A 115,343-nucleotide genomic window follows, 5' to 3' on the forward strand; every position below is an offset into this window, starting at 1 on the left:
GAGCAACGCGAGGGAGATGAGAGCTGCCTTAATTTCAGCCAAGTTCGCTAAAATACGGCAAATCGAACTCTTCGTCGTTCGATTGGCTGAGAGCAAGCCCCTCGGAAAGCGTCCGCTCGCAGCGAAGATCAACTTTTCATAGTTAATTCTATTGTAAAGGAAAAAGACTGTAGGCAAGCCCCATGATTTCTGGAGTTTGTCTACAGTCTGACCAGCCCAATATGTGGGCTGGCTTTACTTCATTCATATCGATAGATCAATATACGTTCGTCCTCATTGTCAATTGACAGTATAGGGATGGGGATTTCTTCAATTCGCTCAAAAGGGGTTTGTTCTTCCAAAAAGTACACGAAGGCAGTCGTGGGGTAATAAAGGATGATATCCACCTGTCGCTCATAACGGTCAACAGAGTCTAGCACATTGCGAATGACTGTCTGGAAAACCTCCACTGAAAATGGGTTGAAAAAGTAGAAGACATTTTGTCTAGCTTGAATCGGATACGTTTCTGCAGTAGTTTGTTCAAATTCAATAGAGCCGCGAAACCGTTTCTGCGAAGCTCGAAAATCCGCGAGATTGACAAACGCTTCTTGCAGCAAACGTCCATTCAAGTCGACGCCTGTGACGATACTTCCAAAACGATACGCGCTATAGATTGGGACCCTTCCTTTGCCGCATCCAAAATCCACGAGATGATCCGTGGAACGTAGCGGATAGATTTCAAACAAGGCGTCCAATACGCTGTACGGCGTCGCTTCATAGCGGTTATAATGCGCTGAACTTTGTAGGATTTCAATTGTGCCTTCCGTACGAATACGAAGGATTTTGTCCATTTCTTGATCGGTCATTCCTCACCCTCCTTTTCTTTCACTTGAACATGGACCGATTCGATTTGGTTTTCAATATTTCTCCCATCCAGCCTTTCTTTTTCAAATAGAAGTAAAGGCCGAATGTAGTGGACAGAATGACAGTGAGGGCAAAGGCATAACCGTGTGCCCACTCAAACTCCGGAATCGACTTGAAGTTCATTCCCCAGATTGCCCCGAAAACTGCTGCCGGGGTAAAGATTGTAGTGATCACTGTGAGTGTTTTAATGATTTCGTTTCCTCGCTGATTGGATACAAGACTCTCCATGTCTGTTAGAGCCTCCACTTCTTGGCTGTACTCTCTTATCAGCATCTTGATTCGTTTTATTCTCGTGCATAGCCTCTTATACTCAAGTGTTCCAAGTTGTTTTTCTTCAAAAGTCTCTTCAATCGTCATTTGAACCTCGACTAATGGTATGACTAAGTTATTCCAAATAATCAATTCATGCCTGCTTTGTGCAATACGTTCTAGCAAAGCCATATTATTATTTTCTTTAATTTCCCAAATCATCTCTCTTAGACGATATTCAAACTGATCAATTTGCTCAAGAAATTTGTGCAGAACCGCATTTAGAAGGACGATAAATGCCTGAACTGCATTTTCCGAACCCTCCAGTTTTTGTTCCATTTCATCACGAGCTTCTTTCGGGAACAGATCCTGATTTAACTGTGACGTCAGCAACGTATCTTTCGTGAGGAAAAATGAAAAGGTCTTATTTTCATCTTTACTGTGCATGCTTTGTTCGTACGTAAGCCTCCCCCAAAGTGCCTCCTCATCCTTAACTGCCGTTGAGTTACCGATGACATCTTGTTTGTTCTTTTCAAGGGTTTCAAGCCACTTACTACTCATATGGGATTGATGGGAAAGTTCTGCCTTCAAGTCCGTTTTCTGCTCTACTTCAATCCATTCCCAGTTGTCATGCTTGAAAGAAAAATACACACCGATTCCTCTCTTTCATATGGTTCTTTTCTCTAGTTTACCTGTTCTTTCTACTGAAGCAAACTTGTGAAAGAGGATTTGCATCTATAGAATACGGGAAGAAATAGATATCGTGTGACAACTTAGCCATTAGCAAGACTTTTCCAGGTCCGTACTATACAATAGAAGATGAACAACGCGACTGAAAATACCTTGCTCTATGCTTTCTGTTTCACTTATAATGGTTTTTACAAAACATTTTGAAATGATTGAAAACAACTGGAGGGATTATGAATGCGCGTACGTGACTTACTCGTTTCTAGAAATTATGTAACTACAGTTAATGACAAAGATACTGTGACCGAAGCACTTGATAAAATTCGAAAAAGTGGCTTTCGTTCCGTTCCTGTAGTGGATGCTAATGACAACTACAAAGGAATGATATACAAAATCCATCTTATTGAATATTTGTATGAGCAGAATGGTAATGCAGCTGCGACGCTAGATACGATTATTAAGCACCACGAAGATTCTATTGAAGAGACTTCATCATTCTTGGATGCACTATTAAAAATCAAAGCACTTCCTTTCATTTCTGTTACCGATCATGGCAAGTTAGTCGGTATTCTGACACACAACAAAATTGAAGGCGTGTTCCAAGATGCATTTGGTGTCAACACAGGCGGGTTGAATCTTACTATCTCCTCAACGGAAGCTCGTGGAATGATTGAAAAACTTGCTCGTACACTTCGCGGTGAAAACATAGAAGGTATGCTAACGCTCGATAACGGTTCCGTGCTTGTAAGACGTGTTGTTCTGACACTCGAAGGAGAAAAAACAGAGGATGAAGTCGAAGCACTTCGTGCGAAACTGGAGAAATCAGGTTTCCGCATTCTTCAGATGGAACGTCTTGAAAAACAACTTTAATCAGAAAACGGACATCTCGCTTTTTTTGCGTGGTGTCCGTTTTCATGTTTCTTCCCTAAGTGCTCAACTTAAAGATCGTTTTTAGTAACAACACAGTTGCTGCTGTCAATATGACAGCTTTTCTTTTTTAATAACCGTTTAACCTCGTGCTTAATCGGGTATAGGTAGTAGTTGAATGGAGGCGTTGGTGTGATTAAGATTTCCATCCGCAGAACGTATAGATTTCAAGAAATAGTGAATACTTTTTTGAAAAATGGGTTTAGCCACGTACTCTTTCGCCTCGGGATTACAGAACGCAGAGCTGCAGCAAAGATGAAGAACGAACCTCTGGATATGAATCTTCATAATATCGGACAAAAATTGAATCGGACTTTGCAAGAGCTCGGTCCGACATTCATAAAGTTAGGGCAGATTGCAAGTACTCGACGCGATTTAGTACCCATTGAAATTATACGTGAACTTGAAAAACTTCAAGACCATGCCGAGCCCTTTTCATTTGAGGAAGTCCAGCAAATTATTGAAAAAGAGCTAGGAAATCCACTGGATGAACTATTTGAATCCTTCAACGACAGGCCACTCGCAACTGCATCAATCGGTCAAGTCCACGCTGCCTACTTATATAACGGTGAAAAAGTAGCTGTTAAAGTTCAGCGTCCCGACATACGACAAACCGTGGGTACGGATTTATCCATTCTAAAAGAAATAGCATCCATTATTGAGAACAACACGGATTGGGGAAAATTATATGGTGTTCGTGCCATTATTAACGAGTTTGCAGATTCACTACTCAGTGAGCTCGATTACGAAACTGAAGGGAGAAATGCTGAACGTATCTCTCGACAAATGAAAAAAGATCCGTCTGTGTACATTCCAAAAATACATTGGGAGCTTACCTCCAAAAAAGTATTGACGATGGAGATGATCGAGGGAATTAAGTCTGATCATATCGATTTGCTAGATGAACAAGGATATGACCGGAAACTACTCGCGAGAAAACTAGTGAATTCCATGTTTAGTCAAGTGCTTGACCATGGCTTCTTTCATGGCGATCCTCATCCAGGAAATATATACATAATGCCTGGAAATGTTATTTCTTTTATTGACTTTGGAATGATCGGAGTCATGGATGATCAGCTCAAGCTCCAGTTCGCAAAGCTAATTATGGAATTGGAACGCGGTAATACAAAGGGCATCATCAAAGTATTAGATGCAATGGGGATACTACAAGACGAAACAGATATCAAAAGCCTACAAAAAGATTTAGGTATGCTCAAAACTAAGTACTATGACGTTCCTCTAAAAAATATGAGTTTGGGAGACATCTTCATGGACCTGTTTGGGGTTGCCTACCGTCATCAAATTAAGATCCCGAGTGAAATTACAGTTTTAGGGAAAACGATATTAACACTTGAAGGACTGATTTCAAAGTTAGATCCCAATATGAGCATCATGGATGGCGTAGAACCTTTTGGAAAGAAACTTATCAAGGAGTATTACAGTCCAAGTTCCCTACTTAAATCCGCTTGGGAGAGTGTGAGCGAAAATGCAGAGATTCTCGTAAATATTCCGCGCGATTTCAAAGATATAAGTACAGCTGCAAAGAAAGGGAAATTGAAACTGGATATTAACTTACGTCAAACCAGTTTCATTCTTCGAAGAATGGATATCATTAGCAATCGACTCGCATTCAGTGTCATTCTTCTTGCTTTTAGTATTTTAATGACTGGATTGATCATCGGTTCTGCCATTGCTGGAGAAAATAATATGTTACTGAACCTTCCTGTTATTGAGGTCGGTGCGATTGTCGCATTTTTAATGTTTGTATTTCTTCTCTTTTCCATTTTCAAGTCTGGAAGAATGTAGCGGCTAGTCTAGTCTTAAGAGACTTAGTCGTTTTTTTACACACTTAAGCAAGTAACCAATTTTACTAGGTAAAATGGATTGATTTTGCAATTCCAGAATATGAATTCTAGAGTTGTTAGTGGGACAATTTCCTAATTCGATAAAGGAGGAAGACGCTTGATTACATTTAAAAACGTGTCCAAAAAATATCCAGACGGCTTTGAAGCACTAAAAGATTTAACCTTTGATATTCATGATGGTGAACTATTTGTACTGATTGGGCCAAGTGGTAGTGGGAAAACGACTACGATGAAAATGATTAATCGGTTAATCGAACCTTCAGGCGGAGATATCAAAATCAATGAAAAAAGTGTCTCGTCTGTCAACCCCGTAGAGCTACGAAGAAGTATAGGATATGTTATTCAACATATTGGCTTGTTGCCACATATGACTATCCGTGAAAATGTTGGGCTCGTCCCTCAACTAAAAAAGATGGAGGAGAAAGACTACCGCAATAAGGTAGATGAACTGATGACGATGGTTGGATTGGATCCAGATACATATGCGGATCGATATCCTCAAGAACTGAGCGGAGGACAGCAGCAGCGCATTGGCGTGATTCGTGCAATGGCCGCAGAACCGCAAATTATTTTAATGGATGAGCCATTTAGTGCGCTTGACCCTATAAGTCGCGAACAGCTCCAAGATGAATTGGTCAAACTGCAACGCGATGTAAAAAAGACGATTGTGTTCGTAACACATGATATGGATGAAGCCCTTAAAATTGCTGATCGTGTTTGTATTATGAAAGATGGAGAAATTGTACAAATCGACTCTCCTGAAGCGATTTTACGTCGCCCGGCCAATGAATTTGTACGGAATTTCATCGGAGAAGATCGCTTAAATGAAGCGGTTATACTTCCCCCTCTCGAATCTCTTCTTATCAAACCCATCTCCACTCTTTATAAAAGAGGACTTGCAGAAGCTTTGAAAACGATGCAAAAAAAACGAGTCGACACCTTGATTGTCGTTGACGAAAACGATCATTATCTTGGTGTGGCATCTATATGGGATGTACAAAAGCATTTCAATGACGAAACGCTTACGTTAAACGACATCAAAAAAACAGATCACGCGAAATTCTATATCGATGAACCCGTCGCAGAAATTTTCACGAAACTAAATGAATCAGGTTACTGGTTTGTCCCTGTAGTTAATCGCGATGAAAAGCTACTAGGTCTCGTCAGCCGATCGAGTCTCGTCGAGTACGTCGTTGATGAACTACTCTAAACTGAAAGATAGGATACATTTTGACAGGAGGTCTTTACTATTAACGAAATATGGAATGATACAGTAGATGTCTTTACAAATCGATGGCCCACTATTTGGAGCCTATTTCTTGAACACGCGACTCTTTCTCTGATTTCTATCGGAATCGCAATCCTCATTTCAGTGCCCCTTGGAATCATTTTGACACGCAACACAAAAATAGCTGAGCCAATCATCGGGGTCGCTTCTGTCCTACAGACAATCCCGAGCCTGGCCTTGCTTGTGTTCCTTGTTCCATTTATGGGGACAGGCAAAGTACCTGCAATTATTGCGCTCACAATTTATGGCTTGTTGCCAATCCTGCGCAATACATACATCGGTATTCGCGGAGTTGACCGCGCTACAGTTGAAGCGGGTATTGGTATGGGAATGACCAGCCGACAGGTCCTTACGATGGTTGAATTACCGCTTTCGTTAGGTGTTATTATGGCGGGTGTACGAACTGCAACTGTTTTAATCGTCGGTGTGGCTACCATCGCCGGATTAATAGGAGCTGGTGGACTTGGAGATCTCATTTTCCGTGGTCTTCAAACGTACAATTCGGGACTCATCCTTGCAGGCGCAATTCCATCTGCTTTGCTAGCAATCGTGCTCGACTTCATTTTGAAAAAGGTAGAAGGAATGGCGCAGCCGGGTAAACTCTCCCGCAAAACAAAAAAGAATATTACACGAGGTGCGATTGCCGTCATAGCAGCCGTTGTCCTAGTGTTCGCCGTTACTTCATTCACAGGTGGAAATAAGGACACTATAACGATTACCGGTAAAAACTTCACAGAACAAGAGATTATGGTCTATGTGCTTGGTCACTTGATTGAAGAAAAAACGGACTTGGATGTAAAATACGAATCATTCCTCGGCGGATCCACCCTCGCTTTTGAAGGGCTCCAGCAAGGTAGTTATGATGTCTATGTAGAATACACAGGAACTGGGTTAATGAATTATTTGAAAGAAGATGCGATTAACGATCCTGACGAGGCGTATAATTATGTAAAAAAAGTATTCAAAGAAAAATACGATCTAGTCTGGTTGGAGCCAATCGGTTTTAATAACACCTATACACTAACTGTGCGTCAGGAAGATGCGGACAAATACGGACTTGAAAAAATGTCTGACTTGAAGCGAACTGCTGACTCCATGGTGCTTGGTACAGAACCGGAGTTCCAAGAAAGAAAAGATGGATATCCTGGCTTCCAGGAACTTTACGGGTTCTCATTTAAAGAGGCAAAAACAATGGACACAGGTATCATGTATAGTGCCATCAAAAACGGTGATGTCGACGTTATCGATGCTTTCGGTACAGATGGACGCATTCCTGAGTTTAACTTAAAAGTGTTGGAAGATGACAAAAATCTATTCCCTCCTTATTATGCAGCTCCACTCATCCGTCAAGACGTGCTAGACAAGCATCCAGAATTGGAAGAAGTTCTGAATATGCTAGCTGGCCGAATTGACGATGAACGCATGCAACAATTGAACGCACGTGTGGATATTGACAAAGAGGAATATGAAACCGTTGCCGTCGACTTCCTGAAAGAAGAAGGTTTGATTGATTAACTCCTAAAAAAACCACGTAGAAAGGTGATTTCCTTTCTACGTGGTTTTTTATGAAAAATCGATCAATCAGACGATGAAGTACGCAATTACTGACAGCAAGATTGAAGTAACAGTCATTGCTGCAAGCGGGCGAAGTGCTCGCGCGCGCAGATCTCGTAGGCTTACATTCAATCCAAGTCCAACCATAGCTGCCGTTAGGAGCCAAGTTGTTAATACGGAAATGAATTCATAAACACCATCGGACACTGGAATGATTGGCCCGAATACATAACTTCCTAGTACACTTAAAATGATGAAACCGACCAGGAACCATGGAAACTCGATTTTGGTATCTGCTTCTTCTGTTCCTTTGCTTTTACGTTTCATAATCGCGATGAAGATGAAGCATAATGGGACAAGCAAGAACACACGACCGAGCTTCGCAAGTAGTGCGATGGCAAGACCGTCTTCACCTGCAGGAGCTCCTGCTAGCGCAACGTGTGCAACTTCATGCAAGCTGATTCCTGACCACATACCGTATTGAATTGCATCGAGAGGTAAAAATGGACGTAACACTGTATATCCGATGGCAAAGACTGTACCCATCAAAGCGATAATTCCGACACCAATTGCTGTGTCTTCGTCTTTTGCTTTCACGATCGGTGCGATTGCAGCGATTGCAGCCGCTCCACAAACCCCTGTACCGACACCAAGTAAAAGCGAAATATTTTTATCCGCCTTAAACATCTTAGCGAGCCATAGTGTCATGAAGATGGCGAAGATAATGACGCCGACGTCACGTACAAGCAAGCCAAGACCATCGCTAAGTACGGTATCAATGTTTAGTTTAAGACCGTACAAAATGATCGCTATCCGCAATAAACGTTTAGATGAAAAGGCGATGCCTGACCGAATTGCTTCAGGATAGCCAAAAAACTGTCGAAATGCGACTGCAATGATAATGGCAGAAGCTAGTTGGCCAATATGGTCAAAACCTGGTAGCTTCGCTAGTAAGTAGCCTAAAAATGCAATGAAAAATGTAAATGCAACCCCACCAATCCAAGCAGCTGGCTTCGATAGCTTTTTGGGTGAGGGCGCTGTTGATGATGAATTCATGTTGAACACCTCCTGTCGTTTAGTATACGCTCCTAGTTTCCATAAGGAAAATAACAATATATAATAGCTATCATAAGTAAATCCATATGTGAGGAAGGTGTGAGTAAGTGGACCAAGGTTTAAACGTCTTTGTGACAGTCGCAGAAAAGAAAAGCTTTTCACGTGCAGCTGAGGATCTTCATATGACACAACCTGCGGTAAGTCAGTACATTCGCTCCTTGGAAGAGACGATGAATGTGCGGTTGCTTGAAAGGACAAACAAATATGTCCGACTGACAAAGGCTGGTGAAATCGTGTATCACCATGCCAAAGAAATTGTCGGATTATATGGTCGCATGCACCATTTAGTCAATGACTTGTCCCACGAAGCTAGTGGACATCTCTCGATTGGTGCCAGTTATACATTCGGTGAATATGTGCTTCCTCATATATTGGCTCGATTGCTCGAAGATTATCCACGCATTCAACCGGATGTGACAATTGGAAATACTGCAGAAATTGCAGACCTCATCATGAGTCGGCAACTTGATGTAGGCATCGTTGAAGGTCGGTTCAAAGAAAATCGGCAACTGACAACACAAGCTTTTGCAGAAGATCGGATGATTCTTGTAGCTTCAGCAGGCCATCCACTCTCGTTAAAAACAAAAGCAATCGAATGGAAAGCGTTGAACGAACAAACGTGGATCATCCGAGAAGAGGGTTCCGGTACACGAGAGGCTGTAGAAGCTGTGTTTGAACGCTACGCCTTAACTCCTGTTCGTACGATGCAGTTCAGTAGTACCCAGCCCATTAAGGAAGCCGTTGAAGCAGGGCTAGGAATTAGTTTGTTGTCAGAGTGGGCTGTTCAAAAGGAAATCCGTTATGGGGAATTAGTGCAATTACCTGTAAAAGACTTACCATTTGTCCGCCAATTTTCGATTGTAACCAGTTCGCAGTATCAGACAAAGGCGCTAAAGGTCTTTTTGGAGCTATTGCTCAATAATCGTGAGTTAAAACTGTTTCGGGAGTGTTAATGTAAAAACCGCGACTGACCTGGAAGTCAGTCGCGGTTTTTTCATTGAATTTAATTACGTCGTATATGCTTTAACACAATTTCACTTTCTGGAATAGATGGGATACTCGTTTTACTATAGCCCAACTCTTGTTCGGGAACGTCGTAAGACATTCGATTCGCTAAATAATCGAGCGAGACTTTCATTACTTCAATTGTCGCCCACTCTCCTGCACAGCGGTGTCCTATTGCATAGTCGCCTCCACCTTGAGGCACAAAGTTGTATGGTGTCATTTGGTCTTCGTCAAAGCGATCCGGGCGGAATTCATGTGGATCCGGCCAGCTCTTTTCGTCGTGATTTGTGCCATAGAAGTCAAAAATGACTAATGTGTCTTTCTTGAAAGATACATCATTCCAAACGAAATCTTCCTTTACTCGGGCTGCGTTAAACGGAAAGAATGGATACAACCGTCTGGTTTCCTGTACAAAATTTTTAAACGGCTGTTCTTTACTTCCTTCGAGCTTGCTTCTTTCTTCTGGATGAGTAATTAGCGCATGTCCTAAAAATGCGATATAGATGGAAATCGCTACAATAGGACGTACGATATTCAACACTTCAACAGCTACTACACGTTCATCTAACGGCAAACCGTCTAAATCATGATGTTTTGAGAACGTCAGTAATGCCGTACCTGCAGGTGGTTGTAGATTACCCTCACGAACGTCTGACACTAGCCCCGCTATCCACTCTTCTAATTCCTTACGTGCACTTGTACCTCTTAAATACTGAATGCCGACTGAAGTTGGAGACTCGAATAATTGAACTAGTTGCTTTGTACGTTTAGGGACATCTTTCTCCTCAAGCGGGACACCAGCCCAACGAACAGCTGCACGAGTGAGGATTTCCTGGGCCTGCTCGTATAATTGGATGTCAGCTCCTTCTCCCCATTCAGAAAGTTTGCGCTCCCACTCATCAGCGGTCAGCTTTCCTAGCTGCTTGATATGTTCTGGATTCATCAACTCCATGAACATTGCTTTACGGTGTTGATGCACTTCTCCATCTAAGGTTTGAACCCCTTTTTCCCCTAGCAACGTTTTTTGGATGTGCTTCGGTGCAGCCCCAGCTCTGACAAACTTGTCGTTGTCATAAAACAGCTCGCCAGCTTCTTTACCTGTCATGCAAATGACTCGTTCTCCAAGTAATCTCGTTTCAAATAAGTTGGAATCGAACTCGTTGTTCCGATTTGTAATGTAATCATATCCTTCTTTAAACATACTAATTGTGTGATCTAGACCTTCTTCTTTAGGAATGGTTTCCATCTTCGTTACGCTCCTTTGATCGTTATATATTTTCTACTTTATTGATTTCCTTTCCCTTTGCATTTGTAAATAAACGGGATTACATTGAGAGGATTTTACATTGTCGATCAGACTGTTGCAGTTGTCTTACCTTTGGGATGATTTATCGATCACTCGATTGAGGTGGTGCTCAACTAGTTGCTATTTCCAGGACACATCGGGAGATTTCTCGATAACGGGTCTCAATTCAAGTGCGTTAAGGGGTTAAATGGTAACGCTTCGCGTGAAGAGTGTTCAGGTATTTCCTGTAGACGCGGATCTTAGGGTTTGGTGGGTTATCGGAATGGAACTCGAGGAAATTTATGAGCGAAATATGAGTTTTATGAGTATTTCTTGAGATTTATGATCACTTTTCTGAGTTTATGAGTGTTTCCCCAGGTTTATGATCACTCCCATTAGTTTATGAGCGTAACTCGAGTTTTATGATCACTTTTCGATATTTATGATCAGATATAACAAGTTATGACTCTCAAAAGACATATACTTCGTTACCTTATTCTCACCAAACTCTAATCTTCTCCACCTAACTTTTTAATCTTCTCCACCAATTTTTTTAATTTTGAGTAGTTAATATAAGGATATAAGCAAAACAGAAACAAGAACTATTCAAAGCAGTTTAGAGGAGTACTCATAAAACCAACTAAAAAAGGGGATTTTCATTATGTTACAAAAATTCGAGGTACTTACACCATTATTTGAAGGTCAAGCTAATGAACGTCTTCAGTTTAAATTGAACATTGATGGACACGACTATCGAGGTATTTTCCATAATGAAGAGGTTCATTGGTTTCAACCACAACCCCATAATAAAATTGACGAAAATGAACTTGATTTTATTGAATCCAACGTTTGTGAATTCTTAAAAAAAATGGACATTTACTTTACGGAACGATCATGACCCAAGGGTTATGAACACGTTGGCAACCTGTGAATATCACGCTATTTGAATCCACCAAAAAAGGGCTTTGCAAAAGCCCTTTCCACTTAAATCATTTGATTAATTTCCCTGGGTTCAATAAATTCTCGGGATCCAGCACTTGCTTGATCTTCAGCATGACGTCGTACGCAGCGCCGTGCTCATCGCGTTGGTATTTTTGTTTGCCGACGCCGACACCGTGCTCGCCTGTGCATGTGCCACCACATGCGAGCGCACGGCGGACGATGGTTTCATTATATTTATCGGCGATCTTGAGTTCTTCATCATTTTCGTGGTCGATCATCAGCAACACGTGGAAATTACCATCTCCAACGTGTCCTACAATTCCGCCTTCGAGTCCTGTTCTGTCGAGTTCTTCACGTGCAAAAACTACGGCATCTGCTAATTTGGAAATCGGTACACAGACATCCGTCAGCATCATCTGTTTGCCTGGGAATCCATGTGTATAGGCATATGCTGCATTGTGTCGGGCTTCCCATAGACGATTGCGACTCGCAGTTTCCGTTTCGAACAAGATCTCTTTGCAGCCGAAGTCTGCGACAATTTCTTCTGTAAACGCAACGTCTTGTGCGAGACCGGCTTCGTTGCCATGAAACTCCAAAAATAGGGTTGGCAGTTCCGCGTAGTCTGTTTCGCTATACGCATTCACTTGTCGAATGGATTCCGTGTCGACCAGTTCCACACGGGCAATGGGAATGCCAGCTTGCAAAATGGCAGGAACTGCTTCAATGGCATTCGTAATGGAAGTGAATGTTGCACGTGCAGCAGTTGTCACTTCCGGAATTCCAAACACACGGAGTGTCAATTCAGTAAAACATCCGAGAGTTCCTTCTGAACCGACAAATAATCCGTTCAGATGATAGCCTGAGGACGATTTGGCCGCTTTGTTCCCTGTGTGAATCACAGTTCCATCCGCTAGGACCACCTCCAGATCTCTCACCTGATCACGCATGACGCCGTATTTCACGGATGTCGTACCACTCGCGTTCGTTGCCGCCATACCACCAAGTGTGGCATCTGCTCCTGGATCGACAGAGAAGAATAGCCCATGTTTTTTCAACTCTTTGTTCAATACAGAACGAGTCACTCCAGGTTGTACAGTCACCAGCATGTCTGAAGGATTCACTTCGAGTATTTGATTCATCTCAGTGAAATCGATTGTAATTCCATAATCATATGGAATTACGTGTCCCTCTAGACTTGAGCCGACGCCAAATGGAATTACAGGGACGTTTAAATCCCCCGCAGCTTTCACAATCCTGCTCACCTCTTCAGTGGATCTAGGGTATACTACAAGATCCGGGAGGCTTGGCGTATGGTAAGATTCGTCCTTGCTATGTAAGTCGCGTACTGTCTCGTTTTGTGTCACTTGCTCTTGTTCTAAAAAATCCGTTAATTCAGCAAAAAGTTGGTCAACTGAAGTAGTCATCCAATCCATTCCTTTCTTCCTTAATTTATATAATTTCCACAATTATAACTCATTCTGATCTCGTTTGTAATTCAATAAGCAGGGAATACTATAAGTAATGCATAAACTATAGGAGGCCTTCATCATGAGAAAATCAGCATCTATTGCAGGAAGCATTCTTGCGACAGCCCTACTTCTAGGCGCTTGTGGTAACAACGACACGAACACAGAAAACGACAAAACAACCAGTACGGAAGATGCGACAACTGAGTCTGGAGCCGTTTCCGATGAGTCCACTAACAAGGACACTTCTTCGGGTACAAGCGATTCCTCGACCACTAATGACTCGACAGCGTCAGACAGCGACCAGGACTACATGAAAGAGAAAATGGACAAGCTGACTTACGACGAATTTGAGCTGGAAGTCGATTATGGAAAAAACAAAGAATATGAAATTGAAATCGAACAAGACAACGGCAAGGTGGAATCGACTGTTGAGGATGAACTTTCCAATTCCAATTTGCACGGACGGGAAGCGTTCGATGAGATTTATCCAAAATTAGAAAAGCTGGACATTACAGAAACCACTTCAAAAGAACAAGCGATTCAACAAGCATTGGAAGCTTTCGGTTTGAAAGATGATTACGTTAAATTTGATATTGAAATCACGATGCCTGATGGTCAAAAAATCCAATTTGAAGACAAAAAATAAGTAAAAGCGGAACCGTCAATTCGGTTCCGCTTTTCTTTTTTAGCTATGCGCTTGTACAAATTCAGTAATCTTCTCGGATGTTTCCATCTGTAGAATTTCAGGGATATACCCTTCCCATTCCGCTTTAGAAAGATCCGCGAATTGAGCACGTGCTTTCAAAATGCTCGATGGGCTCATTGAGAACTCATCCAGACCCATACCGAGTAGAACAGGAATGGACAGTGGATCTCCCGCTACTTCACCACACATACCTACCCACTTACCTTCTTTGTGAGCGGCTTGAATTACGTTATGAATGAGACGCAATACAGAAGGATGATTCGGCTGATACAAATACGAAACCGTTTCGTTCATGCGGTCTGCCGCCATCGTATATTGAATCAGATCATTCGTACCGATGGAGAAGAAGTCGACTTCTTTTGCAAACAAATCTGCGATGACTGCAGCTGCAGGGATTTCAAGCATCATCCCTACCTCATACGTATCGCTGACTTCGATGCCATCAGCCTTTAGTTTCTCTTGTTCTTCAAGTAACATGCCTTTTGCACGACGGAATTCCTCCAGCGTAGCAATCATTGGGAACATGATTTTCAAGTTGCCGTGAACACTTGCGCGTAACAATGCACGTAACTGAGTACGGAACATTTCTGGATGTTCAAAACAAAGACGAATGGCGCGCTCTCCAAGGAATGGGTTCATCTCTTCAGGCGTGCTGAAATAGCTTAACTCCTTGTCACCACCAATATCGAGAGTGCGGACAACCGTTGGACGTTCTCCCATGGAAGTCAGAACGGTTTTGTAAGCGTCATACTGTTCCTCTTCAGTTGGAAAATCACTTTTCCCCATATAGAGGAACTCTGTACGGAACAAACCAACGCCCTCAGCTCCGTTTTTATCAGCTAATGGCAAGTCTTCAGTTGACGCAATATTTGCGCCCACTTCAACGTGATGCCCGTCACTTGTAACAGTCGATTCAGAAACAAAGCGCTTCAACAATTCCTTATCTTGCTCGAACGTCACTTTCTTTGTTTCATAAGCTCGCGTGTCTTCATCAGTCGGTTCTAATAATACTGTTCCGTCCGTACCATCGACAATTAGAGCAGTTCCTTGTTCAATCGACGCCATAGCAGTTTTCGTTCCGACTACCGCTGGAATCTCCAGCATTCTACCGAGAATTGCAGAGTGCGATGTACGCCCTCCGATATCCGTTACGAATCCTTTGACGAATTGCTTATTCAATTGAGCCGTTGCAGAAGGTGTTAAGTCATCTGCAATAATGATCACTTCTTCATTGATAGTAGAAGGATCGGATACATGAACACCTAATAGTTTAGCTAGGAGACGCTTCGTCACGTCGCGAACGTCTGCAGCACGTTCTCTCATATATTCGTTGTCCATTGCTTCGAACATCGCTGTGAAGGTATCTGCAGCTTGTTGCAAGGCAAACTCTGCGTTGACGCCTTGTTCAATGCTACCTTTAACGCTGCTTTCAAGCTCTGGGTCGTTTAACACGAGTAAATGCGCGCTAAAGATTGCCGCTTTGTCTTCTCCAAAATTTTCAGCAGCTTTCGCTCGGATTGCTTCTAGTTCAACTGCCGCTTCAGCTTTAGCAGCTTCAAATCGGGCAATTTCCAGTTCAGGCTGCTCGATAGTTAGTTTTTCGACTGTAAGGTCTGGCGTTTCCAAACGATATGCTTTGGCGATCGCTATTCCGTCAGATACACCGATACCTGTAATAGTTTGTTTCACTCGCCAATACTTTCTTTTTTCATAATTTCATCCACTTTTGCGATCGCCTCTGACTCATCAGCGCCGTCTGCTGTGATTTCAACTTGCGCACCGGATTCAATCCCCATGCCCATGACACCCATAATGGATTTCAAGTTAGCAGTTCGCTCCTTGTACGTAATTGTTACTTCTGATTTGAATGGTGTTACTGCTGATACGAGCATGGAGCACGGTCGTGCGTGCAACCCTTCGCTACTTGTAATTGTGTACGTTTTCTTTTCCATAACTAACTCTCTCCTTTATAGTCAAAACTTGATGCGGTCGCTGTAGTGGGCGACGAGTGCATTGTTATGTGTTTCGTTGCCCTCTATATTACCGCTTTTAAAAACAGGCGGCTCCATACCATTCTCACTCATTCGCACGACAACCTCACAGAACAAACCATGAAGTAATGCATTCCCAATTACTGACGACGCAGGACCGCATTGGATCCCATCGATGTTCATGATTCCGTCGCCTGGTGGGACTTTCGTATTCAGCACCGTTGACACTGATGCTTCCAGTCGTTTACCCGAAGAATGTCGAGATGGTTGTTCTTTTTCAGTATACAATAAAGACTGAATTGAAACCGTATAAGAGCCTTGCGAATTCGCATATTGTGCCACATCAATTGGTACTGGATTCCGTCCTGAATTGGAAATGATGATGACGATATCTCCTGGTCGAATGTCGAGGCTTGTAAGAAAGGTTCTGCTGAAGTCAGGATCTTTTTCGTTTTTAGAAGATAGCAACGCTCCTTCATGCAACATGAGCGGTCCAACGGAAATGGGTTGGACACAGGCAAGACTTCCAGCCCGGAAAAAACCTTCCTGTGCAAGCAATTGGGAATGCCCAGACCCGAAGAGATGAATGATTCCACCTTTTGCAATTCGATCAGCCAGTATTGTAGCGGCTCGATCCACTGACTCTTTTGCTTCACGCCCTGCTTCTGTTAAAAGTGTGGTAATTTCGCTGAAGTAGGAATTCATGACAGTCACCTCCCAATTTCACTAATAAATTTATATCGGTCTGCCCGATACGTGCTGCGAACGACTTCAAAAATGCGACCATCGTCAAGTGCACTAACACGTTCGATGAGCACAACTGCAGCGGGAAGTGAAATATGCAAGTATCCGGCATCTTCAGTTTTTGCAAGAGCTGCTTCCATCCGCTGTGTGGCTTGCCCGATTACAAGTTTCTCCTGTTTTTCAATGAACGCGTATAAGGAGCCTTGTAGCGCTTCTTCCGAGAGCGTCGGAAACAATTCCACGGGCAAATACGATCGTTCAATCGCCATTGGTGTATCGTCAGCGTATCGGATCCGGACTACCTTATGAACGAGCGCTTCTGAAGAAATTCCGAGTCGCGTAGACAGTTGCGGATCTGGATGTACTTGGCTGAAGCTGATCAGTTTCGTTCCCGGTACGAATCCTCTTTCTTTCATGTCCTCTGTAAAGCTTGTTAATCCGTTTAGCGGCTGTTCCATCTTTTCTTCTGCAACAAACGTACCACGCCCTTTTTCTCGGTACAGCAAACCATCTTTCACTAAATTGGTCAGCGACTGACGGACTGTCATACGACTTACCCCAAACATGTCCGTCAATTCACGCTCAGACGGAATAAGGGATTTTACAGGGTACACGCCTTGAGCAATTTGTTCTTTCAAATAATCTTCAATCTGAACATAGATCGGGATGGCTGATTGCTTATCTAGCATGATCGCCACCGCCAGTCGAGTTTTTACTCCTCATTATTTTCATACCCAACTACACCACCACAAATTGTATGCTTAACCGTCCACTCTTTGTCTAGAATGACGACATCGGCATCCTTTCCAACCACCAGACTCCCCTTTTTCGTCAGACCCAGCTGACGAGCTGCGTTCCCAGACGTAATCTTCGCAACATCAAGAGGACTAATTCCTAATGTACGGACGACATTTTTGACGGCATGTTCCATCGTCAAAATACTTCCTGCCAGTGTTCCATCCGAGAGACGTGCGTCTGTTTCTGATACATGGACTGGCTGCCCGCCAAGGTCGTATTCGCCCGGTTCAAGTCCCTTAGCACGCATCGCATCCGTTATGAGGATAAGTCTGTCCGCACCTTTCACTCGGTAGGCTAGTTCAACTGCTTTTGGATGGCTGTGGATGAAGTCCGGAATCACTTCTGCACATAGTTCATCTATAAGTAGCGCCCCCCCAATCGCACCCGGCTCGCGATGATGAAACGGTGACATCTGGTTGTATAAATGAGTGGCTTGAACAGCCCCTGCTTGTGCAGCCTCTTCCATTTGAGCGATTGTCGCATCCGTATGACCCATGGAAGCTACAATTCCCTCAGCCGATAGTTTTCGGATGAACGCCAACCCGTTCGGCACTTCTGGTGCGAGTGTGACCATACGAATTTTACCTTGAGCCGCTTGTTGCCACGCATCAAACTGTTCTGCGTCAGGAGGACAAATGTATTCAAGAGGCTGTGCACCAGCACGTTTCTGCGATACAAAGGGTCCTTCCAAGTGAACGCCTAGCATTTGTGCTTGTCCAGCTTTCGTAGTGAAGACCGCCGCATTTTTCAGAGCTGTTTCAATCGCTTCAGGCGCTTGAGTCATAGATGTCGCTAGAAAAGATGTAGTTCCTTCTTTCGGAAGGACATCTGCCATCGTTTGTAGTGCTTCTTCTGTCGCGTCCATCACGTCTGCTCCAGCTGCTCCATGGATGTGCATGTCGATGAAGCCTGGTAATACGTATCCGCCACGAGCATCAATCTGTTGATTGGCTACACGCTGTATGGAAATACCAACTTCTCGAATCACGCCATCTTCTATGAACACTTCACCTTTATCGAGAACTCCATCTGGTGTCACAACGGTTCCATTTGTCAGTAAAATTGTCTGTGTCATTGTTGTCCACTCCTTAAGAAAACACGCCGGAAGAGTGACTGTCGTCTCTCCCGCCGGCGTAATCAGTTATTATTCATCAACCTTAACGATTGAATCAGTTCCTCTACGTTGGAACCCTTTTTTCAAAATGTGCAAGTTGGCTTTTTCCACGTTTGTAAAAATAACCGGTGTCACAACGGATGGTGCGTTTGCTTTGATGTAGTCCAGGTCAATATTCAACAATGCATCGCCTCGTTGAATGAGCTGATCATTTTCCACAAGCAATTCAAAGCCTTTTCCGTTTAACTTCACTGTATCCAAACCTACGTGAATAAGTACTTCCACGCCTGTGTCTGTTTCGAGTCCAATCGCATGATTTGTAGGGAAGACGCTAACGACTTTACCGTCAATTGGTGAATGAATCGTTTTCCCTTTCGGCATGATACCGAAACCAGGACCCATCATTTCTTTTGCAAATACGTCATCCGGAACTTCTGACAAGTCAATGACGTCACCGTCGATTGGCATATGGAAATCAGATGCTGGTAATACTTTCACAGTGTGCGGTTGTGTATCCAGTTCCATGGACTCTTCAGTCTTTGGAGCTGGGTTACCGTTCTTGATACGACGCTTCATCGCTTCACCTAAGAATTCAACAGCTGTTCCAATGACAACTTGAACGTTTGTTTTACTAATTTTCATGTAGCCCATTGCGCCATAACGCTTCAATTCTTTTTCATCAACAACATCTGAATCTTTAACAGTTAAGCGTAAGCGAGTTGTACAGTAATCAATGGCTTGAATATTATCAATACCACCGAGTGCTTCAATTGTATGATACGCCTTCACTTCAACGATGTCATCACTGTAGACTACAGTATCTTCTACCATATCATCATCGTCTTCACGACCTGGTGTTTTCAAGTCGAGTTTCACGATCAGGAAGTAGAACACGACAAAGTAAATGACCCCGAACACGAGTCCGATGACTAAGAGAGTCAACGGATTTTGTGCCAATCCATAATTCAAGACATAGTCAATCGCACCTGCTGAGAATCCAAATCCGTGATGGACGTCAAACATATACGATACGATCATGGACGCACCAGTTAGCAATGCGTGCATTACGTAAAGAACTGGTGAAAGGAACATGAACGCAAATTCGATTGGCTCTGTAATACCTGTAAGGAAAGAAGTGAACGCGATACTGAATAACATACCGCCCACAATTGCTTTCTTTTCCTTTTTAGCTGCCGCATACATCGCAAGACAAGCTGCTGGTAGACCGAACATCATAATCGGGAAGAAACCAGACAAGAATGGTCCTGCAGTTGGATCTCCCTTAAGGAAACGGTTGATTTCACCTTTAACAACTTCACCACTTGCATCCGTGAATGTACCGAAGTCGAACCAAACCACTGTGTTGATAACGTGGTGAAGACCCGTAGGAATTAGGAGACGGTTCAAGAATCCGTAAGCCCCCACTCCAAGAGTTCCTGCACCAAGTACCCAGTTACCGATACTATCGATAACACTTTGAATTGGTGGCCATGCAAAGAAGAGTACACCCGCAAGTACAGTCATTGTAGCTGCTGTAACGATAGGAACGAATCTTCGTCCTCCAAAGAATGCTAAGAAATCCGGTAGTTTAATATTATAAAAGTGATTATAGAGAACACCGGCCACAATACCGGAAATGATACCACCGAATACACCCATATTAATGGATTCATCGACCGCTCCTAATGCACTAGTAAGTACCAAGTAACCGACAGCTCCGGCTAATGCCGCACCGCCACTATTATCATGAGCAAATCCCATTGCAATACCAATGGCAAAGATTAGAGCTAAGTTACCAATAATTCCATCTCCCGCTGCAGCGATTAGCGGAATGTTCAGCAGGTCTGGTTGCCCAAGTCGCAAAAGCAATGCAGCTGCCGGCAAGGTCGCAATCGGAAACATTAAGGATTTACCGATGCGTTGAATAAAGTTCATCATCTTCTTCTCACTCCTTTTTAGTTATCTTACTATTCACTATACCGGTTTACCGGTCTAGTTGTCTATACCAATTAAACCAAAAAACTAGAAAGAATGTAAGCGTTTTTACGAATTTATGTTTAAAAGTTTAAAAGTATGCCAAAAAAAGTGATTGCAGAGGGATCTGCAATCACTTTTTTGGCATACTTTACTGCTTCTTCTTAAGCATCTACACGTACGATACCACTTGTACCTTGAGTTTGTTTCCCCTCTTTCAACAAATGGATCTTCTCTTTTTCCGTGTTTGTGAAAATAACAGGTGTTACAGCTGATGGCGCGTTGGCTTTAATATGGGCGACATCAATTTTCAATAATGCATCCCCTCGACGAATTGGCTGGTCCTTCTCAACCAATAGATCGAAACCTTCACCATTTAACTTAACAGTATCTAATCCTACGTGAATTAAAATCTCTACACCGGTTGACGATTCTAGTCCAATCGCGTGTTTCGTCGGGAACACGCTGACAACCTTTCCGTCGATGGGCGAGCAAACGGTATCACCAGTAGGGTCAATTGCAAATCCCGGGCCCATCATTTCCTGCGCAAATACAGGATCCGGCACTTCAGTCAATGGAATAACAGTTCCATCCATTGGCATGACAAAAGAATCTTCACCAATTCCCTTTTCTACGGACGTCTGTGCTGCAGGCGTCTGTTGCCCTTCAGCTGAATTGTCCCCTTTTAACGATTGAGCCATCTTTTTAAAGAAATTAGCCATTTCTTTCACTCTCCTTCTACCTTTTCATGTCTATTGTTAACTAAACGTCGCTTCACTATCCCAAAGCTATTCGTTACTTTCCACAAAAGTGCTTGGCAAGCGTCTCCAGCATTTGAGGGAGACGAACGAAAGCACTTTCGATATGTAGCCTCTCTGTACGTTGGTGTGCATCCTTACCGAATGGACCGACATTTAAAACAGGTGCATCGAGTGCTTTCATTTCTTCAAATGGCATCCAGTAGGTGGAACCCCATACCGGAGTATTCCGTTCAAACGATTTCCAGCCTGTCCCTTCATCTTCATAATGGACATAGCTCAAATCACTAATCCCATTAAAGTAGTGAATTTGTGACACTTCTGTACCAAGTGAGCTTGCTTTGTCTTGCATGAGTGTGACAAGCTCCTGAACAAGTGCGTCGTCTGAAGTATTCACTGCCGGATAGTACGGTGGAGCAAATAGCAGAACCGTTGCAGGCGCTAGTTCTTGGCATTCTATCATAAGTACATCAACGATTTTAAATGATTTGTCGCGATCGTCTAGTTCCCAGTCACCTGAAACTTCCGTAATAATCCTCTTCACTTCGGCTTCGCCCAATTTATTGTTGGCGTAATCCATCAACTCTTCAAACTTGAGTAGCTTGATTTCCCCAACTTTAGGAACCCCTTCACGCTCACAGATCTCACTGTATGTCGTTTCACATGCCTGAACAGAATCTTTAGCGATGCCTTCGAATAGTTCCATCACTTCTGCTGCAGTCCGTCTCATAGTGAACACGTTATACAGGGCAGTGGAGCGATATGGAGTTTGCACAGAATAATGCGCTTTTAGATCTTTTTGCTGCAATGTCACAGGCAGCGGTGTGGTTTCCCCATGATCGGTTTCTTCAAATATATTATTCCACTCCATCCGTTGTGTTAAGAAAGAAGCCATAAATGTCGAAGTAATTCCTTTTAACGGTTCCCCAACATGCGTTTCTTTGCCGTAAAACAATGCGGCTGGCATAATTTTACCGATGGTTCCCGAGTAAATGTATTCTCTTGGGTCACCCGGCTCTTGAGAGAAAACGGGTTCGCCATTTAAAAACAGCGTATACGTTAAATCATGTTCCTGTTTTATCCGAACGAGCGACTTAACTGCCGTACGCATACCCGCAGAACTCACTTCTTCATCAGGGACAGCGAGTAACACTAAGTTCAATGGCCATTGTTCCGATGCTGCCTTTTCGATTAAGGACATATGTAATGCGAGCCCCATCTTCATATCCATCGTTCCTCGCCCAAACAAATACTCTCCTGATTCCAGATCAGCCAGTGCTTCTTCAGGGAGTTCCTCTTTATATTCATGTAATTTTGCGGTTAGCTCTTCAGGATGGAATGCAAATGGCTCTAGTGCACCATATTCTTCTGTCCAAACTGTGTCAAAGTGGCTAATGAGCACAATTGTATCTTGTGCTTCATGGTTTTTATATAAAGCAGTGACTGAATTGCGACCAAGACCTGCATCATGCAACTCCAACTGTTCGGGATGTGCTTCGAAATAAGGGACAGATTTCAACTTTTCAGCGAGTCTATGCGGGAAAGCTTTTTCCCCTTCTGTTGTTGTCCGACTTTCCCAATTCACAAGTTCGCACAACAATGCTCGTAATGTTTCCGGTGAATTCCATTGCAGTTCTGTTCCAGTATGTTGGTTTGCCATTAAAAACCCTCCTCTTTAAATACGTGCTGGCATCCTGACAGCAACAACCTGTCTGCTTTTGAGTGTACGCTTTTTGTCGAAAAGAGTCATCCCCTACAGGTTGATCGTTTGACTTGCATCTCCGCAAACTTTTGTTTATCATGTAAACATAAGTTTAATACATGAGATACGGACGGGAGGTGTGTACAGTGAACGAAAAAGAACAGCAGCTGATTTCCTTAATCCGGCAAAATCCATACTGTTCCCAGCAAGAGCTAGCAGAGGGTCTTGGACTTTCCCGCCCCGCTGTCGCTAACCTTATATCCGCATTGACGAAACGTGGATATATCGCAGGTAGAGCCTATGTGTTAGCACCGGAGGATGAAATTATTTGTATCGGTGGTGCAAACGTCGACCGTAAGTTTCATGTCACTGGTTCGGTAGCGTCTGGTACGTCAAACCCTGCCGAAATGTCTGTTACAATTGGCGGTGTCGCTCGCAACATTGCTGAAAACCTTGGTCGGCTTGACCATCCTGTTCGATTGATAACTACAGCTGGCAAAGACGCAGACTGGGACTTGATTGCAACGCATTCATCTCCCTATATGGACTTGACGTCGGTACGGTTATTACCCGATGCCTCGACTGGCTCATATTCTGCGGTGTTAGACAAACACGGCGAGCTCGTAATTGCGATGGCAGTGATGGATGTGTATGAGTCACTAAACGCCGACTACATTGCTTCTCTCGAACGGCACTTAGCTCGCGCAAGGATGATTGTTATAGATCTTAATGTAGCAAAAGAAACTGCAGAAGTGATTCGAGATGTAGCTGTCCGTCACCAGGTTCCACTTGCAATCGTCCCTGTTTCCGGTCCCAAAATGGCGCATTTGCCAGACACGCTTGAGGGGCTAACTTGGTTCATCTGCAATGAAGATGAAGCTGAAACGTTAACTGGTGTTACGATTCAAAACGATGACGACTGGAAAACAGCCGTTTCCGCACTCCTTGACTCCGGAACAGAACATGCCATCATTACTCGCGGAAAAAAAGGGATTATGGCAGGCGACCGCGCAACACGCACAATTCATCATCATTCCGCGATACCTGGAGTCTCTGTAGAAGACGTGACAGGAGCTGGAGATGCATTTGTCTCGGGAGTACTACATGCTGCAGTAATGGAACGTACACTCAATGACTCGATTTCCTATGGTCTTGTAAACGCAGCAAAAACGTTAGCATCCACCTATACGGTCAGACCTGAACTGACCGCCAATGGACTCGAAAATGAACTGGAGGAATACAAATGAAATCCTATATCGTCTACTCAGAAGAAGTCTTAAACGCAAAAGCCGCTGGACAACCAATCGTGGCACTTGAATCGACTATCATCTCTCACGGCATGCCGTATCCACAAAACGTGGAAACTGCTCGTGCAGTAGAACAAATCATCCGTGACAACGGTGCAGTTCCTGCAACAATTGCATTGATCGACGGGCAAATTAAAATCGGATTGTCTTATGATGAGCTTGAAATGTTCGGTAAAAGCGATAACGTAGCAAAAGTTTCACGTCGTGATATCGGGTACTTGCTAGCTACTAAGCAACTTGGTGCGACAACAGTTGCTGCGACAATGATTTGTGCAGACCTAGCTGAAATCCGCATGTTTGTAACAGGTGGAATCGGTGGCGTGCACCGTGGTGCCGAAACAACAATGGATATCTCGGCAGACTTGGAAGAGCTTGCAAAAACAGATGTCGCTGTCGTTTGTGCAGGTGCAAAGTCGATTCTTGATATCGGTCTTACTATGGAATACCTAGAAACAAAAGGCGTTCCAGTCATCGGATATGAAACTGATGAACTACCTGCATTCTATACGCGTAAGAGTGGATTCCCTGTGAACTTCCGTGCAAACAATCCAGAAGTTGTTGCTGAAACACTTGCTGTGAAATGGCATCTTGGACTTGCAGGTGGAGCTGTGATTGCCAATCCGATTCCTGAAGCAGACGAACTCGATCCTGAAATGATCAATGGAATCATCGATCAAGCCCTTGCTGAAGCAAAAGAAAAAGGAATTAAAGGGAAAGACGTTACACCATTCATGCTCGGTAAAGTGAAAGACCTCACAGATGGCAAGAGCCTAGTAGCTAACATCGCCCTCGTGAAGCACAACGCAGTCGTAGGAGCTAAGATTGCTGTGGCGTTAAGCAAAACTAAATAACAATCCTTTCAAAAGAGTACTTCATTCCAGAAGTGCTCTTTTTTTGTTCTCCATTTACCAACTTTCTATTACTAGGTAAATCTTCCCCTAATAGTTTAAACCCATTTCACAAGGGAAACTCGGATAATATACACAACTCTGAAAAATGGGAGGGTTCACATTATGGATATTAAAAAGCAAGCCAAGATGGAAACGGCTGAGTTGAAGAGGCCATCCGACTGGATAGCCGGTCTGGAATGGTTTTTCTTCATTTTCGCCAACATTGTCATTATCCCGATAACTGTAGGAAAAGCGTTCAATCTCGATCAAGACAGTATTATTTCTACACTCCAGCTGTCTTTCATAGTGACAGGAATTGCCTGTTTACTGCAGGCGTTTTTCGGTCACAAACGAGCAATCCTTGAAGGTCAGTCAGGACTTTGGTGGGGGATGATTCTCTCCACTGTGAGTCTCGCAAGCTCACAAGGAGTTTCTATGAGTGAATTAGGAGGGAGTCTTACTGTCGGTGTCCTGATTTCTGCTGTGATGACTGTCGCCATCGGACTGTTCGGATGGGGCCCCGCACTTGCTAAGCTGTTTAATCCAGGAGTCATGGGCGTCTTCATGCTACTGTTCGGATTCCAACTTATTAAAATCTTCCTCGAAGGGATGCTAGGCATTCCAATGGGGAATCCACCAGACGATGCAAAAATCCAACTTTCTGTTGCAGCGCTCACGTTCGTGATTGCTGCCGCCATGATTGTCACTAACATCAAAGCACCGAAAAAAGTGAGTAAATACACGTTGCTTGGCGGTATAGTCGTAGGCTGGGCTGCTTATGCACTCATAATTGGTCCAGAACATACGGTAAAATCGGATGCCTCATTTCAATTTGAGTTATTCCATTTAGGAAAACCTGCTTGGAATATCGGGATTATTGCGATGGCCGTTATCACTGGCCTTATGAATCTGGCAAATACATTTGGAGCTTTAAAAGGTACCGAATCCAAAGATTTGTATGACGAGGAAACAAGCAAAAAACAATATAATCGCAGTTTGACCATTTCGGGTGGACTCACAGCAGGGAGCGGACTATTTGGTCTTGTCCCCTACGCACCTTTTGTGTCTTCAATTGGTTTTCTCGAACAGTCCGGGATTGTCAGACGACTTCCATTCATCATCGGCAGTGCGCTGTTTCTTTTGATGGGTATCATACCTCCTGTCTCACTCTTTTTCTCGAACATACCTCTTAGCATTGGGAGCACTGTACTGTTTGTTGCTTATTTGCAACTGCTTAACTCTTCTTTCAGTTTCTTTGAGAAAATCCGGCTCAACAGCCGAAATGTCTATCGCTCCGCTATTCCTGTGTTCGTTGCCGTTGTCATTATGGTGATGCCGGATTCGTATTTCTCCTCCTTACCAGGATTTATCCAACCAATTATCGGCAATGGGCTCTTAATGGGCATTCTGATTGCTCTCATTCTGGAGAATACTATTAAATGGGATCACATTAAAAATTCATAAAACCAATGCGAAAACTCAGAATACAAGTTTTACTGGAATTTTACTGGGTATGCAAGATAGTAGAACCAATTTACTAGAAAAACAAAAAAAGAGGAAGGTGAAACAATGAATTACGAATCTAGCAGAATCGGCGAAGATATTGACCCTCGGTACGGCAGCTCTTTCATGGCAAAGAAAAATGCTGTCGCCACCCCTAACAAACTCGCCTCGATGGCAGCTAATCGAATCCTCAACAAAGGCGGGAATGCAATCGACGCCATGGTAACCGCCAACTCTGTACTTGGAGTTGTATTCCCCCACATGACGGGTGCAGGAGGAGATTCGTTCTGGCTCATCTATGATGCAAAAACAGGTAAAAGATATTCTCTGAATGCTACAGGACATTCAGGTGAAGATGTGACTCTCGACAAGTTCAACAAAGAAGAAGGCATGGATATCCGAGGGCCAAAAGCTGTCACGACAGTACCCGGAGCCGTGAGTGGATGGATTGAAGCTCACGAACGATTTGGAAAGCTTACAATGAAAGAATGTCTGGAGCCCGCAATTGAATATGCAAATGAAGGCTTCCCCGTCGGGCGATCTCTTGCAAAATTCTCAGAAGTTGCACTAACTTTACTACGCACCTACCCATCCACCGCAAAAGTCTTTCTCAAACAAGGCGTTGCCCCTTACATGAAAGGCGATACGATGAAAAACCCTGACTTAGGGAAAACACTTGAGCTAATTGCAGAACACGGCATGGATGCTTTTTACAAAGGTGAGATTGCAGATAAGGTAACTGACTTCCTACAACAGCATGGCGGCCTACTGAAAAAAGATGATTTTGCACGCCATCGGGCCACCTGGGAAGAGCCGATTGAAGTTCAATATGGCGATCGGATAGTCATTTCCCCCCCGCCTAACTCCGCAGGTATGGTGACCCTTCAAATTCTCGGGATGATGGATCATCTAGATATTACAAGCATGAAAGGTCATGAGGAACAGTTCATCGATGCATTTACCCGTGCAACAGCGTTCTCTTTCATGGATCGTGATGAATTCCTAGATGATCCTGATTTTAATAAAGTTCCGACCGATGTACTCCTAAGCAAAGAGTACTTCAAGGAACGAGTGCAAAAAATGCATGATCCAGCTCTTGGACCTCCTGAAAATGGATATGCCAATAAAGGAGATACAACCTTTAGTTGCGCAGTGGATGATGAAGGCAATGCTGTCGGTGTCATTCAAAGTCTGTATTGGGAATGGGGTTCTGGCGTTGTCGCAGAAGGAACTGGAATGATGCTTCAAAACCGAGGAAGCTATTTCTCACTCGACTCAAAAGCACGCAACAAATTAGAGCCTAACAAACGCCCTGCACATACTCTCACCTGTTCCATGGTCTTCCATGAGGATAAACCTGAACTCATCGTGGGAGCGATGGGTGGTGACGGTGAGCCACAGACACAGGCTTTAATCATTATGCGTTTATTGAACCAAGGATACTCCGTGCAAGAAGCAATCGATGCCCCAAGGTGGTTGCTCGGTCGGACATGGGGTGAAAACGTACGGGGCTTACGTCTAGAAGGACGTTATGATAAGCAAATCGCTGAAAAACTGAAAGACCTCGGTCACGTGAATGTCACCATGATCGAAAACTTCAGCGACCTGATGGGCCATGCCCAGGCAATCCGTATTTGGCCGGACCGGATTGAAGCAGGTGCTGACCCACGTGCGGGCGGACTAGCCATCGGGAATTGATCGACATGAATGCATTACAACTAAATCGAAAACTCGAAGGGAGATTTTACGATGAACACTAAAACTGATAACGAGACACAAACAAACCCTCAACCTATTAAAAATGATAGAGGTGGTCACATTTGGGGCGCCAATAATCCTGAAATCGACCGTCAAAACCCGGATATTATAGTTCCCCCTGACACAGACAGCGGTACGATGCCTAACTTGAAATTCCCTTTTGCTCACTCCCATATGCGTGTCGAACATGGGGGTTGGTCCCGTGAGGTTACGGTACGTGAAATGCCTGCCTCCAAGACGATTGCAGGTGTTAACATGCACTTAGAGCCTGGCGGTGTCCGTGAATTACACTGGCACAAAGAAGCGGAATGGTCCTATATGATTAAAGGGAAGGCTCGTATTACGGCCATTTCACCCGATGGACGCGAATTCGTCGACGATGTAGAAGCCGGAGACTTATGGTATTTCCCTTCTGGCGTTCCTCATTCCATCAAAGGACTGAATGAGGGTGCTGAATTCATCCTCGCATTTGACGATGGTAGTTTCTCAGAGAACAGTACATTTTCAATTACAGACTGGTTTGCACACACTCCAAAAGACGTGCTTGCAGCAAACTTCGGAGTATCCGAAGAGGAATTTGATAACATTCCAAGTGGTGAAGTTTATATGTATCAAGGTGCTGTGCCTGGCCCAATCGCTGAAGACTTGCCCCCAGACACAAACGAATTTGTGGAATGTCCGTATAGCTTTAAGTTGATGGATGTCGAACCAGTTGAAACGAGTGGCGGTAAAGCTTGGATTGCAGATTCTAGCAACTTCAAAGCATCTAAAACAATTGCTGCTGCTTTAGTAGAAGTAGAACCTGGTGGGATCCGGGAACTACACTGGCATCCGAACGAAGCAGAATGGCAATACTATCTTGAAGGACAGGGTCGCATGACTGTTTTCGCCTCTGGTGGCAAGGCTCGTACGTATGATTATCAAGCAGGAGACGTCGGTTACGTTCCGTTTGCAATGGGGCACTATATCCAGAATACAGGTGACACACCTCTGCGTTTCTTGGAAATGTTCCGCAGCGACCATTTTGCAGACGTGTCCCTCAACCAGTGGATGTCACAAACACCTCCAGAACTCCTTAAAGAACACTTGCCGCTTAGTAATGAATTCATGAAAAATGCATTGCATAGCGACAAACGCCCCAATGTTAAATATTAATAATGCACATGAAAAAACCACAGCTCAATGGCTGTGGATTTTTTCGTTCTATTATACGCGTTCTGCTTTACGTCCTATGAGTTTGTAATACACCAGATACAATGATGGAATCATGACCAATGTAAACAAACTCGAGAAGGCAAGACCCGCGATAATTGTAATTGCAAGTGCTTCAAATAATGGGTCACCCGATACAGCTACTGGAATCAATGCAACAATTGACGTCAGTGATGTTAAAATGATTGGTTTGATACGTGCGTAGCCTGACTCCACAATGGCTTCAATGACATCCATATTGCCTAGGAGACGACGGGCTTCCACAAAGTCGATTAACACTACTGCGTTCCTTACTACAATACCCGTCAACGAGACAATCCCCATGACACCAAGGAAGCTGAGAGGCGTCTGTGTGATGAACAATCCTAGAATCGCACCAGAAATACCTAGATACACCGCGAATAGCACGAGGAATGGTAAACTGAACGACTTAAATTGGAACGCAATGACCAAGTATACAAGTAGCAAGACGACTAAGAATAGAATTCCGATTTCAGCAAAGAATGCTTGCTGATCCGAATTCTCCCCACCCGTTGAAATTGTATAGCCTTCAGGTAGACCTTTCTTTTCTGCTTCAGCAGCATCTAACATGTCATCTTTAAATCCATCAGCATCGCCATACGCTTTTAACGTAATCGCGCGCTCTCCTTTTTCATGAGGAACTTGCGCGAGTAACGAGGTCTTTTCTGAAGTGAGCAATTCATCCAATGGGATGAGTTTCGGTGGACCTTGAGTCGTCATGGAAGGCACGGCGCTATCTGAGAGGTCTACAGGTTCCCCCTCATTCACTCCTTTTTCCTTCAACACGACTTGCTTTGAAATATCCCCTTCATACAACTTGAACAAAGGGACGCCTTGCGTTAACAACTGTAATTGGTTCGTTACTAAACTTAAGGAAATCCCATTATCCTCAAGTGCTTGTCGATTCGGAACATATTGGACAGCTGGAACAGGTTCTCCTAGGTTATCCGTTACAATGTCTGCGCCCTTTTCAAGTAAACGTTTTTTCAAATCATCGCGCAGTTGTGAGAGTTGGTCGATATCATCACCTTTAATCGTAACAGTTACAGGTGCTCCGACAGGCGGTCCTTGGACAATTGTATCGAGGAAGATTTCCGCATCGCTGTAACGCTTCCGCAATTCCGGTTCCCATTTGTCGATGAATTCAGATGCGCTCATATTGTCTTTTTTAATACGGAACACCGCTTGCCCTGTGTTTTCCCCCGTGTTATCCATTGAGGAAGCAAACAGATTTGGTAAACCGCTACCTGTGAAAATAGCAGTTTCTTTTACGTTTTCATCTTCATCTGAAACTTCGTCAATGATCTTTTGGATTTCGTTATTGGTTTCATCTATTGTCGTCCCTGCTGCGAGTCGGACGTTCATTGTCACTTCTTCTTTGTCAGCAGCCGGGAAGAATTCGAACGGTGTGAGCAGTGCTAAGAATAGCAGTCCTGTCGCGATGACCAACCCGCCTATTCCAACAAGTAACGGTCGCTTCAAAACGATGCGCAATACTTTTTCAGAATAAAATACGGCAATTTTCTCCAAAGGTTTACCTAAGAATCCGGGAGTATCTGAGATTTTTTTATTGCGTCTTTTCGTTTTGATGAATTGAAGCATCGGAACGAGCGTAACCGAAAATACAGTCGAAGCAATAATTGTTGTGATTAAGATACTAGGGAGGGCTTTGATAAATGCGCCATTTCCTCCAGATAGTAATAGTAACGGTGAAAACGTCACAACAATCGCTAAACTGGAAGAGATAATAGATGTATAGACTTCTTTGACACCATTTACAGCACCATCCAGAGGTGAATCCCCAAGTTTATATCGCCGCTGGATATTGTCATTCACGACGATACTATCATCGACGAGAATCCCGATTGCGATTATGAGCCCGATGACTGATATCTGGTTCAAGTCGACTCCCATGTATGGTATTGGGATGAGGCCAACGAGGACAGAAGCAAGAACGGTCAATGCAACTGCAAACGAACCGTACAATGTCAGTCCAGCTGTTGTCACAACTAGTACTGCAATGACTGCGATGAGTAGTGAAACATACAAACTATTGAAGATTGAGTTCACATTATCTGCTTGAGATTCATAGGTGTGAGCCGTTACTTCTTTAGGAAGGTCTTCAATATATCGATCCATTTTCTTTGCGATGGTCTTATCCATGGAAGGGATATCTTGCCCCGGCTGAAGAAAAATTGTATAAGAAATTGCAGATTGTCCGTCAAATGTGACAATGTCTTTTGCTTCTTTTGCTACTTCTCCAATATCCGCTACTTTAGCCAACGGCACAGCAGCATCACCAATTTGTAATTGCTTTAGTTTTTCAATACCTTCATCTTGTTTTACTGTCAAAACTACACGCTCTTTACCGTCATCGTGTGTTCCAAGTGAGAGTGGCTGATTCGATTGTTGCAACACATTGAGTACATCAAACGGTTGCAGTCGATTTTCCGCCATTTTTTCAGGGTCGAGTGTAATCATCAGTTGCTTTTCCTTAAACCCTTTGAGGGTTGTTCCAGCAACTCCTTCTATAGACTGAATATCATCTGAAAGGCTTTCAAACGAGGTCTCTAAGCCTGCAAGAGCTTCTTCGTCTCCAGTAAACATATACGAAACGAGTGGAAATGCTAGGTCGAGTTTTTTCACTTCAGGTGTTTGAGCATTCTCTGGCAACTCACTAGCAGAGCGCTGCACTTCTTGTTGCAATTTACTGATTGTCTGATCCGAGTCAATTCCGTCTTTCAACGATAATGTAATGATGGATGCAGAATTCGCTGAAACGGAATTCATCGTATCGATACCGTCTACTTTTTTAACCGCTCGCTCTAGTGGATTCGTTATTGTCCTTTCTACTTCCGATGGTTCTGCCCCTGGAAGAACCGAAGATACCATTACAAGATCGACAGGGGTTTCAGGAATTTCACGTTTTGGGAGCGTTAAAAACGTATAAATACCAACTAGCATGAGGATGAAGATAAGAAAAATAAATAATTTACTCCGCTTTAATAGATAGACCATAAGTATCCTCCCTTTTTCTTTCTGATAGCACTTCCAACGCAATATTATCTCTATTCTATAGAATGTCACAGTCAACTACCAATCACAATTAAGAAACTCACAAAAATGCACAGTAATTGTTTGACAATTACTTTTGAATCTTGTACATTACATAAGGACGAACAATTACATCTCGTCCCAAACAAATTATTCGCTTTTAGGAGTGTTCAATAATGGATGTAGTATTCGATTATGAAGATATTCAACTAATTCCCGCAAAATGTATCGTTGACAGCCGATCTGAGTGTGATACTTCTGTCAAACTGGGAAAGCATACGTTCCGCTTACCCGTTGTCCCTGCCAATATGCAAACAATCATTGACGAAAAAATTGCTATTCAACTCGCTGAAGGCGGTTACTTCTATATTATGCACCGCTTTGACCCTGCATCACGCCCTGCATTCATCCGTGACATGCACAGTCGTGGACTGATTGCTTCGATTAGTGTCGGAGTTAAAGAAGATGAGTATGGGTTTGTAGAACAGCTCGCTCAAAATGGACTTGTTCCAGATTATATTACAATTGATATCGCACACGGTCATTCAAATGCCGTGATCCGTATGATTCAACATATTAAAAACCATTTGCCAGAGAGTTTCGTTATTGCAGGTAACGTCGGAACACCAGAAGCCGTTCGTGAACTCGAAAACGCTGGCGCTGATGCAACGAAGGTCGGAATTGGACCTGGTAAAGTATGTATCACGAAAATTAAAACTGGTTTCGGTACTGGTGGCTGGCAGCTCGCAGCACTTCGCTGGTGTGCAAAAGCTGCATCGAAGCCAATTATCGCAGATGGCGGAATCCGTACTCACGGCGACATCGCTAAATCTGTACGTTTTGGCGCAAGCATGGTGATGATCGGTTCACTATTTGCCGGTCACGAAGAGTCTCCTGGTCAGACAGTGGAACGAGACGGCGAACAGTATAAAGAATACTTCGGTTCGGCTTCAGAGTTCCAAAAGGGTGAGAAGAAAAATGTTGAAGGTAAGAAGATGTACGTCGAGTACAAAGGACCTCTTCAAGATACATTAACTGAAATGGAACAAGACTTGCAGTCATCTATTTCTTATGCAGGTGGTAAAAAGTTGGATGCAATTCGTACAGTGGATTATGCAATTGTGAAGAACTCTATTTTCAATGGAGATAAAGTTTATTAATTCCTAATTTAACTAACTGATAAAACCGAAGTCCCTGTAATGGGATTTCGGTTTTATTAAGGTTATAAAGAAAATATCGAAATAATCATGATTCCTATCGTTAGTGAGATGACTATAGCTGCGATCAACCCAATTACAAACACAACGAGAAGTACTCCGAGGCCACGCCACGCTGAGAAACCATGGACGATGCCGATTCCTTTACATGAGATGACTATGCTATAAATCCCTAATGCAAATGTCAGGAACATAGAAATCAAGTACACACCCATTGGTAAGTTCGTAATCGCAAACGTTTCCGCAGGGGGCGCTTCGAATGCTAATTTACCATATCCTAAGATAACTAAGTAGTTGACAGGGGCTAGCCAGATAGATGGTAGGGTCGCACCTGGCGCTACGTGAAGCATTTCAGAGAATGTGCCAGTTCCGCCGAACAACCCCTTCCCAATCCACTGATAAAGTGCTGCACCAATCACCCATGATATGAGTGCACCCACAAATGTTAGTAAAATGAACAGCGGAATGAGTGCACCCAGTGGTAAAGCGCTGAATAATCCTGAGGTTCCCGCTTGATAACCTCCTGACGCAAGTGCAGCAATGGCGAAAATCAGAATGGCATAGCCAATGGTTGTTTCATTCTTCAAATACTGCAAGGTGGCAGTCGGTCTGCTCCAAATAGTAAGCAATGGTTTTAAATTCATGAATCGTCCTCCTTTGAACTTGTCACTCCCCTCGGATCGAAAAGATGGTACACTGACTTTTAGGGGGTGACATTTTTTGAAAAGAAAAATTTTAATTACACTTAGTACACTCGTTGTCATACTGCTTGTTGCACTCGTTTTTGCTGGCAATTACTTTTATAACCAAGGGATAAAGCGCGGTACTGAAGTAAAACTTCACAGTGAATCTGAAGCCGTAAATGATATCGCCAGTGATACGGACCAAGCGTTGCTTAAGGAAGCTAAAATCTGGTATGCCGAGCAACCAAAAAACACCATTACCATGCAATCCTACGATAACTTAAAGCTGAAAGCTCAATTTATCAACAACAATAAAAACAATGCACACAAAGCAGTCATTCTTGCCCACGGTTTCCGCAATACTGGAGAAGACATGGGAAAATACGCAAAGTTCTACTACGACCAAGGATTTGATGTCCTGCTCCCTGACGCACGCGGTCATGGAGATAGTGAAGGCGATTATATCGGCTATGGTTGGCACGAACGCCTCGATTACAAGGACTGGATTAAATACCTCATTCAACAGCATGACGCTGAACAAATCATTTTGCAAGGGAATTCCATGGGCGCTGCAACTGTTTTAATGACAAGTGGTGAACAATTGCCGAAGCAAGTGAAAGGAATTGTTGCAGACAGTTCATATAGTACGGTTAAAAAGGAACTGGCGCACCAGTTGAAGTCCATCTATGGATTACCAGCATTCCCATTGCTAGAAGTTACGAGTGTCGTCTCTAATATCCGGGCAGGATATACGCTTCAAGAAGCATCCGCGGTGGACCAAGTAAAGAAGAATAAAGTACCCTTGCTTCTAATTCATGGCGATGCAGATGACTTAGTTCCTACCGAAATGGCGACTGAATTGTACGAGGCAGCCAGTGGAGATAATGAGTTATGGATTGTTCCAGACGCAGGACATACGAAAGCGTTTGACAATATCACAGGTGAGTACGAAGAAAAGCTATCTCAATTTCTTGAAAAAGTACTTGATTGAATACCAGATCGCTCTCCCTATCAGGAGAGCGTTTTTTCATATGAGATTTTATTGTATACCTTCTCTTACGATAGTATGACGGAAAAGTTTCATTGCTGGATGGCAAGCGTACTTTTCTTTCCTTGCTGTTAAGGGTACGTTACTGAGAAGGAAAGAATTACAGAGTTGTACACTGCGAAAGACTTTTGGAAGGGTATGAAACAAGGATACTTTTAGTATGTTTTCCCCATACTAGTCTAAAAGCGAGGTGACGTGATGGACTGGCATTTATTGTGGAAAGCCATGCTTGTAGTACTTCAGGTTTTATTAGCATTCTCTCTGGGTTATGAGCGTTCTTCAGGCTTTATGAGCACTTTCCCTGGGGTATGAGCGCTTTTCTGGTTTTATGAGCACTTTCAATGATTTATGATCACTTTTCTAGCTTTATGAGCACTTTCAATGATTTATGATCACTTTTCTAGCTTTATGAGCACTTTTCTGGTTTTATGAGCATCCCTTCCAAAAGCTCCCTCTATAAAGACACCTACAATCCCAAATTTAATTCCCTCTCAATATTTAACCGCAATTGAAACGGTGTGAATGTCACTCTGTATTACTTTTAATTCAAGTCTATTTTCAATAATTGCATCCTTTCCGTAAACAAACTTCTATAGGACAAAAATCCGAGCAACACACTCGTCATCGCCGCAGTTGCCAGTAACAAAAACACAACAAGTAATTGAAATTGAACCGCCTGGACCGGATCCGCTCCTGCAATGATTTGTCCACTCATCATTCCCGGAAGTTGCACGAGTCCAATTGTCTTCTGGCTTTCAATCGTTGGTATCATGCTTGCCTGAATTGATTTCATTAACTGACGATTGATGGACTGCTTTGGAGTTCCACCAAGAGATAAAATCAGTTCGCTTTCATCACGATGCGCTTCTACTTCAGCAGTGAAACGGTTTAAAAACAAAATCGCGAGAACCATTGAATTCCCGATCACCATACCACTTAGCGAAATAATGTATTGAGCGGTCGGAGGAACAATATGTAATCCGAGCAAGACAGTTTGCGTCAATACTTCAATCGCCACAAACGTCACAAACAACTTCCACGTGATCCCTTTAATGGCTTTTCCTTTGTGCCGGGCATTTTGTACAGCGGCAACAATCATCAACAGTACCATTAATATAATGAAAATCGCATGTTCGGAATCGAACACAAATTTCAACACAAATCCTACCGCAATAAGTTGCACAGTTGAACGAAGTGTTGCAACAATCGTATCTCGTTCCAGTCCCAGATTCAGCGTTTTTGATAGTAATAAAGGGATGAAAACAAATATTAACGTTAAACTTAATGTCATCCAACTCATGACAATCCCCCTCTCACAAACCGCTTCACATCTTCATCCTCTGATGTAATAATATCTTCTTTGGTACCTACTTCACGTAGCTCTCCATCAACCATCACCCAGAAGTACTCCCCTATCCGATTGGCCTGTTCCAAATTATGAGTAATCCAAACGATTGAAATCTTTTCCGTCTCATTCAATTTGACGATCAAATCTTCAATCTCTCGAAGGGAAGAAGGATCAAGAGATGCTGTGATTTCATCTAGCAACAAGATCTTTGATTGGTTTAATAACGTACGGGCAATAGATACTTTTTGCTTTTGTCCCCCAGAGAGTTCACGAGCATCTCTTGTTAGAAGAGACGATGGAAGTCCAACGCGATCCATGGTGGCAATTGCTTGTTCATCGGATAAAGTTTTACCACGTAGCTGTAATGGAAGTGCTAAATTATCCTTTACGGTGCCTTGTACCATTGGCGAACTTTGCAACACAATACCAACATGTCTCCTGACTGACATTGGGGATTGCTCTTCAATCCGCTTCCCATCTATGTAAATTTCACCTTCTACTGGACTGATGAGACCATTGCACAACTTTAACAATGTCGTTTTCCCAGCTCCAGATGGTCCGATCAATGCGGTAATTTTCCCCCTTGGAAACTGACCACTCACTTTTTTAATTATATCGGTATGATTCGCGCTATAACTCACACAATCTAGCTCAAGGGCACATGATGGAGTTGAGGGATTACTAATTCGTTTATTCATATCATTCAAGCTCCTATCGTATTGAACATATTTTCCCACACTTTAATTTTCTAATTTATCCCATCCAATGACCTATTGTAATTTTACCATTTCGATCAATAATCAACCATACCATATCCCTTTCAACAAGGAGGTCTTACAGTGCACAAATCTTTCATTTTTAGGAAAAGGCGGGTCACTCCTCCGGTTCTCATAGCAGGTAGTTTTTTAGTTACGATACTCATGGGAACCGCTTTGCTCAAACTCCCCTTTGCCACAACTGTGCCGATAACTTGGACCAATGCACTATTTACTGCGACATCCGCAACAACCGTAACAGGACTAAGTGTCTTCGACATTGCGACTACGCTTACCCTATTCGGTGAAATCGTGCTCCTTGCTCTCATTCAAATTGGCGGGATTGGGTTAATGGCTTTCGCAGTTGCGCTATTAATGATTCTCGGACGCAAAGTCGGCATGAAAAACCGCATATTTCTCCAAGAGTCATTTAGTCAACAATCAATAGGAGGAACCGTCAAATTTCTAAGGAGCATTTTGAGTTTTGTGTTCCTAACTGAAGGGATCGCTTTTATTTTGTTATCCCTCGTATGGATACCCGATTTCGGCTGGAAACACGGTCTTTACTACAGCCTGTTCCATGTAGTTTCAGCTTTTAATAACGCAGGATTCTCCTTGTTTCCTGACAACTTAGTAGGGTTTGCCGGTAATCTTCCCGTCACACTTATACTATCCTCACTCTTCATCATCGGTGGCCTTGGCTTTACTGTTGTCATAGAAGTTGTTTCAAAACGGTCATCTAAGCATTGGTCTCTTAATACGAAAATGATGTTAGCTGGAACGCTAACCGTCAATCTCATCGCTACATTCTTATTCTTCGCCCTGGAATATCACAATACGAAAACAATCGGCAACATGACTTTCGGGGATAAAGCCTTGACCTCCTATTTTCAAGCAGTCACCCCAAGGACTGCCGGTTTCAACATGGTACCTATCGTTGATATGGAGGACAGTTCTCTCTTACTGACATTGTTACTAATGTTCATTGGTGGAGGGAGCGCTTCTACGGCTTCAGGTATTAAACTCACGACATTCATCGTCATTGTAGTCGCGACTCTTGCGTATTTTAGGGGAATGACGGAACCTCACCTATTCAAAAGAACGATCAAATCAGAAATCATTTCTCGTTCTCTCGCAATTGCTGCTGTTAGTTCCATGCTCGTATTCACAGCATTTTTCTTGTTAACCGTTACGGAATCATTGCCATTCCTTCCATTGTTAATTGAGACGGTGTCGGCATTCGGTACCGTAGGACTGTCGGTTGGAATCACAGGAGATTTGACCCCCGTAGGCGAATGGATTCTCTGTGCAGTGATGTTTTTAGGAAGAATCGGACCGTTGACACTGTTTTTCCTACTGATTCGCCCTAAAAAGGAAACTTTTAAGTATTCATACGATCGCGTTCATACAGGATGACAAAAAGATACCTCCATATGCCTGCTTATGCAGATGTATGGAGGTCTCTTTTGGTTCTGTGGTCAACATCGGTTCTACAAGGAAATGTAGGTGAGCTACTTTATAGTGTTATGAGCACTTTTCTCGGGTTATGAGCATTTCCTCAAGTTTATGAGCACTTTCCACAGGTTGTGAGCATTTCCTCAAGTTTATGAGCACTTTCCACGGGTTATGATCACTTCCTCAAGTTTATGAGCACTTTTCACGGGTTATGAGCACTTCCTCAAGTTTATGAGCACTTTCCACGGGTTATGATCACTTCCTCAAGTTTATGAGCACTTTCCACAGGTTATGATCACTTCCTCAAGTTTATGAGCACTTTCCACGGGTTATGAGCACTTCCTCAAGTTTATGAGCACTTTCGCTTCGCCGAGTTTACAGGCAATAAATATTTTACTTTACAAACCTTTTACAGATTCCTCTCAAAGCTAGTCAATTTTCAATAAATCGTAAGGTGTAATAATCCCGATTAACTTTTCATTATGCTCAGCAGTATCTGTAATCAAAAGGGCTTCGAGACGCGTTCCTCTGGAGATTGCCCGTTTGAAATAATCCTCCGCTTCGTACACAGATAGATCTCTTCTGACAAATTCAAACGACTCTTTACGTTTTTCATAGTTGTAGACGTCAGACAGTGTCGGTATTTCCCGGGAAATAGAATCTTCTGTCGATTGACCTGCTAACCAATGTGTAATTCCAGCAGCTGTAATGAGCCCTTTGAATTTTCCATTTTGGTAAATAGGCAGCTGACCAAACTTATTATCACGCATTAGCCTAAGGGCAGCTGTAAGCGGATCTGACGCTTGCAGTGTATGTACCTTACAACCGAATAAGGCACCCACATTCAAAGGATTACTCACTTTCCGTTCAATCAATTCAATGCGTTCCACAATATCATCATGTGGTTCGGCGATCACATAATCGACGCCTGTCCGATGGTGAATAATGGCGTTTCGCAAGTCGCCAAACTCGCGTAAGTCTTCTTCATGATTCCGAACAACAGAGTTCTTGATTTTCGCTTTTTCAATCAGTCGATAAAAAGGCATAAAGCCGCTATCGTCAACTTTTTTAGACAATGATTTTTCAATACGATTATAAGCAATGATAAACCGATCTGAATTTTTAACAGACATGTCCACACCAACTCCTTTCACTAAGTATACCCATTAAAGTCAGTTGAACCGTATTAAAAATCCGCCTCCTTTGCAGGAGACGGATTTCGTTTGTTCACTTATTCACTTACGCCCATTTCGAATAGACGCAAGTCAGAACTTGGATCTATTGAGTAGTTAACTACACGATTATTAGCAGCTTTAAGAGCATAGCGGTATACAGTTGGTGCAACAGGTACTTCTTCAAACATAAGCTCTTGCCACTCGTCATATACTTTTTTGCGATATTCCAAGTCAAACGCTTTTTCAGAGGTACCATCTTTCAGAAGTTTATCGTTCTCTTCACTAGTCCAGCGAGTGTAGTTAAATGATGCTGTGCGTCCGTATAGACCGGATGGATCTGGGTCGGAACCAGTTCCCCAAGCGCCTTGATAGATATCGATTTTCGGGTCATCATTTTCAACCATGTCATAGAATGCGTTGAAATCGTGAAGACGACCGTCAACCAATTCAACTTTTAAACCAATGTCTGCCCAGTTTTGCATGTAAGCTTTTGCAATTGGCTCAGCTGTTTCTCCACCTGACATAGAAGCGAAGTTGATGACCAATTTTTCACCTTTCTGATCTTCACGGAATCCATCACCGTCTGTATCTTTGAAGCCTGCTTCTTCAAGAAGTTCTTTTGCTTTTTCAGGATCATATGGACGTCCTTCAATCTCTGTATTGTGGAAGCTTTCAAACACAGGGATGATTAAAGAAGTTCCTGGGAAACGAAGACCATGGTAAAGTTTTTCACCGATCGTTTTGTTATCCATTGCATGCCACATTGCCTGACGAAGTTCTTTGCTAGCCATTTTAGCGTTAGGATCTGTAATATTTTCTTTCTTTTTTGCATCCCATTTACCTTGTTTAAAACCGATATACGTATATGCAAGATCTACTTTTGCCAACAATTCAATATCTTCAACATCTTTAACCGTTTCGTATTGATCTGCTGGAATACTAGCAAGGTCGATATCGCCTTTTTTTACAGATTCAACAATTGTTGATGAACTAACAACTTTTTGTACAATTGACTTAAGAGCTGGTTTACCTCTCCAGTAGTCGTCATTACGAGCGTAAAGTACAGACTCGCCTGGTACAATTTTTTCAATTTTGTAAGGTCCGAAACCGATTGGATTTACACGGATTTTGTCTGAAGACTCAAGGTCTTTAATTGTTGTTTCGCCAGTCATGATATCCCCTACATGGTGACGTGGTGTAGCATATGACCAGAATCCTGAAAGGATAGATGGTGAAGCTACATTGAAAGTGAATTCCATCTCTTGGTCATTGATAATTTTAATACCAGAGATTTCTTTTGTTTTTCCTTCATGATACTCAGGCATACCTACTACGTTTTCAATCATGAAATCGTAACGGTTACCAGCATAATCCGGATGTCCAAGAATTTCATAAGAGTAAAGAAGGTCGCTTGTTTTAACCGGCTCTCCGTCATGCCATTTCACGCCATCTTTGATTTTTAAAGTCAACTTTTTGTTATCTTCTGACAATTCGAATGTTGCAGCACCGTTGTTAGTGATTAAGTAATCACCATCCGAGTCGAGTAGTGCTTCATCGAAATATCCAAGAATTTCAGCATCATACGTACCTGAGTAGAAGTTATAGTTCAATGTCCCTTCAAAAGGCTCATCTGCAACCATTGCAATGGTCATTTCGCCGTCTTCCATTGCTTCTTTGTCATTGCTTGTGTCTAGAGGGAAATCGATATCTGCTGCATTCTCACCTGAACCTTGTTCAGTAGTCCCCTTATCTTTTCCTTTGTCTTTCCCTTTGTCCGTTCCTTTTCCGCCATCTGCACTATCGTCGCCACTACAAGCAGCCAAGAACACACTGAGCACGAGCATTAGACTTGCCAGCAACATCAAACTTCTTTTCTTCAATTGTCTTACCTCCCCTTTTTTTTAAGCCAATCTTTGTCTCGCATCCGACGCGCGCTTCACCGCTTGCCCGATGTAATTTATACACAGCATCATTACTAGAATTAGTAATGCTGCAGGTAACCAAACCCATGATTTGTTTTGGAGAATGTCCGGATTCGTAGCAAACGAAATCAGTGTCCCTAGGGACGGTGTGCTTGCTGGAAGTCCAAATCCTAAGAACGTTAAGCCGGTCTCCAGTCCGATGTTGCCAGCTAGCGTCAAAGTCATGTTAACAATGACCAGTGAGCTTAAATTCGGAAACATTTCAAAAAACATTATTTTCCAACTTGGTGTGCCAAGTGTTTTGGATGCGTTAATGTAATCCAATTCACGTTCTGCAAGTCCTTTGGAACGGATCAGCCTGGCTTTTTGGAACCAAGCAAATGCACTCATTATTAGAACGAACGCTAAAATGGAGTAATCCGGAACAATGACGATAAACACAATGATGAACATTGTACTTGGCAGAACCATCAGAAAATCTATAATTCTCATAATGACATTATCAACCCAACCGCCAAAGAATCCGGAAATGAGACCAATCGTTAAACCGAAAAGTCCGGCAATAACCGTCACACTAAGCCCAATTGTAAATGAGTTGCGTGTTCCGAGAAGCAACTGACCGAAAACATCACGACCTCCATCATCTGTACCCAGCCAGTGGGTTTCGGAAGGAGCTTCCCAAGTTTCAAGGAAGTTTACTCGTTGAAGTTGTTCCTGATCAATAAACAGCGGTGAACTATAAGCAGTTATCAAAATTCCAAGCAGCAGAACCAGTGAAATTAATGCCATTTTGTCATGCCTAATTTCACGCCATATCGTTTTAGCAAGAGATGGATTATTTGCTTTTTCTTTAGCAATCAGTTTTTTATCATCAATAGTTACCATTTAGTATTCCCTCCTCATTCGCTCTTTCTATTCAATCCGGATACGTGGATCTATAGCACTCAGTATGATGTCTGAGAGCATCGTACCGACAATAACAGCAGTTCCTGAAATCATGACAATTGCTGTAGTTACGGTAAAGTCACGTCCTGTAATGGATTGAATGAAGAGCTGCCCAAGGCCAGGATAACTAAATATCATTTCCAAAAATATTGAACCGGCAATCAATCCTGTAATTTCATAGCCCAGGAATGCTGCGATAGGAAGCATAGAATTACGTAAAATGTGGCGGGTATATACTTTGCCTTCTGGAACCCCTTTAGCACGTGCCGTTTTCACGAAGTCTTTCAGTTTTGTATCAATAATATCGTTTCTCAAATATTGAATTGTTCCCGCTGTAGCAAGCAGTGCTCCTGACATCCCTGGCAAAACTAAGTGTTTAAATTTACTGACATAGAAATCCCATGTTCCTGCTTCTAGTCTCACATCGACACTGTTTCCTGTCGGGAACCAACCGAGTACAAAACCGAAGAAGAACAGCATGAGCAAAGAGAAAACAAACAAAGGTGTAGCGAATGCAAAGTAGTTATAGGTGATAATCATTTTGTCCGCCCAAGAGTCCGCCCACCTACCGGCTATGATACCCAGTGGTATGGCAATTATATAGGAGACAATCAAAATGAACAGTGACAGTGTTACTGTATTAACTACGCGTCCTGCAAGCAGTGAAGTTACAGGTTGCTTATGTGTATAGGAATCCCCTAAATCACCTTTGACCGCTTTTCCTATCCAAGCTCCGTACTGAACATACCAAGGATCATTGAGTCCGTATTCTTCACGAATCTTTTCCATTTGTTCAGGTGTTACATTGGGATTCCCCATAAATGCGCCTGTTACTGCATCTCCCGGCATTTGCTTCGCCAATACGAAGATAATAAGGCTCAACAAGAGTAGTTGCGGAATCATAACGAGCATGCGACGAAAGATAAATTTAACCATCAGTTACATGCCCCCTTGCTGGATAGCAACTGAATGCGTTGGGGTAAGCGGTTTCAAATCAAACATTCTACCGTCTTTGTCGAAATAGCTGTCATACTCTGTACGGTAAGCGGTGTTGATTTCCTGACGTAATTCCATTTTCTCGAAACGTTTTGCAGGATCCATCTCTGGAATTGCGGCAATTAAACGCTTAGTATAAAGGTGCTGGGGATTATTATAGACATCTTCAGCAGTTCCTTCTTCGACAAAACGACCTTTATACATAATACCGATCCTGTCACAGATATGTTTAATAACTCCAAGATCGTGGGATATGAATAAGTAAGTCAATCCGAAGTCTTTTTGAATTTCTTGCATGAAGTTCAAGACCTGGGCCTGTACGGAAACGTCCAATGCAGATACAGGTTCATCGGCAATGATCAATTTAGGGTTGAGCATAAGCGCTCTGGCAATTCCGATCCTCTGACGTTGTCCTCCTGAGAATTGGTGCGGATACTTATAGATAGATTCCGGGCTTAGGCCAACACGCTCGATCATGTTCTGAACGCGAGTCAGCTCCTCTTTAGGAGAAAGCCGCTCAAAATTGCGCAGCGGTTCAGCAATTATATTCAAGACGTTCTTTCTTCCATTTAACGAAGAATAAGGGTCCTGAAAAATCATTTGGATATCACGGATATGCTTCCGACGATCATGTCCGTTCATAGTGGCAAGATTATCACCATTAAACAAAACTTCACCGCCGGTTGCTTTGTTTAGTCCAATAATTGCACGGCCTGTTGTTGTCTTTCCACAACCAGACTCCCCCACAAGACCGTACGTTTCGCCCGGTTCCAGTTCAAAACTGACCCCATCAACTGCACGTACTTGATCGACCACTCGGCGGAAGAAACCACCTCTTATAGGAAAGTGTACTTGCAGATTATTTACATTAAGTAGTGACATAGTTTTCATCCTCCACTCGTTCTTCCGGGAAGTGGAACTTTTTGTAACACGTACAGCGTACAAAGTGACCCGGCTCCACTTCATGGAGCGTCGGTTTGTCTTCATGCGCATCCTCAGAAATCCATGGGATTCGAGGAGCAAAACGACATCCTTCGCGATCTAGTTTTTGAATCGATGGCACAATACCTTCAATAACATGTAGTTCTTCTTTATCTGTCATGTTAGAAGGAATCGAGCTCAAGAGTGAGCGGGTATATGGATGTAGCGGATTTGAAAACAGTGTATTTACGTCGGCAATTTCTACAAATTCACCTGCATACATTACTGCTACTCGATTTGCCATCTCTGCAACTACTCCCAGATCATGTGTGATGAGGATAATACCAGAATCTGTAATGCGTTGGAGCTCTTTCATTAAATCCATAATTTGAGCTTGAATTGTTACGTCCAACGCAGTTGTCGGCTCGTCTGCAATCAGCATTACTGGATTACAGGCTAGTGCAATTGCAATCACAACGCGTTGTCTCATCCCACCTGAAAGTTCATGTGGGTATTGTTTGTAGATTCGGTTGGCATCTTTTATACCGACCTGTCCAAGTAACTCCAGCACTCGTTTCTTTTTTGCAGCACTAGATAGTTTCATATGGTAATCCATCGGCTCTGCAATTTGTCGGCCGATTGTTGCGAGTGGGTTAAGAGCTGTCATTGGATCTTGGAAGATCATGCCCAAGTCTTTCCCACGGATTTTGTTCAACTTTTCTACTGGCAGGTTTAGAAGATTCTGCCCTTTCAAGTTCACTTGACCTTCTAGTTTTGTAGTCTTCGTATTATGAAGACCTATAATGGAGAGTGCTAAGGCACTCTTTCCACATCCAGATTCACCGACAATCGCCACGACTTCATTTTTATGAACTGTTAGTGAAACACCGTCCACAGCTGCGTAATAGTTCCCTTTAATGTTAAATGATGTTCGCAGATTCTCAATTTCCAAAACTGTCTCAGCCAAAGTGGTTCCTCCTTGCCCTTGGTAATATGTACAAAAAAAGGTTGATTTAATTTTCAGACTTTATAAGCTTTTTCAACTATACTACACAACTTTTACGTTGGCAATACTATTTTTTCAGAATACCAAATACATAGATTATTTCAACTATGACAAATCAGTGACAAACTCTGTAACAAAGCGGACTTAGACAATATAATTCCTTATGTACTTTTTTAAAATCTTTTTAACTGCTGATAGAAATCCCTTTGCCTCGCTAGTTTGGATTTCCGCAACCTCCTTATTGGTTGATCCCACGAGACGGAGCAATGCCCCATTACTTTAGAATCATCTCCCCAACAATCCTATTCCACTCAGTTCAATCGTTCGATATTTTACGACATTTCGCGACACGAAAATCCACTTCACTATAATAAATCGAGCTATTTTTCATCAGAAAGGGTTTGAATACAGATTGTGACTCCTTTAAGTAACTCATCTAACGACCAACCTGGTATTTTCCCATGTTGAATTGCCAACTCAAACGAAGCGGGAATATGCAAAAAGCCTGAAGGCATGTCAGGTTTATGTTTGGTCGCCCAATGGAGCCCAGCATACATCACGTTATTACACAAATAAGTTCCTGCAGAATTGGATATTGCAGCTGGCAGACCTGCATTAGACAATCGGTTCACCATTTTGCGGATCGGTAGAGTGGAAAAATAAGCAGGTGGTCCTTCCAATTCAATGGTTTCATCAATCGGCTGATGCCCTTCGTTGTCAGGTTCTCCATCTTTTACATTGAGGGCAACCCGTTCTGGGGTCATTTTATAACGTCCACCCGCGAGACCAAGTGATAAAACTGCATCCGGAATTTCTTTCTCAATATAATTGAGTAACTCTGCACCGGATACAGTAAAATTCACAGACAAGATTTTCCCGCAAATGATATAGTCACCAATAACCGAGCCATCCAATTTTTCAACGATTTGCATCGTTGGATTCACAGGGAATGAGAGAAATGGTTCAAACCCAGTTAATAGTAATTTCTTCATTTATAAAAATCTCCTTTACACATGCAACTGCTTTGCCTGTTCACTAACTTCTTTCATTAAAGACTCATCATGTAAGTGACACGCGACAAAATGCCCCTCATCTTTTTCTAGCCATTGGGGTTTATGCGTGGCGCACACCTCCATCGCATAAGGACATCTAGTTCTGAACACGCATCCTGAAGGTGGGTCAATTGGACTTGGCAACTCCCCTTCCAATAGAATACGTTCTCTCGATTCCTCGATGTCTGGATCCGGAATTGGAATTGCAGAGAGCAAGGCTTCTGTATAAGGGTGTAAAGGCTTGCCATAGAGCTGATCGCTTGTTGTCAACTCTACTAAATGACCTAAATACATAACGCCAATCCGATCCGATAGGTATTTCACCATCGACAGATCATGTGCGATGAATAAATAGGTAAGCCCTTTCTCACGTTGCAACCTTTGAAACAACATAACAACTTGCGCCTGGACCGACACGTCCAATGCTGAAATGGGTTCATCGGCAATGATAAATTCAGGGTCGAGAGCGAGCGCTCTTGCAATGCCGATCCTCTGTCTCTGTCCGCCAGAAAATTCGTGAGGATACCGGTTCGCATGGTCGCGATTTAACCCGACATCTTCTAGAAGCTCACTAACACGTGCACGCAATTCCTTTTTAGACTTGTACATATTATGGATTTCCATCGGCTCTGCAATGATTTCATAAACTGTTGAGCGTGGGTTAAGAGACGCATAAGGGTCTTGGAAAACCATTTGCATCTTTTTAAGAAACTGTTGACGTTCTTTATCGTTCATATCGTGGACATTTTGCCCTTCAAACACAACATCCCCGTCTGTTTTGTTATAAAGCCCTAAAATTGTACGTCCCGCTGTCGACTTTCCACAACCTGACTCTCCTACAAGACCAAACGTCTCCCCTTTGTAGATATCAAAACTAAGGCCATCCACCGCTTTCAATGTTTTTCCTTTCCCTACTTCAAAATGCCTTTTCATGTCTTTTACAGATAGTAATACTGATCGGGAATCTGTCATCATTGTTCCTCCTCGTTTCCAGACGTTCTGTGATGTGATAGCCAAGTTGAGTCAATCTGTACACCGAGCCCTGGCTCATTCGGTAGTTGAACCAGTTGTTTTGTATAGGTAACGCCTCCAATTACAGGATCACCATTTAGCATCAGAGGTGCATCAAAATCACAACGCGTTATATTCGGCTGACTCGCGGCAAAGTGAGCTGCTGCGGTGATTCCCAGTTTCGTTTCAATCATACTGCCAGTCATACATTGGACTCCGTAACTTTCAGCGAGCGCATTGATTTTCAATGCTTCATGGATTCCACCTGACTTCATCAACTTGATGTTGATCAAATCTGCTGCTCCACATTGCAGGACACGCAACGCATCTTTTGGTGAAAAAACGCTTTCGTCAGCCATGATTGGCGTCAATGTATTTTGAGTCACATACAACAGTCCATCTATATCCTCCGCATGGACAGGTTGTTCGACCAGTTCAATCTCAAGACCCGCATCTTCCATCGCGATAATTGTTCGGATCGCTTCTTTAGGCTTCCAACCTTGGTTGGCATCCAAGCGAATCTTGACAGTATGACCCACTCGATTCCGGATTTCTTTAACACGTTCAATATCGAGCTCTGAAGAACCGATTCCTACCTTCACTTTCAATGTAGTGAATCCATCTTCTACACACCGATGTGCATCGTCTCCCATCTCTATTGGATCATTCACACTTACCGTAAAGTTCGAATCCAACTTGTTCCTGTGCCCCCCTAGGAGTTGGTAAAGGGGGAGTCCTGCAAGTTGACCAAGGAGATCATGGATTGCCATATCGACTGCAGCTTTGGCGCTAGTGTTTCTTACTATTGTTTTATGTAGAACGGCGAAAAGTTCGGTTCGGTTACGAATATCCATCCCAATCAGTTTGGGAGCCAATACTTCTTCAATTGCATACGCAATGCTCGCCATGGAATCGCCTGTAATCACATGAGTTGGTGGAGCTTCTCCCCATCCGGATTTTCCATCTTCTGTTGTGACCTTTACAAAAGTTGAGTAGGCAGTATGAACGGTGCGCAATGCTGTTTTAAATGGTTTTCGCAATGGAACAGCAACTGTTGCAAGTTCAATCGAGTGAATCTTCATGTACACGTTCTCCTTTCTCGCCTAAAACGAACAAAACTGTGTGCGTCGAATACTCGGCGCACACAGTCTCCCCCTACTTATTCTTTGTCAGCGTATTTCAGGTCGAGATAGCCGACTGGGTGACGGAGAATCCCTGTAACACCAGGCTTTTCTAATGTTGACTGATTGTAATAATAAAGTGGAATTACAGGCATTTCGTCCATGAGCATTGTGTCTGCTTGTTGCAACAAAGTCCAACGCTTGTTCTCGTCTGTTTCATTTTTAACAGCTTCAATCAACTTGTCATAATCAGGATTTGACCAAGTCGTACGGTTCATCGATGAATCTGAAATGAAGCTTTCTAAAGCGTTTACAGGGTCTGCATAATCATGCAAGAAAGATGAACGAGAGAACTGGTACTTGAACTCTTTCTGATCTGCAAGGAATACTCCTGCTTCTACGTTTTGTAACTCAATGTCCACACCAAGATTTTCTTTAAACATCGATTGCAATGCGACCGCAATTTTTTGGTGAGAATCACTTGTAGAATACGTTAATGTTACTTTAGGTAATTCTGTATATCCTTCTTCCTTCATGCCTTCTTCAAGTAATTTCTTCGCTTCTTCAGGATTAAACGAAACTAAATCTCCTGCAGACTCACGGAACTCTTTGCCATCCGGTCCGATGAATCCATAAGAAACGAAACCATGTGCTGGCTTTTCTCCGTTTTTAGTGACGAACTCTACAATGTCTTCCTGATTAACCGCTTCACCAAACGCTCTACGGATTTTCTTGTTCGTGAATGGTTCCATAGATGTGTTGAATCGGAAGAAGTACAATCCTGCTTGGTCTTCTAATTTAACTTCTGGATTATCTTTCAAGTCTTCAGCAATTTCAGACGGGACATCTGTACTGTCCAACTCATCAGACTGGTACATTTGGTAAGCCGTTGTGGAATCACTCACCATTTCCCAGTTCACTTTGTCGAGCTTAACTTTGTCTGCATCCCAATAATTTTCGTTCTTTTCAAAGACGAATTTCACGTCGTGATCCCATGAAGCTAATTTGAACGGACCATTGGAAACGAATGAATCTGCTTCTGTAAACCATTTCGGGTTGTCTGTCGCTACTTTTTCATTGATTGGGAAAAAGCTTGGGTTCGTAATGATGTTCAAAAATGCTTCGTTTGGAGCCGTCAGTTTCACGACGAATGTTTTCTCATCAGGTGCTTCGATTCCAATGTCTTCAACAGTGCCTTCACCGGTGTTGTAGTCTTCTGCGCCTTCAATAAAGTATGCAAGGAATGCTGCAGGAGATGCTGTCTCAGGGTCTAGCATATGCTGCCAAGCGAACAAGAAGTCGTTTGCTGTAAGTGGATCGCCATTTGACCATTTTGCGCCATCACGGATAGTGAATGTATACGTCAATCCATCTTCAGATACATCAATCTTTTCTGCGGAAGCTTCTTCTGCCAAGTGATCTTCTGACAAACGAGTGAGTCCTTCCATCAAGTTGTTAAGAGCACTCCAAGAAACTGCATTAAAGCCTACGGACGGGTCAAACGAAGTAGGTTCTTCGCCGTTGTTCAAGTAGAGTACTTTTTCTTCGGCAGGCTTGTTGTCCTTGCTGTCTTTTCCTCCTGTTTCGGCTTCAGGCTTCTTGCCTGCTTCTTCGTTTGCTGTACAGGCTGCGAGTACTACGAGTAGTGCAGTAAATAATACAAACTTGATCCACTTCTTCAATGTGATTCCCCCTTTTATATGATGAAACCATAAACACACTCTAGAGATGAACAGTGTTGACTTCCGCTACAGGTGGGCGCTTTCCGAGGGGCTTGATTTCAGCCGCTTCCCTAGCTTTGCTCAGTCCAGGGTCTTCAATCTGCGCTGATCCCTCCGAAGTCTCCACCTTTCGCTTCACTCAACGAATATCACTGTAACTACGGGTATTTATCAAAGACTAGCGATCAAGACAATACAGCTTTCGCCCTTGGGTCTTGGAGCCAGCAATCTACAGTGTGCTGTGTGGTGAGTTCTGTCGTTGCTGGGTAAACACGTTCGCATACTTCCATGGCGAAGGGACATCTTGCAGCGAAGGGGCAACCTTCGGGTGGTGCGAATAAGTCCGGAGGTGTACCTTCAATTGGCTTTAACTCTTCTTCTTGCAAGTCCAGCCGAGGTACTGAGTTCAGTAGACCTTGCGTATATGGATGCTGCGGATCGTAAAAGATCTCCCGCTTATTCCCGATTTCAATGATTTTCCCTGCGTACATGACTGCGATACGATCTGCAATTTTCGCGACAACACCAAGGTCGTGAGTGATTAGAATAATTCCTACGCCAGTTTTACGTTGGATTTCATCGAATAATTCTAGAATTTGCGCTTGAATCGTAACATCCAATGCAGTAGTCGGTTCATCTGCGATGAGCAATTCAGGTTCGCAGATCAAAGCGATTGCAATGACGATCCGCTGACGCATCCCCCCAGAGAACTGATGAGGGTATTGTTTGAGTCGTTCTTCCGGGTTCGAAATTCCGACAAGATTTAGCATTTCAACGGCTTTCCTTTTCGCTTCTGCACGTGACACCTTATGATGTGTTCGTAATCCTTCCATTAATTGTTCCCCGATTTTCAATGTCGGATTCAGCGCTGTCATCGGATCTTGGAAGATCATCGAGATATCTACGCCTTGGATTTCCCGCAGCGCTTTCTTGTTCAGTTTGGTCAAGTCTCGATTTTTGAAAAGAACCTCCCCATTCCGAATCCTGCCCGGTGGTTGTGGAATAAGCCCCATAATCGTATTTGCTGTCACGCTTTTCCCGCAGCCTGATTCTCCAACGACTGCAAGAGTCTCCCCTTTGTACAGGTCGAACGAAACACCTCGGATAGCTTGCACTTCGCCGCCAAACGTCTTAAAAGAAACTTCCAAGTCTCGTACGGAGAGCATTATTTCTTGTGAAATTGTTTTCTTCTGCTTTCTATTCTCTTCTGTGGCGATGCCTGAACCAGGTTGATGCTCCTTTATAGCAGGGGCATTTTCCAGTCTGGACGCATTTGCCAACTGTTGTCCTATCACATCCATTACCCCCTCAATTTCGGATCGAGCGCATCCTGCATACCATCGCCTAGTACGTTAAAGGCAAACATCGTAATGGAGATGAAGAATGCCGGGAAGAATAAGCGCCACCAGTCACCAGATAGAATTACTGGGAGGGCATCATTCGCCATTACGCCCCAACTTGCATATGGAGCCTGAATACCAAGGCCGAGAAAGCTTAGAAAGGCTTCGGCGAATATCGCACTCGGTACTGTGAGTGTCATTTGAACAATGATTGGGCCCATTGTGTTCGGAAGCAGGTTTTTACGGATAATACGTGGTGTTCGTGCACCAAATGACTTCGATGCGGTCACGAATTCAAAGTTTTTTATTTGCAGGACTTGCCCACGAACGATTCGGGCCATTCCTACCCAGCCTGTAATCGTCAGTGCTACAATGATTGTTGTTAGACTCGGACCCATCACGACCATTAACAAAATGACTACGAGCAAATGAGGCAGTCCGTAAAGGATTTCAATAATCCGCATCATAATAGAATCCGTGCGACCACCCTTATATCCACTAACGCCTCCGTAAATAATGCCAATGAAAAAGTCGATAAGCGCAGCCATCACACCTACGAATAACGAAATTCGAGCACCATACCACGTTCTTGTGAATACATCCCTACCCATTTCGTCAGTTCCAAACCAATGGGCTGCACTCGGAGCCATATTTTGGTTTCGTAAATCTGTTGCAGTTACTTCATACGGAGAAAACACAGGTCCAAATATCGCAAGTAATGTCAGGATAACTAAAAACACTAACCCACCCATTGCGAGCTTATTCTTTCGTAATCGTCTCCAAGCATCTTTCCAATAAGAGAGCGATGGACGAACGACAGCTTCCGCCCGCTCATGGTCCTCCCCTTTTTTCCGGAACCACTCATCAGGAATTGAGACTCTCGGGTCTTTAGTAACCATTACACTTCACCTTCCTTTTTGTGAAGCTTAATGCGAGGATCCAAGAATCCATATACGATATCTACTAAAAACAGCATGAATACTAGAAATGCACTGTAGAATACAGTGGATCCCATAATAACGGGATAGTCGCGATTGTTAATGCTCTCGACAAAGTACTTTCCCATACCAGGGATCGCAAAAATCTTTTCGATAACAAATGTTCCTGTCAAAATTCCTGCAAGCATTGTCCCCATGATGGTAACAACCGGCATGAGGGCATTTCGTAACGCGTGCCTCGCTACAATGCGGAAAGGGCTTAAGCCTTTTGCACGCGCCATTTTAATATAGTCTTGCGTCAACACTTCCAACATACTGGCACGAGTAAGACGTGCAATAATGGCAGTCGGTCCAGTAGCTAGTGCAATAATCGGTAAAATCATATGTTTCGGACTGCTCCATGTAGCTGGTGGTAGTAAATGCCAGTTCACCGCAACTTGCTGGATCAGAAGCGTGGCAAGAACAAAGTTCGGGATTGATATTCCCACAACTGCGAAGGTCATAGCCCCATAGTCGATAATTCCATTATGACGAAGTGCAGCAAACGTACCTAGAATAATTCCTGAAATGACCGCGACGATAATTGTCGCCATTCCCAGTTCAAAGGAGATTGGGAATCCTCGTGCAAGTAGCGTATTCACGGATTCATTCGGCTTTTTTATGGATGGTCCATAGTCGAATGTCACAATAGATTTTAAGTAATTCAAGTATTGAATTGGCATTGGCTGATCCAACTTATAGAACTTCTCCAAGTTCGCTTGGATGGTCGGGTTGGACGTGCGCTCTTCGTCAAACGGTGAACCTGGAATCGCCCGCATGAGTACAAATGTAAGCGTGGCAATAATTAGAACTGTGACAATCATCATGATGAAACGCTTCAATATGTATAGCGGCACTCTGCTTCCTCCTTAACAAAACTTCGTTTGCATCGCGAGCTCTGTCATGACGAGCATCGCACGATAGGCTTCAACAATATCTTTTGCTTCATAGCGAACAATTGTAGTTCCTTCTTCTATTACACACCCGGGCATCATCGCGGCCCACTCTGCTTCTCCATAATTCGTAAATTCAATACGCATGATAGGGTTATCAGGTGCTTTCAGTGGTTTAATTTCACTACGTTTTCCGAGCGCTTCTGCCATTTTTTCTTTCAGCAACGCCTGTGCTTTTTTAGGATGTAACGTCCGTACAGATGAACGTGAAATGGACTGCTTTACCGCGGCTGTTACGACACCCGGAATGAGTGCTTCTGCTTCCCGGCATGCTCCATCATCACCTGCTACCATAAGGACTGGAACGCCAAAATGACCTGCAACATAAGCATTAAATCCGAGTTCTCCAACTACAACGTCATTGATAAAAATGTTACGAACGCCAAAAATCATCGTATGGCTCATGACTCCAGGTTGTCCTGCCCGGGCGTGATAACCCGCAAACACAGCACCTGTATAAGTTTCATCCAATGACTGAACCATTGAAAGCGGTTTCACTTCGCCAGTTATCAACTCCACATCTGGATGCATCTCTTCAACTAGCAAGTTATTCATTTTTGAATGACTATCATTCACGAGCACTTCTTGTACACCTTGTTCAAATGCTGATGACGCAATCGCATTCGCTTCTTCAGTCATAATACGTCTAGCACGTTCATAATTATGACGATGTGAATCTACAAACGTCTCATCTGGTAACCCAGTTATGCCCTCCATATCAACGGAAACAAATAATTTCATAAGGACCTCCAAACATCCAACAGAAAATATGATCTGTCTGATTTTATTGTCAATTAACAATACCAAAATATTTTCAAAATAACAAGATAATTTAGTATAATGAAATTATGTTTACTAGTTTTTTATGTTTTAGCAATACTATTGTGCCAAAAGTGAGAAGTCTAAAATCTACTAGTATACTAGATACACTTTACGAAAGAGGTGGTATTCCTTGAACAAATGGTTATTAGCTGGAGGTACGCTCACACTTTCAACTTTACTTCTATTCGCTGCTTATTTCCGTCTGGATGTAGGACAACCTACTTGGGTTTATCAACTTCAAGATGCCTCCATTGAGAACATTGCCCTGCTTCCCGTTAAATATGCAGTGATTGACTCAACAAAAGATGGGAGCGAGAGATATAGCAAGAAGGACATTGCAATTCTTCGTGAAAAGGGAATACGCCCCATTTCATATTTGAGTATCGGTGAGGCAAGCAGTTACCTCCCCTATTGGAAATCAGAGTGGGGCTACCAACAAAAAGGAGTGTTGACCATCACCGATTCAGCTCCTGAATGGATGGGTCACGTCGAAAATCCTGATTGGCCGGAAAGTGTAAAAGTTCGTTATTGGAATTCAGAATGGCAACAATATATGTTTGAGGAACTGAAAAGAATTCAAGACGCAGGATTTAAAGGGGTGTACTTAGACATTATTGATGCATACCTTTATTGGGGAGATTCAAGTACGTATAAAGAAGATGGTGAGCAATCCTTATTAACCGATCCCACATCCCCAAAAGATGCAGCTGAACGAATGATTTCTTTCGTTCGAACTCTGTCTGCCGTTGCAAAAGAAAGGGATCCCGATTTTTTAATTATCCCTCAAAATGGTGAGGAAATATTGCAGTTCGACAATGGTTCCTATTTAAAATCAGTAGATGGAATAGGGGTAGAAGACATTTGGTTCAATGAGAGTAAAAAGAACAATTCAGATGAAATCGAGGAACGTCTTAAGTGGCTTTCACAGTTTTCCAAGGCAAATAAGCCTGTATTTTCAGTAGACTATGTTAAAGGCCGTTATGCAATCAATCGCTATTACCGGCTATGCAGAAATGAAAAATTCTATTGTTTCGCCGCTGCCCCAGATCGGTCACTTTCTTCCATTAAATCATTTGACTAGAAATGACTTACTATATAACAACCTATCTATCGTCAAACAATTGTACAATCAAATCTGAAGGTTTAATCTTAAATAATTACTATTGACACAAAACTGTCGATTAAGTATGCTCGATTTGTAATTGATTTTCTCTATGGCCTCTGCTAGCCGGTTACATTACTACCTGTTCTTCGTGAAAACCTCCTGCATATAGGTGGTTCTTTTAGTTTAAAGAGATCACATAGGCATTTATAAATCGTGATACCAGAGACCCACAAGATATTGATTGCAAAAATCTAATAAAGAAAGCAGTGGGAAATGGTGGCGACAGTTAAGAAGAAAATCCACTATGCTTGGTGGACACTTGTAGCACTCTGTATTATTGTCGGACTTGCAAAGGGTGCATTAAATACATCATCAGGTCTATTCATTCCAGGAGCTACAAAAGATTTAGGTATTTTAACTGGTAACTTAACTTTATACTTCAGTATTTCTTCGATCGTGACGATGATTTTCCTTCCTATCGGCGGTAAAATCCTAGCAAAATATGATATTCGCATGGTATTAGTCCTCGCAATTATTTTGCAAGCAGGCTCTTATGTCGGATTTGGTTTTAGTAACTCCGTATGGGGTTGGTATATTTTTGCTGTTCCATTGGCTGTCGGCGGCGTGTTTACAACGGTTATCGTTGGACCTGTCCTCGTTAATCAGTGGTTTAAAAAGAAAAACGGAATGGCACTCGGATTGATTGGAGCCTCTGGCGGTTTACTAGGCGCGATTGCTCAACCAATCATCGGATATACAATTGCTACAGCTGAACATACTTGGCGTACTGGCTACATTGGTCTTGGCTTAGCAGTTATCATTATTGTTGTTCCAACAGTTCTCTTAATCATTCGTAAATCACCACAATCCATCGGTTTGTTGCCTTATGGAGCACAAGAAGTTACCGAAGTTAGCGATGAAACACTTACAAACGAAGCAGACAAAGGGGTAACATTAGCGATTGCCCGAAAATCTTCTGCTTTTTACTCACTATTTTTCTTCTTCCTTCTGATTACATCGATTGCCAGTTTCTCAATTCATATTCCTTCATATATCCAATCTATTGGATATGATGCCATATTTGCAGGAAATGCAATGGCAGGATATATGATTGGCGTCCTGTTAGGGGCACTTGCACTAGGTTATCTTGTAGACAAAATCGGTTCACGAAACACTGTTTATGTAGCAATGGTTTTAGCAGCATTAGCTGTTATTGCACTTCTATTTGCGGCAGATAGTAAAATAGTTGTCGTTATAGCAACTTCAGTGTACGGATTTACTGTTTCCAACTCTGTTGGAACTCTAGCACCAGCGCTAACAACTAGCCTATTTGGTAGTAGGGAGTACGCTCAAATTTACTCCACGGCTTCACTAGGACTTGCAATCGCTGGTATTGTTGCACTTCCAGCTTACGGATATATTTACGATTTCACAAAAAGTTATACACCAGCGTTGTATATCGTACTTGTTTTGCTAATTTTGAATATCGTTCTTGTAACATACGCGTTTGAAGGTAAGAAAAAACTTTTAAAACAAGGTCATTGGAACTGATTTCATGAATAACAAAAGCTGTTTCAGCACCAGTAATTCTGGTATTGAAACAGCTTTTTTTCTAGTTAGATTTCTTACATGTCGAATATAGTCATAAATTGTTTCACATGAAACAGTTATGAAAACGGTGCTGGGTGTACAGTTAAACCATTTCGTCCTGTCGTTTCAACCGCTTGAGACAACGAATTCAAAATCGCTTCTTCCGTTACTTCCGCAGCAGCTTGAAATAGTTGGTTCATGATAGGATGGCCATCGCGAAGTAATTGTACGTTCTCTATAGCATCCAGCCTTTCATGCAGAAATTTGTGTGCAGTAGAAAATGCAATCACTATATCTCCACTGCCGTTACTGTAATGACTTCCAGTTCGAGCAAGTCCAATCCCAGAACGTTTTGCAATTCGTTTTAACTGCCGGCTATCGAGTGGAGCATCCGTTGCAAGGACAATCATAATCGATCCGTCTGCAGGTTTTGGTGCATCTGGTTGTATGATGGGTTCAATTTTCATATATCGGTCGCTCGCAAACTCTTCCCGTTTCCCAAAATTACTTAATACGAGACACCCTATTGTAAATGATTCGGTAGACATTTCTGAGTGAACAACACGTGAAGATGTCCCGATCCCGCCCTTATATCCGAAGCAAACCATTCCTTTCCCTGCACCGACCGCCCCCTCTTCAGATGGTTCAGTGGATGCCATTTCAATTGCTTGCTTGGCATGACCAGGTGTTATGGACAGCGCTCTAATGGAGTTAAGGCGACTGTCATTGCACTCCCCTGTCACGATATTAGCAGTTCCTGTTGTGTCTCCAATTTCCGGAGTCTGATCGAGTAACCACCGAAGGGCTCCTTCAGTTGCAGCCGGTACACCAAATGTGTTCGTCAACATGATTGGTGACTCCAGAACACCCAGTTCATCTAACTGAATAAGTCCTGTCGTCTTCCCAAATCCGTTAATGACATAGCTTGCCGCCGCAACCTTTTCCCTGAAAGGATTTCCGGAATGAGGCAGGATGGCTGTCACACCTGTCGCTATATACTCCCCGTTCTCTAACGGTTCATCGATTGTTACGTGTCCTACTAGCACATTGTCGACGTCTGTAATACAGTTGTTCTTCCCTGTAGGAAATGTGCCAATCTGAATACCCCGCGCTCTGATTTTCATTGGTTGTTGTTTTGGCATTTACATGGCTCCAGTCTATGTATAGTCTTTCACAATTGTTTCCACACTATGTTGTAAAAGGAGTGGTCTTTATGTTGACGGAATTTCCAACGATTCATACAAATATATGGGATGCCTTTTGGGCGGTTCCCGTCACATTCATAGTCGTTCTCATTGCGAAATGGGTATTTCGCATTCGCCCCACATGGCTTTCTACAGTTTCAACGGTCGTCGCACTCATCTTGTCCGTTTTCATCAGCCATCCGCATAATCTTTCAGCGGGTATCTTCATGGGGTTTTTCTATAGTGGTGCCGCCATGGGAGTGCTCTATTCAATGAAGCAATCCTATCTAGCATTTCGGGCAAAATGAATATCATGCTACTCTTTCAACGGACAAAATCCACATTGCATTAATCCTGGGACGTCTTTCGAAAGACAGCATGTTTTCCTTACCGTTGTATTCAGCAAATCTGTCGGTTCACATCCGTTTAAATAGGATGAAAACCGAGAATGCGAAGAGATTCCTTCCCAGGCCGAATCGTCTTTAAGTTCATTGAAAACGACTCTTGCTTCGTCTGTACAAGTTGGATCATTCAACATAACGTGAAACTGCCAAAGCCAGAAGCCGAATACATTTTCCCACAAAACATTTGGAGAGACAGAAGCAACCAATCTTAGTGCATTGATCACTGTCTGGATTTGGACAAGAAGTTTTCGAACGACATTAGCAGAATCTTCGATAGGGACTTCTATCCAACCATTAACCTTTGGATATGTACTGACAGTCATATTGCCATACTCGAGAACGGCCCCAAACTGTAATTCATCTGGATTCCCTTGCCAAAGTTCCTCATATTGAATGAATTGAGCAAGTTGCATAGCCGTAAACATTCCGTAACGCCGCATGAAAAAAGAAACTGCCACAGTCATATTGGGGCTTTGACTCACGGTTTGAAGAATTGTTAATAGATCTTTCCCAACGGTTGAAGAAGATAAGGTTTCTAACGTAAAAAGCGGATGTTCCGGAGATGTTGTATAGACTCCATTGCTATGAAGTTGGCTGATTTGGTTCGCTGTAAGTGTTGTCATGCATTCAGTATAGCAAAGATTCCGCCTTCTTTGACACCCCCTGTTAATTCTTAAAAGAGAAATGATAAGCTCCTTCCCTTCCCTTCCCTCCAAAATTATTTGTTTAGCACCAGTAAAAAACACCGTTCTCGTAATACCAAGAAAGAGCAGAAACTAAAAGACAGCCTGCCCTGTTAAGAGGACAGCCTGTCTAGTTCACTTATTCAGTTACAGCTTCTTTGTTTGTTAATTTTGGGGTTTTATCTTCTCTAATCAACGATGCTGCAATTGTACCGATGACAAGTAGGAAGCCTGCAAAGTAGAAGCCCATATCCAGGTTACCTGTTACGTCAGCCAAGAAACCAGTGATGTAAGGTGCAAGGATAGAACCTAACATACCGATGAAGTTGTATATACCGAATGATGTACCATATGCATTTTTAGGAGCGTTGTCTGCTACAACAGCAACTAGTACAGGGTTAGTACTGATTTTACCAAAGATACCGTAACCAATTAGTGCTGCATAAAGAACGTACATATTGTCGAATGCAACAATGGAGATGAGTGATATCAATGAAAGTGGGAGCATGACAAGTAGCACTGGACGTCGTTTTCCCATACGGTCAGCAATCCAGCTGAAGAAAATTGAACCTGGTATAGCTGCCCATGGTACTAGTGAAGAAACAGTCGCAACTGCACTACCTTCAATTCCACGTGCGTGCTGCAAGTAATAAGGCATCCATGTTACGACTACGAAGAATCCGTAAATCGCACAGAAGATTACGATGTAAGACATGAGCAAGTTATGATTTTTGAACAGAGCACTAATCTTGAATGGCTCTTGGTTATCAAGTTCAGCTTTAGCTTTCTTGCCATAAGGGTTTTCTTTAACAAGCCACCACATTAGTAATCCAATGAGGACGACTGGAATTGCTACAATATAGAATGGTGCTCTCCATGACATTCCAGCCTCAATAGTCCAACTGGATAGGAAGTAACCTGCAGAAAGACCGAACGCCATACCACTGTTGATAATCGCAGATCCTACTGTAATGTGTTTCTTAGGGATCGCTTCAGAAGATAAACCGTATTGTGGTCCATAATAGAACCCTTGGAACACACCAACCATTAACCACATAAGTACAAATAAGAAGAATGTTGGCATCGTTCCTGCAATCGCTGCAAAGATACCGAACAAAATAATCCCTGGTACAAGTACTTTCTTTTTACCAATTTTATCTCCAAGTATACCGGATGGAATGTTTAATCCTGCATAACCGATGAAGAAGATACTACTAATCATACCGAGCTGACCGGCAGACAAACTAAATTCGTTTTGAATATCATCCATGACAGGGTTCAAGATTGCACGTGTTCCGTAAATTGCAACCCAACCTAAGAAGAATACGATAACGGCTTTTATCCAATATGGAATGAGTTCTTTTTTCTGGCCATTATCTTGTATTTGTTTCGCCATCTTTTGTTCCTCCTCAATTTTTCATAATAATTACTTAAGTAAAATGATCATTTACCTTACACCTGTATAATACTCTAGCTAGCATTGCAGACGAATAAAATCAAAACAGCTAACATTGCCAAAACATTAAATATTGATAAAGAATGTCCAGTACTTCTTTTACTCGCGATGAGCCGTGACACTTTTCAACATATATCCTAGTCCAGGATACGTAATAATGTATTCTTCCGGTTCTTTCAGACGCTCTTTAATTTTACGACGGATTCTCGCGATACCGACTCGTAAATATTCGACATCATCCCGATATTGAGGACCCCAAACTTCAGAAAGTAACGATTCATGTTGTACAACTTTGTCGAGATTCAACGCCAAAATCTCTAGCAATGAGAACTCTGTTTGAGTCAGTTTTAACTCTTCCTCGTCAATCCAAATCCTCTTGCTTCCGATGTCTACTTGGAGAGACCCTGTCTCAATCACAGAAGATGCGCCCGCTGAAGAATCAGCATGACTTGGCTGACTTCTACGAAGGACTGCATTGACCCGTGCAAACAACTCATCCAACGAAAATGGTTTCGTCAAGTAGTCATCCGCTCCGAGATTCAGCCCATTCACTTTATCTTTAGGGTTGCTTCTTGCTGTTAGCATGATAATCGGAGTGTGAGAGAACTTTCGAAGTTCTTCTAATACGTAAAAGCCGTCCCTTCCTGGCATCATAATATCCAGTAATATTAAATCAGGTGAGATCAGATCGTATTTTTCTAACAGTTCTTCACCGGAATCAGCGGTTACGACATCGTATCCAACAGATCGTAAATTGGCTGAGATGAAACGTAAAATCTTTGCTTCATCGTCTACGACACATATTTTTTGTTTCATCTCTTAAGACCCCTCTCGTATTGGAAAGTAAAGTGTAAATGTACTGCCCTCACCAGGTTTGCTATCGACTTCGATTTTTCCTTCATGCGCTTCCATAATCCCTTCGCAAATGGATAATCCTAAGCCCGTTCCACCTGACCGTCGTGTGGCAGTGACATCAACTTGGTAGAACCGATTAAAGATTTTCTGCAAATGTTCTTTCGAAATACCAATTCCGTTGTCCGATACTGCGATCGTTAAGTATTCTTCCTTTTTTTCCAAAGTGATATCAATCTTCTTTTGTGGATGGTCGTTATATCGTAATGCATTCGTAAAGAGATTCACCAGCACTTGCTGTACCCGAGTTTTGTCCGCATAGAAGAATAAGTAATCCTCAGCTTTGTTGTGGAACGTAAGTGTAGCCCCTTCTTTTAGCGTAATCGGTACAAGTTCTATAGACTTCTCAATAACATGGTCTGCTCGAACCATATTACGCTCAATGTACATCGACCCCGATTCGATCTTTGAAATATCCATCCAATCATCGACTAAGTGTTGAATGCGCTCAATGTCTTCATGGACTCCCTCTAACAATTCATACTGGAAATCAGGCTCCCATTCAACATCTTCTCGCAATAACGTTTCAACGCTTCCTCGAATGTTTGTAATGGGCGTCTTAAATTCATGAGACGTTAGCGAAATTAGGTTGTTTTTCAACGTGTCAATTTCTTCTTCTTTTGTTATATCGCGAATGAGCAACCCTTGCCCGATTTTTTTCTCATCTGATATGACCGAAAATTTATGGAGCATATAAAAATCAGCATTACCTGATTTCGTCTTGTATTCTAGCTTTAGTTCACTAGCTTCATTTTCAAAAAACGAAAGGAGATCTTCTGTGGAATTCTCAAACAGGACATTAATACGTTCAAAAACGTCGGATAAATGTACGAGCGGTCCATTCGTGCCATCTCCGTCAGTCACATTCAAAAAGAATTCGTTCACATAATCGATCTGCTGATTATTATTGAGCAGCATAATACCTTCTGACATACTTTCAAGAACGGCATCTAGTTCCGCATGCTTATTCCGGTATCGCTCAAAAAGTAACTTGTTCTGTAACATAATTGCAAGAGAACGTGAGAACGTTTGAAGAAATGCCTGTACTCTCGGTTCAATTGTCTGTCCATCAAGCAAATCGAAAATAAGATAGCCGCTTGGTAACCCATCCAGAACGATCGGTTCCATATGGTGATTAGCGCCTCGCACATTTTGTTCTAAATAACCCTGTAAACTTTTGTCTGCGTAAATTGCTTGGCTTGTTACGGCCAACTCTCGAAACCAGATGTGTACATTGAAAGGTACTGATTGTTCGATGTTTTGAAGGCATAATTGAATGAAGTGCGGCAGATCCATTTTTGAAGACACCGGAGTAATCAATTGGTTTACTGCCTGTAACTCAGCATTACGCTGTTCTAAATTAGCAGTTCGCTCTTGTACACGACCTTCAAGTTGCATGTTCAGTTCAATGAGTTCGTTTCGATTCTCTTCAATTTCAGATATCATGTCATTGAAATGAGTCAGCAAATCAGTCATCTCTTGAGGGCCATGAATTCGTTCTGATAATTGAACAGGTTGGTTCGTCTTATAACTTACAGAATATCGCTTAATGGTATCGAGGAGATTACGAATCGTTCCTTCGAGTCGATTCGTTAAAAATAGACTTGCTAACACAACAAATAACGCCGTAATGGGAATGAACCAAAGAATGGTGTTCGCTGCATTTCTAAGTGGCTTCGTGATCAGTGTAGATGGATTTGCAATCCATACTGTCCAATCAAGATTTTTAATTTTCGCATAGGTGATGAATTCTTTCTCACTACCCTCTTCTTTAACAGTCAAGCTATTTAAAGATTGGTCAGACTGTTTATTGATAGTCTTAACAATCTTGGAATTCGCCATATTGACCATTTCTGTCCTAGTGTCGACGTCGGGGTGCACAATTACATTATTATCTTGGTCCAGTAACACCGCATAACTTGCTTCACCTGATATTCTTGTAGACACGTATTTCTCTAAAGCGTTTAGATCGATCGCCCCTAAAATATACCCTTGCATCTTCCCCTTGCTGTCAAATATCGGTGAGACAATCGCAACCAAAAGGATATCTGTCCCCCCTCTGCCATAAAAAACAGGAGACACCACTTGCTTGTTTTTATCAAGAAGTTCTTTGTAATAAGATCGGTCGCTGTAATTCAAGTGCTCCCGCCTCACACCATCAGTGTATACAGACGGGTAAAACACAAGTGATTCACCATTTTTATCCCCTACGTACAAATTTACAAATCCCGGATAGTTAATTTTAATATCACGTAGTTTTTCTTCTATCTTAGATGTTCGTCCTTCCTCTAAAAGAGGTGCAATATTAGAAGCCATGGTTTCAATAATTCTGCCATGTTGGTCCATATAACTTTCAATATTATCTTCTAAAAACCCGGTTACTTTCTTTTGGCTTTCCTGATTGCCTTCAATTAGTGAGGAGAGCTGGAAAAACTGAAAAATACCGAGGACAATAATTGACGTAAGTCCTATTGTCAGAAACGAGTAAATGAGTTCTTTTTTAAAAGAACGCGATCGTCTATTTTTCACCCGTACTCTCCCCTCCCTCTTTGAAAGTTGACTCATTTTGTAACCCTCTAAAAACATTATGTATATACCAAAAGGGTATTGACCAGTGTCATAATGACCATAGCCAATACCATTGGTAAACTTATTTTTGAATCTGCGTGCCTGCCTTACCTGCTAGTGCAAGGTCCGCTTGTCCAAGAGAACAGATAATAGCCCTGCCACCTATTTCAGCGAACTTCATGGCTGATTCCATCTTAGGACCCATGCTACCTGCAGAGAATTGACCTTCATCTGCATAGGCTTTCGCTTCTTCAAGCGTAATTGCGCCAAGTGCTTTTTGGTCCGGTTTGCCATAGTTTACAAATACATTATCGACATCTGTCAAAATCATAAGTACGTCCGCTTTCGCCTCTTCAGCTAGACGGAACGCACTGCGGTCTTTATCAATAACTGCTTCGATTCCTGTAAGGCTACCATCTTCTTCACGTACAACTGGAATTCCACCGCCCCCTGAAGCGATGACAATAACATTGTTATCTGTCAGTAGTTTAATAGTTTGGGAGCTGAGGATTGACTTCGGATATGGAGAAGCAACAACACGTCTCCACCCACGACCTGCATCTTCTTTTACATCCCAGCCTTTTTCTTCTGCCAGTTGCTTTGCTTCTTCTTCTGAATAGAAGACACCGATCGGCTTGGATGGATCTTCGAACGCTGGATCGTTGTGATCTACTTCTGTTTGCGTCAGCATGCTGACCACTTGGTTGTTGAGACCTACTTTTTTAAGCTCGTTCTTCAACGTTTGTTCCATCATGTACCCGATGAATCCTTGTGATTCTGCGCTACATACGTCAAGTGGAAATGCAGGAACAACGTCTTTAGCTTCTTCGTTCTGTCGAAGAATGTTGCCTACTTGCGGTCCGTTGCCATGTGTAACAATGACTTCATGACCGTTCTTGACAATTTTCGCGATGATTTCAGTACTAATCCGTACGTTTTCACGCTGATTCTCATAAGTCGCTTCCTGCTTAGGTTGTAGGATTGCGTTTCCTCCAAGTGCGATTACTACTTTTTCTGTCATTCTAATTTCCTCCTTAGCGCTAGTAAGCCGAGTAACATGCCAAAAACCGTATCAATTCCAGAACTGTGCCCCATATCTAGCAATTCGGAAAGCAATGTTTTTAGCATATTAATATCTGTCTTTCGTGTCAATTCTGAAGCCGCTTTTACTACTGTCGAGCTGAATTTCCCTTCCAGTGCGTAGAGTAAGTACTCCCGACCTATATCAGTCGTCAGCCTCTCTTTTTCAGCAAGCCGTCTTAACGTCTCCACAAATGCTGTTGATAAAATCCCTGTTGCTTCATGGATAGCGAGTAAGCCGACCAAGTGATCGTCACCTGAAGGGGTTAACCCTTTGCCCCTACCTATGACAAATCTTAGTTGCTGTTCAATGTCGTTCGTTTCTGAAGAGTCCAATACATCAAGTAACGCGGAGATAAGTTGCTCTGTCAGTCCACTAGCAGAACGTCCTTCCAAATGTCTGGTTAGCCATGATTCGATATCGATGGCTAAGCCTGTCACTCGTGGTTCTTCAAGTAAAACGGATACAAACATTGCTAAATTATCAGACAGTAGCTCACGCGTTACAAGTTCACTCGATATCCTCCAGTCAAAAGGTTCCGCACCAACAATGCTCACAATTGGTCCAGTCTCTCCAAACGAGAGACTGCGCTCATTCGGTTCCCAAGAGACCGAGGAATTTTCATGTATCCCATTCAGTAACTGTTTCAATTGTTCCTGTGTCAGATGGATACCAAATGGTAACCGTCCATTCTTCACCGTTCCAACGAAAAATAGGCAATTCCCACTTTTGATATTCAATCCATTTTGAAAGATACTATGGATTTGACAAACAGGTTGGTTAGCCAAATGGAACGGAATCTGTTGCTGGTATTCAGTCGCATGCAAAATGGTTCGCCTTGCTTGCGGCCGAACCATTAGATCAGGCCTAACTTCACGGCATATGCTTCTAATGCTTTTTCGAAACATTCTTTAGGAGCACGAACAGTTCCTGCACCAACTTGACCCATTCCTGCTTTTTTGTGTGCAATTCCTGTGTTGATAACTGGTTCAATACCTGTCTCGACTACTTTACGAGCATCGATTCCGAGGCAAGCCCCTTGGAAGTCCCAAGTTGGAATTGTAAAGTTACTATTTTGTGAAACACAAATTTCTGTCATTTCATTACTTGTTGCAAGTGCATCGTCAAAGCCACCTGCGCCAACGAAACGTGTTACACCAGGCGCTGCGATCATTGCCATACCACCGACACCGAATGTTTCAGTGATTGCACTGTCCCCGATATCCGGGTTGGCATCGTCTTGAGAATATCCTGTGAAGAATAGGCCTTGTGGTGTGTTAACTGGCGCTGTGAACCACTCATCACCCATTCCGCTAATGCGGATTCCGAAGTCTTTACCATTACGACACATGGCAGTGACAACAGTTCCATCTTGAATGGTGCGAGCTCCGTCCATTACAGCTTTTCCTGTAGCCATAGCTATGTTGAGGAAGAACTGATCTGTATCTGCCAAGAACTGAATAACATCCTTACGATCATTATCATCCATGTCCAACTGAACGATGTATGGGCTGATCTCTTTCAAGAAGATTAAGGATGCTGCAATGTTACGTTGGTGGAATTCATCACCCATCGTGATCGCTTTTGCGATGATAACGTTCAGGTTCAAACCATCTTCAGTGAGTGCAAGGGCTTTCGCAATCGTTGGTCCAAGAATATCTTGCATCCATTTCAAACGATCGATAACTTCTTGTGAATTGGCACCAAAACGAAGAACTTTTCCGATACCTTCATTCATGATGCAGTATGCTTCGTTTCCATCTGTACGGTTTTCTACAACGAATACTGGCATATTAGCAGAGGTGATACCACCCATTGGTCCTACTGCGTTTACATGATGACATGGGATGAATTTCACTTGACCGGCAGCTAGTTGTTTTTCCGCTTCTTCTTCGTTCGATGCCCAACCTTCATAGATCGAAGCACCAATACATGATCCTTGCATTGGACCTGTCATGTCGTTCCACTCAATAGGTGGACCTGCATGTAGCAATACTTTACCGTCATTCAGCTCTTTAATTTTTTCTTTCGCTGGTACAACATTCACTAAAAATGGAGCGGACCCAGTGATTTTATCGATAACCGCTTTGTTTGCTTCATCCATTGACTTGTAGTTCATAACGTACACACCTCATTCGTCATATTTACAGATGTCTCCATCTGCATGGAAAAGGTCCAGTCCAGAGCGGGTCTGGACCTCCTATCTTCATCATTCTGAATTTATTTCAGTAAGCTTAAGATTTTAGCCATACGTGCATTGCCGCCAGCAACTGGGCGCCAGTCGTATTGAACAAACTGTGTGCCTGTATCTGAAAGTGCACCTGTAAAGCCTTTCAAACCGACGTTAATGACGCGTGGACGTTCTGAAACGAGTGACGCGATGTCTTCAGAGACAGAAAGATCGAATTTTTTATCCGATTTTGTTCCCTCTACATGTTTCTTTTGGTTATCTTCCACATGAAGTCCAACAATACTGAGAGCAGTACGGACTGCTTCGTTGTTTGTTTCTTTTACGATGACACCAGCTTCTTTCAACTGTTTCACGTGACCATCATAGCTTTGTGGATCGTTTTTCGTACCACAAACTGTTGCGACAACATGCAATGTACGGCCGTCTTCTTTTGCTTTCGCTACCGCTTTGTTGATAGACGGAAGTAACGCGCTTGCCATGTCGTCATGTGAACCATAGCCAAGAACGAAGTCTAGCAAGATAACAGCTGTTGTTTCATCATCCCCAGCTTGTTCGATGAACTTCGAACGTGTTTCCGGATCGATCATCGGGTGTGGCTTCCCTTGTGTATATTTATCGTCCCCAAGGTCAACGATTTCCTGACCTTCGTGTTTCAAGACGTAGCCTTCTTCGTTTTTAATGTGTGTGCCAAGACCAAGTGCGTCTGAAATGAGGACTGCTGCTTCAGAAGCTAGAGTACCACCTGAGTACAATCCTTTTAGAGTCTTCTGACCGTCTTTCAAACTTGTATTCTCTACTGAGAAGTCGCCTGAGTTGTAATCTGATTTCACTTCGTTCCCACGTGCTAGATCCACTGCGATGTGTGCAGTTTCCGCAAGTGTATAAGCTTGGTAGACATTACCTTCATATTGCTCCGGCTTTTCCCCAAGGAATACCGCAACGACTGGCTTCGTCAAACTTTGAAGAAGTTCCATTACTTCGTTACGAACGTGTTCTGCAGGTGGCTTAGAAATGATCGTGATAATTTCTGTCGCGCTGTGGTTTTCTAGAGCACGAATTCCATCCATCATAGTAATCGCACCAATTGGATCTTTCAGGTCACGTCCACCAGTACCGATAGCGTGGCTGACCCCTTCTCCTAAGCGATCAATAATTGTGGATACTTCCTGGATTCCTGTTCCTGATGCACCGACAAGTCCGATACGGCCTTTGTTCACGACGTTTGCGAATGCCAAAGGTACACCGTCAAGAATTCCTGTACCGCAGTCAGGACCCATGACAAGTAATCCTTTGTCGTGAGCTTTTTGCTTCAAGCGCAATTCGTCTTCTACAGAAACGTTATCACTAAACATGAACACGTGAAGACCACGGTCCAATGCCTTGTCCGCTTCATCTGCTGCATATTCACCAGGTACTGAAATCATGGCAACGTTTGCATTTGGAAGTGCATCCACTGCTTTGTCCCATGTCCGTACTGTTTCAAATCCTTGTTTTTTGTTGCTGATGGATTGGTCATTTAAGTATTGTTCTACTTTTTCAAGAACTGTGTCTATCATGTCTGCATTGTCTGTGTCGACAACAATTGCCATGTCGTTCGATTCTGCTGCTTCGAGTTCTGCTGTATGCAAACCTGCGTCTTTAAAAATGTCTTTGTTAGATGGTGTTGCCATCATGATCTGTACTTTGTTGAGACCTTCCATTGTTGCGATTGAGTTGGTGAGCAACATGAGGTTAATGGAGTCTTGGTACGAATTCTTCTTGATAATCGTATGAAGCACAAAAATCACCCCTGTAAGTATTTTTTAAAATCAGCGAGCCTACCATTGCATGTGTTTCCCTAATGGGTAATCACGAAACAATGGTGAAAGCTGGTTTTGTTTATCCAAGTTAATTGTAACGCAATTTGCATTACAGACGAATAAAATACAGGAGCGTAACATTACAAAAACATAAAATTGTGAATCGAAAGCTTTTTTCTTAGCGTTTCCTGTCGTAAGATAGTAGAAGAAATAGTTTTCCGAGTGCGATTCTGACAATTAAGAGAGCACCTACATTGTATATAAAACTAACCATTACAATCGATATTTAATAAGAGACATAGAGAGTTAGAAAAGAGGATGCGATTATGGCAGATGCATTTGTTTATAAACGTGTGGATGGTTGCGAGATTGGAGGGGTCCTTCATCCAACATCTGAACCCCATGCCCCTCTGATTGTCTACATACATGGAGGCGGACTGATCTGGGGGACACGAGACGACATGAATCGGGAACAAATCCGTCTATATAACAAGGCTGGATTCAACGTGTTTTCTGTGGATTATCGACTTGCTCCTGAATCCAAACTTCCAGAAATCCGGGATGACATTCAGGATTTACTAGTTTGGATAAAGACGGAAGCGCCTGCTCATTTCGATTTCGATCGAGAACGAGTGGCTGTGATTGGTAGTTCAGCAGGTGGTTATCTAGCGCTGTTATCAGGGACATTTGAGGTGAAACCGGATGCGATTGTGTCGTTTTACGGGTACGGACAGGTTACTGGTGAATGGTATCAGAATCCAAGTCCGCACTTTACATCGATGACGTCTGTGCCTGAAATGTTAGCGAAGCAACTAGTTCAGCCAAATGCGATTTTCTCAGCTCCAATCGAACGACGATATGCGATTTACTTGTATTGCCGTCAGCAAGGCACGTGGCTCGATTGGGTCGCAGGTTCTGATGCCGTGGATAAAAATAAGCTGGCACATTTCGCACCTGTTGAGTTAGCAGATACAAGATATCCGGCAACGCTTCTTATTCATGGTGATCAGGATGAGGATGTGCCATATGCAGAGTCTGTCGCGATGAAAGAAAAGCTCGATTCATTAAGTATTCCAAGTGAACTCATGACGATTTCCCAAGGGAAGCATAATTTTGACGCGAACATGAACGACCCTGATTCAGTACGAACTGTTCAGCATACGATTACTTTTTTACAACAACTATTTCATATGAAAACAAACTGATAAGTGGCTGTAGCCAAAAGGAGTGTTGGAGATGAAGGTATCTATTGAGGAATTGAAAGAGCTGATGGCAAACAAACTCACACAAGCGGGACTACAACGGGTTCATGCGGAGATAGTTGCAGACGTACTTGCACACGCAGATGCTCGCGGTATTTTTTCTCACGGAGCGATGCGTACTGAATACTATGCCGAACGAATTGCTAAAGGCGGCATTACCGTAAACCCGGACATTCAATATAAGCAAACTGGCCCAGGTACTGCCGTGCTAGATGCAGATAATGGCGTCGGGCACGTGGCTGCCAAAGATGCAATGAATCGCGCAATTGACATGGCTCGGGAAAACGGAACAGCCATTGTTGGCATTCGTCGTATGAGCCATAGCGGAGCCATGTCGTACTTTGTTCAACAAGCAGCAGAAGCTGGAATGATTGGAATCTCCATGTGCCAGTCCGATCCAATGGTCGTTCCTTTTGGCGGAGCTGAACCGTATTTCGGGACAAACCCGATCGCGTTTGCGGCTCCTGGTGAAGGGGATGATAAAATCATTTTCGATATGGCAACAAGCATTCAAGCATGGGGTAAAATTTTGCATGCTCGATCAAAAGGAGAATCCATTCCGGATACATGGGCAGTGGACAAAGACGGAGTACCAACAACGGATCCATTTAAGGTGACAGGATTGCTTCCGATTGCTGGACCAAAAGGCTATGGTCTTATGATGATGGTAGATATCTTGTCAGGTGTGTTGCTTGGACTTCCGTTCGGAAAGCACGTGTCGTCGATGTATCATGATTTGACGGCGGGACGTGAACTCGGACAACTTCATATTGTTATTGACCCAGGCGCATTCACAAGTTCGGATTTGTTCCGTGCCAATATTTCCGGCATGATGAAAGAATTGAATGAGGTGAAACCAGCTCCAGGGTTTGATCAAGTACTGTATCCTGGTCAGAACACAACACTTCAAGAACAAGAGTCCTTGAAGAATGGTGTGGAAATTGTAGATGAAATTCTGGAGTATTTGCGTAGTGACGTTGTACACAATAACCAATATGATCATAAGGATCCTTTTGCGAAATAACTCAGATGGCCCACTTCTTGTGGGCCATTTTTTGATGATTTTTCTCATTGTCGATCAGTTTGGAGCGGTTGCCGTTCACTTGCAGGGAATTCTCCATCACTCGTGCGCACTTCTCCTACACTTAGAGTAATTTCTCCGACACTTGGGTGAGTTTCTCGATAAAGGGACACAATTCAAGTGCTTTAAGGGATTTAATTGGTAGCGATTTCCTAGTCCTTGGATGGGATAACTCATCGGTGGATGTATCTTAATGTAATTGGCAAAACCACCATTTTCAAATATTAACCCACAAAAAAACAGCACAGCGAGACAACTAATGTCTCGCCACACCGTTCGGATAATTACACAATTTCGGCCAGTCTTAACATGAACGCACGTAGCACTTCTGCACCTTCCAACAATTCTTCCATAGCTGTGTACTCTGCAGGGTTATGACTAAGCCCATCTTTGGACGGAACAAAGATCATGCCAGTCGGACAAAATGCCGCCATATTCATAGCATCATGCCCTGCTCCACTTGGCATTTCTAACCACTTCACTCCCCGTTCTTCACAAACCGCTTTGAACCCATTCACAATGTCAACATCCATTTGAACTGGTTCTTCACTGGAGATTGCATCCATCCAAACATCTAACCCACGCGCTTCGCTCACTTCTTTGACCGCTTCTTTAAGTGCATCCACGACACGTTGTCGCGATTCTGTGTTCGTTCCTCGGATATCGACGTCCATTTCCGCTGCACTTGGTACGACATTCATCGCTCCGGGTTTTATTGAAAAAACGCCCACCGTACCAACAGTACCATGCGCAAGTTCTTCATTAGCTGCCCGTTCCACGGCTAGTGCAATTTCAGCTCCGCCAAGCAGTGCATCATGACGGTAATCCATCGGGGTTGTCCCTGAGTGATCTGCCGTTCCTCCGACGTGGACATGGAATCGGACAGGCGCGGCAATGGCAGAGACGACCCCAATAGACGCTTGTTGCTTCTCTAGCACAGGTCCTTGCTCTATATGGAGCTCCACAAAAGCTTTGAACTCATCTTGAAAACGCATCGCTAAATGGACTTCTTCCAAATCGAGTCCATTCTCTTCAAACGCTTGCATGAGAGTAATGCCATTTCTGTCTGTCAATGACCGGGTATATGCTGGATCCAATCGTCCCGACATCGCTTTACTCCCAAGTGTGGATGCTCCGAAACGTGACGATTCCTCGCACGCGAAGATAATGACTTCCATCGGATGTTCTGTTTCAATGTTGTCATCCGCGAGCGAGCGCATCACTTCAAGTGCAACGAGCACACCCGCGGTTCCGTCAAATTCTCCAGCTGCATAGACCGAGTCGATGTGTGAACCCGTTGCTACTACAGGCAATTCAGCTGTTGCGCCTTCACGTCGTGCAATGACATTTCCCGCGTAATCTGTACGCACAGTGAAACCAGCCTCTTCGAACTGCTGAATCATATATTCCCTCGCATTGCGCTCTGTTTCGGTATAAGCAAGCCGGTTGATGCCTTCTCCTTCGTCTGTAAACTTCGCAAGTTCTTCAAATGACTGACGCAATCGCTCCAGCTTCATAGCAATTCCCCTTTTCATATATGTACCGTGATGCAAATGAATTCACAAAAAATTCCTTCACTCCTACTATAAAGTATCGCAAGTTCATAGAAAAAAATCAAACCGGCTATCCCATTTAACTCTAGGGAAAGCCGGTTTATCAGTTCATCCATTCCATAATCACGAGAACAATACCAGTTGCAAATAGCGCAACGTGTCCGATGCAAAACTTAGGAAATAGCTTCCGCGTCATTTCCTTTTCCACATCTGTTTCAATAGAACATGTCATACAGCGGAACTTGTCAACAATACGCTTCACTGAGCTTCTCCACGAAGAGCATTTTGGACACCATCAGGGTCGAACCCCAAAATCCAAACGTCATTCAATTTGGTCTGAGGAACACCCATCTGTCCAGTTGTTTTTACGAGACGCTTTCCTGCTTCTTGATCTAATGAAACGTTGACAGTTTCATAGGTGATTTTCTGTTCGTCCAAATAATTCGTCATCATCGTGCAATATGGACACGTAGAAGATACGTAAACGGTTGCTTGTGGTGTCATAACAAACACTCCTTTTGATTTGGTTGACTTCATCATATACCCCTAAAGGTATTACTTCAACCTATCAGCTCTCTTCAGAAAGCTCTTCTAAGACAATCGTCCTCCTTCTTAAAAATGATGATTCACTGCAACAGGGTGCCTTGTAATGTAAATTGTTTCCGATTGAAGGTTCTAACAATTTTCTTTCATATATCGTAAGAAGTCATGATCACCAAGAAATCCCCATTTAATCAAACGCGTTCTTCAGCAACCCTCCCTCTAAAAAAAGCCGGCTCTCAGAGAATTACAACGCATCTCTAGAAGCTAGCTTTTAGAAAATCACTTTTTAAGAATGTGCTGGGGTTTCTTCTCCTTCTTTTATATCCTCTTTCCTTTTTTCCGTACGACTAATGAGTGTCGTACCTACGAGGTCACCCGTAACATTTAGTGCCGTTGCTCCCATTCCAATCAATGCATCTATCGATGTAAGTAAAGCGACTGCTTCAATCGGTAAACCGAGCTGTACAAAAACTGTTGCAATCATTACTATTCCTGCACCGGGGACACCTGCCGTACCAATTGAAGCAAGCGTACCGATCAAGACTACCATTGCCATATCCGCCAACGAGAGAGGGTTTCCTGAAATATTTGCAGCAAACACTGCAGACACTGCGATCCGTATCGCCGCTCCATCCATATTGATTGTTGCGCCTAAAGGCAAACTAAATCCATACAAACTGCGTGGCAACCCTAAATCACGTGCAGCAGTTAAAGCTAATGGCAACGTGCCGGCACTACTTTGCGTCACAAAAGCTGTCGCAATCGGAGTTCGAGCGTGCTTGAAAAACGTTAGCGGATTCACTTTAAACAGCAGCATCGCGACAATATACAATACGATTTGCGCAAGCAATGCTGCATATAGCACGCCAATCATCCCTCCAAGAGAAAGAAGTGTTTCGGCCCCTTGGCTCCCCACCGTCTTCGCCATGATTGCAAATACACCAATCGGAACGTATTGCAAAATCCCTTTGAGGATGAATAATGAGGCTTCGTTCAGCGCACTAATCGTTTTCAACAAATGATTGCCGAGTTCATTCAATCCTTCTGAACTACGCATAGCAGAAATTGCAATACCGAATACGAGTGCTGTAAAAATGATTCCTAGTAAATTCATTTCTGTGAACGCGGTAACGATATTTGACGGAACTACATTTAGTAACACATTGACGATGCCAGGGTTATCCGGTACGTCAAACGACTCACTTCCGTCCAACTTCATGCCAGATCCAGGTTGGAACAATGTTGCAACCGCAAGTCCTACCACAATTGCAACCGCAGAACTGAGCGTGTAATAGATGAACACTTTTCCACCCATTCGTCCAAGATTCGAAATCGTCGTCTGATTCACACCTACGATGAGCGTAAAAAGAATAAGAGGAATAATTAAGAACGTCAGAAGACGAATCAGTAAATCACCAAAGGGCGCAAATACACTCGCTTGCTCTCCCATCAGCAATCCAACCACAATTCCGAGGATTAAAGCTATTGTTATTTTAAGAATTAAAGATGCATTCGCATATCGTTTCCATAGTGCCTTCATGTATGTCAGCATCTCCTTTTCTCTACATTTCTGAATAATTCCTATCTGCTTACTAGGGTATATAATAGTCTACAATAATGCACATAAATAATGTTGTCAATGTCTCTGCTCAATACGGCAGGGTGTATTCATTTCTTCCCAATGTGATGCACAAATAACCCCATGACATGGTACAATAATCAGCAAACATTTAGATAACTAGAGGTGAACGAAATGAAAACAAGGCGATACGACATTACAGGGAGCTCAATTTCAGGAATAACCATGAAAGACGACAATGCTCCTGAAGAGAATAACTTGGCGTTACACGCTTGTCTGGATCCAACAGCCGTGTTAAAAAATCGCGAGTCACTTGCATCCTCTCTCGGATGTTCAACAGATGATTTTGTCTATGCAAACCAAACACATAGTGCCAATTTCCACAAAGTTACTCATAAGGATTGTGGGCGTGGTGCAACTGACCAAACTACCGCAATTCCTGATACGGATGCTTTGTATACAAATGAGCATGGCATCGTTCTTGCTGGGTTCATGGCGGATTGCGTACCCGTGCTTCTTTCAAACGAACGAGCTGGCATCGTTGGCGTTATTCACTCGGGTTGGCAAGGAACTATCAAAGAAATCACCCCGGTATTGCTCCAGCATCTTATTGAACATGAAGGATGTCTTCCAGAAGACTTCGAGGTACTAATTGGACCTGCACTTAGCCAAGACAAGTTCGAAGTGGACGGTGATGTTTACGAGAAGTTTCAAGCGCTTGGCTATGCGGAACCCTGGATTGCGTTTAACGAAACGACCGGCAAATACCATATTGATAACCAGCAGACTGTTAAGACACAATGCGAACTCGCAGGCATCCCGAGTACTAATATTACAATCGATCCGATGTGTACGTTTCAAAGCCACGATGGATTTTCATATCGTCAAGACAAAAAGGCAGGAAGACATCTTGCATTCATCGGATTAAAGTAGCCGGGCGGAAAACGCTCGGTTTTTTATGTTTGCGCCCCTTCCTTTAGCAACAACGCATAATACAACTGAACCGCCGAGCTAAATCGGGTAGGATTTAATCCTGTTATATCTGAAATACGTTTAAGGCGGTACGAGAGCGTATGACGGTGGATCCTAAGCTCATTGGACGTATTTTGGGCATGAAGTTCATGTTCCAAATACACTTGAAGTGTTTCTATCAAATTCTCATCAAGATATCCTAATACCCTCTCAATGTATTGTGTGTGCAAGGGGTGTTGATATGCCCCCATCAAAGCGCGCATTTCAATTGTTTCAAAATCACTGATGATTTCATTCATCATCCCAAATTGAATTGCGTGACGGGCAGATTCATATGCCAATACGATGTCCTCTTCTACGAACACCGTTTTACCAATCCCAATCTTAAGGAGCGAAACACCTTTCTGTTCACAAACATGCTCTACTCTTTTTTTCACAAGTTCCCGATCCACTCCCCATATTAGAAATGGCATGGCATGCCCATAATCTGCTCCAGACAACGCAGAACGAATCCCCATAGCTTCAGCTAGCCAATCCGCAAGATGGTTTGGTGTACGGGTCGCTTCGTTTTGGTGAACGATCAGTATTGTAAACGGTCCTTCCAAAGAAATGGTTAACATCTTCATCCGATCCAATGTAACTCCTGAAATAGGAAGTCCGCTTATGAGTTCTTTAAATACTAATTCCCCTGCAGTTCTCTTCCACTCCGATTCAGAAGTCAATAACGACTGATGAACCATCATTTCTGTTGTTAATTGGACAAGGGGTGCAACATCTCGTAACTCTTCTATGGATCCCGTTATCCCAATAATGCCAACTAATCGAGATTTATAGTGAATCGGTAAATTCACCCCAGGTTTTGAACCTGGCCATTCCTCTAGATTATCATTGTCTATCCACAATGACTTTCCCGTTTTCGCAACATGGGCTGCACCTTCATGAATTCTATCCACCCGTTCCCTTTCCCCTGAAGCTAAAATCATTCCATTCGTATCCATCACATTCAAATTACGGGTCAATCTAAGCATCGTCTGTTCCACAATTTCCTCTGCAAGTCGCTTCGTCAGCATCTTATCACCTCAACGTATAAAAAAATCATGTAAATTTAAGTAACACTTATACACACAGTCTAATGTAATTAGATTATTCTGTACATATAATGATAGACATCAACTACTATTCGATGGGAATGATGCTTGTATGAAAATACTCGTTGCACCAGACTCCTTCAAAGGAAGTTTATCTGCACTACACGCGGCTGAAGCGATGGCTGAAGGAATCCTAGAAGCTGACTCTACTAGTGTGCCCTTCTTACTACCTGCAGCTGATGGTGGCGAAGGGACGATGCAAAGCTTAGTGGACGCAACAAATGGGAAATTCGTATCTCTTGACGTGGAAGGACCACTTGGCCATCTCATCCCAGCAAGATATGGAATACTTGGGGATCGTTCGACTTGCGTAATCGAACTAGCAGAAGCTTCCGGTCTCATGCATCTTACAGATCAGGATCGAAACCCACTCATTACGTCATCATTCGGGACAGGACAGTTACTCGTCCACGCGCTTAATGCAGGTTACCGCGATTTCATAATCGGACTAGGGGGGAGCGCTACAAATGATGGAGGGGCTGGTATCTTACAAGCACTTGGAATGAGGTTACTCAACTCAAATGGAGATGAAATTCCTAGGGGTGGAGCTGCACTGCAGCAGCTGCACACCATTGACCCATGCTTTTTTGACCCACGCATCGCTGAAAGTAAGTTTCTAATTGCAGCAGATGTCACCAATCCATTGATTGGACCAAATGGGGCTTCAGCAGTTTTCGGACCTCAAAAAGGGGCATCGAACGTGGAGGTTGAATTTCTAGATAACAGTCTTTCCAATTTCGCAGACATGATAGAGCAATATACAGGGATTTCTCTTCATCACAAACCAGGAGCAGGGGCCGCCGGCGGTGCTGGTGGTGTGTTCCAAGTGTTTTTCCCAAGTATTTTCCATCCTGGTATAAATGTCGTGCTGGAAACACTTCATTTTGATGAATATTTGGAAACTGCAGATCTTGTCATCACAGGGGAAGGCCGTTCTGATAGTCAAACCTTTTCAGGGAAAACTCCCTATGGAATCGCACAGGCAGCACGTCAAAAAAATGTTCCTGTAATACTTGTATCAGGAACAATTACACCAGATTGTCGGTTTGCACTTACTGACTTATTCGCAGGTGTACACACAATTACTTCTGATAGCGTCACGATAGCTGATGCGATGTTGAATCCGTTTAGATTGCTGAAAGAAACTACGAAACAAGCAATTCTGCACTTTAAAAATAAGGAGGAATGTTAAATGTTGTTTGCCATGATTATTTTAAGTGTTGTTCTCATTATCTTTTTAACTGCCGTCTTGAAGGTCCATCCGTTCTTATCATTACTTGCAGGAGCATTTTTCATCGGAATCACATCCGGAATGCCTCTACTAACTGTCGTAGACACTGTTAATGAAGGTTTCGGCGGATTAATGAAAGGCATCGGGATTGTCATTGTCTCAGGTACCATCATCGGCGTCATCCTTGAAAAATCAGGGGCCGCTTATCGCATGGCGGAAGTTGTCTTGCGCATAATTGGTGAAAAACGACCTCAACTCGCGATGTCACTCATCGGATACATTGTTTCCATCCCTGTATTTTGTGACTCAGGATTCGTTATTTTAACCAGTTTAAAGAAAGCGCTTGCAAAACGAGCTGGCGTTACGATAGCCTCCATGTCTGTCGCATTGGCAACTGGATTGTTCGCTACACACACACTGGTCCCACCTACGCCTGGACCTATTGCGGCTGCAGGAAATATCGGAGCTGAAGGTTATTTAGGTGTTATTATCCTAATCGGACTGATTGTAGCAATTCCAGCTACCGTGGTCGGATACTTATGGTCTGTAAAAGTCGGCTCTAAAATTACTGTTCCTGAAGACGCGGAATCCATTACATTCGACTATGATGAAATCGTCAAATCTTTTGGAGAGATGCCTTCTGCGTTTAAAGCATTCCTACCTATTGTCTTACCAATTATTTTAATCGGGGCTGGTTCAGTTGCTAAGCTCACAATGGGAGAAAGTGGATTCAGCTCATTGTTACAGTTCATCGGCGCTCCTACCGTTGCTCTACTTTTCGGAGTCCTTGCAGCGTTCTTATTACTTCCAAAATGGAACGAAGAGACACTTACAGGTTGGATTGGTGATGGCCTCAAAGAAGCAGCTCCTATTTTACTAATTACTGGAGCTGGGGGTGCATTTGGTAAAGTAATTTCTACTTCTGGTGTCGCGGAATTGATCGGGGAAATGAATTTCACTGCACTTGCAGGTGGAGCACTATTCCTACTAGTTCCGTTCATCATATCAGCAGCATTGAAAACCGCACAAGGGTCTTCGACTGCAGCGCTGGTCATTGCATCTACATTAGTGGCACCTTTACTTCCTGCAATGGGTATTGAAGGGGCGATTCCACTTGCACTTGTCGTTATGGCGGTTGGAGCTGGCGCAATGACAGTGAGTCATGTGAACGACAGTTTCTTCTGGGTCGTGACAGAATTCAGTGGCATGAAGGTGACGGATGCTTATAAAGCACAAACAATGGCGACTTTATTGATGGGTCTCACTACAATTGCATTCACGATGATACTGTGGTTAATACTCGTATAAAGTTGTTCGCACAAAAAGAACATACATTCCCTTTTAACTAGACTTTTATAAGATACCGTTGTATACTTATAAAAACAAGCAGTCGGAGGGAGCTACGCAGCATGGAAGAAAAAATCTTACAGTTGTTAGTAGAGCTTACGGCAGATGTACGAGATATGAAAACGGATATTGGTGATTTGAAATCCGGACTGGAAAACTTGCATACCGAGATGAACACACGTTTTGATCGAGTGGATAACCTACTAGAAGGGATTGGTGGTCAATTTGAACACCAAACCGAACAGCAATTAGAACATGATGAGAGGGTTGCTGACGAATTCCTCGTTATCAAATCACGTATTTTCGATCTTGAAAACAAAGTGAATCGTGCGCACTGAAAAAGCAGATTCCCCTAGGAGTTACTCCTGGGGGAATCTGCTTTTTTGATTATAGATCCGCTTCCGCAAGCGCTGTTGCAATGGCATCTTCAATTGGAGTTACTGGTCCCGTAATGTAATTGTTTATCATAATAGAAAAAGCAAGGGGTGTTCCTTTTTTCGTGGTCACATATCCTGACAATGTGGATACACCTGTGATCGAACCGGTTTTCGCAGCTACATTTCCTTTTGTCGATTCCTCTTTCAAGCGATTGCGAAGTGTTCCGCCAACCATTCGATCCGCTTCACCTGCTAGTGGTAGTGATTCTCTGAAAGCCGGATACCAAGATTCTTCTTGAGCTCGAACAAGAAGTGTCGTCAGCGTTTCGGATGATACTAGATTTTTGTGTGACATGCCGGAACCGTCACGTAGCAGAACTGTATCTTTTGCGATACCGAGTCCTGCAAGTGTTTCAGACATTACCGCAAGACCAGCGTTCCAACTCCCCTCTCCCTTCTTGACTCTTCCCATTTCTTTCACGAGCATTTCTGCATGTCCGTTGTTACTCAGCTTCATGAATGGGATATAGATTTCGTTCAGCGGCATAGACTTCTTAGTTGCAAGGATCTTCACGTTTTCAGGTGCTATAGCGCGCTGAAGTCCTTTTTTTCCAGTCACTTGAATTCCTTCTTTTTGCAACGCACTTCGGAATACATCGAGCACAAGCTCCGATGGTTGCCAAACCGCCGTCCATGAACGTGAACTTGAGGCATCTACTGGAATGGAACCTTCTACAATTATTCGATTTGTCCCATGTTCACGATGGATGGAAATTTTCTTTTCTCCACCTTTACCAACAGTAGTCGCCTCATTCACAATGACAGACGTCTCCGTTTTGGGTGATAACGAAACGGAAGGTAGCTCGCCCGCTTTTGCCCCAGGCTTTACTTCCACAATGACTGTCCCTGTATCATAATCTTCATTCGGCGAAAGAGTGAGAGCTGATACTTGTGCACCCACATAGTTGAATTCATCCGACCAATTCAAGTCCTGGGAATACCGGTCATCGTCATACCAACTGTCATCTGCAAACAAATTTCCTTTGATGGTTTTGATGCCTTGTTGTTTCAACTGATCCGCAAACTTCACGAGATCGCTCTGAAGTAGTGTCGGGTCTCCTTTCCCCACTAAATACACGTCCCCTTGAAGAGTAGATCCTTTCTGCTTACCCGTCGTTGCTACTTCCGTTTCGAATCGATAGTCTGGACCTAGCACATCTAAAGCTGCGGCACCTGTCAGCAATTTCATATTGGAAGCAGGTCGCAATCGAATATCACTCATATGCGAATAGATCGATTCACCAGTAGTCGCGTTTCGGACACTCACCCCCGTTATTCCACCCTGCAATTTCGGATCCGCTAGTATCACGTCTAATTTCTTGGACAACGTAACTGATGCATTCGCAGGTGGTGTAATTAAAGCAGCAGAGGCAGTGAGTGCAGGAATCGTTTGCTCATAAGCAATTGGAAGATATGCGACAGCAACTAATAGTGCAAATAAAAGAAGTTGTTTCCCCTTTTGTTTTTTTAACATTCAACACCAATCCCCTTCGATTTTTCTTTAGTATATCAATTATTTGGTGGAATAAACTGTTACAATAAAGAATAATCAGAATTTAATAAGTTAGTTACAGAACACTGGCTAGGTCGCCTGTCCCATAAATCATCAACTGGTATAGTTTATGTACGTTAGTGGTGGTGTATGAGCTGGAGGACACGATACTTTCTGTAAAACATTAAGACCCTGGTTGAGTGCAATCGGGTTTTGTGTTTAAACGAGCGGGGGCTCCCCTGAAACGAGCAGGTTCCAGCTCTAAACGGGCGCGTTCTCCTTTGAAACGAGCGGGTTGCGGCTCTAATCGGGCGGCTTCTCCCTTGGAACGAGCGGGTTCCGGCTCTAATCGGGCGGCTTCTCCTCTGAAACGAGCAAGTTCCAGCTAATCAGGCGGGAAATATGAAGGGGGCATTTATTATGAGAGAAACCACTCAAGACGAAACCGTCAACGAACCAAATGATGGGATTCACCTTGTCGTAATACTTGTCATCGCTGGCATCGGTGGGTGGCTGCAAGTATCCAATTGGATCATCTCTGGAATCGAGGCAGCCTATTTTGCAATCATCTTCCTATTTGTTGATAAAAAAGGATGGCGTATGTTAGTGAAACTTGCAGGCGCCCTACTCATTCTCTGGTTTCTTCAGAAATGGCTAATTGGTTGACTTCCTTTATCACGACTCATAAAAAAGGACAGCTGTGTCTACTAACACACGGCTGCCCATTTTTTTCATCTCACGATTCTGTTTCCCACTCCGCAATCGCTTCCCGTACCCTTGGTGCCACTTCTGCACCCAACAAACGGATTGCACTCATCACTTCGTCGTGTGGCATAGAACCTACCGGAACGTGAAGTAGAAACCTTGTGATTCCTACCTCTTTTCGCAACTTAATAATCTTTTTTGCCACATAATCCGGATCACCTACAAATAGTGCCCCTTCCAGACTTCGTGCATCATCATATGCCTCACGATCATAAGGCGCCCAACCACGCTCTTTTCCAATTACGTTCATGGCGTATTGAGTAGATGGGAAAAATGCATCTGCTGCGCCGCGAGTCGTTTCTCCGACAAATCCGTGCGAATGAGATGCAATCTTCAATTTTGACAGATCATGACCTGCTGCAGCTGCAGCTCGCTTATACAATTGAACAAGTGGCGCAAATTGCGTAGGACGCCCCCCAATAATTGCAAGTACAAGTGGTAGTCCTAACTTTCCTGCACGTACGACGGACTCCGGGTTGCCCCCGCTGCCAATCCAGACTGGTAGTGGCGCTTGCACAGGGCGTGGGTAGATACCTCTACGTTCAATTGAAGGACGATGTTTTCCATCCCACGAAACCACTTCCGAGTCACGTAACTTCAATAACAAATCCAATTTTTCATTAAACAACTCATTATAGTCCGATAAATCCTGTCCAAATAACGGGAACGATTCGATGAATGATCCCCGACCCGCCATTATTTCAGCCCGTCCATTAGAGATTCCATCGAGTGTAGCAAAGTCTTGAAATACGCGAACCGGGTCCGCAGAAGATAATACTGTAACCGCACTTGTCAGCCGGATATTAAAAGTTTGCGATGCCGCTGCGGCAAGCAATATTGCTGGTGAAGATGCTGCATAATCTGCTCGATGGTGCTCACCGACACCGAAGACATCAAGGCCAACCCTATCCGCTAGCACAATCTCCTCGACCACTTCCCGCAGTCGTTCTGCGTGACTTTTCAACTCTCCAGTTTCCGGATCTGGTGTTGTCTCAACGAACGTACTAATTCCTATCTCCATCGTTTCTTCCTCCTAAGTGCACCGTTAATTTCTTTATTGTACTCGTCCATGACTAAAAATGGCGAAACAAACAACTGAATTATTAACAGTTTCCAAAAATACGAAACTATATGCTCTTCTATACGTACACCTTATTATGGACTTAGTCTTAACAATCTAGTACAAAACAAAGGAGGAAACACCATGGGACCCACTCCTATCGTTGAATTGAAGAATTTAACTAAAACGATCCGTGGAAAGAAAATTATCGATGATCTAAGTTTGCAGCTTTATCCTGGACAAATCACAGGCTTTCTCGGTCCAAACGGTGCAGGTAAAACGACCACCATTCGAATGATGGTCGGGCTTATGAAAAAAAGTGGAGGAGAAGTTGTCATTGACGGACAAACTCTTTCTGCAGACTTTGAAGAAGCCCTCTCTAAAGTTGGCGTTATCGTCGAAAATCCGGAAATGTATAAATTCATGTCCGGTTACAAAAATTTGCTACACTTTGCGCGCATGCAAAAAGGGATAACGAAAGAACGCATTGACGAAGTCGTGAAACAAGTTGGTATGCAAAATCGTATCCATGAAAAAGTTGGAACCTATTCACTCGGGATGCGCCAGCGCCTTGGTCTTGCGCAAGCCTTGTTGCACAGACCAAAATTTTTAATACTGGATGAACCGACAAACGGACTGGATCCTGCAGGGATTCGTGAGTTCAGGGAATACTTGCGACTAATTGCTAAGACAGAAAACGTTTCTGTTTTCGTATCCAGCCACATGCTGTCAGAGATTGAACTCATGTGTGACCGGATTGCTGTCATTCAAAATGGAAAACTCGTTGACCTTCGTGATATGAGCGAACCCCAAGAAGCTCATTATTACGTGGAAGCCTTTCCTGCTGATCAAACCTTTGAACTCCTTGGGTCTCTTGGATTCAAATCAGAAAGTGTCAACGAAGGGTTCGTAATCCAAGCGGAAAAAACCAAAATTCCTGAACTTGTCAACGCGTTGTCAACAGCTGGGCTGGAGCTATACGCAATTCAACCACATCGAAAAACACTTGAGGACCAATTCCTCGAATTGACAGGAGGTGGCCAGCTTGCTGAAACTGCTTCAAAATGAATGGATGAAACTATGGTCTAAAAAAGGCACTTGGATAATGGCGGGCTTGATGGTCATACTCATTATCGCCATGGCCGGGATAATGAAATGGTCTTATAGTTTAATGGATGATGAATCCGACTGGAAACTTAGCACCCAAAGCGAACTGGAAAATGACAAAAACTCATTAGCAAGCGGTGTCCTAAAAGGAGAAAGTAAACGACTTGCAGAAGAGAATCTTCAAATCTCCGAATATCGACTTGCAAATGATGTCGCACCATTGAAAGATTTTAGCCGGGAAGGTATGATTTACAATCCATCAGTCGGCAGTATTGCACTGTTGCTCACTGTCATTGTAGCTGCGGGCATCGTCGCATCTGAGTTTTCACAAGGGACGATTAAAATGCTCCTAACGCGTCCCGTGAAGCGCTGGAAAATCATGACGTCTAAGTACCTAGCAATCTTACTATTTGGCGTTTTACTGATGCTAATCGGATTTATAACGACTATTTTAAGCGCTTTTATATTCTTCCCATCAGAGGGCGGGCAAGCTCTTGCCATCTCAGGCGGCAACGTCGTGGAAGTTTCCATATGGGGCCATGGACTTTACATCTTACTGCTCTCATTTGTTAACGTAATCATTACCGCAACGTTTGCGTTCATGATTGGTAGCGTCTTCCGCTCAAGCGGGATGGCAATTGGGCTGTCCTTGTTCATCTACTTCACGGGAAGTGTCATCGTTGGTCTTTTGAGCAGGTTCGAAATAGTGAAGTACTTGATATTCACACATATGGACTTGACGATGTACGAGTCCAATTACATCTTGAATGATGAAATTACACTGTCCTTCTCTCTCGTCGTCTTAGCTGTCTATCTAATAGCATTCTTAATTGTCAGCTATACAGTATTTACCAAACGGGATATTACGGCGTAATTTATATTCACCAGTTATTACGGGGTATCCTCCATAATAACTGGTGTTTTGACTTTTCAAACACTTATATTAATATTTGAGGATTGTTATTATCCAAGAGTGGGAAGTTACATGTTTTATCAAATGTTCATCCTAATACTGCAAGAATTAGGAAAAGAGCTCTGAACACATCAAAGGTCAAAAAGCGAGGGATGGAAAGCTGAAACCTTAGCATTTCATCGACTCTCGTCAAGATCCATACGAGGTGAAAGTTTTAAAGTGAATAAACCTGAAAAAAACCGGCTACACTTCTAGTAAAGTGAGTCGGTTTTTGGTATGCAAAATGATTCTTTATTCCTTATTGATGTAGCAACTCTATGTATTTCAACATGTTCTGTCTAATTTCACGTCGTTGTCTAGTAATAATGGTTACATAATTGTTCTTGAATTCTTGAAAATTAGTTTATACAAAGCATCTTCCGGGTAAAATTTCTTAATAAGAGGAGGGACAGAATATGCAGACAGAGTGTGAAAGTTATGTGATGGTTCGTGAGTTACATCACCTCAACGAAGAATATCAACTAGCGCCCACTCAATTAAAATCGATAATCCTCACTGATATCCGCCTAATCGAAGATGCCCTCGACCTTTTGAAAGTTGATACCTCTCAACCTATGTAAGTTTTTCTTGCCCCTTTTATCCCGGAAGCTAATGATACCATTCATCTACCCCATTCACTATTTGGGGATTAACATAGAAATCCAGCTCTCCGGCACTTAGAAATGCCGATAAGAGGCTGGTTTTTGTGTTTTATGAGTGCGCAATTAACGCTTGTTTTTCAGTAAGTTCGATTTCGAATCCGAGGTCTTCTAACATACGAAAGTCCGAATTGTCCTCTTGACCATCCGTAGTTAAATAGTCTCCTACAAATATACTGTTAGCTGCATACATTCCCATTGGTTGAAGTGATCTCAAATTGACTTCGCGTCCACCGGAAATCCGGATTTCCTTGGTTGGATTCATATAACGGAAGAGTGCCAATACTTTCAAGCAATAGCGTGGATTCAATTCATTCGTCCCTTCCAATTTCGTTCCGTCAATAGCATGCAAAAAGTTTACAGGAATGGAATCTGCATTTAACCTACGAAGTGCCCGTGTAATATCGACGACATCCTCTTTAGTCTCTTTCATCCCGATTATGGCTCCTGAGCATGGAGAGATTCCATACTTTTTCGCAATTTCAACTGTGTCTACACGATCTTTGTACGTATGTGAGGTTGTAATGAAATCATGATGACGCTCGGAAGTATTCAAGTTATGGTTATACCGATCGACGCCTGCTGCTTTCAGCTGCTCTGCTTGTTCTTCTTTTAAGATTCCCAAACACGCACACACGGTTAGACCATACTTTTCCTTTATTTCCTCAACAGCTTCACTGACAACACGTACGTCTTTTCGAGTCGGACCTCGCCCGCTTGCCACGATACAATACGTTCCGATATTGTTGTCAAACGCCCGTTTAGCTCCTTCTAGAATTTCCTCTTTTGAGATGAATGGATACTTATCAATCGGCGCTGTGGATTTTGAAGATTGAGAGCAATATCCACAATCCTCCGGACAAAAGCCACTCTTTGCATTCATGATCATATTCAGTTTTACCTTTTTCCCGAAATATTGACGTCGAATCATATAGGCTCCATCTAGCAGAGATAAAACCTCGTCATCATTTGTGTTCAAAATCGACAATGCTTCTTCATTTGAAAGCTCTTTTCCTTCAATGACTTCTTGTGCGAGTGTTCTCCAGTTCATGTCGTACGCCCCTTTTTATGTGAATAAATTTTTTCAATATCGGATATAATCTTGCAGCGAGTAATCCCGTGCCTACAGCAAGCGCAATATCTACAACAATCGTGCTAAAGAATCCGGCTACCAAGACGTGCATGGCGTTTGTAGGTGTATCCATCCAGCTATTCAGTGCGACGTACAAATAAGGGACTCCAATTGCATAAGTAACCACGGTTCCCGCCAGATTTGCCAAGATAAAGTGCTTTCGATTAGGAACCGAAATGCGCTCTATGATAAAGCCGATGACATAAGCAGCCGCAGCAAAGCCTATTAAGTAGCCGAATGTCGGTTGAAGGAGATACGTGATTCCTCCACCTTTTGTGAAAACCGGAAGTCCTGCTAACCCCACAAACAAATACACAAGCTGACTTTGTAGACCACGACTACTCCCTAATAACGTTCCTGCTAAAAAAACAATAACAATTTGTAATGTAAACGGGACAACCGGTAGCGTAATTTTAATGAATGCACCTATTGCTGTTAATGATGCAAAAACCGCAATAAGAGCCATTGAATTTATGCTATTGGTTCTCTTCATACAAGTTGTCCTCGCTCGTAGAAAAATTGCTCCATCACTTCTTTCGTTGTATTCACCATCCATTCGATTTCTTCTTCAGAGATTACATAAGGTGGCATGAAGTAAATGATGTTGCCAAGCGGACGTATCAGAAGCCCTTTTTTAAGAGCTCGCTGATAAATTTCATAGCCGATTCTTTCATCACTCGGAAAAGGTTCCTTCGTTTCGCAATCAGCCACCAATTCAATTGCACCAACAAAACCGGTTTGACGGTATTCTCCGACATACGGTAACTCGTCAAATGCTGCATGGGCGAGTTGTTGTAATAACTGCTGTTTCGGAAGCAACGTTTCCATTACCCGCTCTTCTTCAAAAATGGCGAGGACTTCTTGGGCTGCGCGAAGTGCTAGTGGGTTGCCTGTGTAACTATGCGAATGCAAGAACGCCTTCATCGTGCCATAGTCATCGTAAAATGCGCGATATACATCCTCTGTCGTTAGCACTGCAGACAAAGGTAAATATCCTCCAGTAATCCCTTTCGATAAACATAGAAAATCCGGTGTAATATTTGCTTGCTCACAAGCAAAAAGTGTACCCGTTCGTCCAAAACCAACTGCCACTTCATCCGCAATTAGATGTACGTCATATGCGTCACACAAATCCCGTAACTTTTTTAAGAATATCGGGGGATACATTTTCATTCCAGCTGCTGCTTGAATGAGTGGTTCGATAATGGCAGCAGAAATAGTATCCGCATGTTTCTTGAGTTGCTTTTCAGTATCTTGAATACACTGTGCTTGGCACGTTTCAGGAGATTCCCCAAATGGACACCGGAAGCAATCGGGGCCTTGTGCGTGAACTACATTAAGTAATAGTGGCGCATATACATCGTTATATAATCCAACGCCTCCCATAGACAGTGCTCCAAGTGTCTCGCCATGATAGGCATTCGAAAATGCTAAAAATTGTTTTTTCTCAGGTTGACTAGTTTGGGCGCGGTATTGAAAACTCATTTTGAGTGCGACTTCAATGGCAGCGGACCCGTTATCTGCGAAAAACACTTTTTCTAGCCCTTGTGGAGTTAACTCCACAAGTTTTTCTGCAACATGAATAGCGGGCTCATGGGTGAAGTTTGCAAAAATCACATGCTCCAGCTTTTGTGCTTGATCCGCAATTGCCTGGCTGATCCGTGGATTTGTATGACCGAACAAGTTGACCCACCAAGAAGATACGGCATCCAAGTATCGATTGCCTTGTTTGTCTGTCAACCAGACCCCTTCCCCTCGCTCAATAACAATTGGTGGGAAGGTCTCATAGTCTTTCATCTGCGCGCATGGATGCCAAATATGTTCAACATCCCTTGCTTGTAGTTCTTCATACTTCATTGGACATCAACCTTTCCAAGATCGGCACGTCCGTAAAACTTTCAATTGTACGATTTGCCTCAATAACCGCGAATGGTAGCCCTGTAAATCGACGGATTGTGTCTATGTTATTTTGCTCTATCGGGGTTTGGTTGAATTGGTTGAATACAATTCCTTGCACACTGATTCCACGCGTATGCAACGCTTCAATCGACAACAGTGTGTGATTGATGGTGCCTAGTTTCGTAGAAGCGACAAGGACAACCGGCAATTTCGTTTGTTCCACCACGTCCAATAATGTCTTTGTCGTATTTGAATGGAGCGGTACGTATAAGCCGCCTGCACCTTCACAAATAACCGTTTCGAATTTTGTTTTTAAACGCTCAATTGTATGTAGCAACAGGTTTTCGTCAATTTGCTTGCCAGCTAACTCAGCAGCATAATGCGGAGACGCCGCTATTGGAAATGAATATGTATTGAGTGAATCGTTGTCCAAGGAATACAAACTATAATCCTTATAACTTGACGTATCCTCATAATGACCCTGGTCTGCGTCGACAACAAGACCTGTTTGTACCGGTTTGTAAGGCGTGACGGCTAGCCCCGTTTTCTGAAGTTCTCTCAAGAATAACGTCGTCACAAATGTTTTTCCGATTTCCGTATCTGTCCCAACTACCCAAAAGTGTTTCATCGTAAATACCTTCTTCATTTATCAGAATGAATTTCATTTGCGTTAACCTAATTAATAATTTAGTTAACACAAATAGGTTATCACAATTTTATTCATTCGTAAAATAGTATTAAAAAAAGCAGACTGCAAAGAGCTTATTGCTCCTTACTGTCTGCTAGTAGTATTTTGATAGACTGGTTTCAATATGCATCTGTTCAAAACTGAAATTAAAAGTTTGTAAGTTACCTGTTAACTCATCAACATAATGGCTTTCGAACAAGTCCCATATATAGGATGAACGCCATTAAACTACAACTTATAATAACAATCCCTAATGGCCATGCGTTATGGTCACCTGCAATTCCGACAAGTGGTGAGACGATTGCCCCTCCGATAAATGGCAATAGCCCGAGGAATGCAGAAGCACTCCCTGCAGCCTGACTTTGTCGATGCATCGCGAGTGAAAAAGAAGAGGTCGAGACCATTCCGACACTGGATACGATTAATAAGAATGCGGTTGCGACGACAAATAGCGGTCCTTGTTGCCATATGACGAGCAATAACAGTACACTACCTGTTAACGAAATGAGTACGCCCGTCATTAGGAAATTCAATTCAGATATTTTATGCGATAAACGACCAGTGATTTGCGCAGCTGCAATGATCCCAATGCCGTTCAACGCAAAGAATAGAGAAAACTGTTGTGGTGATACACCATACATGTTTTGCAGGACAAAAGGTGAACCTGCGATATAAGCGAACATAGAAGCCATGACAAACGCTTGTGTAAGCGCTATGCCCATAAACTGACGATCCTTGAGTAACCGACCAAATGTCTTGAAGACTGATAGGATTCCCTTTTCTGCACGGTTCTCAATTGGAAGTGTATCCGGTAAAAAACCTGCAGTTCCTACAAACATCAGTAATCCGATACCACCAAGTACGAAAAACACAACTGGCCACGAAGCAAAACTTAAAATGGCGCCACCTGCGATAGGTGCGAGAATGGGTGCAGCCCCATTTACTATTGAGAGCAATGCCATGAATTTTGTGAGTTCGTGTCCTGCGTACAGATCCCTCGAACAGGCTCTCGCAATCACGATACCCGCAGCACCTGTTAACCCTTGAACAAAACGAAGGAGGATGAACGGCCAAATGGATGTCGTGAACGCACAAAGTACCGATGCAATTGCATAGACCACAAGCGTCATAACGAGTGGTCGGCGTCTCCCGTAAATATCGCTTAGCGGACCAAATAGGAGTTGCCCCGCGCCAAGTCCAATTAAACAAGCCGTCAAGCTTAACTGAACAAGCGAGGTGGATGCGCTCATATCCACCGCCACCGCTGGCAGTCCCGGTAAGTACATATCCATCGATAGCGGGCCAAATGCTGTCAATGAACCGAGCAGCACGACGAGCCAAAGTGTCGGCAGTGGTTTCTTGATGGTGATTGCTTTTGTCATTTCCCCAAATCCTTTTCTATGAAATTCTACGGTGGAGTATACCACACTGCGTGTGGCGTGTGTTGTCGGATAGAAATTGTATTGGACTTGGGAGAGGATGAGAGCTATGCAGGAACGGGCGGGTTCTCTGTGGGAACGAGCGGGTTCTCTGCCAGAACGAGCGGGTTCTCCGCCGGAACGAGCGGGTTCTCTGCCGGAACGAGCGGGTTGTATTTAGCGGATTCAGCTGGACATCAAAACACCAGCCCCATCCTATCTTAGGATGGGGCTGGTACAAAGAATCACTTAAAGTTCACCAGCTTCAAAGTTCTCGGCATTGATTTCCGGGTCGTTTACATTACTAATGACAAATTCGATGTAAGTATCAGAGTCTTCTGCGAGCAAGTTAAATTTGTCAGTTTTTACGAAATGATAATCATCGCTACTTTCTTCGTCTGGGTTAGAAAAATGGAGTTCCTTCATCCAGCCGTCTACTTCCTCTTCAGAAGCAGATGGATCAGCGCCATGAATAATGGAACGCACGACTCCAAACGCTTCTTTTCGGTCACCAAACATACTGAACATAACAGCACGGACTTCTTCTTCGCCTTTTTTGCCCAGCAGTTGCATACGACGGTTCTCATCGTATGTCATATCTATAATTTCGTGATCCCCTTCAGAACCTGACGCTCTCCAATCTAAATTGTCGACACGCTCAGGGACCCCGACTTCTTCAGCGAACTTATTGAAGTTAGTTTGAAAGTCTTTAGCTGTCACACCAATTTGCATATCTGATGCTTCCTCTGATGCCTCTGCTTCAACTTCTTCAGTTGAACTTTCTGACCCTGTTCGTTCTTCAGCAGAGACTTCCGGCTTTTCCACATCCGATTTGCTTGTCTGATTTTCTTTATCTTCACCACACGCAGTGAGTGCAAGCACTAGTAGCGAACCTAGGAATACCCCAGCCCATTTCTTTAACATATTTCCCCAACCCCTGTCTAAGATTTTTTCAACTTCCCCACTATAGCGACTACTCAGATTATAATCAATTTAATGTACTGTGATTTCAATAAAATAATCACTTACTACCAGATTACTAGAAATTGTTTAGATCTTAGTCACTAGATTAAATGTTACAAGCATAGTATATTTAACTTTTCTCCCTTAATAATAACCATAAAAAAGACGAACACCTTTTAAGCGTTCGCATTTTCCATTGTCTTATTATGTTCCACAATACGTTCGATACGGTGCTGATGAATCAGATGACGTCGTATAAGCAGCATGCTCTTTAGAATAAGAATATGGGGAAGCAAGCACTTGATTCAACTTGTGCAACACACTGAAGTCGCCATTTGCCGCTGCCTCTATCGCCTCTTCTACTCTATGGTTGCGCGGAATCACTGAAGGATTGCTAAGTCGCATTACTTCATAAGATTCTTCAAGAGTTGCATTCTGTTGCTTTCGTCGCATCTCCCACTTTTTCTTCCACTCGACAAAAGCAGCTTCACTGAACCAATCTGGTTTCTTTAAGCTTTCATCTGTTAATGCCCTGAACGTATTCGTAAAGTCTGCTTGAGCGTCTTTCATGATAAGCAATAACTCCTTCGCAAGAGCCTCGTCTACCTGTTGTTCATCCAACAAACCTAGCTTCGCTCGCATCCCGTTCAGCCATTTTCGCTCAAAAACCTTACCAAATCGTGCAAGTTGCTTCTCCGCTATTTGAATTGCCTCATCCTGATTCTCATCGAGTAGTGGCAGTAACGTTTCCGCAAATCTGGCCAAGTTCCACGATGCAATTCCCGGCTGGTTGCCGTATTTGTACCGTCCATTTACATCAATAGAACTGAATACGGTCGATGGGTCGTATACGTCCATAAAAGCACATGGTCCATAATCGATTGTTTCTCCACTAATCGTCATATTATCGGTGTTCATAACCCCGTGGATGAACCCAACAAGCTGCCACTTGGCAATCAATGTTGCCTGTCGCTCAATCACATTTTCGAGCAACAGTTCATACCGATTGTCTCTTGAAACAATGTCTGGATAATGCCGCTTTATGGCGTAATCCGCCAGCTTCTTCAAATCTTCAGGTACTTGACGGGCGGCTGCGTATTGGAACGTTCCCACTCGTAAATAACTGCTCGTTGTCCTGACAAGAACAGCGCCAGGCAATACGGTTTCACGAAGCACATCATTGCCAGTCAACGTAACAGAAAGGCTTCTCGACGTAGGAATGCCTAATGCATGCATCGCTTCGCTAATGATATACTCACGTAACATGGGACCAAGTGCTGCGAGACCATCGCCGCCACGTGAAAATGCCGTAGGACCCGATCCTTTTAAGCCGATATCCACTCGATCTCCTGACGGGGTCAGTTGCTCGCCCAAAAGAATGGCTCGCCCATCACCAAGCATCGTAAAATTCCCAAACTGATGCCCGGCATACGCTTGTGCAATTGGCGCAGCACCTTCTGGTAGTTCATTACCAGAAAGTGCTTCAGAATTCAACTTCTCAACTTCCAGACCAAGCAATTCTACGAGGCCTTTATTCAGCAAAACCACTTTTGGAGAAGTTGCCTCTTCAGGAGTCGCTTCTGCAAAAAACACTTCCGGCAATTGACTGTAGCTATTGTCCAAATTCCACCCTGCTTTTGAATACACGTGATCACTCCCTTTACCTGTATACTACCCCTAGATTCACGAAAAACGATAGAGAAATGAATTCTTTGAATGATAAATGAAACGGTCGTGCTTTTTCACTCGTCTTTAAGGTACACCAGGGTGGAGCGCAATGAGAAAGGATGGGTTGGCATGCCTCGTGAGCACAAATCCGTTCCAGATTGGAAACAGGATGAATGGCTTGAGCAATTGATGGATCAGTACGGAAACCAGTTAACGAATCTTGCGTTCAGCTACCTCAAAGACTGGGGACGGGCGCAAGAAGTTGTTCAGGATGTTTTTGTGACATGTTTTCATCGAGCTCATCAGCTAGAGGAAATTCGTTCTGTAGAAGCATGGCTGTATCGGATTACGATTAACAAATGTAAAGATGTCTTGAAAAGTTCATGGTTCAAGCGTGTGATCGTAGGGAGTCAGCTCTTTCAATTTCTTCGATCAAAAGAACCAACTCCACATGAACACATGCTTCAGAACAGTGAGGATGAACAGTTGGCACAATGCGTGCTGGAACTACCTCTCACTTATCGAGAAGTCATTTTGCTCTATTATTACGAAGACCTTACAGTACCTGAAATCAGCGAACTGCTAGACATAAACCAGAATACACTTCGGACTCGACTCAAAAGAGGACGGGAAAAATTAGCACAACTGCTGGAAGGCGGGGATCAGGATGAAAGATGAGAAAACAAAAATTCGTTCCGCTTTTGACAAAACTGTTTTTCGTAAAGAGTCATTTACAAAACAAAACAAACAAGCTGTTAGACGAAAAATTCGATGTAAACAACGCCCAGCCCGAATCGTTCCTGCGATTGTTGGAACAATTGTTGCGATATCCTTGTTATTCATAGGTATCTTTTTAATAAAAGGAGATCTGTTGAATTCTACAAAACCCGATGGACTATCCGGTAAAGAAGCGAGTAGTTCAGGAGTATTTACTATAGAGGACATTTTAGATGGACCCTTCCCCGCTAATGAAACCTACTACATTATCTTGCCAATTACATGGAACGGGAACAGCGCAGCGACTATTAATTCCATTGAATTAATCAAAGAAAACCAGCAATCCCTTCATACAACTGATGGAATTTCCTATTCATTCTATCGTGCAGACGAGAAGAAAAAGCCTGGTGTTTATGAACGCGATCAGATTGGGGAGATTTCAGAGATTCATGGCTTTCAGATTGAAGATGAAAGCAGTTTAGTTTTAGAGGTATCATTGAAAAATGTAGTACCTGACAAAACCCGTACCATTAAAATTTCATATTCTGTGGACGGTGTAGAAAAAGAACAACTCATTGTAACTGGCATCATACAGGGCTTGGAAACGTTACCTGAGGATACGGCTAGTGAACAGGCTGCCATTGAATTGAACGCCGCTGAACAGAATGTGTATACTGCATTTGAGCAAGATTTAGATACTCAACATTTAACAGGTTTGTCCCCTATGAGCGTGGCAAAGCTTTATATTCACGCATCATACTTAGGTGATCGCGAGGTCGAATATGCACTCTATACCGATCAAGAAGAGTTCATCCAATGGAGCCAGGCGGAAGATCAAGCGATCCCTGAATCCGACCGCGGTACACCTGAACAATTGACTCAGCAGTATCGAAACTTTGAAGAGGGTCGATTTCTTCAGACAAGTAAAATTGAAGGGTACATTGAATATTATCCAAATGGTAAAAAGGAATCTCCCTCTGGATTTCAACTGATCAAAAACGAAGACGATGTTTGGCAAGTTGCATTCATGCCGATTCAGTAAATAAAGAAAACCAGTGGATCGATACGGAAGAGCCCTTTGCTCTCCGTTCAATCCACTGGTTTTTAGTCATCTATTCATCTCCCGTAACTGTCGGGACAACTCAAAAAATTGCTTATCTAGTTTGCTGTATGCTGGATTCCCAGGTGTCAGCAGGCTCAACTTTCCTAATACAGCCTGCAATTCCGTTTCAAGACGAAGTTTTTCTTGTTCGGAAGAAGGAACTGGAGCAGAGGATTTCCGACTTTCCCATTCCACCAAACTATACGGTACTTTACGAACAGTCCCTTTTTCAAACAACAACAACCCATCTGCCATACGCTCTGTAAAATATCGATCGTGCGACGCAAACAACAACGTGCCTGGATACGTATCCAACGTTCGCTCCAGCTCTTCACGCGATGGAAGATCTAAGTGATTCGTTGGTTCATCTAGTAGTAACACATCCGTTTTCCTTCGGATGAAATCGAGCAGTTTCACTTTCAACCGCTCCCCCTGACTAAGGGAACCGAGCTGCAGCCGCCATTGTTCTGCTGTAAATCCTAAATTCGTCAATTGGATGCGCAGGAAACCTTGTTCTTCGTAAGACGGAGAATAAAAATATTCGGCCATCGTCTGATCATCCGGTAAATCGAATGCGGTCTGACGCAAGTATCCTAACGTCATGCCTTCAGATAGCCAGACGTCCCCATCGTAATCGAGTTCGCCTAAAAGCATGCGGAACAGCGTCGTTTTCCCAGAACCATTCGGTCCGATCAGAGCAAGTCGCTCACCTGCCTGTACAGTAAATGCAGCATGCTGAAAAAGTTGTCTGTCTTCGAATGCTTTGCCTGCATCTTTCAGTTCCAGAACACGCTTACCTTTCTTCCGTAGTCCTTCCAGTTCAAACGAAACCGATGTTTCTGCAATTGGCGCCTCTTTTCGGTTTTTCTTAAGCTCTGATTCTAATCGTTTTTTCTTCGAACGTATTTGCACATTCCGTTTCTTTACCTTTTTCCGGTAGTATTCTTTAGCGCCACCTTTTTTCGTAGACTCTGCGTGCCCTTTCGAAGACCACTTATCCAGCTGCTCGATTTGACCTTCTATTTCAGCAATGTACTGTTGTTGCTCTTCATAATGCTTTTGCTGTACGAATCGCTCATGCTCTTTCTGCTTGCGATAATCCGTGTAATTGCCTTCATAAGCCGTCAATTTCCCATTCTCAATTTCAAAAACGAAATCCGCCAAGTGGTCGATAAAATATCGATCGTGTGAGACGAACAATAATGTGCCCTCACGTTCTTGAAGCGTTTCAATGAGCTGTTCCACACTCGCTGCGTCCAAATGATTAGTAGGTTCATCCAATAGTAAGATTTCATGGTTTTCAGCTAGCGTAGCTGTAAGCCGCAGTTTGACTCTCTCTCCGCCGCTTGCATAAGCATATTCTGTCTCTTTCGGAACGTGCCAGTGACTGCGCTTTTGAAAAAGCTCTTCTTGTGTCCAATCTACTGGCTCTTCTGTTTCAGCCTCTTGTTTGTAATACGAAATGGAAGGCGTTCGACCAATCCAATCAATTCCTCCAGATGAAGGTTTTCGTTCACCTGCCAGAATTGACAAAAGTGTTGTTTTCCCTGCCCCATTAGGCCCGACAATTGCTATTTTGGCTCCTTGCGGGATTTCTGCGCTGAGTTCTTTAAAAATATTTACATCCCCATATCCTGCTGATACCTTGTTAACTATTCCTCGTAACATCTACATTCCTCCAGTTGGAAGGGAACACAAAAAAGATCCCTCCGTAAAATAATCGGAAGGATCGGTTCTGTCAGCATCTCAAAAAAGCCTCAACTCTATTGATGAGCATCGTAATATCGACTCAGCAAAGGTTGAACGCGGCAGTTTAAAATGGACAGACCAATCCCGTTTTTCCACACAACGAATCATTCGTTTTGAGAAATTAGGAATTAGTTATCCATCAGCCACACTCAACCCTTTCTGTCAGTTAGTCTATCTAGTATATCAAATTTAGAATTGTTCGCAAGTTAAAATTTGTATCTTCTTTATTTCCAACATTCGATTATTTCCGGGGAAATAATCTTCAATCCGACATTTTGTAGCACTTATTTACCCAAACAGAAAACCCAACTACAAAAATTGTCAGTTTGTGTTGGGGCTACATCTTTCTTTAGTTACTGCCAAGCGCTCATTCCGCCTTTGACATTGATGACATCGGTAAATCCTGCTTTTTTCAAAATTCCTGCTGCACGGGCACTACGCATTCCACTTTGGCAGATTACGTACGTTTCTTTGCTTTTGTCCAGCTCACTCATACGCTTTCCTAAATCGTTAAGGGGAATATTTTTAAATTCTTTGACGTGGCGACCTTTGTATTCTCCAGGTGTTCGAACATCTACAAATTGCTTCGACTTATCTTTCGTTAATGCCTTAACTTCAGTCGTGGATATCGTACGAATTCCTTTTTGGGGTTTCATACGCCATACAAAGAATGCCACAATTAATAAGATTATAATCCAACTCATCGGTAATTCCTCCATTTGCTTTCTATTTCTTCAAATATACCTATAAGGGTATTTTAAAGCAATGAATTTGCCCATAAAAAAAACGCAGCACCCGATGGTCTACGTTTGGTCTAGGTTATCTCTTCTCTGACAGTGCTAAAAAGAATGTCGCTACTGGCCCCAGTAAGAGAGAAAGCAAGAACCAATTAAAACCCGATCGATTTTTCCCTTGTGCCAATACGGCATTGATCAGCGCGAGCGTTCCCCATCCTACAAAATAACCCTCATCCATATCGAAAACCTCCCGAGTTGTTCTGAAATTCTATCTATTCTACGCAAGACGAGCCCATTGGGTTTCACTTTCACTATGCAACTTACTCCGGATTTTTCAGAAAAGTAAATTCTCGAGGCAAAGGGTGTGATAGGATAGCAGAAGGAGGTGTTACCTATGAATAGTATTACATTCAAAGACATTTATAACGCTGGGGTTGCAGCGACAATCACTGATACATATAGCCATTTTCATCTACCAGATATGCCACTCTATTATGATAGTAACTTCATGGAGTTTAAAAAAATGCCCACTGTCAGTGAGTTTAAAAAAGCAGAACATGAATTAAAAATCTATCACACTGCACGTGGTCAGTACCATCTGAAATTCACATTCCCTCAGGATGAACCCATTTCAAAAGAATTGACTGCCTATTTAAACCGTCAAGACTATGAAATCGGTTTTCTAGAATTATATGCACTCTATCCAAAGGATTTTCCGGAAACATCCCCATCTTCTGCAATTAAAGTTCTTCCAGTGACTGGATCCAATCTCGAAGAATTCCTTCACCTTCAGCGAACGATTGATGAACAATTCGGGAAAGACTTTGCAGCACAAAAACAACTGCAACATAAAAAGAACTTCTCAAATCCTGATTTTCTGCAGCTTGTTGCATACTTCGAAGAGGAAATAGCTGGTTCAGTAGATTTGATCATTCAGTCACGGACTGTGGAGATAGATGGGTTGCACGTGTTAGAAAAAATGAGGCATAAAGGTGTTGGAAGTCAGTTGCAGCGATGGTTAATGGAACAATTTCCTGACAAACTAATCATTTTAGTCGCTGACGGTGAAGATACCCCAAGAGAAATGTACCAAAAGCAAAACTACAAGTATATAGGTTACCAATACGAAACGGTGAAAGCCTGAATTTTTTGATAAATTATCCTCCTGTCTCGTGCTAAATTAATGATAGACGAATTCTAAATAAGTCAGGACGTGTAGTAGATGAAAAATCTCGCTCAATCTGTACAAATCCAACTATTGGAAGCGATGTTAGATGGCAGTCGAGTGGCTACTTTAGTCACAGACCCCTCTCAGCCAGACAATCCGATTATCTATGCTAATCGCACCTTTGAATCGATGACGGGTTATCCATTAACTGAGACATTAGGGCGAAATTGTCGATTTCTTCAAGGCGAAGATACCAATCCACTCGCAGTCAAACAACTCCATGATGCAATCCAGGATCAGAAGCCAATTACCATCACCCTAAAAAACTATAGAAAAGATGGTACTGATTTTTGGAACCGTCTTTCTGTGAACCCCCTTCAAATTGATGATCATTTGTTCTTCATCGGTACTCAAACGAACGTATCTGTTGAATATAGTCAACGAGATGAACTGTCTAATAAAGACAATGAAATTGAACAGCTGATGCTTCCGATCATGATGATTCAAGACAATCTTGCTGCCGTTTCCCTAATTGGCGAAATGAGTCCCCAACGATTCAATTTATTAACACAAAAACTTAGTGAATTTGTTCAACACCATGAAGTAGATCATATTATCATCGATATTACAGGAGTGTTCTGGAAACAAGAGTCCCCGCTAACAAACTTGTTTGCCATTCAGGAGGTCTTGAAACTAATGGGCACTCAGTTATATGTCACTGGTATATCTCCAAAAGTGGCTCAGTCATTAGTAAGTGAGCGACTGTCCAATCAGCAACTTCATACATTCTCAAGCATTCGACAAGCGATTGATAATATCCAATAATCTGCACATTTAAAGTGTTTATTTAATGCCATATTGTCTATCTCAGTATCCAATCAGGGAGGACTCATCATGTTAACAAGAAAAATCCTATCCGCTTCTATATCAGGAGTGCTGTTTTTCATATTGCTTGGCTTCTTCATTCCCAATCCTTTCGGGGAACCCATCACGTCATTGTCTAATTACCTCGGATCCGTTTTGGTTAGTATTTCGGGCTATCTCCTCTACGGCACCCCGATCATACTTTTTTATGGAATTATTTGTTCAATCATCAGCGAAAAAATATCTGTTTTAATTAGTGAAAAAGTAAAACTTGACAAAGCTGAATTCGTTCTTTCCGGATTACTTCACGCAAGTTTCGGATTAGTATTTTCAGCATATGGACTTGTCGCATCGCTACTATTTTTTTCTGTAGACCGTGTGATCGCGAATAGAAAAATGCAGGTTACGGGTAAGCAAATCGTAACGGCACTAGTTCTTCCAATCGGAGTGTATGTACTGTGTGGTGGATCCCTTGCAGCAGCAGATTTCTTCTCTGGCGGGTGGAAAGACTTGCTCGTTTAAAATTGAACATGCAGGTTGCAAGCTTACTAATAGCTGTGCTAGACTTTGAGACAATCGAATAATATTCCTTCGGGGCAGGGTGAAATTCCCTACCGGCGGTGATGAGCTTTTATAGCTCTTAGTCCGTGACCCGGCTGCATTTTTTGTAGACGGTGGATTTGGTGAAACTCCAAGGCCGACAGTTAAAGTCTGGATGGGAGAAGGAATGGTGCGTTTTTCAAATTTTTCATTTGACTGACGCTTATTTTGTCATGCTTACCCAGCCCCGCACATCTGTTGCGGGGCTTTTTTTGTTACATGAGGAATCTATGATTCAGGAGTGTTGTTATCTTTGGAAATTGAACACTATATGCAAATCGCTTTATCACTTGCGCAAGGTGCGGCAGGTCAAACTTCTCCGAATCCACCAGTCGGTTCCATTGTTGTAAACCATGGCAGGATTGTCGGAATGGGTGCTCATTTGCGCGCTGGCGAACGTCATGCAGAGCGGGTTGCTCTGGATATGGCAGGCAAAGAATCTGTTGGCGCGGATTTGTACGTCACTCTTGAACCTTGTTCGCATACAGGAAAAACACCGCCATGCACAGAAGCGATTTTGCAAGCAGGCATCTCTCGTGTCTACGTTTCGGCTTTAGATCCGAATCCACTAGTTGCAGGGTCTGGAATCCAGCGACTTCGAGATTCAGGTGTCGAAGTACATATCGGAGTCTGTACGGATTTAGCAAACGAATTGTATCAACCTTTTTTCCATTTCATTCAAACCAAACAACCTCATGTAACGTTAAAAACAGCTATGACATTAGACGGTAAAATCGCAGCATTTTCAGGACACAGCAAATGGGTGACAAGCGAGCAAGCACGTCTTGACGTCCATCGTCTTCGTCATGTCCATGATGCCATTTTAACTGGAAGTAAAACGATTCTTCACGACAATCCCCTTCTCACCACCAGATTGCCCCAAGGTGGACTTCATCCTATTCGAGTTATTTTAGATACACAATTATCTACACCTGTTGCGAGTCAGGTCATTCAAAACACGGACGCCCCTACCTGGATTTTTTGTGGCAGCGCGGCGTCAAAAAAACGAGAATTGAATTTCTTGCCGTACCATCACATCGAAGTTTTTCGTATGAATGAGCCTGCCATTTCAGTATCTGACGTACTGGATAAACTTGGCCGGCGTGGCATCATGACCCTACTTCTAGAAGGAGGATCCTCTGTAAATGCTTCTTTTTTACAAGCGGATGCTGTCGATCGGATCATTGCGTATATTGCTCCGAGATTACTCGGCGGGGCTGATTCTCTCACTCCAATCGGCGGGGAAAGTCCTGCCTTGATGAGTGACGCGAAAGATTTTATTTTCTTAAAAACGGAACAGCTTGGTCCAGATTTAAAGGTAACGGCTGTACCAAAAGGAAGTGATTCTAATGTTCACAGGAATCATTGAGGAAATTGGGACTGTACGAACAGTCCGTTCTTCTGGTCAATCGATGGAACTCACTGTGGCAGCTGCAGAAATACTGAAAGATGTCTGTTTAGGAGACAGTATCTCCGTTAACGGAACTTGTCTGACTGTGACATCATTTACTACTGGTCAGTTTACCGCGGACGTGATGCCTGAAACGTTTCGAACGACTTCGTTACATAACGCGAAAGATGGTACTTCAGTAAATTTAGAACGTGCTCTGCGCGCGGATAGTCGTTTTGGGGGTCATTTTGTTTCCGGTCACGTTGACGGAACTGCAATTGTCCAAAAGTGTCAGCAAGTCGAAAATTCACTTGTCATGCATTTATCACTCCCGCCTGGAGGATTGAACTATGTGCTTCCGAAAGGATCGATTGCACTCGATGGAACTTCTTTAACGATTTTTGACGTGTCAGATGAAAGCATTTCGATTTCGCTCATCCCACACACTCAAAAAACAACAGTCCTTGCGCAGCGTAAACCAGGAGACCGCGTCAATGTGGAGTTTGACATGCTCGCAAAATACACGCTTAACATGCTACAGAAACAAGCTCCTTCTGCTAAACAACCTTTGAACAAGGACTTTTTACAGCAAAACGGATTTTTATAAAGAAAGGGTGTTTCCTCATGTTTGATACGATCGAAGAAGCGATTCAAGACTTAAAACTCGGGAAACCGATTATTGTTGTGGATGATGAAAATCGTGAAAACGAAGGCGACTTCATCTGCTTAGCAGAACACGCAACTCCCGAGATGATCAATTTCATGGCAACGAAAGGACGCGGACTCATCTGTACACCGATCACTGAATCGAAAGCGGCTCAACTTGGGCTCCCGATGATGACTGCGCACAATACGGATGCACATGGAACGGCATTCACAGTGAGCATCGATCATGCAGAATCCCATACTGGTATTAGTGCCTTCGAACGTTCGGAAACGATTTTAAAAATGCTTGAGCTACAAGCAACATCAAGTGACTTTAAGCAACCAGGTCACATCTTTCCGCTGATTGCACAAAATAACGGAGTGCTCAGCCGAGTAGGCCACACCGAGGCTTCCGTCGATTTAGCTAGACTGGCAGGAAGTGAGCCTGCTGCGGTCATTTGCGAAATTATGAGCGAAGATGGTTCGATGGCTCGGGTCCCTGAATTGCGTGAGCTAGCAGATTCAGAAGGGCTGAAACTAATTAGCATCGAAGACCTTGTGCAATACCGACTTGCCAACGAAACGCTCATTACACGTGAAGCACAGGTCATATTGCCGACGTCATTTGGTCTATTTAAGATGATTGGCTATACCGAAAAAATGACCGGTAAAGAACACGTCGCTCTGGTTAAAGGTGATCTGACTTGCACAGAACCTATACTAGTCAGAGTCCATTCTGAATGCTTGACTGGGGATATTTTCGGTTCTTCTAGATGTGACTGTGGCCCACAACTTCACGCAGCTTTGCAACAGATTGAAGACGCGGGGCGCGGCGTCCTGCTTTACATGCGTCAAGAAGGGCGCGGAATCGGTCTCATTAACAAGTTGAAAGCTTACGAATTGCAGGAGCAAGGATTGGATACCGTAGAAGCAAATGTGGCACTTGGATTCCCTGATGACTTGCGCGACTACGGAATCAGCGCACAGATCTTGCAAGACTTAGGGATTGCTGACGTGAGATTGCTGACGAATAACCCTAGAAAGTTGGATGGATTAGTGAAGTATGGACTCACGATCACGGAACGCGTTCCAATTGAGCTCCCTGCTCTCCCCGAAAACAAACACTATTTAGAAACGAAAATAGAAAAACTCGGTCATTTATTGACCCTATAGGAGGCATTCACAATGGGAACTGTATATGAAGGTCATTTAGTTGGTACGGGATTAAAAATTGGACTTGTTGTCGGGCGGTTTAATGAGTTCATCACAAGCAAGCTACTTTCTGCCGCACAAGATGCATGTAGACGCCACGGCGTTTCTGAAGAAGATATCGACCTAGCATGGGTGCCAGGTGCTTTTGAAATTCCGATGATCGCTAAAAAGATGGCTGACTCCGGTAAATACGATGCGGTCATCACGCTTGGAACTGTTATTCGTGGAGCAACACCTCACTTTGACTATGTGTGCAGTGAAACCGCTAAGGGTGTGGCGGCAGCTGGCTTACAGTCAGGAATTCCTGTCATCTTCGGCGTACTGACAACGGACTCTATTGAGCAGTCGATCGAACGCGCAGGAACGAAAGCTGGCAACAAGGGCTGGGATGCCGCAGTTTCTGCGATTGAAATGGCAAACTTGAACAAGCAATTTTCTTAAGGACATCTGCTAGATTCTTTCAATCGTGGGTTAAGTTGTTCAAAAATAGGATATAGGAATAACTATGGGGATAGTTGCTACTGTAAGAAGGAGTATTTATCCAATACTTTCTGAAGGAGAGATTCACAGATGTCCATCACCTATACATTTAATACAGATCAGTTGACGAAAGACAACATTCAACAGTTATTTCTGTCCGTTGAATGGGAATCTGCTTCCCACCCGAACGACTTATATAACGCCATCCTCAACTCTCATTCTGTCGCAACTGCATGGGACGGCTGCCGGCTAATTGGACTTGCTAATGCAATGTCTGATGGATCCATGGCCGTTTACTTCCATTACGTCCTTACAGATCCAGTCTATCAGGGGCAAGGAATCGGTAAAGAGATTATGAAAATGATGTTGGAGAAGTACCAGGATATGCACACAAGAGTACTCGTTTCTTATCCGAAAGCGGTTGGATTTTATGAGTCCCTTGGCTTTGAGCCCGAAGAAACTAGTACACCGATGTATGTATTTTCAGACTGAACCAATAAGGATAATCTATAGATAAAACGCATCCCTGGCATAACCTGGGATGCGTTTTTTCATTTTGTGAAATCTATTTTTTTCGCTAAAGCGAGCATGATACTACCACCTACGGTCATTGACAACAGTTCTCCAGCGCCTACCGTAAACCAAGTGATCCAAAACGGCGCGCCGTACAATAGGGTCAACTGCCCTGCAACGGTGAACATGGAAACAGAGAAAATCACGGCAGTCCAGACAAATTTCATTTTGTCTGACTTCAGCTTTTTCGTAGCTGCCCGGCTAATGAGCAGCACGAGAAACGTTGCAACTCCGCCGATCGGTACGTCTAGAAACCAAGTTGGCGAGAAGAAGTTCGCGATCACTACTCCTGCTGTCACGGCGATAATATATCGCTTGTGAAACAACGCCAAGTAGTTGAACATCTCCGACAGCCTTAACTGGACTGCACCGAAACTGATGACCGCAAGCGTAAGCGTGACAGCGACATAAAGTCCCGCCACAACCGCCATTTTCGCAAGCTCTCCGACCGCAATCCGCGGACGCTCTTTTGCGAGTAACGTCATGTATAGTCCTCCTTTGTAAAACAGCGAAACTGCTGTTTTAGTAATAACTGCGACCAAAGGAAGAAGAAGCCAATTGCTTCGTCAAAAAGTGTCGCAGTGCAAGCTAAAAACCTGCTTGCCTAGTATAGCAGAATTCATTCATCCTGAAAATGGTTACTTCGCCGTCCATCCGCCATCGATTGGAATGACCGTTCCATGGATATAATCGGAAGCAGCTCCTGCCAAGTAGAGCGTCAACTTCGCGACTTCTTCTGGTTGCGCCCAGCGACCTGCAGGTGTTTCTTCTGCAACCCACTCTGCTATTTTCCCCTCTCCATCAAAGTCAGCAGCATTCATGGGCGTTTGAATGGCACCCGGTGCAATTGCATTTGCACGGATCCCTTCTCGACAATAATCGAGATCGACTTGTTTTGTATACCCTACCACTGCATGTTTCGAAGCAGTATAAGCTGCCCCACCACCTCCGCCAACGAGACCTGCGATGGAAGCCATATTCACCAGTACACCCGATTTCCTAACAAGCATATGTGGCAAAATCGCGTTTGTTACGAAGTACATGCCTTTTACGTTAGTGTTCATAATCCGATCCCACAACTCTTCATCAGTGTCTAATGTTTTTGCATATCCATCAAGCATCCCTGCTGTGTTGCACAGAATATCGATGTGTCTGAAAGTATCGATTGCCTGACTCACTGCTTCATTAACATTAGCTTGATTACTCACACTTCCTTTGCTATATCGGAAGTTTTCTGTATATCCGTTCGCTAGCTTTTCCAACCCTTTTTCATCCACATCCAATGCGTAGACTGATGCACCTTGCTCTAGAAATGCATGTGCTTGTGCATACCCGATCCCTGAAGCAGCACCTGTGATGAACACTGTTTTCCCCGCAAATTCACTTTGTGTCATTTTTGAATTCCTCCATTCAAAAAGCCCATGATTGCTCATGAGCTTTTTTGTGTACTTATTCTACGATTGCCCAGTCTTCCGCTAACAAATCGCATACTGTCGGTGTAAACATCGTGTAGCCTTCACCTGTTACATTAATAACGAAATATGGATTCATCTTTTCCCCATCCAACGATTCAGCTTGTACAAGTTTTACGTAGAGCTCTGCGCCACCCCATCCATTCCGAATAACTTTGTCGCCTGCTTTTAGACGCGGTAAAATCTCTTCAAATGTCATCATGCATTCATCCTTCCAACGTTAAGATTCGTTTTCTGCTTTCAATTGTGTACAATTGCCATTCACTTTCACCCACTTCAAAATCGTGCGGATGATTGGATCGAATGCAATTCCTTGTTCCGTTAGCTCATATTCAACTTTACGAGAAGACGGTAATGTTCTCTTCACTGCAAAACCTTGGGCTTCCAATTCTTTCAATCGCTCTGTCAGCAGACGGTCTGAAATGCCTTCAATTTCCGTCGCTAATTCATGGTAACGTTTCGGTCCGTCCAGTAGATGATAAATGATAATGCCCATCCACCGCTTTCCGATAAATTCTATAGTCGCGTGAAAGCTATCGCAAGCTACTTGTCCGTTTTGTTGTGTAGATTGAATAAGTTCGTCGGTTTTTTTCATCATCAAAACCCCTATTGTTAAGTTAGTTCCACTTTACCACAGTCATAGTTGACAAACAATCTTACCAATAGTAAGCTGATTTACGTACTTACTAAAGGTAAGTTGGATTCACATGTATCTACAAAGGAGTTTTTCTTATGACAGAACTATTCGCGCCACTCTCAGAAGTCATTCACGCTCGTAAATCCGTCCGGAAATTCGATTCAGAATATCAGATTTCACCCGAAATAATTAAAGAAATGCTACAAGAAGCAACACTTGCCCCTTCCTCAAGCAACTTACAGCCTTGGCGTTTCATCGTCATCCAAGACGAGGAAACCAAAAAGAAAATTAAAGAGTTCTCATTCAACCAAGAGCAAATGGAGACGTCTTCTGCCATCATCGCAGTAATAGGTGATACAGAAATGTTCCATAATATTGATGAAATCTATATGGCTAACTTAGAAGCCGGTTATATCGATGAAGTAAATGTCCAACGTCAAATCGATAATGCCAAAGCCCTTTACCCGAACGCTCCAACAGATGCTCGTTTGACAATCGCCGCGTTTGACGCTGGACTCGTTTCGATGCAATTGATGTTAATTGCCAAAGCGAAAGGCTATGACACGGTCCCAATGGGCGGTTTCGATAAAGCTCAATTTGCTAAAGAGTTCAATTTGGAAGATCGTTACGTTCCACTCGTGCTAATTGCACTTGGAAAAGCGGCTGCACCTGCATATGGCTCAACGCGTCTGCCACTTGAGAAAATCACAACATTTGTATAAGTGTTAGACAAAACGCATCCTCACTCTGGGTGCGTTTTTTGTTTTGTTGTAGTATGGGAGTTGATTCACTTAGATAGTAGCTAAAGTACTTCCCTTTATAGCTTTAAACCTGGTGAATTGTGTCTCGTTTCCGAGTTAATTCCTCCACATTGCCGATTAGTGGCTTGATCATGCCGATTGTTCCTTCCATACTGCCGATTACTCACGAGACTTTGCTGATTCTAGCGCCGATATTACCGATTCATCATTTCCACCCACACAAAAAAACTACCCACTCCGTCAATAGAAGACGTGGGCAGTTGGAATTTATTGAGTATCTTCAACGATTAAGTTTCTAACGTACTGACGATCACGCTCATTGACGCTCAACCGGTGCATATGCTTTCTGAATGCATTCATGACAAACGCGTGCATATTTGCTTGCGTGACGTAGTACACAAACCACGGAAGCGATGGCAAGTAATCGTGAATGGCAATTATTGCTTCACTCGCTCCGGGTATTTTACGGAACTCCATCCGTCCCCGCTCATTTGCTTGATCATCCAGCAAGAATCCGCCTGTTATGTAATACAGCGCGCGGTCTTTGGTACTACGTTCCCCGGAATACGATAATTCTAGGAGTGTGCGATTCCCAAGGAGTCCAATTCTACAATTCAAATCGCTATCTACTGTCGTTTGGACCCATGGATTCAAGAACGTCTCTAACCATTTTACGTAATAACGCGCAACTTCATCCGCCGACCATCCATATGGCAATTCAATCCGCTGGACCGAGCGGACGTCTTGCTTCAGCGGACCTAATGTTGGTAAAAGAGCTGTGGATCGTTTGTCTTTCTTAGCCTCTTCAACCATCGCAATTTTGGCAGCTTCCCTAAACGCAGTTTGTCCATCACTAATCCCTTCTACAGTATGACTCTTGTGGATAACCATCGGATGCTTCAAGCTTTCCACAAGTGGATAAACCATCTCTTTTGGGGTATTTGTTACAAGTCTTAGCCATAATCTCGAAAGTGTTAATGAGAAAAACGGAACATCGAGCATCTTGGGATTCTTCCCCATCACACTTGCAGCCGCTTTCATCATCGTTCGATACGTCATCACATCTGGTCCACCCACATCGATGGAACGATCTTTCAAGTCAAAGTCCATAATTATAGAGGTCAATGCCGTCAATACGTCTTTCAAAGCGACAGGCTGTGTTTTTGTGTTCGTCCACTTCGGCAGGATCATGATTGGCAATCGTTTCACCAGCTTGGATAGGATTGGAAACGAAGAACCCTTCGGCCCAACTATTAAGCCGGCACGCAGTGCGGTCACGGGAACATCATATGCACGCAATATCCGTTCTACTTCCAATCGACTCCTCAAGTGCTGGGACAGTTTCGACTCGTGCTCCTCCGGAATCATTCCGCTCAAATAGACGATTTGCTGAATGCCTTGACGTTTTGCAGCTTGTGCAAAGTTGTCCGCCAAAATCACATCCATATCTTCAAAGCTTCCTTGCGTGAGCTTCGCAGATTTCATCATGGAATGGACTAGATATACCGCAATGTCTGCTCCCTCTAACCCTTTTTCTGCATCCTTCATTGAAAACAAATCACACGAGCGCCACTTCACATCCTCAGTATCTTTGTGGCGTCCACCGTTTCGTGATAATCCAATAACTATCGCTTTCCCTTTTAGGCAATCTAACAAGTTATGTCCGATATATCCGCTTGCCCCCGCTATCGCTACTACTGGCCTTCTTTCTGCCATTTAATCCGCCTCCTTGGTCGTGCCTTTATGCTTTCTGTACCCTTACATTCGTTTCCTTAAGCCATCATCTCTCTTATATCTAATTTGCAAGAATTTTCATATTAAGTGATTGAAAATCCTTCCTTCTATGCGTATACTCAATTCATTACGAGAAGGGGTGTCTCTATGAAAATAGTGAATTTTGACGATCCGTTAGCATTTGCCGCCAAAGCGGAACCGATTTTATCAGAAGGTGAAGATGTTTTTAGTCTATTCAATGGCGTATTGCAGTCCATCAAAGCAGGCATGATGGATGAACCGTTCATGGCAACTGCAGAACTGGAAGGCAACGTGATTGCGTTGTTCCAAATGACGCCACCTTTTCCGCTCAACATGATTTTTACGGATGAACAGCATATGGATTCGGCAATCGATGGTCTGGCTGATTACTTACTTTCTCATAATATGCCTCTTCCTTCCATCATCAGTTTGAAACCCTGGGCTGAGCGATTCGCCGATAGATGGACAGCCAAGACTGACCAACTCTCCAAAATTATTATGGACCAAGGGCTTTATCGGTTGGATAAGGTGGATGAAACCCTCGAGAAAAGTCCCGGAACACGCAGGCTTGCCCAAGAGGCAGACAAACCATTGCTTGAAAATTGGCATCTCGGATTTATAGAAGATACCAAGATGCCCGAAGTGACCCCTGAACAAGCAACGGACTGGGTAGAGCGTACAGTTCAACGACAGGAAATTGTACTGTGGGAAGACGATGGAATTCCTGTGGCATGTGCAAAACAAGCAAGACCGTCTCAAAACAGCATCACCGTATCTTTCGTCTACACACCACCTGAACACCGTAGAAAAGGCTATGCGCGAACACTCGTCGCCGACTTTTCTGCGGATTTGTTAAACAAATACCAATTCTGCATGCTCTACACAGACATGATGAACCCAACATCTAACAAGATTTATCAAGAAATAGGATACCGGAAGATTGCAGATTCTGTTCAGTTGGGGTTCGAAGTGAAGGAGAATCGTTGAAGTGGATAAACGATATGGCATCACGGCAGAGGAGAAAGAAAAAGTATTGACGAGCTATTTTAAAGATGGATTCGACCAACCCATTCAGACCTTTCCAAGCAAAGAAAAGCGTAAAATCATTCTACTACAACAGATTATGACTCGCTTTGAAAAAGAAGTAAACTATACCGAAAAACAGGTAAACGAACTCCTAAAACCAATTTACGTTGATTATGTATCCATTCGAAGATATCTAATTGAGTATGGATTTATGGATCGGACCTCTGACTGCACACTGTATTGGGTGAAATAGAAGATTTCAATTTAGGCAATAAAGAGAAGATATTCAGTCGTGTAAAGTGATGTAAGTACTCAGGAGAAAGGATTGAGAACTATGTGGAAGCAACAAATTATTACGACAGAACGCGGAGATTTCGAGCTATTTACGAAAGGAAGCGGTCAGCCCCTTTGCGTCACTCACTTATATAGCGAGTTCAATAAGAACGGCAACCTATTTGCGAATATCTTTACAAAGAATGCGAAAGTTTATCTTGTGAATTTGCGCGGTTGTGGAAACTCAGCGCTACAAAGTGAAGACTATACGTTAGGGATGGACGATGCCGTAAAAGACTTGGAAGCAATTCGTAAGTCTCTCTCCATTCAAAAATGGATTTTCGCAGGTCACTCTACTGGCGGTATGCTCGCACTAAAGTATGCCACACGATTTCCCGAAAGTTTAGTGAAAATCATTGCAGGTGGCTTATGCGCTTCGTTAGACTATATGAAAGACAAGGGGAGCATATATTGTTCCCAAAATCCAAATAACACCCGCTTACTAGAAATATTGAGCATCCTAAAAAACACTGCATCCACACCAGACCAGCGACGTGCTGTCGGGAAAGAGTGGTCACTGATGTCCCTCTATCACGAGGACACCTATGATGTAATGCTCAGTAGACCCAACAGCGGAAAGACGGTGCCTGCACGCTTAGATTACTTCTCCTATGAAGAACTGCCAACGTATGATATAAGAGGTTCACTTGCGGATGTTTACGTTGAGGCTCATATCTATTCGGGTCTTCATGATGCGCAATGCCCTCACCATTTTTCCAAAGAAGCGGCAGAACTGATGCCCAATGCCACGATGACCACGTTCGAATATAGTAATCACTTTCCCTTCATAGAAGAAGAAAAGGAATTTGAAAGATTTGTTCAAGGTGAAGTATTTTCATAAAACGCGCTTCAACGAACGGTTTCTTCCAAAAACTCATTAAACCACTGAGCACACTGCAACCTCTCGATCCAAGCAGAATCCTTATCTTCAACGAACCAGCAAGCATAGAGCATAGACATTGCGATGGCCGCCTTTAATACACGCTTCTTATCGAGTACAAGCAATTCGCAGATTCGTTCAACCCGGTAACGTAGGAGCGCTTTTGGATTAGGCTTTTCCATTAAATGATTTAACATGAATTGCACGAGGTCAAAGCAAGGATCGCCGCCAACCCCCTTTGGGTCAATCGCGAGCCAGCCTCTCTCTTGACTGTATAAAATATTCTCATGATGTAAATCACCATGCAGCAAACCGAGAGTTTCAGTGGTCTCCTGCAATTCTCGGAAGTAACGAAGTGCCTGCTGAACCCTCTCGTTTGGCAGGTCACCATCTTTATACCGATGCTGCTTTTGGTATTCTTCTAGGGAGACTACCCAATCAGTAATTATTGGCACATCACAGTCCTCTGGCAAATCACAGCGAAGGTTCCTCCATACAGTTATGAATACCTGGACAACTTTCTCCTCGTCAGAAAGGTCACATAAAATCTGCCCAGGAATAATTCTTTCCAATAACATGACCCCTCGTTCCCGATCCGCCTTCACCAATTGTGCACATCCATGGCCATTGTAGATTCTGAGAGTTTCCATCTCGTTAAGGCAGTCCATATTTGGCACTTCTAGTTTTAACATGTAAGGAGTTTGTCGGGAGTCTACCACGTTCGTGACATAGTTATAAGAGAGATTGTGAACCGGTTGCTTGATGGTCAATCCCCAATGTTCCGCACAGTAGTTCACTTGCTCTTCTAGAGATGCAAGCCACACCTCTCCCTCTGTTCCAAAACTATTCCGTACTCTCTCTTTAAAATCAATTGGTAGCTTCATACATGTCTCCCCCTTTTCCCTTTAATCGAGCTAGCAGTTGATAGGCTCCCGCCTGTACCTCTACTCTATCAAGACACTAGCTTTAATCCCACTGCGGCCCCTAATACCATTCCGATGAACAATAGACGTTTCCACTCTTTTGACTCCCCGTAGACGAGCATTCCTAATAACGCCCCACCAGATGCTCCGATTCCTGTCCAAACGGCGTAGGCAGTACCCATCGGCAACGTTTCCATGGCATTTGCTAAAAATAGAAAACTCAAGCCAAATCCTACCACTAACAGTACAACTGCCTGCCAATTCCGATCCTTGTGTAACTTACTGATCATTAGCACACCAAACATTTCAAACAAACCTGCCACTACCAATGAAACCCATGCCATTACGAGTCCACTCCTTCCGATTCAGTTTCGGGAGTCACTACTTTCAAACCAATCACTCCTGCTAACAACACCACAATTAAGATTACCTTAACAATTTTAAACGGCTCTCCAAAAAATACGATATCTGAAAAGACTGTTCCCGCAGTACCAAGGCCAACAAAAACGGCATAGACCGTTCCGACAGGTAGTTTTTTTCCTGCCATGATCATCATATAAAAGCTGACTACGATGGCGATAACCGTCCCAGTCCACTCTAAAACTCCATCTGCATGCTTTAACCCAACTACCCAAAACACTTCAAATACCGCTGCAATGACGACTTTAATCCAATTTGCATTCAAGCCAATGACACCTCCATATTTTTCAACAGACAAAAGCCCGAGAGATACTGAAAACAGTAATCTCCCAGGCTTTTATCCTTCCGTGACACAGCAATGCTGTGAGTTTTCTCTCGGTCCAGACTAACAGTTCGTTACGGAACCCTAGAAAACATTGATATACAATTACGTCTCATTATACTTACTCAACAAGTTTTTTCAAGTATTGCACTCTTACCCTTTAAAGAAAATAAGTTCATCGCCAGGCATATCCAACATTGTTAAGTTTCCTTCTTGCCCAACCACATTTTCAAACAGTCCTCAGTCGATCGATTCGATAAATTCCTTTACGATCTCTCAACACACATCCGTTTTTTTCGAAAATACGAATCATTGCATCATTCGCTGCATCCGTACTCCCTACATAGTAGGTTGCACC

108 protein-coding genes and 2 riboswitches (1 of these 110 running past the window's edge) are annotated in these 115,343 nt (G+C 43.1%); of the genes, 42 read left to right on the top strand and 66 right to left on the bottom strand.

Translation table 11 applies throughout. The annotated features are described in order from the left end of the window. Positions 1-239: 239 nt before the first annotated feature. On the bottom strand, positions 240-845 hold the full coding sequence (locus N693_RS0106990) for a cyclopropane-fatty-acyl-phospholipid synthase family protein (RefSeq protein ID WP_025784088.1): 606 nt from the start codon (positions 843-845) through the stop codon (positions 240-242). A gap of 19 nt (positions 846-864) precedes the next feature. Beyond that, positions 865-1,803 carry a magnesium transporter CorA family protein gene (locus N693_RS0106995; protein ID WP_025784089.1) on the bottom strand — a complete coding sequence of 313 codons (939 nt, stop codon included), beginning with the start codon at positions 1,801-1,803 and terminating at the stop codon, positions 865-867. 273 nt (positions 1,804-2,076) lie between these two features. On the opposite strand from N693_RS0106995, the gene N693_RS0107000 reads away from it, so the two are divergent. From N693_RS0107000 to N693_RS20580, 4 genes are all read left to right on the top strand, one after another. Then, positions 2,077-2,709, top strand: a complete 633-nt coding sequence (locus tag N693_RS0107000; RefSeq protein WP_025784090.1) for an HPP family protein — start codon at positions 2,077-2,079, stop codon at positions 2,707-2,709. A gap of 189 nt (positions 2,710-2,898) precedes the next feature. Continuing rightward, positions 2,899-4,572: an AarF/ABC1/UbiB kinase family protein gene (locus tag N693_RS0107005; RefSeq protein ID WP_025784091.1), complete on the top strand. Its 1,674-nt coding sequence runs from the start codon at positions 2,899-2,901 to the stop codon at positions 4,570-4,572. 156 nt (positions 4,573-4,728) lie between these two features. Continuing rightward, positions 4,729-5,841: an ABC transporter ATP-binding protein gene (locus N693_RS0107010; RefSeq protein WP_025784092.1), complete on the top strand. Its 1,113-nt coding sequence runs from the start codon at positions 4,729-4,731 to the stop codon at positions 5,839-5,841. 180 nt (positions 5,842-6,021) lie between these two features. Beyond that, positions 6,022-7,434: a glycine betaine ABC transporter substrate-binding protein gene (locus N693_RS20580; RefSeq protein ID WP_371257549.1), complete on the top strand. Its 1,413-nt coding sequence runs from the start codon at positions 6,022-6,024 to the stop codon at positions 7,432-7,434. A gap of 66 nt (positions 7,435-7,500) precedes the next feature. Here N693_RS20580 and N693_RS0107020 read toward each other — a convergent pair whose 3' ends face one another. After that, entirely contained in the window at positions 7,501-8,529 is a 1,029-nt protein-coding gene (locus N693_RS0107020) for a YeiH family protein (protein WP_025784094.1), read from the bottom strand. 107 nt (positions 8,530-8,636) lie between these two features. On the opposite strand from N693_RS0107020, the gene N693_RS0107025 reads away from it, so the two are divergent. Then, positions 8,637-9,542, top strand: coding sequence for a LysR family transcriptional regulator (locus N693_RS0107025; RefSeq protein ID WP_025784095.1), 906 nt, complete (start codon positions 8,637-8,639; stop codon positions 9,540-9,542). 50 nt (positions 9,543-9,592) lie between these two features. Here the strand turns inward: N693_RS0107025 and N693_RS0107030 are convergent, their stop codons facing one another. Then, on the bottom strand, positions 9,593-10,840 hold the full coding sequence (locus N693_RS0107030) for a cytochrome P450 (protein WP_025784096.1): 1,248 nt from the start codon (positions 10,838-10,840) through the stop codon (positions 9,593-9,595). Between the two features lie 700 nt (positions 10,841-11,540). Between N693_RS0107030 and N693_RS0107040 the strand changes: the two genes are divergently transcribed. After that, entirely contained in the window at positions 11,541-11,777 is a 237-nt protein-coding gene (locus tag N693_RS0107040; protein ID WP_025784097.1) for a hypothetical protein, read from the top strand. Between the two features lie 91 nt (positions 11,778-11,868). On the opposite strand, the gene N693_RS18980 is transcribed toward N693_RS0107040, so the two are convergent. Further along, positions 11,869-13,245: an FAD-binding oxidoreductase gene (locus N693_RS18980; protein ID WP_037592943.1), complete on the bottom strand. Its 1,377-nt coding sequence runs from the start codon at positions 13,243-13,245 to the stop codon at positions 11,869-11,871. A 124-nt stretch (positions 13,246-13,369) separates the two neighbouring features. On the opposite strand from N693_RS18980, the gene N693_RS0107050 reads away from it, so the two are divergent. Next, positions 13,370-13,936 carry a YusW family protein gene (locus tag N693_RS0107050; RefSeq protein WP_025784098.1) on the top strand — a complete coding sequence of 189 codons (567 nt, stop codon included), beginning with the start codon at positions 13,370-13,372 and terminating at the stop codon, positions 13,934-13,936. Positions 13,937-13,975: 39 nt separating this feature from the next. Here the strand turns inward: N693_RS0107050 and ptsP are convergent, their stop codons facing one another. The 8 genes from ptsP to N693_RS0107090 form a co-directional block, all read right to left on the bottom strand. After that, a complete protein-coding gene (ptsP, locus tag N693_RS0107055; protein ID WP_025784099.1) occupies positions 13,976-15,685 on the bottom strand; it encodes a phosphoenolpyruvate--protein phosphotransferase in 1,710 nt (569 codons plus the stop codon). After that, positions 15,682-15,948, bottom strand: coding sequence for a phosphocarrier protein HPr (locus tag N693_RS0107060; protein ID WP_025784100.1), 267 nt, complete (start codon positions 15,946-15,948; stop codon positions 15,682-15,684). Before N693_RS0107060 ends, ptsP begins: the two co-directional genes overlap by 4 nt. A gap of 21 nt (positions 15,949-15,969) precedes the next feature. Beyond that, complete coding sequence (locus N693_RS0107065) at positions 15,970-16,692, bottom strand: sugar isomerase domain-containing protein (protein WP_025784101.1); 723 nt, start codon at positions 16,690-16,692, stop codon at positions 15,970-15,972. Between the two features lie 5 nt (positions 16,693-16,697). Further along, positions 16,698-17,420: a GntR family transcriptional regulator gene (locus tag N693_RS0107070; protein ID WP_025784102.1), complete on the bottom strand. Its 723-nt coding sequence runs from the start codon at positions 17,418-17,420 to the stop codon at positions 16,698-16,700. Positions 17,421-17,443: 23 nt separating this feature from the next. Then, positions 17,444-18,604: an N-acetylglucosamine-6-phosphate deacetylase gene (gene nagA / locus N693_RS0107075; protein WP_025784103.1), complete on the bottom strand. Its 1,161-nt coding sequence runs from the start codon at positions 18,602-18,604 to the stop codon at positions 17,444-17,446. Between the two features lie 69 nt (positions 18,605-18,673). After that, positions 18,674-20,581 carry an N-acetylglucosamine-specific PTS transporter subunit IIBC gene (gene nagE / locus N693_RS0107080; RefSeq protein ID WP_025784104.1) on the bottom strand — a complete coding sequence of 636 codons (1,908 nt, stop codon included), beginning with the start codon at positions 20,579-20,581 and terminating at the stop codon, positions 18,674-18,676. Between the two features lie 200 nt (positions 20,582-20,781). Next, positions 20,782-21,339: a PTS glucose transporter subunit IIA gene (locus N693_RS0107085; RefSeq protein WP_025784105.1), complete on the bottom strand. Its 558-nt coding sequence runs from the start codon at positions 21,337-21,339 to the stop codon at positions 20,782-20,784. A gap of 73 nt (positions 21,340-21,412) precedes the next feature. After that, positions 21,413-23,035, bottom strand: a complete 1,623-nt coding sequence (locus N693_RS0107090) for a M20/M25/M40 family metallo-hydrolase (RefSeq protein ID WP_025784106.1) — start codon at positions 23,033-23,035, stop codon at positions 21,413-21,415. Positions 23,036-23,223: 188 nt separating this feature from the next. Here N693_RS0107090 and N693_RS0107095 point away from each other — a divergent pair, with 188 nt between their 5' ends. The 5 genes from N693_RS0107095 to N693_RS0107115 all read left to right on the top strand — a co-directional run bounded on the left by N693_RS0107095 (position 23,224) and on the right by N693_RS0107115 (position 29,690). Continuing rightward, positions 23,224-24,324, top strand: a complete 1,101-nt coding sequence (locus tag N693_RS0107095; RefSeq protein ID WP_025784107.1) for a carbohydrate kinase — start codon at positions 23,224-23,226, stop codon at positions 24,322-24,324. Beyond that, positions 24,321-25,235 (top strand): pseudouridine-5'-phosphate glycosidase, encoded by a 915-nt coding sequence (locus N693_RS0107100; RefSeq protein WP_025784108.1) that lies wholly within the window; start codon positions 24,321-24,323, stop codon positions 25,233-25,235. The genes N693_RS0107095 and N693_RS0107100 overlap by 4 nt, the downstream gene beginning before the upstream one ends. 162 nt (positions 25,236-25,397) lie before the next feature. Continuing rightward, complete coding sequence (locus tag N693_RS0107105) at positions 25,398-26,738, top strand: uracil/xanthine transporter (protein WP_025784109.1); 1,341 nt, start codon at positions 25,398-25,400, stop codon at positions 26,736-26,738. A 105-nt stretch (positions 26,739-26,843) separates the two neighbouring features. Then, positions 26,844-28,475 (top strand): gamma-glutamyltransferase, encoded by a 1,632-nt coding sequence (gene ggt, locus N693_RS0107110; RefSeq protein WP_025784110.1) that lies wholly within the window; start codon positions 26,844-26,846, stop codon positions 28,473-28,475. A 51-nt stretch (positions 28,476-28,526) separates the two neighbouring features. Beyond that, on the top strand, positions 28,527-29,690 hold the full coding sequence (locus N693_RS0107115; RefSeq protein ID WP_025784111.1) for an oxalate decarboxylase family bicupin: 1,164 nt from the start codon (positions 28,527-28,529) through the stop codon (positions 29,688-29,690). Positions 29,691-29,741: 51 nt separating this feature from the next. On the opposite strand, the gene N693_RS0107120 is transcribed toward N693_RS0107115, so the two are convergent. Beyond that, positions 29,742-32,786: an efflux RND transporter permease subunit gene (locus tag N693_RS0107120; protein WP_025784112.1), complete on the bottom strand. Its 3,045-nt coding sequence runs from the start codon at positions 32,784-32,786 to the stop codon at positions 29,742-29,744. A 212-nt stretch (positions 32,787-32,998) separates the two neighbouring features. Between N693_RS0107120 and guaC the strand changes: the two genes are divergently transcribed. After that, the gene (gene guaC / locus N693_RS0107125) at positions 32,999-33,982 is read left to right on the top strand and encodes a GMP reductase (protein WP_037592926.1); all 984 of its coding nucleotides are present in this window, start codon (positions 32,999-33,001) and stop codon (positions 33,980-33,982) included. A gap of 62 nt (positions 33,983-34,044) precedes the next feature. Here guaC and N693_RS0107130 read toward each other — a convergent pair whose 3' ends face one another. After that, entirely contained in the window at positions 34,045-34,683 is a 639-nt protein-coding gene (locus tag N693_RS0107130; protein WP_025784114.1) for a YIP1 family protein, read from the bottom strand. Between the two features lie 76 nt (positions 34,684-34,759). Here N693_RS0107130 and N693_RS0107135 point away from each other — a divergent pair, with 76 nt between their 5' ends. Further along, complete coding sequence (locus N693_RS0107135) at positions 34,760-35,713, top strand: alpha/beta hydrolase (RefSeq protein ID WP_025784115.1); 954 nt, start codon at positions 34,760-34,762, stop codon at positions 35,711-35,713. A gap of 598 nt (positions 35,714-36,311) precedes the next feature. On the opposite strand, the gene fetB is transcribed toward N693_RS0107135, so the two are convergent. Further along, positions 36,312-37,070, bottom strand: a complete 759-nt coding sequence (gene fetB, locus N693_RS0107140) for an iron export ABC transporter permease subunit FetB (RefSeq protein ID WP_025784116.1) — start codon at positions 37,068-37,070, stop codon at positions 36,312-36,314. Then, positions 37,067-37,816 (bottom strand): ATP-binding cassette domain-containing protein, encoded by a 750-nt coding sequence (locus N693_RS0107145; protein ID WP_051508699.1) that lies wholly within the window; start codon positions 37,814-37,816, stop codon positions 37,067-37,069. Before N693_RS0107145 ends, fetB begins: the two co-directional genes overlap by 4 nt. 222 nt (positions 37,817-38,038) lie before the next feature. Between N693_RS0107145 and N693_RS0107150 the strand changes: the two genes are divergently transcribed. After that, entirely contained in the window at positions 38,039-39,289 is a 1,251-nt protein-coding gene (locus N693_RS0107150; RefSeq protein ID WP_081760185.1) for a TrkH family potassium uptake protein, read from the top strand. A 467-nt stretch (positions 39,290-39,756) separates the two neighbouring features. On the opposite strand, the gene N693_RS0107155 is transcribed toward N693_RS0107150, so the two are convergent. From N693_RS0107155 to N693_RS0107220, 14 genes are all read right to left on the bottom strand, one after another. Next, positions 39,757-40,461: a CBS domain-containing protein gene (locus N693_RS0107155; protein ID WP_025784119.1), complete on the bottom strand. Its 705-nt coding sequence runs from the start codon at positions 40,459-40,461 to the stop codon at positions 39,757-39,759. 98 nt (positions 40,462-40,559) lie between these two features. Further along, positions 40,560-42,383, bottom strand: coding sequence for an oligopeptide ABC transporter substrate-binding protein (opp4A, locus tag N693_RS0107160; RefSeq protein WP_025784120.1), 1,824 nt, complete (start codon positions 42,381-42,383; stop codon positions 40,560-40,562). A gap of 21 nt (positions 42,384-42,404) precedes the next feature. Then, the gene (locus tag N693_RS0107165) at positions 42,405-43,310 is read right to left on the bottom strand and encodes an ABC transporter permease (protein WP_025784121.1); all 906 of its coding nucleotides are present in this window, start codon (positions 43,308-43,310) and stop codon (positions 42,405-42,407) included. A 27-nt stretch (positions 43,311-43,337) separates the two neighbouring features. After that, positions 43,338-44,306: an oligopeptide ABC transporter permease gene (gene opp4B / locus N693_RS0107170; RefSeq protein WP_025784122.1), complete on the bottom strand. Its 969-nt coding sequence runs from the start codon at positions 44,304-44,306 to the stop codon at positions 43,338-43,340. 3 nt (positions 44,307-44,309) lie between these two features. After that, positions 44,310-45,248, bottom strand: a complete 939-nt coding sequence (locus tag N693_RS0107175; protein ID WP_025784123.1) for an ABC transporter ATP-binding protein — start codon at positions 45,246-45,248, stop codon at positions 44,310-44,312. Continuing rightward, positions 45,235-46,254, bottom strand: a complete 1,020-nt coding sequence (locus N693_RS0107180) for an ABC transporter ATP-binding protein (protein ID WP_025784124.1) — start codon at positions 46,252-46,254, stop codon at positions 45,235-45,237. Before N693_RS0107180 ends, N693_RS0107175 begins: the two co-directional genes overlap by 14 nt. A gap of 419 nt (positions 46,255-46,673) precedes the next feature. Beyond that, positions 46,674-47,285: a pyroglutamyl-peptidase I gene (pcp, locus tag N693_RS0107185; protein ID WP_025784125.1), complete on the bottom strand. Its 612-nt coding sequence runs from the start codon at positions 47,283-47,285 to the stop codon at positions 46,674-46,676. A gap of 15 nt (positions 47,286-47,300) precedes the next feature. Continuing rightward, positions 47,301-48,317, bottom strand: coding sequence for an ABC transporter ATP-binding protein (locus N693_RS0107190; protein WP_025784126.1), 1,017 nt, complete (start codon positions 48,315-48,317; stop codon positions 47,301-47,303). Further along, complete coding sequence (locus N693_RS0107195; RefSeq protein WP_025784127.1) at positions 48,317-49,438, bottom strand: mandelate racemase/muconate lactonizing enzyme family protein; 1,122 nt, start codon at positions 49,436-49,438, stop codon at positions 48,317-48,319. Before N693_RS0107195 ends, N693_RS0107190 begins: the two co-directional genes overlap by 1 nt. 77 nt (positions 49,439-49,515) lie before the next feature. Further along, on the bottom strand, positions 49,516-51,159 hold the full coding sequence (locus tag N693_RS0107200) for an ABC transporter substrate-binding protein (protein ID WP_025784128.1): 1,644 nt from the start codon (positions 51,157-51,159) through the stop codon (positions 49,516-49,518). Positions 51,160-51,383: 224 nt separating this feature from the next. Further along, positions 51,384-52,364 carry an ABC transporter ATP-binding protein gene (locus N693_RS18985; protein WP_037592947.1) on the bottom strand — a complete coding sequence of 327 codons (981 nt, stop codon included), beginning with the start codon at positions 52,362-52,364 and terminating at the stop codon, positions 51,384-51,386. Positions 52,365-52,498: 134 nt separating this feature from the next. Next, positions 52,499-53,437: an ABC transporter permease gene (locus tag N693_RS0107210; RefSeq protein WP_025784129.1), complete on the bottom strand. Its 939-nt coding sequence runs from the start codon at positions 53,435-53,437 to the stop codon at positions 52,499-52,501. Further along, the gene (locus tag N693_RS0107215; RefSeq protein WP_025784130.1) at positions 53,437-54,372 is read right to left on the bottom strand and encodes an ABC transporter permease; all 936 of its coding nucleotides are present in this window, start codon (positions 54,370-54,372) and stop codon (positions 53,437-53,439) included. Before N693_RS0107215 ends, N693_RS0107210 begins: the two co-directional genes overlap by 1 nt. 12 nt (positions 54,373-54,384) lie before the next feature. Further along, positions 54,385-55,209 (bottom strand): M55 family metallopeptidase, encoded by an 825-nt coding sequence (locus N693_RS0107220; RefSeq protein ID WP_025784131.1) that lies wholly within the window; start codon positions 55,207-55,209, stop codon positions 54,385-54,387. Between the two features lie 211 nt (positions 55,210-55,420). On the opposite strand from N693_RS0107220, the gene N693_RS0107225 reads away from it, so the two are divergent. Further along, on the top strand, positions 55,421-56,371 hold the full coding sequence (locus N693_RS0107225; protein ID WP_025784132.1) for an MJ1477/TM1410 family putative glycoside hydrolase: 951 nt from the start codon (positions 55,421-55,423) through the stop codon (positions 56,369-56,371). Positions 56,372-56,668: 297 nt separating this feature from the next. Further along, positions 56,669-57,946 carry an MFS transporter gene (locus N693_RS0107230; RefSeq protein ID WP_371257550.1) on the top strand — a complete coding sequence of 426 codons (1,278 nt, stop codon included), beginning with the start codon at positions 56,669-56,671 and terminating at the stop codon, positions 57,944-57,946. 116 nt (positions 57,947-58,062) lie between these two features. Here the strand turns inward: N693_RS0107230 and N693_RS0107235 are convergent, their stop codons facing one another. Continuing rightward, positions 58,063-59,109 (bottom strand): P1 family peptidase, encoded by a 1,047-nt coding sequence (locus N693_RS0107235; protein ID WP_025784134.1) that lies wholly within the window; start codon positions 59,107-59,109, stop codon positions 58,063-58,065. A gap of 89 nt (positions 59,110-59,198) precedes the next feature. Here N693_RS0107235 and N693_RS0107240 point away from each other — a divergent pair, with 89 nt between their 5' ends. Further along, the gene (locus N693_RS0107240; RefSeq protein WP_037592927.1) at positions 59,199-59,477 is read left to right on the top strand and encodes a hypothetical protein; all 279 of its coding nucleotides are present in this window, start codon (positions 59,199-59,201) and stop codon (positions 59,475-59,477) included. Positions 59,478-59,485: 8 nt separating this feature from the next. On the opposite strand, the gene N693_RS0107245 is transcribed toward N693_RS0107240, so the two are convergent. The 8 genes from N693_RS0107245 to fdrA all read right to left on the bottom strand — a co-directional run bounded on the left by N693_RS0107245 (position 59,486) and on the right by fdrA (position 70,242). Continuing rightward, on the bottom strand, positions 59,486-60,196 hold the full coding sequence (locus N693_RS0107245; RefSeq protein WP_025784136.1) for a hypothetical protein: 711 nt from the start codon (positions 60,194-60,196) through the stop codon (positions 59,486-59,488). 199 nt (positions 60,197-60,395) lie between these two features. Beyond that, positions 60,396-61,652 carry an MFS transporter gene (locus N693_RS0107250; protein WP_025784137.1) on the bottom strand — a complete coding sequence of 419 codons (1,257 nt, stop codon included), beginning with the start codon at positions 61,650-61,652 and terminating at the stop codon, positions 60,396-60,398. A gap of 159 nt (positions 61,653-61,811) precedes the next feature. Then, on the bottom strand, positions 61,812-62,528 hold the full coding sequence (locus N693_RS0107255; protein ID WP_025784138.1) for a response regulator transcription factor: 717 nt from the start codon (positions 62,526-62,528) through the stop codon (positions 61,812-61,814). A gap of 3 nt (positions 62,529-62,531) precedes the next feature. Beyond that, positions 62,532-65,153, bottom strand: a complete 2,622-nt coding sequence (locus N693_RS0107260) for an ATP-binding protein (RefSeq protein WP_025784139.1) — start codon at positions 65,151-65,153, stop codon at positions 62,532-62,534. A 121-nt stretch (positions 65,154-65,274) separates the two neighbouring features. Next, positions 65,275-66,213, bottom strand: a complete 939-nt coding sequence (arcC, locus tag N693_RS0107265) for a carbamate kinase (RefSeq protein ID WP_025784140.1) — start codon at positions 66,211-66,213, stop codon at positions 65,275-65,277. Further along, entirely contained in the window at positions 66,210-67,100 is an 891-nt protein-coding gene (locus tag N693_RS0107270; protein ID WP_025784141.1) for a DUF2877 domain-containing protein, read from the bottom strand. The genes arcC and N693_RS0107270 overlap by 4 nt, the downstream gene beginning before the upstream one ends. Positions 67,101-67,129: 29 nt before the next feature. After that, positions 67,130-68,392 carry a DUF1116 domain-containing protein gene (locus N693_RS0107275; protein WP_025784142.1) on the bottom strand — a complete coding sequence of 421 codons (1,263 nt, stop codon included), beginning with the start codon at positions 68,390-68,392 and terminating at the stop codon, positions 67,130-67,132. A 101-nt stretch (positions 68,393-68,493) separates the two neighbouring features. Further along, positions 68,494-70,242 carry an acyl-CoA synthetase FdrA gene (fdrA, locus tag N693_RS0107280; RefSeq protein ID WP_025784143.1) on the bottom strand — a complete coding sequence of 583 codons (1,749 nt, stop codon included), beginning with the start codon at positions 70,240-70,242 and terminating at the stop codon, positions 68,494-68,496. Positions 70,243-70,589: 347 nt separating this feature from the next. Between fdrA and N693_RS0107285 the strand changes: the two genes are divergently transcribed. Together N693_RS0107285 and allD are read left to right on the top strand one after the other, a co-directional pair. Next, the gene (locus N693_RS0107285) at positions 70,590-71,468 is read left to right on the top strand and encodes an alpha/beta hydrolase (RefSeq protein ID WP_025784144.1); all 879 of its coding nucleotides are present in this window, start codon (positions 70,590-70,592) and stop codon (positions 71,466-71,468) included. Positions 71,469-71,499: 31 nt separating this feature from the next. Then, positions 71,500-72,549, top strand: a complete 1,050-nt coding sequence (gene allD / locus N693_RS0107290; RefSeq protein WP_025784145.1) for an ureidoglycolate dehydrogenase — start codon at positions 71,500-71,502, stop codon at positions 72,547-72,549. Between the two features lie 341 nt (positions 72,550-72,890). Here allD and N693_RS0107300 read toward each other — a convergent pair whose 3' ends face one another. The 4 genes from N693_RS0107300 to N693_RS0107315 all read right to left on the bottom strand — a co-directional run bounded on the left by N693_RS0107300 (position 72,891) and on the right by N693_RS0107315 (position 76,242). Continuing rightward, positions 72,891-74,123, bottom strand: a complete 1,233-nt coding sequence (locus tag N693_RS0107300) for a Zn-dependent hydrolase (protein ID WP_172643575.1) — start codon at positions 74,121-74,123, stop codon at positions 72,891-72,893. A gap of 139 nt (positions 74,124-74,262) precedes the next feature. Further along, positions 74,263-74,421: a hypothetical protein gene (locus N693_RS20165; RefSeq protein WP_156028881.1), complete on the bottom strand. Its 159-nt coding sequence runs from the start codon at positions 74,419-74,421 to the stop codon at positions 74,263-74,265. Further along, positions 74,418-74,663, bottom strand: a complete 246-nt coding sequence (locus N693_RS0107310; protein WP_025784147.1) for a glutaredoxin family protein — start codon at positions 74,661-74,663, stop codon at positions 74,418-74,420. Before N693_RS0107310 ends, N693_RS20165 begins: the two co-directional genes overlap by 4 nt. 325 nt (positions 74,664-74,988) lie before the next feature. Beyond that, on the bottom strand, positions 74,989-76,242 hold the full coding sequence (locus tag N693_RS0107315) for a dicarboxylate/amino acid:cation symporter (protein WP_025784148.1): 1,254 nt from the start codon (positions 76,240-76,242) through the stop codon (positions 74,989-74,991). Positions 76,243-76,455: 213 nt separating this feature from the next. On the opposite strand from N693_RS0107315, the gene pgeF reads away from it, so the two are divergent. Further along, complete coding sequence (pgeF, locus tag N693_RS0107320; RefSeq protein WP_025784149.1) at positions 76,456-77,214, top strand: peptidoglycan editing factor PgeF; 759 nt, start codon at positions 76,456-76,458, stop codon at positions 77,212-77,214. Positions 77,215-77,237: 23 nt separating this feature from the next. Here the strand turns inward: pgeF and N693_RS0107325 are convergent, their stop codons facing one another. Next, the gene (locus tag N693_RS0107325; protein WP_025784150.1) at positions 77,238-78,323 is read right to left on the bottom strand and encodes a sugar diacid recognition domain-containing protein; all 1,086 of its coding nucleotides are present in this window, start codon (positions 78,321-78,323) and stop codon (positions 77,238-77,240) included. Positions 78,324-78,453: 130 nt separating this feature from the next. Between N693_RS0107325 and N693_RS0107330 the strand changes: the two genes are divergently transcribed. From N693_RS0107330 to N693_RS0107340, 3 genes are all read left to right on the top strand, one after another. Continuing rightward, positions 78,454-79,593 carry a glycerate kinase gene (locus N693_RS0107330; protein WP_025784151.1) on the top strand — a complete coding sequence of 380 codons (1,140 nt, stop codon included), beginning with the start codon at positions 78,454-78,456 and terminating at the stop codon, positions 79,591-79,593. Next, on the top strand, positions 79,594-80,940 hold the full coding sequence (locus N693_RS0107335; protein WP_025784152.1) for a GntP family permease: 1,347 nt from the start codon (positions 79,594-79,596) through the stop codon (positions 80,938-80,940). It abuts the gene before it with no gap. 101 nt (positions 80,941-81,041) lie between these two features. Beyond that, on the top strand, positions 81,042-81,317 hold the full coding sequence (locus tag N693_RS0107340) for a hypothetical protein (RefSeq protein ID WP_025784153.1): 276 nt from the start codon (positions 81,042-81,044) through the stop codon (positions 81,315-81,317). A 49-nt stretch (positions 81,318-81,366) separates the two neighbouring features. Here N693_RS0107340 and dacB read toward each other — a convergent pair whose 3' ends face one another. After that, entirely contained in the window at positions 81,367-82,890 is a 1,524-nt protein-coding gene (gene dacB, locus N693_RS0107345; protein WP_025784154.1) for a D-alanyl-D-alanine carboxypeptidase/D-alanyl-D-alanine-endopeptidase, read from the bottom strand. Positions 82,891-83,328: 438 nt separating this feature from the next. On the opposite strand from dacB, the gene N693_RS0107350 reads away from it, so the two are divergent. After that, complete coding sequence (locus N693_RS0107350) at positions 83,329-83,574, top strand: hypothetical protein (protein WP_025784155.1); 246 nt, start codon at positions 83,329-83,331, stop codon at positions 83,572-83,574. A 70-nt stretch (positions 83,575-83,644) separates the two neighbouring features. On the opposite strand, the gene N693_RS0107355 is transcribed toward N693_RS0107350, so the two are convergent. Beyond that, positions 83,645-84,694, bottom strand: a complete 1,050-nt coding sequence (locus tag N693_RS0107355) for an LLM class flavin-dependent oxidoreductase (RefSeq protein WP_025784156.1) — start codon at positions 84,692-84,694, stop codon at positions 83,645-83,647. Positions 84,695-84,877: 183 nt separating this feature from the next. Here N693_RS0107355 and N693_RS0107360 point away from each other — a divergent pair, with 183 nt between their 5' ends. From N693_RS0107360 to N693_RS20170, 3 genes are all read left to right on the top strand, one after another. After that, the gene (locus N693_RS0107360) at positions 84,878-85,801 is read left to right on the top strand and encodes an ABC transporter ATP-binding protein (protein WP_025784157.1); all 924 of its coding nucleotides are present in this window, start codon (positions 84,878-84,880) and stop codon (positions 85,799-85,801) included. Continuing rightward, entirely contained in the window at positions 85,770-86,714 is a 945-nt protein-coding gene (locus N693_RS0107365; protein WP_253271164.1) for an ABC transporter permease, read from the top strand. Before N693_RS0107360 ends, N693_RS0107365 begins: the two co-directional genes overlap by 32 nt. A gap of 494 nt (positions 86,715-87,208) precedes the next feature. After that, positions 87,209-87,373 carry a hypothetical protein gene (locus N693_RS20170; protein ID WP_156028882.1) on the top strand — a complete coding sequence of 55 codons (165 nt, stop codon included), beginning with the start codon at positions 87,209-87,211 and terminating at the stop codon, positions 87,371-87,373. Positions 87,374-87,503: 130 nt separating this feature from the next. Here the strand turns inward: N693_RS20170 and bioB are convergent, their stop codons facing one another. The 7 genes from bioB to N693_RS0107405 all read right to left on the bottom strand — a co-directional run bounded on the left by bioB (position 87,504) and on the right by N693_RS0107405 (position 95,198). Then, entirely contained in the window at positions 87,504-88,502 is a 999-nt protein-coding gene (gene bioB, locus N693_RS0107375; RefSeq protein WP_025784159.1) for a biotin synthase BioB, read from the bottom strand. Continuing rightward, complete coding sequence (locus N693_RS0107380; protein WP_025784160.1) at positions 88,468-89,076, bottom strand: biotin transporter BioY; 609 nt, start codon at positions 89,074-89,076, stop codon at positions 88,468-88,470. The genes bioB and N693_RS0107380 overlap by 35 nt, the downstream gene beginning before the upstream one ends. Beyond that, positions 89,073-90,440 carry an adenosylmethionine--8-amino-7-oxononanoate transaminase gene (gene bioA, locus N693_RS0107385; protein WP_025784161.1) on the bottom strand — a complete coding sequence of 456 codons (1,368 nt, stop codon included), beginning with the start codon at positions 90,438-90,440 and terminating at the stop codon, positions 89,073-89,075. The genes N693_RS0107380 and bioA overlap by 4 nt, the downstream gene beginning before the upstream one ends. Then, on the bottom strand, positions 90,430-91,110 hold the full coding sequence (bioD, locus tag N693_RS0107390; protein WP_025784162.1) for a dethiobiotin synthase: 681 nt from the start codon (positions 91,108-91,110) through the stop codon (positions 90,430-90,432). The genes bioA and bioD overlap by 11 nt, the downstream gene beginning before the upstream one ends. Before the next feature lie 236 nt (positions 91,111-91,346). Then, positions 91,347-92,552: a multidrug effflux MFS transporter gene (locus N693_RS0107395; RefSeq protein ID WP_025784163.1), complete on the bottom strand. Its 1,206-nt coding sequence runs from the start codon at positions 92,550-92,552 to the stop codon at positions 91,347-91,349. Positions 92,553-92,837: 285 nt separating this feature from the next. Further along, complete coding sequence (locus N693_RS0107400) at positions 92,838-93,512, bottom strand: hypothetical protein (RefSeq protein ID WP_025784164.1); 675 nt, start codon at positions 93,510-93,512, stop codon at positions 92,838-92,840. A gap of 243 nt (positions 93,513-93,755) precedes the next feature. Next, positions 93,756-95,198 carry a YdiU family protein gene (locus tag N693_RS0107405; protein ID WP_025784165.1) on the bottom strand — a complete coding sequence of 481 codons (1,443 nt, stop codon included), beginning with the start codon at positions 95,196-95,198 and terminating at the stop codon, positions 93,756-93,758. 150 nt (positions 95,199-95,348) lie between these two features. Here N693_RS0107405 and N693_RS0107410 point away from each other — a divergent pair, with 150 nt between their 5' ends. Together N693_RS0107410 and N693_RS19635 are read left to right on the top strand one after the other, a co-directional pair. Then, on the top strand, positions 95,349-95,897 hold the full coding sequence (locus N693_RS0107410) for a sigma-70 family RNA polymerase sigma factor (RefSeq protein WP_025784166.1): 549 nt from the start codon (positions 95,349-95,351) through the stop codon (positions 95,895-95,897). Next, the gene (locus N693_RS19635) at positions 95,887-96,978 is read left to right on the top strand and encodes a hypothetical protein (RefSeq protein WP_051508701.1); all 1,092 of its coding nucleotides are present in this window, start codon (positions 95,887-95,889) and stop codon (positions 96,976-96,978) included. Before N693_RS0107410 ends, N693_RS19635 begins: the two co-directional genes overlap by 11 nt. 66 nt (positions 96,979-97,044) lie before the next feature. Here N693_RS19635 and abc-f read toward each other — a convergent pair whose 3' ends face one another. The 3 genes from abc-f to N693_RS20370 all read right to left on the bottom strand — a co-directional run bounded on the left by abc-f (position 97,045) and on the right by N693_RS20370 (position 99,762). After that, positions 97,045-98,706 carry a ribosomal protection-like ABC-F family protein gene (abc-f, locus tag N693_RS0107425; protein WP_025784167.1) on the bottom strand — a complete coding sequence of 554 codons (1,662 nt, stop codon included), beginning with the start codon at positions 98,704-98,706 and terminating at the stop codon, positions 97,045-97,047. Between the two features lie 434 nt (positions 98,707-99,140). Further along, positions 99,141-99,491, bottom strand: coding sequence for a rhodanese-like domain-containing protein (locus N693_RS0107430; RefSeq protein ID WP_025784168.1), 351 nt, complete (start codon positions 99,489-99,491; stop codon positions 99,141-99,143). 115 nt (positions 99,492-99,606) lie between these two features. Beyond that, the gene (locus tag N693_RS20370) at positions 99,607-99,762 is read right to left on the bottom strand and encodes a hypothetical protein (RefSeq protein ID WP_172643576.1); all 156 of its coding nucleotides are present in this window, start codon (positions 99,760-99,762) and stop codon (positions 99,607-99,609) included. Between the two features lie 156 nt (positions 99,763-99,918). Between N693_RS20370 and N693_RS0107440 the strand changes: the two genes are divergently transcribed. The 8 genes from N693_RS0107440 to N693_RS0107475 all read left to right on the top strand — a co-directional run bounded on the left by N693_RS0107440 (position 99,919) and on the right by N693_RS0107475 (position 106,375). Next, on the top strand, positions 99,919-100,668 hold the full coding sequence (locus tag N693_RS0107440) for a GNAT family N-acetyltransferase (protein ID WP_025784169.1): 750 nt from the start codon (positions 99,919-99,921) through the stop codon (positions 100,666-100,668). A 78-nt stretch (positions 100,669-100,746) separates the two neighbouring features. After that, complete coding sequence (locus tag N693_RS19005; RefSeq protein ID WP_037592932.1) at positions 100,747-101,517, top strand: STAS domain-containing protein; 771 nt, start codon at positions 100,747-100,749, stop codon at positions 101,515-101,517. Positions 101,518-101,586: 69 nt separating this feature from the next. Then, complete coding sequence (locus N693_RS19010; RefSeq protein WP_051508702.1) at positions 101,587-102,078, top strand: hypothetical protein; 492 nt, start codon at positions 101,587-101,589, stop codon at positions 102,076-102,078. Between the two features lie 61 nt (positions 102,079-102,139). Next, positions 102,140-102,287, top strand: a riboswitch (FMN riboswitch). Positions 102,288-102,409: 122 nt separating this feature from the next. Next, positions 102,410-103,525, top strand: coding sequence for a bifunctional diaminohydroxyphosphoribosylaminopyrimidine deaminase/5-amino-6-(5-phosphoribosylamino)uracil reductase RibD (ribD, locus tag N693_RS0107455; protein ID WP_025784170.1), 1,116 nt, complete (start codon positions 102,410-102,412; stop codon positions 103,523-103,525). Beyond that, positions 103,506-104,153 (top strand): riboflavin synthase, encoded by a 648-nt coding sequence (gene ribE / locus N693_RS0107460; protein ID WP_025784171.1) that lies wholly within the window; start codon positions 103,506-103,508, stop codon positions 104,151-104,153. Before ribD ends, ribE (N693_RS0107460) begins: the two co-directional genes overlap by 20 nt. Before the next feature lie 17 nt (positions 104,154-104,170). Continuing rightward, positions 104,171-105,364, top strand: a complete 1,194-nt coding sequence (locus tag N693_RS0107465; RefSeq protein WP_025784172.1) for a bifunctional 3,4-dihydroxy-2-butanone-4-phosphate synthase/GTP cyclohydrolase II — start codon at positions 104,171-104,173, stop codon at positions 105,362-105,364. A 12-nt stretch (positions 105,365-105,376) separates the two neighbouring features. After that, positions 105,377-105,844: a 6,7-dimethyl-8-ribityllumazine synthase gene (gene ribE, locus N693_RS0107470; protein ID WP_025784173.1), complete on the top strand. Its 468-nt coding sequence runs from the start codon at positions 105,377-105,379 to the stop codon at positions 105,842-105,844. A 129-nt stretch (positions 105,845-105,973) separates the two neighbouring features. Further along, positions 105,974-106,375 carry a GNAT family N-acetyltransferase gene (locus N693_RS0107475; RefSeq protein ID WP_025784174.1) on the top strand — a complete coding sequence of 134 codons (402 nt, stop codon included), beginning with the start codon at positions 105,974-105,976 and terminating at the stop codon, positions 106,373-106,375. A 59-nt stretch (positions 106,376-106,434) separates the two neighbouring features. Here N693_RS0107475 and N693_RS0107480 read toward each other — a convergent pair whose 3' ends face one another. From N693_RS0107480 to N693_RS0107495, 4 genes are all read right to left on the bottom strand, one after another. Next, the gene (locus N693_RS0107480) at positions 106,435-106,941 is read right to left on the bottom strand and encodes a QueT transporter family protein (protein ID WP_025784175.1); all 507 of its coding nucleotides are present in this window, start codon (positions 106,939-106,941) and stop codon (positions 106,435-106,437) included. Positions 106,942-107,094: 153 nt separating this feature from the next. Beyond that, positions 107,095-107,850 carry a 3-oxoacyl-ACP reductase gene (locus N693_RS0107485; protein ID WP_025784176.1) on the bottom strand — a complete coding sequence of 252 codons (756 nt, stop codon included), beginning with the start codon at positions 107,848-107,850 and terminating at the stop codon, positions 107,095-107,097. A 55-nt stretch (positions 107,851-107,905) separates the two neighbouring features. After that, positions 107,906-108,127 carry a DUF2829 domain-containing protein gene (locus N693_RS0107490; protein ID WP_025784177.1) on the bottom strand — a complete coding sequence of 74 codons (222 nt, stop codon included), beginning with the start codon at positions 108,125-108,127 and terminating at the stop codon, positions 107,906-107,908. Positions 108,128-108,148: 21 nt separating this feature from the next. Beyond that, complete coding sequence (locus N693_RS0107495) at positions 108,149-108,523, bottom strand: helix-turn-helix domain-containing protein (RefSeq protein ID WP_025784178.1); 375 nt, start codon at positions 108,521-108,523, stop codon at positions 108,149-108,151. A gap of 137 nt (positions 108,524-108,660) precedes the next feature. Here N693_RS0107495 and N693_RS0107500 point away from each other — a divergent pair, with 137 nt between their 5' ends. Next, on the top strand, positions 108,661-109,287 hold the full coding sequence (locus tag N693_RS0107500) for a nitroreductase family protein (protein WP_025784179.1): 627 nt from the start codon (positions 108,661-108,663) through the stop codon (positions 109,285-109,287). A 306-nt stretch (positions 109,288-109,593) separates the two neighbouring features. Here the strand turns inward: N693_RS0107500 and N693_RS0107505 are convergent, their stop codons facing one another. Then, positions 109,594-111,042, bottom strand: coding sequence for an NAD(P)H-binding protein (locus N693_RS0107505; protein WP_025784180.1), 1,449 nt, complete (start codon positions 111,040-111,042; stop codon positions 109,594-109,596). 165 nt (positions 111,043-111,207) lie between these two features. On the opposite strand from N693_RS0107505, the gene N693_RS0107510 reads away from it, so the two are divergent. From N693_RS0107510 to N693_RS0107520, 3 genes are all read left to right on the top strand, one after another. Continuing rightward, positions 111,208-112,068, top strand: a complete 861-nt coding sequence (locus N693_RS0107510) for a GNAT family N-acetyltransferase (RefSeq protein ID WP_025784181.1) — start codon at positions 111,208-111,210, stop codon at positions 112,066-112,068. A 1-nt stretch (position 112,069) separates the two neighbouring features. Further along, the gene (locus N693_RS0107515) at positions 112,070-112,360 is read left to right on the top strand and encodes a DUF2087 domain-containing protein (protein ID WP_025784182.1); all 291 of its coding nucleotides are present in this window, start codon (positions 112,070-112,072) and stop codon (positions 112,358-112,360) included. 81 nt (positions 112,361-112,441) lie between these two features. Then, on the top strand, positions 112,442-113,281 hold the full coding sequence (locus tag N693_RS0107520) for an alpha/beta fold hydrolase (RefSeq protein WP_025784183.1): 840 nt from the start codon (positions 112,442-112,444) through the stop codon (positions 113,279-113,281). A gap of 8 nt (positions 113,282-113,289) precedes the next feature. Here the strand turns inward: N693_RS0107520 and N693_RS0107525 are convergent, their stop codons facing one another. The 4 genes from N693_RS0107525 to N693_RS0107540 form a co-directional block, all read right to left on the bottom strand. Then, entirely contained in the window at positions 113,290-114,204 is a 915-nt protein-coding gene (locus N693_RS0107525; protein WP_025784184.1) for an aminoglycoside phosphotransferase family protein, read from the bottom strand. Between the two features lie 68 nt (positions 114,205-114,272). Beyond that, positions 114,273-114,587 carry a multidrug efflux SMR transporter gene (locus N693_RS0107530; RefSeq protein WP_025784185.1) on the bottom strand — a complete coding sequence of 105 codons (315 nt, stop codon included), beginning with the start codon at positions 114,585-114,587 and terminating at the stop codon, positions 114,273-114,275. Beyond that, entirely contained in the window at positions 114,587-114,928 is a 342-nt protein-coding gene (locus tag N693_RS0107535; RefSeq protein ID WP_025784186.1) for a multidrug efflux SMR transporter, read from the bottom strand. The genes N693_RS0107530 and N693_RS0107535 overlap by 1 nt, the downstream gene beginning before the upstream one ends. 59 nt (positions 114,929-114,987) lie before the next feature. Then, positions 114,988-115,084: riboswitch (guanidine-I (ykkC/yxkD leader) on the bottom strand. Between the two features lie 130 nt (positions 115,085-115,214). Beyond that, positions 115,215-115,343, bottom strand: partial view of an N-acetyltransferase gene (locus tag N693_RS0107540; protein ID WP_025784187.1) — the final stretch only. It continues 594 nt past the right edge of the window; only the last 129 of its 723 coding nucleotides appear in the window; the start codon falls outside the window, past its right edge — the gene reads right to left on this strand; the stop codon is at positions 115,215-115,217.

It is taken from the genome of Sporosarcina sp. D27, from assembly GCF_000586555.1.
Classification (GTDB): Bacteria; Bacillota; Bacilli; order Bacillales_A; family Planococcaceae; genus Sporosarcina.

Bases quoted from the DNA above. Each gene is read 5' to 3' on its own strand.
- N693_RS0106990 (WP_025784088.1), bottom strand. From the start codon at position 845: ATGACCGATCAAGAAATGGACAAAATCCTTCGTATTCGTACGGAAGGC.
- N693_RS0107000 (WP_025784090.1), top strand. From the start codon at position 2,077: ATGCGCGTACGTGACTTACTCGTTTCTAGAAATTATGTAACTACAGTT.
- N693_RS0107020 (WP_025784094.1), bottom strand. From the start codon at position 8,529: ATGAATTCATCATCAACAGCGCCCTCACCCAAAAAGCTATCGAAGCCA.
- N693_RS0107030 (WP_025784096.1), bottom strand. From the start codon at position 10,840: ATGGAAACCATTCCTAAAGAAGAAGGTCTAGATCACACAATTAGTATG.
- N693_RS0107040 (WP_025784097.1), top strand. From the start codon at position 11,541: ATGTTACAAAAATTCGAGGTACTTACACCATTATTTGAAGGTCAAGCT.
- N693_RS18980 (WP_037592943.1), bottom strand. From the start codon at position 13,245: ATGACTACTTCAGTTGACCAACTTTTTGCTGAATTAACGGATTTTTTA.
- N693_RS0107050 (WP_025784098.1), top strand. From the start codon at position 13,370: ATGAGAAAATCAGCATCTATTGCAGGAAGCATTCTTGCGACAGCCCTA.
- N693_RS0107060 (WP_025784100.1), bottom strand. From the start codon at position 15,948: ATGGAAAAGAAAACGTACACAATTACAAGTAGCGAAGGGTTGCACGCA.
- N693_RS0107065 (WP_025784101.1), bottom strand. From the start codon at position 16,692: ATGAATTCCTACTTCAGCGAAATTACCACACTTTTAACAGAAGCAGGG.
- N693_RS0107070 (WP_025784102.1), bottom strand. From the start codon at position 17,420: ATGCTAGATAAGCAATCAGCCATCCCGATCTATGTTCAGATTGAAGAT.
- nagA (WP_025784103.1), bottom strand. From the start codon at position 18,604: ATGACACAGACAATTTTACTGACAAATGGAACCGTTGTGACACCAGAT.
- nagE (WP_025784104.1), bottom strand. From the start codon at position 20,581: ATGATGAACTTTATTCAACGCATCGGTAAATCCTTAATGTTTCCGATT.
- N693_RS0107085 (WP_025784105.1), bottom strand. From the start codon at position 21,339: ATGGCTAATTTCTTTAAAAAGATGGCTCAATCGTTAAAAGGGGACAAT.
- N693_RS0107090 (WP_025784106.1), bottom strand. From the start codon at position 23,035: ATGGCAAACCAACATACTGGAACAGAACTGCAATGGAATTCACCGGAA.
- N693_RS0107100 (WP_025784108.1), top strand. From the start codon at position 24,321: ATGAAATCCTATATCGTCTACTCAGAAGAAGTCTTAAACGCAAAAGCC.
- N693_RS0107105 (WP_025784109.1), top strand. From the start codon at position 25,398: ATGGATATTAAAAAGCAAGCCAAGATGGAAACGGCTGAGTTGAAGAGG.
- ggt (WP_025784110.1), top strand. From the start codon at position 26,844: ATGAATTACGAATCTAGCAGAATCGGCGAAGATATTGACCCTCGGTAC.
- N693_RS0107115 (WP_025784111.1), top strand. From the start codon at position 28,527: ATGAACACTAAAACTGATAACGAGACACAAACAAACCCTCAACCTATT.
- N693_RS0107120 (WP_025784112.1), bottom strand. From the start codon at position 32,786: ATGGTCTATCTATTAAAGCGGAGTAAATTATTTATTTTTCTTATCTTC.
- guaC (WP_037592926.1), top strand. From the start codon at position 32,999: ATGGATGTAGTATTCGATTATGAAGATATTCAACTAATTCCCGCAAAA.
- N693_RS0107130 (WP_025784114.1), bottom strand. From the start codon at position 34,683: ATGAATTTAAAACCATTGCTTACTATTTGGAGCAGACCGACTGCCACC.
- fetB (WP_025784116.1), bottom strand. From the start codon at position 37,070: ATGAGTTGGATGACATTAAGTTTAACGTTAATATTTGTTTTCATCCCT.
- N693_RS0107145 (WP_051508699.1), bottom strand. From the start codon at position 37,816: ATGAATAAACGAATTAGTAATCCCTCAACTCCATCATGTGCCCTTGAG.
- N693_RS0107150 (WP_081760185.1), top strand. From the start codon at position 38,039: ATGGGAACCGCTTTGCTCAAACTCCCCTTTGCCACAACTGTGCCGATA.
- N693_RS0107155 (WP_025784119.1), bottom strand. From the start codon at position 40,461: ATGTCTGTTAAAAATTCAGATCGGTTTATCATTGCTTATAATCGTATT.
- N693_RS0107165 (WP_025784121.1), bottom strand. From the start codon at position 43,310: ATGGTAACTATTGATGATAAAAAACTGATTGCTAAAGAAAAAGCAAAT.
- opp4B (WP_025784122.1), bottom strand. From the start codon at position 44,306: ATGGTTAAATTTATCTTTCGTCGCATGCTCGTTATGATTCCGCAACTA.
- N693_RS0107175 (WP_025784123.1), bottom strand. From the start codon at position 45,248: ATGTCACTACTTAATGTAAATAATCTGCAAGTACACTTTCCTATAAGA.
- pcp (WP_025784125.1), bottom strand. From the start codon at position 47,285: ATGAAGAAATTACTATTAACTGGGTTTGAACCATTTCTCTCATTCCCT.
- N693_RS0107190 (WP_025784126.1), bottom strand. From the start codon at position 48,317: ATGACAGATTCCCGATCAGTATTACTATCTGTAAAAGACATGAAAAGG.
- N693_RS0107195 (WP_025784127.1), bottom strand. From the start codon at position 49,438: ATGAAGATTCACTCGATTGAACTTGCAACAGTTGCTGTTCCATTGCGA.
- N693_RS18985 (WP_037592947.1), bottom strand. From the start codon at position 52,364: ATGCTCTCCGTACGAGACTTGGAAGTTTCTTTTAAGACGTTTGGCGGC.
- N693_RS0107210 (WP_025784129.1), bottom strand. From the start codon at position 53,437: ATGGTTACTAAAGACCCGAGAGTCTCAATTCCTGATGAGTGGTTCCGG.
- N693_RS0107220 (WP_025784131.1), bottom strand. From the start codon at position 55,209: ATGAAATTATTTGTTTCCGTTGATATGGAGGGCATAACTGGGTTACCA.
- N693_RS0107230 (WP_371257550.1), top strand. From the start codon at position 56,669: ATGGTGGCGACAGTTAAGAAGAAAATCCACTATGCTTGGTGGACACTT.
- N693_RS0107235 (WP_025784134.1), bottom strand. From the start codon at position 59,109: ATGAAAATCAGAGCGCGGGGTATTCAGATTGGCACATTTCCTACAGGG.
- N693_RS0107240 (WP_037592927.1), top strand. From the start codon at position 59,199: ATGTTGACGGAATTTCCAACGATTCATACAAATATATGGGATGCCTTT.
- N693_RS0107245 (WP_025784136.1), bottom strand. From the start codon at position 60,196: ATGACAACACTTACAGCGAACCAAATCAGCCAACTTCATAGCAATGGA.
- N693_RS0107250 (WP_025784137.1), bottom strand. From the start codon at position 61,652: ATGGCGAAACAAATACAAGATAATGGCCAGAAAAAAGAACTCATTCCA.
- N693_RS0107255 (WP_025784138.1), bottom strand. From the start codon at position 62,528: ATGAAACAAAAAATATGTGTCGTAGACGATGAAGCAAAGATTTTACGT.
- arcC (WP_025784140.1), bottom strand. From the start codon at position 66,213: ATGACAGAAAAAGTAGTAATCGCACTTGGAGGAAACGCAATCCTACAA.
- N693_RS0107275 (WP_025784142.1), bottom strand. From the start codon at position 68,392: ATGAACTACAAGTCAATGGATGAAGCAAACAAAGCGGTTATCGATAAA.
- N693_RS0107285 (WP_025784144.1), top strand. From the start codon at position 70,590: ATGGCAGATGCATTTGTTTATAAACGTGTGGATGGTTGCGAGATTGGA.
- allD (WP_025784145.1), top strand. From the start codon at position 71,500: ATGAAGGTATCTATTGAGGAATTGAAAGAGCTGATGGCAAACAAACTC.
- N693_RS0107300 (WP_172643575.1), bottom strand. From the start codon at position 74,123: ATGAAGCTGGAGCGATTGCGTCAGTCATTTGAAGAACTTGCGAAGTTT.
- N693_RS0107310 (WP_025784147.1), bottom strand. From the start codon at position 74,663: ATGACACCACAAGCAACCGTTTACGTATCTTCTACGTGTCCATATTGC.
- N693_RS0107315 (WP_025784148.1), bottom strand. From the start codon at position 76,242: ATGAAGGCACTATGGAAACGATATGCGAATGCATCTTTAATTCTTAAA.
- pgeF (WP_025784149.1), top strand. From the start codon at position 76,456: ATGAAAACAAGGCGATACGACATTACAGGGAGCTCAATTTCAGGAATA.
- N693_RS0107325 (WP_025784150.1), bottom strand. From the start codon at position 78,323: ATGCTGACGAAGCGACTTGCAGAGGAAATTGTGGAACAGACGATGCTT.
- N693_RS0107330 (WP_025784151.1), top strand. From the start codon at position 78,454: ATGAAAATACTCGTTGCACCAGACTCCTTCAAAGGAAGTTTATCTGCA.
- N693_RS0107335 (WP_025784152.1), top strand. From the start codon at position 79,594: ATGTTGTTTGCCATGATTATTTTAAGTGTTGTTCTCATTATCTTTTTA.
- N693_RS0107340 (WP_025784153.1), top strand. From the start codon at position 81,042: ATGGAAGAAAAAATCTTACAGTTGTTAGTAGAGCTTACGGCAGATGTA.
- dacB (WP_025784154.1), bottom strand. From the start codon at position 82,890: ATGTTAAAAAAACAAAAGGGGAAACAACTTCTTTTATTTGCACTATTA.
- N693_RS0107350 (WP_025784155.1), top strand. From the start codon at position 83,329: ATGAGAGAAACCACTCAAGACGAAACCGTCAACGAACCAAATGATGGG.
- N693_RS0107355 (WP_025784156.1), bottom strand. From the start codon at position 84,694: ATGGAGATAGGAATTAGTACGTTCGTTGAGACAACACCAGATCCGGAA.
- N693_RS0107360 (WP_025784157.1), top strand. From the start codon at position 84,878: ATGGGACCCACTCCTATCGTTGAATTGAAGAATTTAACTAAAACGATC.
- N693_RS20170 (WP_156028882.1), top strand. From the start codon at position 87,209: ATGCAGACAGAGTGTGAAAGTTATGTGATGGTTCGTGAGTTACATCAC.
- bioB (WP_025784159.1), bottom strand. From the start codon at position 88,502: ATGAACTGGAGAACACTCGCACAAGAAGTCATTGAAGGAAAAGAGCTT.
- N693_RS0107380 (WP_025784160.1), bottom strand. From the start codon at position 89,076: ATGAAGAGAACCAATAGCATAAATTCAATGGCTCTTATTGCGGTTTTT.
- bioA (WP_025784161.1), bottom strand. From the start codon at position 90,440: ATGAAGTATGAAGAACTACAAGCAAGGGATGTTGAACATATTTGGCAT.
- bioD (WP_025784162.1), bottom strand. From the start codon at position 91,110: ATGAAACACTTTTGGGTAGTTGGGACAGATACGGAAATCGGAAAAACA.
- N693_RS0107395 (WP_025784163.1), bottom strand. From the start codon at position 92,552: ATGACAAAAGCAATCACCATCAAGAAACCACTGCCGACACTTTGGCTC.
- N693_RS0107400 (WP_025784164.1), bottom strand. From the start codon at position 93,512: ATGTTAAAGAAATGGGCTGGGGTATTCCTAGGTTCGCTACTAGTGCTT.
- N693_RS0107410 (WP_025784166.1), top strand. From the start codon at position 95,349: ATGCCTCGTGAGCACAAATCCGTTCCAGATTGGAAACAGGATGAATGG.
- N693_RS19635 (WP_051508701.1), top strand. From the start codon at position 95,887: ATGAAAGATGAGAAAACAAAAATTCGTTCCGCTTTTGACAAAACTGTT.
- abc-f (WP_025784167.1), bottom strand. From the start codon at position 98,706: ATGTTACGAGGAATAGTTAACAAGGTATCAGCAGGATATGGGGATGTA.
- N693_RS0107430 (WP_025784168.1), bottom strand. From the start codon at position 99,491: ATGAGTTGGATTATAATCTTATTAATTGTGGCATTCTTTGTATGGCGT.
- N693_RS20370 (WP_172643576.1), bottom strand. From the start codon at position 99,762: ATGGATGAGGGTTATTTTGTAGGATGGGGAACGCTCGCGCTGATCAAT.
- N693_RS0107440 (WP_025784169.1), top strand. From the start codon at position 99,919: ATGAATAGTATTACATTCAAAGACATTTATAACGCTGGGGTTGCAGCG.
- N693_RS19005 (WP_037592932.1), top strand. From the start codon at position 100,747: ATGAAAAATCTCGCTCAATCTGTACAAATCCAACTATTGGAAGCGATG.
- N693_RS19010 (WP_051508702.1), top strand. From the start codon at position 101,587: ATGTTAACAAGAAAAATCCTATCCGCTTCTATATCAGGAGTGCTGTTT.
- ribE (WP_025784171.1), top strand. From the start codon at position 103,506: ATGTTCACAGGAATCATTGAGGAAATTGGGACTGTACGAACAGTCCGT.
- N693_RS0107465 (WP_025784172.1), top strand. From the start codon at position 104,171: ATGTTTGATACGATCGAAGAAGCGATTCAAGACTTAAAACTCGGGAAA.
- ribE (WP_025784173.1), top strand. From the start codon at position 105,377: ATGGGAACTGTATATGAAGGTCATTTAGTTGGTACGGGATTAAAAATT.
- N693_RS0107475 (WP_025784174.1), top strand. From the start codon at position 105,974: ATGTCCATCACCTATACATTTAATACAGATCAGTTGACGAAAGACAAC.
- N693_RS0107480 (WP_025784175.1), bottom strand. From the start codon at position 106,941: ATGACGTTACTCGCAAAAGAGCGTCCGCGGATTGCGGTCGGAGAGCTT.
- N693_RS0107485 (WP_025784176.1), bottom strand. From the start codon at position 107,850: ATGACACAAAGTGAATTTGCGGGGAAAACAGTGTTCATCACAGGTGCT.
- N693_RS0107490 (WP_025784177.1), bottom strand. From the start codon at position 108,127: ATGACATTTGAAGAGATTTTACCGCGTCTAAAAGCAGGCGACAAAGTT.
- N693_RS0107495 (WP_025784178.1), bottom strand. From the start codon at position 108,523: ATGAAAAAAACCGACGAACTTATTCAATCTACACAACAAAACGGACAA.
- N693_RS0107500 (WP_025784179.1), top strand. From the start codon at position 108,661: ATGACAGAACTATTCGCGCCACTCTCAGAAGTCATTCACGCTCGTAAA.
- N693_RS0107505 (WP_025784180.1), bottom strand. From the start codon at position 111,042: ATGGCAGAAAGAAGGCCAGTAGTAGCGATAGCGGGGGCAAGCGGATAT.
- N693_RS0107510 (WP_025784181.1), top strand. From the start codon at position 111,208: ATGAAAATAGTGAATTTTGACGATCCGTTAGCATTTGCCGCCAAAGCG.
- N693_RS0107520 (WP_025784183.1), top strand. From the start codon at position 112,442: ATGTGGAAGCAACAAATTATTACGACAGAACGCGGAGATTTCGAGCTA.
- N693_RS0107525 (WP_025784184.1), bottom strand. From the start codon at position 114,204: ATGAAGCTACCAATTGATTTTAAAGAGAGAGTACGGAATAGTTTTGGA.
- N693_RS0107530 (WP_025784185.1), bottom strand. From the start codon at position 114,587: ATGGCATGGGTTTCATTGGTAGTGGCAGGTTTGTTTGAAATGTTTGGT.